The organism is Nitratireductor pacificus pht-3B (assembly GCF_000300335.1).
Taxonomy (GTDB): domain Bacteria; phylum Pseudomonadota; class Alphaproteobacteria; order Rhizobiales; family Rhizobiaceae; genus Nitratireductor; species Nitratireductor pacificus.
Window position 1 is genome coordinate 57,282 of the sequence record NZ_AMRM01000002.1, and the last position, 115,343, is coordinate 172,624.

Annotated in this window: 97 protein-coding genes, 1 tRNA gene and 2 pseudogenes (1 of these 100 only partly in view); 52 read left to right on the plus strand and 48 right to left on the minus strand. The window is 64.0% G+C overall.

Features of this window, described 5'->3' with window-relative positions:
• The first annotated feature begins 261 nt into the window (after positions 1 to 261).
• Complete coding sequence (locus NA2_RS01795; protein ID WP_081582586.1) at positions 262 to 1,932, plus strand: hybrid sensor histidine kinase/response regulator; 1,671 nt, start codon at positions 262 to 264, stop codon at positions 1,930 to 1,932.
• Here NA2_RS01795 and NA2_RS01800 read toward each other — a convergent pair.
• Positions 1,929 to 2,552, minus strand: coding sequence for a LuxR C-terminal-related transcriptional regulator (locus tag NA2_RS01800; protein ID WP_008593515.1), 624 nt, complete (start codon positions 2,550 to 2,552; stop codon positions 1,929 to 1,931). The genes NA2_RS01795 and NA2_RS01800 overlap by 4 nt on opposite strands.
• 221 nt (positions 2,553 to 2,773) lie before the next feature.
• Between NA2_RS01800 and NA2_RS01805 the strand changes: the two genes are divergently transcribed.
• The 6 genes from NA2_RS01805 (at position 2,774) to NA2_RS01830 (ending at position 8,446) form a co-directional block, all read left to right on the plus strand.
• On the plus strand, positions 2,774 to 3,097 hold the full coding sequence (locus tag NA2_RS01805; RefSeq protein WP_008593517.1) for a hypothetical protein: 324 nt from the start codon (positions 2,774 to 2,776) through the stop codon (positions 3,095 to 3,097).
• Positions 3,094 to 4,104, plus strand: a complete 1,011-nt coding sequence (locus tag NA2_RS01810) for an OmpA family protein (protein WP_244423572.1) — start codon at positions 3,094 to 3,096, stop codon at positions 4,102 to 4,104. Before NA2_RS01805 ends, NA2_RS01810 begins: the two co-directional genes overlap by 4 nt.
• Positions 4,105 to 4,281: 177 nt before the next feature.
• Positions 4,282 to 4,770: a hypothetical protein gene (locus NA2_RS01815; protein ID WP_008593522.1), complete on the plus strand. Its 489-nt coding sequence runs from the start codon at positions 4,282 to 4,284 to the stop codon at positions 4,768 to 4,770.
• Positions 4,771 to 4,827: 57 nt separating this feature from the next.
• Positions 4,828 to 6,036, plus strand: coding sequence for a hypothetical protein (locus tag NA2_RS01820; RefSeq protein ID WP_157188104.1), 1,209 nt, complete (start codon positions 4,828 to 4,830; stop codon positions 6,034 to 6,036).
• Positions 6,037 to 6,072: 36 nt separating this feature from the next.
• Positions 6,073 to 7,875: an SEL1-like repeat protein gene (locus NA2_RS01825; RefSeq protein ID WP_008593526.1), complete on the plus strand. Its 1,803-nt coding sequence runs from the start codon at positions 6,073 to 6,075 to the stop codon at positions 7,873 to 7,875.
• A 49-nt stretch (positions 7,876 to 7,924) separates the two neighbouring features.
• Positions 7,925 to 8,446 (plus strand): hypothetical protein, encoded by a 522-nt coding sequence (locus tag NA2_RS01830; RefSeq protein WP_040676453.1) that lies wholly within the window; start codon positions 7,925 to 7,927, stop codon positions 8,444 to 8,446.
• A gap of 6 nt (positions 8,447 to 8,452) precedes the next feature.
• Here the strand turns inward: NA2_RS01830 and NA2_RS01835 are convergent, their stop codons facing one another.
• Genes NA2_RS01835 through NA2_RS01855 form a run of 5 tightly spaced genes read right to left on the minus strand, consistent with a single transcriptional unit; the run spans position 8,453 to position 13,618 of the window.
• Entirely contained in the window at positions 8,453 to 9,529 is a 1,077-nt protein-coding gene (locus NA2_RS01835; protein WP_008593530.1) for a DUF3419 family protein, read from the minus strand.
• Between the two features lie 3 nt (positions 9,530 to 9,532).
• Complete coding sequence (locus tag NA2_RS01840; protein WP_008593533.1) at positions 9,533 to 10,798, minus strand: AMP-binding protein; 1,266 nt, start codon at positions 10,796 to 10,798, stop codon at positions 9,533 to 9,535.
• Positions 10,795 to 11,616 carry an MBL fold metallo-hydrolase gene (locus NA2_RS01845; protein WP_040676455.1) on the minus strand — a complete coding sequence of 274 codons (822 nt, stop codon included), beginning with the start codon at positions 11,614 to 11,616 and terminating at the stop codon, positions 10,795 to 10,797. The genes NA2_RS01840 and NA2_RS01845 overlap by 4 nt, the downstream gene beginning before the upstream one ends.
• Positions 11,613 to 12,599: an NAD-dependent epimerase/dehydratase family protein gene (locus NA2_RS01850; protein ID WP_008593537.1), complete on the minus strand. Its 987-nt coding sequence runs from the start codon at positions 12,597 to 12,599 to the stop codon at positions 11,613 to 11,615. Before NA2_RS01850 ends, NA2_RS01845 begins: the two co-directional genes overlap by 4 nt.
• Before the next feature lie 2 nt (positions 12,600 to 12,601).
• Positions 12,602 to 13,618, minus strand: a complete 1,017-nt coding sequence (locus NA2_RS01855; RefSeq protein WP_244423573.1) for a 3-oxoacyl-ACP synthase III family protein — start codon at positions 13,616 to 13,618, stop codon at positions 12,602 to 12,604.
• Between the two features lie 481 nt (positions 13,619 to 14,099).
• Here NA2_RS01855 and NA2_RS01860 point away from each other — a divergent pair, with 481 nt between their 5' ends.
• From NA2_RS01860 to NA2_RS01870, 3 genes are all read left to right on the plus strand, one after another.
• Positions 14,100 to 15,077 carry a hypothetical protein gene (locus tag NA2_RS01860; RefSeq protein ID WP_008593541.1) on the plus strand — a complete coding sequence of 326 codons (978 nt, stop codon included), beginning with the start codon at positions 14,100 to 14,102 and terminating at the stop codon, positions 15,075 to 15,077.
• 50 nt (positions 15,078 to 15,127) lie between these two features.
• Entirely contained in the window at positions 15,128 to 15,808 is a 681-nt protein-coding gene (locus tag NA2_RS01865; protein ID WP_008593543.1) for a hypothetical protein, read from the plus strand.
• 256 nt (positions 15,809 to 16,064) lie between these two features.
• Positions 16,065 to 17,192 (plus strand): COG3904 family protein, encoded by a 1,128-nt coding sequence (locus tag NA2_RS01870; RefSeq protein WP_192814154.1) that lies wholly within the window; start codon positions 16,065 to 16,067, stop codon positions 17,190 to 17,192.
• 664 nt (positions 17,193 to 17,856) lie between these two features.
• Here NA2_RS01870 and uxuA read toward each other — a convergent pair.
• The 11 genes from uxuA to NA2_RS01925 all read right to left on the minus strand — a co-directional run bounded on the left by uxuA (position 17,857) and on the right by NA2_RS01925 (position 29,958).
• A complete protein-coding gene (gene uxuA / locus NA2_RS01875; protein ID WP_008593547.1) occupies positions 17,857 to 19,017 on the minus strand; it encodes a mannonate dehydratase in 1,161 nt (386 codons plus the stop codon).
• 4 nt (positions 19,018 to 19,021) lie between these two features.
• Entirely contained in the window at positions 19,022 to 20,473 is a 1,452-nt protein-coding gene (locus NA2_RS01880; protein WP_081582587.1) for a mannitol dehydrogenase family protein, read from the minus strand.
• Positions 20,474 to 20,479: 6 nt separating this feature from the next.
• Positions 20,480 to 21,541 (minus strand): ABC transporter ATP-binding protein, encoded by a 1,062-nt coding sequence (locus tag NA2_RS01885; protein ID WP_008593551.1) that lies wholly within the window; start codon positions 21,539 to 21,541, stop codon positions 20,480 to 20,482.
• Between the two features lie 2 nt (positions 21,542 to 21,543).
• Entirely contained in the window at positions 21,544 to 22,782 is a 1,239-nt protein-coding gene (locus NA2_RS01890; protein ID WP_008593553.1) for an AGE family epimerase/isomerase, read from the minus strand.
• Entirely contained in the window at positions 22,779 to 23,609 is an 831-nt protein-coding gene (locus tag NA2_RS01895) for a carbohydrate ABC transporter permease (protein ID WP_008593556.1), read from the minus strand. The genes NA2_RS01890 and NA2_RS01895 overlap by 4 nt, the downstream gene beginning before the upstream one ends.
• A gap of 47 nt (positions 23,610 to 23,656) precedes the next feature.
• A complete protein-coding gene (locus NA2_RS01900) occupies positions 23,657 to 24,544 on the minus strand; it encodes a carbohydrate ABC transporter permease (RefSeq protein WP_008593557.1) in 888 nt (295 codons plus the stop codon).
• A gap of 78 nt (positions 24,545 to 24,622) precedes the next feature.
• Complete coding sequence (locus NA2_RS01905; RefSeq protein ID WP_008593559.1) at positions 24,623 to 25,945, minus strand: ABC transporter substrate-binding protein; 1,323 nt, start codon at positions 25,943 to 25,945, stop codon at positions 24,623 to 24,625.
• A gap of 144 nt (positions 25,946 to 26,089) precedes the next feature.
• Positions 26,090 to 27,352: a neutral/alkaline non-lysosomal ceramidase N-terminal domain-containing protein gene (locus NA2_RS01910; protein ID WP_008593561.1), complete on the minus strand. Its 1,263-nt coding sequence runs from the start codon at positions 27,350 to 27,352 to the stop codon at positions 26,090 to 26,092.
• Positions 27,349 to 28,500, minus strand: coding sequence for an N-acetylglucosamine-6-phosphate deacetylase (locus NA2_RS01915; protein ID WP_008593562.1), 1,152 nt, complete (start codon positions 28,498 to 28,500; stop codon positions 27,349 to 27,351). Before NA2_RS01915 ends, NA2_RS01910 begins: the two co-directional genes overlap by 4 nt.
• On the minus strand, positions 28,497 to 29,267 hold the full coding sequence (locus NA2_RS01920) for a sugar isomerase domain-containing protein (protein ID WP_008593564.1): 771 nt from the start codon (positions 29,265 to 29,267) through the stop codon (positions 28,497 to 28,499). The genes NA2_RS01915 and NA2_RS01920 overlap by 4 nt, the downstream gene beginning before the upstream one ends.
• Positions 29,260 to 29,958 carry a 6-phosphogluconolactonase gene (locus tag NA2_RS01925; RefSeq protein ID WP_008593566.1) on the minus strand — a complete coding sequence of 233 codons (699 nt, stop codon included), beginning with the start codon at positions 29,956 to 29,958 and terminating at the stop codon, positions 29,260 to 29,262. The genes NA2_RS01920 and NA2_RS01925 overlap by 8 nt, the downstream gene beginning before the upstream one ends.
• Before the next feature lie 257 nt (positions 29,959 to 30,215).
• On the opposite strand from NA2_RS01925, the gene NA2_RS01930 reads away from it, so the two are divergent.
• A complete protein-coding gene (locus NA2_RS01930) occupies positions 30,216 to 31,211 on the plus strand; it encodes a LacI family DNA-binding transcriptional regulator (RefSeq protein WP_008593568.1) in 996 nt (331 codons plus the stop codon).
• Positions 31,212 to 31,427: 216 nt separating this feature from the next.
• On the opposite strand, the gene NA2_RS01935 is transcribed toward NA2_RS01930, so the two are convergent.
• From NA2_RS01935 to NA2_RS01960, 6 genes are read right to left on the minus strand one after another with little or no spacing between them, the layout of a single operon-like run.
• On the minus strand, positions 31,428 to 32,279 hold the full coding sequence (locus NA2_RS01935) for an ROK family protein (RefSeq protein WP_008593570.1): 852 nt from the start codon (positions 32,277 to 32,279) through the stop codon (positions 31,428 to 31,430).
• The gene (locus tag NA2_RS01940) at positions 32,276 to 32,950 is read right to left on the minus strand and encodes an N-acetylmannosamine-6-phosphate 2-epimerase (protein WP_040676458.1); all 675 of its coding nucleotides are present in this window, start codon (positions 32,948 to 32,950) and stop codon (positions 32,276 to 32,278) included. The genes NA2_RS01935 and NA2_RS01940 overlap by 4 nt, the downstream gene beginning before the upstream one ends.
• The gene (locus NA2_RS01945) at positions 32,947 to 34,221 is read right to left on the minus strand and encodes a TRAP transporter large permease (protein ID WP_008593574.1); all 1,275 of its coding nucleotides are present in this window, start codon (positions 34,219 to 34,221) and stop codon (positions 32,947 to 32,949) included. The genes NA2_RS01940 and NA2_RS01945 overlap by 4 nt, the downstream gene beginning before the upstream one ends.
• Positions 34,218 to 34,703 carry a TRAP transporter small permease gene (locus NA2_RS01950; RefSeq protein ID WP_040676460.1) on the minus strand — a complete coding sequence of 162 codons (486 nt, stop codon included), beginning with the start codon at positions 34,701 to 34,703 and terminating at the stop codon, positions 34,218 to 34,220. The genes NA2_RS01945 and NA2_RS01950 overlap by 4 nt, the downstream gene beginning before the upstream one ends.
• A 55-nt stretch (positions 34,704 to 34,758) precedes the next feature.
• Positions 34,759 to 35,718 carry a sialic acid TRAP transporter substrate-binding protein SiaP gene (locus NA2_RS01955; RefSeq protein ID WP_008593578.1) on the minus strand — a complete coding sequence of 320 codons (960 nt, stop codon included), beginning with the start codon at positions 35,716 to 35,718 and terminating at the stop codon, positions 34,759 to 34,761.
• A gap of 33 nt (positions 35,719 to 35,751) precedes the next feature.
• Positions 35,752 to 36,474 carry an FCD domain-containing protein gene (locus tag NA2_RS01960; RefSeq protein WP_008593580.1) on the minus strand — a complete coding sequence of 241 codons (723 nt, stop codon included), beginning with the start codon at positions 36,472 to 36,474 and terminating at the stop codon, positions 35,752 to 35,754.
• A gap of 114 nt (positions 36,475 to 36,588) precedes the next feature.
• Here NA2_RS01960 and NA2_RS01965 point away from each other — a divergent pair, with 114 nt between their 5' ends.
• Entirely contained in the window at positions 36,589 to 37,509 is a 921-nt protein-coding gene (locus NA2_RS01965) for a dihydrodipicolinate synthase family protein (protein ID WP_008593582.1), read from the plus strand.
• Here NA2_RS01965 and NA2_RS01970 read toward each other — a convergent pair.
• Positions 37,495 to 38,430, minus strand: a complete 936-nt coding sequence (locus NA2_RS01970; protein WP_040676462.1) for a LysR family transcriptional regulator — start codon at positions 38,428 to 38,430, stop codon at positions 37,495 to 37,497. The two genes, NA2_RS01965 and NA2_RS01970, sit on opposite strands and share 15 nt — an antisense overlap.
• Positions 38,431 to 38,559: 129 nt before the next feature.
• Between NA2_RS01970 and NA2_RS01975 the strand changes: the two genes are divergently transcribed.
• The 26 genes from NA2_RS01975 (at position 38,560) to NA2_RS02105 (ending at position 71,673) form a co-directional block, all read left to right on the plus strand.
• The gene (locus NA2_RS01975; protein WP_040676464.1) at positions 38,560 to 39,531 is read left to right on the plus strand and encodes an ABC transporter permease; all 972 of its coding nucleotides are present in this window, start codon (positions 38,560 to 38,562) and stop codon (positions 39,529 to 39,531) included.
• A complete protein-coding gene (locus NA2_RS01980; RefSeq protein WP_008593590.1) occupies positions 39,528 to 40,427 on the plus strand; it encodes an ABC transporter permease in 900 nt (299 codons plus the stop codon). Before NA2_RS01975 ends, NA2_RS01980 begins: the two co-directional genes overlap by 4 nt.
• A complete protein-coding gene (locus tag NA2_RS01985) occupies positions 40,424 to 41,395 on the plus strand; it encodes an ABC transporter ATP-binding protein (RefSeq protein ID WP_008593592.1) in 972 nt (323 codons plus the stop codon). Before NA2_RS01980 ends, NA2_RS01985 begins: the two co-directional genes overlap by 4 nt.
• Complete coding sequence (locus tag NA2_RS01990) at positions 41,392 to 42,444, plus strand: ABC transporter ATP-binding protein (RefSeq protein ID WP_008593595.1); 1,053 nt, start codon at positions 41,392 to 41,394, stop codon at positions 42,442 to 42,444. The genes NA2_RS01985 and NA2_RS01990 overlap by 4 nt, the downstream gene beginning before the upstream one ends.
• The gene (locus NA2_RS01995; protein WP_008593597.1) at positions 42,431 to 44,017 is read left to right on the plus strand and encodes an ABC transporter substrate-binding protein; all 1,587 of its coding nucleotides are present in this window, start codon (positions 42,431 to 42,433) and stop codon (positions 44,015 to 44,017) included. The genes NA2_RS01990 and NA2_RS01995 overlap by 14 nt, the downstream gene beginning before the upstream one ends.
• A 1-nt stretch (position 44,018) precedes the next feature.
• Positions 44,019 to 45,902: a CocE/NonD family hydrolase gene (locus NA2_RS02000; protein WP_210161284.1), complete on the plus strand. Its 1,884-nt coding sequence runs from the start codon at positions 44,019 to 44,021 to the stop codon at positions 45,900 to 45,902.
• A 1,194-nt stretch (positions 45,903 to 47,096) separates the two neighbouring features.
• Positions 47,097 to 47,894, plus strand: coding sequence for an alpha/beta hydrolase (locus NA2_RS02005; protein WP_008593601.1), 798 nt, complete (start codon positions 47,097 to 47,099; stop codon positions 47,892 to 47,894).
• A 26-nt stretch (positions 47,895 to 47,920) separates the two neighbouring features.
• A complete protein-coding gene (locus tag NA2_RS02010) occupies positions 47,921 to 49,015 on the plus strand; it encodes an ABC transporter substrate-binding protein (protein ID WP_051011500.1) in 1,095 nt (364 codons plus the stop codon).
• Positions 49,016 to 49,080: 65 nt separating this feature from the next.
• Entirely contained in the window at positions 49,081 to 50,823 is a 1,743-nt protein-coding gene (locus NA2_RS02015) for an ABC transporter permease (protein ID WP_008593605.1), read from the plus strand.
• The gene (locus NA2_RS02020; RefSeq protein WP_008593607.1) at positions 50,816 to 51,895 is read left to right on the plus strand and encodes an ABC transporter ATP-binding protein; all 1,080 of its coding nucleotides are present in this window, start codon (positions 50,816 to 50,818) and stop codon (positions 51,893 to 51,895) included. The genes NA2_RS02015 and NA2_RS02020 overlap by 8 nt, the downstream gene beginning before the upstream one ends.
• A 33-nt stretch (positions 51,896 to 51,928) precedes the next feature.
• Positions 51,929 to 52,564, plus strand: a complete 636-nt coding sequence (locus NA2_RS02025; protein WP_008593609.1) for a GntR family transcriptional regulator — start codon at positions 51,929 to 51,931, stop codon at positions 52,562 to 52,564.
• 94 nt (positions 52,565 to 52,658) lie between these two features.
• Positions 52,659 to 53,558, plus strand: a complete 900-nt coding sequence (locus NA2_RS02030) for a proline iminopeptidase-family hydrolase (RefSeq protein ID WP_008593611.1) — start codon at positions 52,659 to 52,661, stop codon at positions 53,556 to 53,558.
• Between the two features lie 15 nt (positions 53,559 to 53,573).
• Positions 53,574 to 54,419 (plus strand): carbon-nitrogen hydrolase family protein, encoded by an 846-nt coding sequence (locus NA2_RS02035; RefSeq protein ID WP_008593612.1) that lies wholly within the window; start codon positions 53,574 to 53,576, stop codon positions 54,417 to 54,419.
• Positions 54,416 to 55,294: a helix-turn-helix transcriptional regulator gene (locus NA2_RS02040; RefSeq protein WP_244423574.1), complete on the plus strand. Its 879-nt coding sequence runs from the start codon at positions 54,416 to 54,418 to the stop codon at positions 55,292 to 55,294. The genes NA2_RS02035 and NA2_RS02040 overlap by 4 nt, the downstream gene beginning before the upstream one ends.
• Before the next feature lie 42 nt (positions 55,295 to 55,336).
• A complete protein-coding gene (locus NA2_RS02045) occupies positions 55,337 to 56,287 on the plus strand; it encodes an ABC transporter permease (protein WP_420798686.1) in 951 nt (316 codons plus the stop codon).
• Entirely contained in the window at positions 56,287 to 57,123 is an 837-nt protein-coding gene (locus tag NA2_RS02050; RefSeq protein WP_008593618.1) for an ABC transporter permease, read from the plus strand. The genes NA2_RS02045 and NA2_RS02050 overlap by 1 nt, the downstream gene beginning before the upstream one ends.
• A 24-nt stretch (positions 57,124 to 57,147) precedes the next feature.
• Entirely contained in the window at positions 57,148 to 58,716 is a 1,569-nt protein-coding gene (locus NA2_RS02055) for an ABC transporter substrate-binding protein (RefSeq protein ID WP_008593619.1), read from the plus strand.
• Between the two features lie 87 nt (positions 58,717 to 58,803).
• Positions 58,804 to 60,384: an ABC transporter ATP-binding protein gene (locus NA2_RS02060; RefSeq protein ID WP_008593621.1), complete on the plus strand. Its 1,581-nt coding sequence runs from the start codon at positions 58,804 to 58,806 to the stop codon at positions 60,382 to 60,384.
• A gap of 936 nt (positions 60,385 to 61,320) precedes the next feature.
• Entirely contained in the window at positions 61,321 to 61,830 is a 510-nt protein-coding gene (locus NA2_RS02070; RefSeq protein WP_008593623.1) for an RNA polymerase sigma factor, read from the plus strand.
• A 91-nt stretch (positions 61,831 to 61,921) separates the two neighbouring features.
• Positions 61,922 to 62,851: a FecR family protein gene (locus NA2_RS02075; protein ID WP_008593625.1), complete on the plus strand. Its 930-nt coding sequence runs from the start codon at positions 61,922 to 61,924 to the stop codon at positions 62,849 to 62,851.
• A 99-nt stretch (positions 62,852 to 62,950) separates the two neighbouring features.
• Positions 62,951 to 65,395, plus strand: coding sequence for a TonB-dependent siderophore receptor (locus NA2_RS02080; protein ID WP_008593626.1), 2,445 nt, complete (start codon positions 62,951 to 62,953; stop codon positions 65,393 to 65,395).
• A complete protein-coding gene (locus NA2_RS02085; protein ID WP_008593627.1) occupies positions 65,389 to 66,315 on the plus strand; it encodes an ABC transporter substrate-binding protein in 927 nt (308 codons plus the stop codon). The genes NA2_RS02080 and NA2_RS02085 overlap by 7 nt, the downstream gene beginning before the upstream one ends.
• Positions 66,305 to 68,308 (plus strand): Fe(3+)-hydroxamate ABC transporter permease FhuB, encoded by a 2,004-nt coding sequence (fhuB, locus tag NA2_RS02090; protein WP_008593629.1) that lies wholly within the window; start codon positions 66,305 to 66,307, stop codon positions 68,306 to 68,308. Before NA2_RS02085 ends, fhuB begins: the two co-directional genes overlap by 11 nt.
• On the plus strand, positions 68,305 to 69,117 hold the full coding sequence (locus NA2_RS02095; protein ID WP_051011502.1) for a siderophore-interacting protein: 813 nt from the start codon (positions 68,305 to 68,307) through the stop codon (positions 69,115 to 69,117). Before fhuB ends, NA2_RS02095 begins: the two co-directional genes overlap by 4 nt.
• A 6-nt stretch (positions 69,118 to 69,123) precedes the next feature.
• Entirely contained in the window at positions 69,124 to 69,918 is a 795-nt protein-coding gene (locus NA2_RS02100) for an ATP-binding cassette domain-containing protein (protein ID WP_008593633.1), read from the plus strand.
• A 30-nt stretch (positions 69,919 to 69,948) separates the two neighbouring features.
• On the plus strand, positions 69,949 to 71,673 hold the full coding sequence (locus tag NA2_RS02105; RefSeq protein ID WP_008593636.1) for an ABC transporter ATP-binding protein: 1,725 nt from the start codon (positions 69,949 to 69,951) through the stop codon (positions 71,671 to 71,673).
• Between the two features lie 301 nt (positions 71,674 to 71,974).
• On the opposite strand, the pseudogene NA2_RS21425 reads toward NA2_RS02105, so the two are convergent.
• From NA2_RS21425 to NA2_RS02120, 4 genes and pseudogenes are all read right to left on the minus strand, one after another.
• A pseudogene (locus tag NA2_RS21425) lies at positions 71,975 to 72,103 on the minus strand (IS3 family transposase); the annotation flags it as partial.
• A 16-nt stretch (positions 72,104 to 72,119) separates the two neighbouring features.
• A complete protein-coding gene (locus tag NA2_RS02110; protein ID WP_008593638.1) occupies positions 72,120 to 72,422 on the minus strand; it encodes a hypothetical protein in 303 nt (100 codons plus the stop codon).
• A gap of 152 nt (positions 72,423 to 72,574) precedes the next feature.
• Positions 72,575 to 73,375, minus strand: a complete 801-nt coding sequence (locus NA2_RS02115) for an aspartate dehydrogenase (protein WP_008593640.1) — start codon at positions 73,373 to 73,375, stop codon at positions 72,575 to 72,577.
• Entirely contained in the window at positions 73,372 to 74,196 is an 825-nt protein-coding gene (locus NA2_RS02120; protein WP_244423575.1) for an IclR family transcriptional regulator, read from the minus strand. Before NA2_RS02120 ends, NA2_RS02115 begins: the two co-directional genes overlap by 4 nt.
• Positions 74,197 to 74,370: 174 nt before the next feature.
• On the opposite strand from NA2_RS02120, the gene NA2_RS02125 reads away from it, so the two are divergent.
• From NA2_RS02125 to NA2_RS02145, 5 genes are all read left to right on the plus strand, one after another.
• Complete coding sequence (locus NA2_RS02125) at positions 74,371 to 75,408, plus strand: TRAP transporter substrate-binding protein (RefSeq protein WP_244423576.1); 1,038 nt, start codon at positions 74,371 to 74,373, stop codon at positions 75,406 to 75,408.
• Between the two features lie 27 nt (positions 75,409 to 75,435).
• Positions 75,436 to 75,924, plus strand: a complete 489-nt coding sequence (locus NA2_RS02130) for a TRAP transporter small permease (protein WP_040676469.1) — start codon at positions 75,436 to 75,438, stop codon at positions 75,922 to 75,924.
• A gap of 40 nt (positions 75,925 to 75,964) precedes the next feature.
• Positions 75,965 to 77,269, plus strand: a complete 1,305-nt coding sequence (locus NA2_RS02135; RefSeq protein WP_008593649.1) for a TRAP transporter large permease — start codon at positions 75,965 to 75,967, stop codon at positions 77,267 to 77,269.
• 92 nt (positions 77,270 to 77,361) lie between these two features.
• Positions 77,362 to 78,177 carry an alpha/beta fold hydrolase gene (locus tag NA2_RS02140; RefSeq protein ID WP_008593651.1) on the plus strand — a complete coding sequence of 272 codons (816 nt, stop codon included), beginning with the start codon at positions 77,362 to 77,364 and terminating at the stop codon, positions 78,175 to 78,177.
• 9 nt (positions 78,178 to 78,186) lie between these two features.
• Positions 78,187 to 79,767: an amidase gene (locus tag NA2_RS02145; RefSeq protein ID WP_008593653.1), complete on the plus strand. Its 1,581-nt coding sequence runs from the start codon at positions 78,187 to 78,189 to the stop codon at positions 79,765 to 79,767.
• Positions 79,768 to 79,842: 75 nt separating this feature from the next.
• Here NA2_RS02145 and NA2_RS02150 read toward each other — a convergent pair whose 3' ends face one another.
• The 11 genes from NA2_RS02150 to NA2_RS02200 all read right to left on the minus strand — a co-directional run bounded on the left by NA2_RS02150 (position 79,843) and on the right by NA2_RS02200 (position 94,669).
• Positions 79,843 to 81,519 (minus strand): Na/Pi cotransporter family protein, encoded by a 1,677-nt coding sequence (locus NA2_RS02150; protein WP_008593655.1) that lies wholly within the window; start codon positions 81,517 to 81,519, stop codon positions 79,843 to 79,845.
• Positions 81,520 to 81,522: 3 nt separating this feature from the next.
• Positions 81,523 to 82,257, minus strand: a complete 735-nt coding sequence (locus NA2_RS02155) for an HAD family hydrolase (protein WP_008593657.1) — start codon at positions 82,255 to 82,257, stop codon at positions 81,523 to 81,525.
• Between the two features lie 83 nt (positions 82,258 to 82,340).
• Positions 82,341 to 83,531 carry an ABC transporter substrate-binding protein gene (locus NA2_RS02160; protein ID WP_008593659.1) on the minus strand — a complete coding sequence of 397 codons (1,191 nt, stop codon included), beginning with the start codon at positions 83,529 to 83,531 and terminating at the stop codon, positions 82,341 to 82,343.
• Positions 83,512 to 84,669: an ABC transporter ATP-binding protein gene (locus NA2_RS02165; protein WP_008593662.1), complete on the minus strand. Its 1,158-nt coding sequence runs from the start codon at positions 84,667 to 84,669 to the stop codon at positions 83,512 to 83,514. The genes NA2_RS02160 and NA2_RS02165 overlap by 20 nt, the downstream gene beginning before the upstream one ends.
• A gap of 13 nt (positions 84,670 to 84,682) precedes the next feature.
• Positions 84,683 to 86,506, minus strand: coding sequence for an ABC transporter permease (locus NA2_RS02170; RefSeq protein ID WP_008593665.1), 1,824 nt, complete (start codon positions 86,504 to 86,506; stop codon positions 84,683 to 84,685).
• Between the two features lie 2 nt (positions 86,507 to 86,508).
• Positions 86,509 to 87,378: a MurR/RpiR family transcriptional regulator gene (locus NA2_RS02175; protein WP_008593667.1), complete on the minus strand. Its 870-nt coding sequence runs from the start codon at positions 87,376 to 87,378 to the stop codon at positions 86,509 to 86,511.
• A gap of 615 nt (positions 87,379 to 87,993) precedes the next feature.
• Positions 87,994 to 88,069: transfer RNA gene (locus NA2_RS02180), tRNA-Phe, on the minus strand.
• Positions 88,070 to 88,218: 149 nt separating this feature from the next.
• Entirely contained in the window at positions 88,219 to 89,064 is an 846-nt protein-coding gene (locus NA2_RS02185; protein WP_008593669.1) for an ABC transporter permease, read from the minus strand.
• The gene (locus NA2_RS02190) at positions 89,054 to 89,824 is read right to left on the minus strand and encodes an ABC transporter ATP-binding protein (protein WP_008593672.1); all 771 of its coding nucleotides are present in this window, start codon (positions 89,822 to 89,824) and stop codon (positions 89,054 to 89,056) included. Before NA2_RS02190 ends, NA2_RS02185 begins: the two co-directional genes overlap by 11 nt.
• A 42-nt stretch (positions 89,825 to 89,866) precedes the next feature.
• Complete coding sequence (locus tag NA2_RS02195) at positions 89,867 to 90,883, minus strand: ABC transporter substrate-binding protein (protein ID WP_008593674.1); 1,017 nt, start codon at positions 90,881 to 90,883, stop codon at positions 89,867 to 89,869.
• A 363-nt stretch (positions 90,884 to 91,246) separates the two neighbouring features.
• A complete protein-coding gene (locus tag NA2_RS02200; RefSeq protein WP_008593677.1) occupies positions 91,247 to 94,669 on the minus strand; it encodes an indolepyruvate ferredoxin oxidoreductase family protein in 3,423 nt (1,140 codons plus the stop codon).
• A gap of 153 nt (positions 94,670 to 94,822) precedes the next feature.
• On the opposite strand from NA2_RS02200, the gene NA2_RS02205 reads away from it, so the two are divergent.
• The 3 genes and pseudogenes from NA2_RS02205 to NA2_RS02210 all read left to right on the plus strand — a co-directional run bounded on the left by NA2_RS02205 (position 94,823) and on the right by NA2_RS02210 (position 96,705).
• On the plus strand, positions 94,823 to 95,302 hold the full coding sequence (locus tag NA2_RS02205; RefSeq protein WP_040676544.1) for an Lrp/AsnC family transcriptional regulator: 480 nt from the start codon (positions 94,823 to 94,825) through the stop codon (positions 95,300 to 95,302).
• Between the two features lie 83 nt (positions 95,303 to 95,385).
• Positions 95,386 to 95,539 (plus strand): annotated as a pseudogene (locus tag NA2_RS22450) (homoserine dehydrogenase); the annotation flags it as partial.
• The gene (locus NA2_RS02210) at positions 95,515 to 96,705 is read left to right on the plus strand and encodes an NAD(P)H-dependent oxidoreductase (protein ID WP_420798688.1); all 1,191 of its coding nucleotides are present in this window, start codon (positions 95,515 to 95,517) and stop codon (positions 96,703 to 96,705) included. The pseudogene NA2_RS22450 and the gene NA2_RS02210, both read left to right, overlap by 25 nt.
• A gap of 267 nt (positions 96,706 to 96,972) precedes the next feature.
• Here NA2_RS02210 and proC read toward each other — a convergent pair whose 3' ends face one another.
• Positions 96,973 to 97,779 carry a pyrroline-5-carboxylate reductase gene (gene proC, locus NA2_RS02215; protein WP_008593688.1) on the minus strand — a complete coding sequence of 269 codons (807 nt, stop codon included), beginning with the start codon at positions 97,777 to 97,779 and terminating at the stop codon, positions 96,973 to 96,975.
• Positions 97,780 to 97,878: 99 nt separating this feature from the next.
• Positions 97,879 to 98,817 (minus strand): glycosyltransferase family 2 protein, encoded by a 939-nt coding sequence (locus NA2_RS02220; protein ID WP_008593689.1) that lies wholly within the window; start codon positions 98,815 to 98,817, stop codon positions 97,879 to 97,881.
• A 240-nt stretch (positions 98,818 to 99,057) separates the two neighbouring features.
• Here NA2_RS02220 and NA2_RS02225 point away from each other — a divergent pair, with 240 nt between their 5' ends.
• Genes NA2_RS02225 through NA2_RS02235 form a run of 3 tightly spaced genes read left to right on the plus strand, consistent with a single transcriptional unit; the run spans position 99,058 to position 101,908 of the window.
• Positions 99,058 to 100,227 (plus strand): glycosyltransferase family 4 protein, encoded by a 1,170-nt coding sequence (locus tag NA2_RS02225; protein ID WP_008593690.1) that lies wholly within the window; start codon positions 99,058 to 99,060, stop codon positions 100,225 to 100,227.
• Positions 100,224 to 101,000 (plus strand): WecB/TagA/CpsF family glycosyltransferase, encoded by a 777-nt coding sequence (locus NA2_RS02230; protein ID WP_008593691.1) that lies wholly within the window; start codon positions 100,224 to 100,226, stop codon positions 100,998 to 101,000. The genes NA2_RS02225 and NA2_RS02230 overlap by 4 nt, the downstream gene beginning before the upstream one ends.
• A complete protein-coding gene (locus NA2_RS02235) occupies positions 100,997 to 101,908 on the plus strand; it encodes a DUF6492 family protein (protein WP_008593692.1) in 912 nt (303 codons plus the stop codon). Before NA2_RS02230 ends, NA2_RS02235 begins: the two co-directional genes overlap by 4 nt.
• Positions 101,909 to 101,920: 12 nt before the next feature.
• On the opposite strand, the gene NA2_RS02240 is transcribed toward NA2_RS02235, so the two are convergent.
• A complete protein-coding gene (locus tag NA2_RS02240; protein ID WP_008593693.1) occupies positions 101,921 to 103,159 on the minus strand; it encodes a lipopolysaccharide biosynthesis protein in 1,239 nt (412 codons plus the stop codon).
• A gap of 246 nt (positions 103,160 to 103,405) precedes the next feature.
• On the opposite strand from NA2_RS02240, the gene NA2_RS02245 reads away from it, so the two are divergent.
• The 3 genes from NA2_RS02245 to NA2_RS02255 all read left to right on the plus strand — a co-directional run bounded on the left by NA2_RS02245 (position 103,406) and on the right by NA2_RS02255 (position 108,179).
• Positions 103,406 to 106,060: a GumC family protein gene (locus tag NA2_RS02245; protein WP_008593694.1), complete on the plus strand. Its 2,655-nt coding sequence runs from the start codon at positions 103,406 to 103,408 to the stop codon at positions 106,058 to 106,060.
• 204 nt (positions 106,061 to 106,264) lie between these two features.
• Entirely contained in the window at positions 106,265 to 107,161 is an 897-nt protein-coding gene (gene folD / locus NA2_RS02250; protein WP_008593696.1) for a bifunctional methylenetetrahydrofolate dehydrogenase/methenyltetrahydrofolate cyclohydrolase FolD, read from the plus strand.
• 55 nt (positions 107,162 to 107,216) lie between these two features.
• Entirely contained in the window at positions 107,217 to 108,179 is a 963-nt protein-coding gene (locus NA2_RS02255; protein WP_051011519.1) for a GlxA family transcriptional regulator, read from the plus strand.
• 199 nt (positions 108,180 to 108,378) lie between these two features.
• Here NA2_RS02255 and NA2_RS02260 read toward each other — a convergent pair whose 3' ends face one another.
• The 6 genes from NA2_RS02260 to zwf all read right to left on the minus strand — a co-directional run.
• On the minus strand, positions 108,379 to 109,662 hold the full coding sequence (locus NA2_RS02260; RefSeq protein WP_008593698.1) for a DUF2254 domain-containing protein: 1,284 nt from the start codon (positions 109,660 to 109,662) through the stop codon (positions 108,379 to 108,381).
• Between the two features lie 70 nt (positions 109,663 to 109,732).
• Complete coding sequence (chrA, locus tag NA2_RS02265) at positions 109,733 to 111,136, minus strand: chromate efflux transporter (RefSeq protein ID WP_008593699.1); 1,404 nt, start codon at positions 111,134 to 111,136, stop codon at positions 109,733 to 109,735.
• Positions 111,133 to 111,957 carry a chromate resistance protein ChrB domain-containing protein gene (locus tag NA2_RS02270; RefSeq protein WP_008593700.1) on the minus strand — a complete coding sequence of 275 codons (825 nt, stop codon included), beginning with the start codon at positions 111,955 to 111,957 and terminating at the stop codon, positions 111,133 to 111,135. The genes chrA and NA2_RS02270 overlap by 4 nt, the downstream gene beginning before the upstream one ends.
• A gap of 458 nt (positions 111,958 to 112,415) precedes the next feature.
• Positions 112,416 to 114,230, minus strand: a complete 1,815-nt coding sequence (gene edd / locus NA2_RS02275; protein ID WP_008593701.1) for a phosphogluconate dehydratase — start codon at positions 114,228 to 114,230, stop codon at positions 112,416 to 112,418.
• Between the two features lie 67 nt (positions 114,231 to 114,297).
• Positions 114,298 to 115,005 carry a 6-phosphogluconolactonase gene (gene pgl, locus NA2_RS02280; protein ID WP_008593703.1) on the minus strand — a complete coding sequence of 236 codons (708 nt, stop codon included), beginning with the start codon at positions 115,003 to 115,005 and terminating at the stop codon, positions 114,298 to 114,300.
• Positions 115,006 to 115,007: 2 nt separating this feature from the next.
• Positions 115,008 to 115,343, minus strand: the 3' end of a protein-coding gene (zwf, locus tag NA2_RS02285; RefSeq protein ID WP_008593704.1) for a glucose-6-phosphate dehydrogenase. It continues 1,137 nt past the right edge of the window; only the last 336 of its 1,473 coding nucleotides appear in the window; its start codon lies beyond the right edge, outside the window — the gene reads right to left on this strand; its stop codon occupies positions 115,008 to 115,010.

Genomic DNA, 115,343 nt, shown 5'->3' on the forward strand with positions numbered 1-115,343 from the left:
GGTTCGGTCGCCAAACCATAGACATCAAGGATTGGATCTGGAGTACATCGAAGAAGCACTACTGTATCCACGATGAAATCGGTTGACTGTTCGCAAGGGTGGCGACAGAAAGCTGAGATTTGGCGCAAGGCTCCGTAAACGCCCCACAGGTTCCAGGCCAGCGCTGGTTGGTGTGTGCTCCGATCCAGCAGAAATGGATCGCTTTTGGCTGGCGTTTCCGGCCGGGCACATTGCGCCAAAGCAGGACGGTCGAGGGAGCGGATGGCGGATACTGGAACTGTGCCATGGAAGCGACCAAGGATCGCCCAACACCTGGCGGCCCTGAGCGGGCGTTCGGATGCAGAGCGCGGCCAGGCCGTCGTGCGGCTTATCCTGCTCCCGTTGTTCGACATCTACTTCGTAGCCGTCCTGGGTTCGGGTGGCCTCGAAACCTTCGGGGAATGGCTGACTGTCATCGCCGTGCTGGCCTATATCCCGGTCTCGGTCGTCCTCCTGTGGCACATCATCCGGAAACCGGGCCACTTCGTCTGGCGGCGCATGCTTGCGATGATGGGCGACTATGGTGCAATGACGATCGCCATGGCGGTCGGCGGCATGGTGATGCTGCCGGTATACGCCACGCTGCTGTGGGTCACCGTCGGGAACGGCATGCGCTACGGATCCCGCTATCTCCTTGTTGCAACGTGCATGGCGCTGGCTTCAATCGCCATTGCAACCGGGGTCAACGTGGAGTGGCGCAACGAACCCTATGTCGTGCTGACACTGGTCCTCACCACGTTGATCGTGCCGGCCTATATCGACGGTCTGCAACGGGCGCTGCGGGGCGCTCTGAACGAGGCGCAGGAAGCCAGCCTCGCGAAATCGAACTTCCTTGCCCAGGCGAGTCACGACCTGCGCCAGCCGATCCATGCGATCAGCCTCTTCACGGCCTGTCTGCGCGACGCCGGTCTCGGGCGCGAGGAGCGGCAGATGGTCGAGAACATCGACCGCTCATTGCAAAGCGTGGCAGGCCTGTTCCGGTCGCTGCTGGACATCGCGACGCTCGATAGCGGGAAAGTCGAACCGAAGCTTGCTCCCATCCGTGTCGGGGAGGTGATCGCCGACGTGGTGCGTCAGTATTCCGAAATGGCACAATGGGCCGATGTCGAACTACGTGCTGTTCCCTGCAGCCTTGTGGTGCGCACGGATGCAGCACTGCTTTCCACCATGCTGCAGAACATCGTGAGCAACGCGCTCAAATATGCCCCTGATGCCCCCGTACTCATTGGCTGTCGCCGAAGGGGGAACACGGTCGCCATCGAGGTCCACGATTGCGGCCCGGGCATTCCGAGTGAACATCTCGATCAGGTGTTCAACGAGTTCTACCAGGTGCGGGAGCGCGGCGATCGCGACGTGGAAGGCGTGGGGCTCGGTTTGTCCATCGTGCGGCGCGTTGGCGCTTTGATGGGGCTCGACGTCCGGCTTTTCTCCGTATCCGGGCGCGGCACTTCGGTGGTGATTTCAGGACTGGAGCGCTGCAACGAGACGGTGGCGGCCGTCGCTCCTGCGCCCACCCGGACGCCATCCGCCGTCTCCGGCCTTCATGTGCTGCTTGTCGAGGACGACGAAGATGTCCTGCTGGCAACGGCCACCCTGCTCCAGAAATGGGGCTGCATCGTTCAGGCGGAGACCGGGATTCCGGAGGTCGCTGCCGATTGGGATGTGATGATCACCGATTATGACCTGGGCGGGAAGAGGACCGGTGCGGACTGCATCGCGTCCGTCCGGAAACTCGCGGGCCGTATGATTCCGGCGATCATCGTGACCGGGCATGACGAGACCCGGGTGCTGAAGGATCTGGGGGACGATTCCGTCCCGATCCTCGCGAAGCCGGTGCGGCCGGCCGAGCTGCGCTCTGTTTTGACCACGGAGGTGGTCACCCAGCATCGCTAGTTCAAGCCGCAGGCAATCGCCTTGGCTGCGGCCGCTGAGCGCGTGGTGACACCGAGCGCCTTCAGAACAGCCGAGACGTGGACCCGGGCCGTGAACGGGGAGATCTCGAGCTCCAGCCCTATTTCCTTGTTGCTCAGTCCGCGGGACAGCAGGTGCAAGACCTCGACCTGGCGCTGTGTCAGGCCGCCGAGCGCCTCGTCGCTTTCGGTAACGGGTTTTCCCGAAGCCTCCAGTTGCAGCACCGCATCGCCGTTGCGCACGGCCGCGACGGCGGCCACGATCTCGTGCGGGGGAAGGCTCTTGCAGATGAAGCCGTCGGCGCCGCTGCCCATGACGCGTCGGGCGACCTCGATCTCATCGATCATCGATACGACGATGATCGAGGCGCGGCTGAAACGTCTGCGCAGTTCAGGCAGGTATGTTTCCAGATTCTCGGTCGAGAAGAGGAGGTCGAGAATAAACGTACTGGGCGGTGTCCCGGCGCCGCCGAGCGCGAGCGCTTCCTCGACGGTTGCGGCCTGGTCGATTTTGGCCTCGGGTTCGTGGCGTTGGATCAAGCGCGCGAGACCGTCACGGAAGACGGGATGGTCATCGGCGATGATGATGCGATCTTGGCGCAACGGGTGTGGACCCTTCGAACAAGCACGAGATTGAGGATCGATCCATAGCACTGCGGGCGACAACGGGCATATAGTGCGAATGCACTAGCTTCAAACGGTGCCGCGATGCCGGGCGGCGCTCGTCGTAGTGCATCTGTCCAACTGGACCGTGATGTCTCTCCGAATACTATGCCTCGCGTTTGGGGTCGTGGAATGCCCTGAGAAAGGGCATTGAGACCGCGATGGATGGCGAGGTTACGACGCTTCTTTTCATAGCCGGCGCCCTGTTTGTCGGCTTGCCGTTGATCGTTTCAGCAGTGGTCGGTCGTTTTGCCGGCTTGCGGGCGGTGCTTTGGAGCGGGACTTTGCTGGTGGTCGTGCTCCTGCTCGGCGCCGCATGGGTGTATCACAACAACGCAGACATCGAGCACGGTCCCACCTTCACCGTCATCATCTACCTGATGTTCTTCGCGTTTCCGCTTTTCACTACCGCGGTCGTCGGTGCCACGGCAGGGCTATGGCTGCGGCAGCGGGCGCGCGAACCCCGTACGGAAAAGCCGACATGATCCGGAAACCGACGCCATTCGGCAAGACAAGAGAAGGAAACGGTATGCTTTCAAAGCGGATACTGGGCTTCGTGCTCGCGTGCGGCATGTCCTTGACCGGCATTGCGCATGCGCAGGATGTCGAAGGCTCATCCGATCACCCGCTCCTGACCCGCTTCACGACGGCGACGATCAGATCCTACGAGGTCAGGGACTATGACGAAGCCCTGCTGCCCGCGGGCAGGATCGACGATAGCGAGACAACCGGGAACCTGCTCAAACTCGAAGGCAAGGTTACCCGGATCGGCTATCGCATCCCCGGAGATCACTCCGTTCTGGAAGTCATGCGCAATTACGAAGCCGCACTGGCCCAGGCGGGGTTCGAGACCCTCTTCGCCTGCAACAGCCACGAGGCATGCGGCATCGACATGATGGCGTTGATCGCCAACACCGGGCGTGTGCGGCCCACGGCTTTCGGGGATGCGTTCTTCGGCGAAACCGGTGAGCGCGCGCTTCTGGCGCGCCGTGATGATGGCGACGGTCCGGTCCACGTTTTCCTGCACGCGGTGGAGGACACTTCCACCGGGAGGACGGTGCTTTACCAACAGGTCGTGGAGGCGGTGGGTCTTTCGACGGGCCAGGTAAAGGTGCTTCAGGCGGATGAACTGAAGAAATCTCTGGAGCGCATGGGACATGTGACGGTCTCCGGCGTCTATTTCGACACCGGCAGGGCGGAGATCAAGCCGGAGTCCGACCCCGCGCTGGGAGAGATGGCGCGGCTTCTGGAAGCGGATCCGGCGCTGACGGTTTATATCGTGGGGCATACCGACAATGTGGGAAGCCTCGCGGCCAATGTGACGCTTTCGCAGGCGCGTGCCGCCGCGGTGGTTGAACGGCTGGCGGCAGACTTCGGCATCGATCGGGCGCGTCTTTCGCCGCAGGGCGTGGCATCTCTCGCGCCCTTGGCGAACAACTCCGCAGAGACTGGGCGGGCGCGTAACCGCAGGGTCGAGCTGGTGGTTCAATAGGCTCAGGCGCGGTGGGTCAGTTGTGCTAGGGCCCCAGCTTTCCCGAACAGCCGGGTTTCTAGTGCATCTGTAGTATTGGAGTGGGGCGCCTCCGCCAATATTATCCGCCTGCATTTATAGAAGCAGCAGTGCCAGCCGCCGACTGTTTCGCAGTGAGTTTCTCGACTGGTGAACACAATGTACATGAACTCCGCGTGGGTCAGGTGGCCAGTCGGCATTGTCTTCGGTATCCTGTCCGGATACTTCAGCTTCGGAATCATCGCCCCATTTGTGGTCCCAGTTTTCGGCTCGCATCCCGAGTTGGCATCCAAGATGCCGGGTGGCTATGAAGGCATGATGCTCACGGCCGTGGTCGTCGAGATTGTGATGGCCCTTGTGGTCTCCGTCCTTCTCGCGCGCATGGAGAAGACCAAGCGTCTGATCGGCTGGGGATGCATGATCTTCGGCACGATCCTGCTGCTGAACGTGATCTCTGTCGGAATCTCCGCCGGTTTCCAGGTGCAGGATCTTGCCCAGGCGGACGCACGCACCAGGAACGATCATGCAACGGCCGCGTGGTTCTGGGTGATCGCCCTCGCGATGCCCTTCATCTCCGGCTGCCTGCTCCTCTATGTCGTCGGGTTTCTCCTCCTGCGCCGCGGGCGAAAGACCGAGGCGTCGGCCTGAGCCCGTGGCGCGCACCTCAAGACCACTGAACCATCGGATTCGATAAGGGAAACACCGATGAAACCAGCTTTCGCTGCAGCAGCCATGTGGGTCGTTCTCATTGCGGGCAACGGCCATTCCAACGCGCAGGACGCGGTGAACCTGCACGCCTATGCGGACAAGTATCCCTGGGACGAAGTCGGGGATGTTTCCTTCCTTCAGAACCCCGCAGTGAAATCGGCGGTCGCCGGCGCGCTTATCGATGCAAATCTGAGACAGATGATTCTGGACGATACAGCAAGCGGAAGGGCCGTTACCGCTCCCATGGTTGCCGTCGGGGATTATCTCTACATGCGCGCCTTCGAGGCGGCGAGCGGCGGAGATGTGAGTTGGGGATTGCTCATCGCGCAGGACGGAAGCGATGCAGTTGCCTGTTTCTCGGGGTTCGGCGCGGGTGAGACCCAGAAGGATGATCGCCCGGAGGAGACCGTCCGCTCCAGCTGGTACGCCGATGGCGAGGTCTTCCTGACCCGGAAGTTCTCCTGCCCGGCAAACGATGAGATTCAAGACGAAGTCGGATACCGGGTGTTGCCGGCATTGGCCACGGCGCGTGGTAAGCTTCAATATGAATGGTGCTTCGGCGTCCTGAACACGGGTTCAGGTTTGGCGGGCTCGATGATTTCCGGAGACGGGGCCTGCTTCATTCAGGCTGACAGCGAGGCTCAGGCTCTGGTCAAGCATAGCTGCGGCGAAGGCGATCTTTGCCTCATCGAGGCAATGATTGAGATCGCCGAGGACGATGACAGAAAGCTGATCCGTGAAGTGCTTTCGGTCAATCGCGCCGTCGAACAGGTGGAACCTCACGGCTCATACCTTGAGCAAGTCGGCAGCTTCGCTGATGGCGTCTACGCTGAAAAGATCGACGGCTGCGGCGCGGCGAGCATGCCGGGACGCGAGCGTGTGTCCATGCACCTGTCAAGAACCGCAGGCCCGGCCATTCAATTCGGCCAGCGCTACTGCGCCGTCATCGATGCAACCGGAGATGCGCCGAATCCGGAGGGTTTTCAGACCGTGCTGCAGGTTCGTTGCGGAAACGGACCGGATGAGGATGCGGCGCTCCGGAGCGGCGCTGCCGGCAAGGCGGATGTCCTGCAGCTGCGGGCGTCGAGCGCACGGGAAGTTTCGCTGCAGGAAACATCGTTGCTGCGCTGTCCGATCCGGTCATCCTACGCGCCGGAGTGGTGGATGAGCGATCTGCCGACCAATGTCCGTTCGGTACAGTTCTGAACGAAACCCCACTCTGAAGATATTCTGGAGCCCCCAATGAGATCCGCCGATTACTGGCCTGCCCTGCGGGCGCCATTGCTTGCCCTTGCGTTGGGCGTGGCGCCATTCTGGATCTTCATCGGAACCGGCAGCAGCCTGACAGTCAACGGCGAGCTTGTTCGCGAGTCCAATTTCAACATCGCCGGTGTCGTACTGGGCATCGTCGGCGTTGTCGTCGCGTTTCGCGCCCTGCGCGAAGGTGGAACCTGGATCCGCCTGCTGCTCGGGTGCATCGCGCTGGCAGTGTCGGGATTCCAGATTGCGTGGTCGGCCGAGTTGCTCACGCGTGATCATGTCAACCGGTTGGTCGGGTATCCGTTGCCGGCAGAGCCTGAGTACAAAGGGGGCAACCTGGTCAGACAGCACGATATGCGGCTTTTCGCGCACCAGAATGATGAAGCGGAGGTTCGCGAAAGGCTGATCGAAGAGTACGGTTTGGCGCAGGCCCGGTTTGCCAGCCACAAGCGCTATGCGGAAGCGTGCCATGGCGGAACGATGCGGATCGCAGAAGGTTCAACCGAGCCTCCCGGGTTTGTCGTTCCGGAGATCAGAGCGAGGATCGACGAACGGGCACAGAAGCTCCTGGCCGAGATGCCCGCCAATGCCTGCAGCCGGGAAAACAGCCTTGTGGAAATGAAGGAACTGCCGGAGGCCATCCTGCAACAGAGCGATATCCTGGCGGTGCTCGCTTCCGCCTATCGCCGGCGTTTCATTGTGCCACCGGCATCGCAAGCTGCGTTGCCGTCACTCGACGGCGATCCGATCCTCGCGGAAGCCGAAAAGGGCAATCCGGAGGCGCAGGCCTATCTCGGCGACTATTTCTACAATGGCGGCATCGTTGATCAGGATTATGAGCAGGCGGCGCGCTGGTATCGTGCCTTGGTGGAAACCGCGGCGGAGAACGCGCAGGATCCCAGTTCGAGGATACGTCTCCAGGGGGCTGGGGTCGCCCTTGGCTTCATCTATCAGGAAGGGCGCGGCGTTGCCCGCGATGCTGAACAGGCCATCAAGTGGTACATGATGGCCGCGGAGGCGGGCAGCGGCCGCGGCGCCTACAGGCTGGGGACGCTTTACGAAGAGGGGTTGGGCGTGGCCCCGAATGACCAGCTGGCTGCCGAATGGTATGCGAAGGCGGCGGAGGGCCTAGAACCGCATGCCGCCTTCAAGCTTGCCACAATGTATCTGGAGGGCCGCGGTGTAGAGCAGAATGAAGAGCGCGCCGGCGCGTTGTTCATCACCTCCGCCGAGAATGGCGATTCAAGCATTGCCACATGGCTTCTCGAACCGGCTATGGCAGGCAATGCCGATGCGCAGTTCGCGCTTGCTTCCATCCTCTACAGCAACAGGGCGGGTGTTCAGGACCGGGCCAAGGCGGTCGGATGGTTCCGCAAGGCCGCGGAACAGGGCCATGCCGCCGCGCAATACAAGATCGGTGAACTTTATGCATACGGCCGCGCCGTGGGGAAGGATCCGGAGCGTGCGGCCGAGTGGATACGCAAGGCGGCAGAACAGGGCCATCCGGCTGCACAGGTTCATCTGGGAGTGATGCTCCAGAACGGCGAAGGGGTGCCGAAGGACGAGAAGCTGGCGTTCGAGTGGCAGAGCAAGGCAGCAGCCCAAGATGACAGGCAGGGCGCGTTCAATCTCGGCATTCTCTACGCAAATGGTATCGGCGTTGAGCTGGATTTCGGCAAGGCGGAGGAATGGCTGCGCAAGGCGCAAGCGCTCGGGCATACCTCGGCCGACAAGATGCTGCGCGAGCTCGAAGAGCTGAAACGCAAGAATGCCGACACCCTTTGAAACGCTGAAGCAAGGGGCGACGATTGTCTGGGTTTCCCTGGCTCCGGCGATGGTGCTGTGCATCGTTGCGCTGTGGCTGAACGGGAAGGCCAACGATCTCGCACCGGGGTTTTCCCTTGAGGATGTCCGGATTGTCGAGGGCAAGGTCAAGGAGTTTCGTCAGGCGAAGCGGCCGGCCCGCAAACCCCGGCGCAGGATCGTGTCCGGCATCAGCGTCCCGGTCACGGTGCGCTTCGTCTATCTGCAGCGGTTTCCGGAGACGGAGTTTCATCTGTCTGTCGAAAATTACCCGGCGCCGATACCCGTGGATTCGAATGTGCGCTTCGAAGTCCTGAACTGGCCGGTCAATGAAAAGCCCGTTTATCGAAGCTATGCGGTCGCGGGACTGGCGATCAATGGTCAAACCTATTTCACGGCGGAGCAAGCTTGGACGGCCTCCCGCAAGCGGGAGCGTCACCAGCGCGGATATGCGCTGGCTGTGGGCGGGCTTGCGCTCTTCTGGGTCGCTTTCGTTCTGCGCTGGCGACGTGAAATCATCCGCGAGACCATCGACGCCATACGCCATTTGTGACCCTCTCTATTCGCCAGCTGGCCTCGCAATATGCCCGGCGCGAATGTCATAGATCACGGCACGGTCCGACCGGGTCAGGCGATCGGACAGGGTTCGGTCGATGATGATCCGGGACGATGGCGCGACGAGGGGGTTCATGAAAACCCGTTCGCAGAAGACCGCATTCGCTGCCGCAACTGCCAGCACTCCGTTCCAGCAGGATCTGTAGGCTGCCTCGTTGCAATAGGAACCGAAATCGGAAAGCGAAAAGGCATCCGCCTCGCCGAGGCCGAGGCTCGGAAGATCGGTGAGACCGCCGTCGACCACCTGCAGCCTCGGTAGCGCCTTCCTGATGCGGGAAAAATTGTCCGGCAGCAGATGCAGGGGCAGGGCTGACGGCAGAGAGACGCATCCGCGCAGGATCAGTGAAACGAAGTCGCTTTCCCGGAAAAAGAAGCTCCCTGAAGCGCGATTGAAGGCAGACGCAAGCCGCCTCTCGACCTCCCTTGATTCAGGGAGGAACGCCCCACCCGGTTCGCCGATGATACGGGTCCAGATCCAGGGCCGGCCAAGCAGACGTATTGCGCCGCGCCATATCCGGTCGTCGAAGCAGTCGCGCCATGTGGCTGCCTGCTCGTCCAGACTTGTGGATGCGAAAAGCGCATCTATGGCCTTTCCGCGGATCGCGCGTGCCCCCAAAGCCCCGCAACGAAGCACCTTTTCCCAGCGGCCCGCATACCAGATGCCGTGCCTGATGAGGCGTTGCCGGCGGGTCCAGAAGGCGTCGGTTGCCGGGGGAAGAATGGAGCGCAGCCGTGCATGCAGTGCCAGCCGGTCATGACAGGGCAGGATGCCAAGATAAGCCAACAGTTCCGTATGATCGAGGGTCTGGATTGCCGCGATCTTCAGGCGCAGGAGCTCGTTCTGCACGGGGTTGATATCGATGGCGATTACCTGCTTGGCGTCCGACAGCAGCATGTCCAGCGGGCGGGTGCCGCTGCCAGTCAGGCAGACAAGCCGCCGGCGCGGACCTGCGAGCGCGGCAAGCTCGCTTCTTGCATCTTCGTTCGATGAGGTGAAGTTGAGGCTGCTGAAGAATTCCACCGTCTACTCTCCGTGGCGGAACCGGTTTTCGACACGACGCAGCTTTGGACCGGTACGATAGGTCATCGGATCGCGCAGCAATTCGAGCCGCGGAGAAACGCCGAGCCGCGCAAACTGGTCTTGCAAGGCTTTCAGGGCGGCGTTTGCCGAGGCGTCTTGCAAGGTAGGATGGAGGGTCAGGGACACCGTTCCGTCCACCTTGCGACAGATACGGAAATCCGTGATGTCACGCGCGGCATCGAGCACGGCGTTGCGCATCACGTCGGGCGTGACGAGCACTCTGGTTGCACCGGGCCGCGTGAAGAAAAAGCCGTCGTCCACCCGCCCGACGATCTCGTCCACCGCCTGCAGGGGCGATCCGCAAGGGCAGGGGCGTTCGGAGAGGCGAAGAAGATCGTTCATGCGATAGCGCGCCAGAATCTGGAAGGAACGACGGAACGAGGTCACCATTGGCGAAACAAGCCCATCGCCCACGGGCTCGAATTCGAAGTGATTGGCATCTTCCGCCAGATGCAGACGGCCATGGCGGCAGGTGACTGCGAAGAGTCCTTCGCTTGCCATGTAGATCTGGCCAAGGGGAATGCCGAAGCGCTGCTCGACAATGTGCCGGTCGACCGGGTCCAGCGTTTCACCGCCGGCATAGAGCCGGCGTGGAGCAAGGTTGCCCGCGGTTTCGGCCAGCAGGCGCAACACCTGTGGCGGCGCCACGATCGTTGTGGGGTTGAAGGCCTGTAACGCACCGAGCCATGCCCCTGGATCCTGCCGCAGGTCATGGAAAGAGAGCTGAAGGCCAGGCATGCGATTGGCGCCGTCATAGAGCGCGGAAGGCTGCGGCAGAAGGACGGCCACGCGCTCGGGCCGAACGAGGAAAGCCGGAATTGTCTTCGCAAGGATGCTGCCCAACCAGCGGAACCGCTCGGGTGGGGTGACTGCATAGAGTGTGCGATTGCCGCTCGTGCCGGTGCTGGCCCCGATACTGATGCCATCAATCTCTCCGCCTGAAGCAAAGGCTTCCCATCCGGCTTCGGCCGTGATGCGGGCGCGATTGAACTCCTCGAAACACGCCATCACGGTGGTCTTGTCGATCACCGGCAGGCTCCGGAGATGCGGTTCGGCGTCCTTGTAGAACCCGACCCCGGGCAGATCGTCTCGCAGCCAGCGCTGCAACGCACGCTCCTGCCAGTCCTTGAAATCTGCCGCTGAACGCCCCGGGCGGCAGACCCACAGCGTCTGAAAGAATGCATGGGCGGCGTGCAGGCGGGCGCTCATGCCGAAGGCTCCCGGAGATCGAAGGGGGCCGGATCGGGATCGTGGCATAGCATCACATGCCCGCCCGCGTCGCGAAATGCTGTCAGAAGCCGTGCGCTGTGCGCCAGCTGGCCGGGCTTCTCCGCCACCAGGCTTGCGGGAAAACCGGGCACCCGCTGCTCGAACGCGGCGCGCAGCAGCCATTGCGCATCCACGGCGTAGAGAAGCGGCGTGGGGAGCTTTGGAAAGCACAGCCCGAAATGGCCATCTGCGTGGCCGGGCAGGTCGATCGCCAGGAGACTTCCGTCGCCAAGAAGGTCACGCCCCTCGTCGAGGGGCGGGCCGGCGTGCACCACAGGGCGAGCCTGAACATCGATCAGTCTGCCGGCGAGGTCGGGCGGCAGCAATTCAGTGAAAATTCCGTGTCGGAGATTGCGCGCCGGGGAACACGCCCGGATCCTCTCGAAGACATCCCGTCTGGCCAGAACACGTGCCTTCGGGAAGCGGCACAGCGTGGCCACGTGGTCCGCGTGGAAGTGGCTAAGCACGATGAGGCGCACGTCTTCCGTTCGGAACCCGAGGCGATGAAGCACGCGCTCCGGCGCGCTGTCCGGAACCATCTCGGCCCGAAGAACGGCTGCGTAGCCGCGCAAGGCAAGACTGCGCTTTCCTGCGCTTATTTCCGGACCGTAGCCGGTGTCGATAAGCACAGGGCCTTCGACAGGGTGTACAAAAATGCCGTAGCGCACCGCCAGACGACAGGGCGCCCATCGTCCGCGGCGCAGCACCAGGCGCTCTGGAACTGTAATCCAGGCGCTGTTCGCAAAGACCGGGTTCATCGTTCGGCCAATTCCGCAAACGTGCGGGAAAGGCCTTCTTCGAAGGTCACTGCCGGCCGCCAGTCGAGCATTCGCCTGGCTTTGCCGATATCGAGGCTCTGACGATAGGCGAAGAGCCCGAGCGCATAGGGCGTAAGGCGCGGTTCCCTGGCATTCGGGCGGCGCGATTGCACCGCATCGGCAAGCCGCGCCACAACCATGAGGGGGCGGAGCGGCATCGTTCGCCAACGCACCGGCTCGCCGGCTGCGGCGCAGGCGCTCTCGACGATCCGCCTGACTGAGACGATCTCTCCGCCGGAGACATTGAAGGTCTGTCCCGTCACTTCGGGACCGGCCAGAAGTGCGGCCTCGATCGCGCGCACCACGTCCGACACATGGGTGAGATCGATGGCCGCCTGTCCGCCGCGCAGCAGGGGGAGAGGTCCACGCCGGGCGGCTTCCAGAAGGCGCGGCAGCAACGCCGTATCGCCGCGGCCGTAGATCCCGCGCGGACGCAGGTTGACCGGGCCGAATTCCGTACAGGCCAGCACACGTTTCTCGGCGATGGATTTGGTTTCGGCATAGTGATTGATCGGGGGCGGGAGCGGATGGTCCTCGCTGACGGCCAGTTGATCGCGCGGGGCGAAGTAGACGGCTGGGGAGGAGATATTGACGAAGCGCCGGACGTGGAGCGCGCGCGCGAGCTTCAATGCCGCCTCGGTGCCGGTCACATTGGCTCTCAGGAAGTGTTGTCGTGCGCCCCACGGGGCTGAAAGGGCCGCGCAATGCACCAGGGCATCGGCTCTCCCCATGGTGTCGACGAGGCTGCCCGCTTCCTCGCTCCCGAGATCGACGCGCCATGCGGGGATGCCGCGGCTTTCAAGCATGGCAAGCTTCTCAGGGGAGCGGCCGAGCGCCAGGATTTCATGCCCGGCGGCCGAGAGATACTGCGCTGCCTGTCCACCCAGGAAACCCGTGGCGCCAGTGATCACGATCCGCGCCATGATCAGATCTCCACCGCCAGACCGCCGAAGGAAACACCCGCTGACGTTCCGACAAACAGGACCCGGCTTCCCTGCGCGATCCTGCCGGCACGCCAGGCGATGTCGAGTGCGGTCGGTATCGATGCGGCGATCTGGTTGCCATGCGTTGCGACGATATCGACGACGCGGGAGGCGGTGAAGCCGACATGTTCCACCATGTGTCGCAGCGCGAGCGGGCTTGCCTGGTGCGGCACCACAAGGTCCACGTCCTCTACGCCCCAGCCTGCTGCAGCGAGAAGCTCCTGCACAAAGGCTGGGAAGTGTTTGCGCGTCACGCGGAAGAGCGCTTTCCCATCCATCTGGAAGTAGGCGTGTTTCGCGAACTCCGCCGGCGCCGCATGGAAATCGATGCGGGTCCCACCGGCGCCGATCCGGCATGCCTCGTAGGCGGCCGGATAGCTGCGCATCAGGTTCGCGCAGATCCCCGAGCGGGCAGCGTTTGCCCGCGTCAGCACCGCAGCTGCTGCTCCATCGCCGAACAGGGCTGCGACCTCCGGCTGGTCTTTCCAGGGCAGGGCGCGTGAGGCGATTTCGGAGGAAAAGATGAGCGCCGTGCGGATCTGCCCCGAGGCGATCTTTCCCGCGGCGAGATCAAAGGCTGTCAGGAAGCTGAGACATGTGGAGTTGACGTCGTGGCCCGAGGCCCGGCCTTCCGGAACTCCAAGCTTCTGCATCACGAGCGGCGCCGTCGAAGGGATCAGCTGATAGGGTACGGCGCATGCTCCCAGGACGAGGTCCAGGTCCTCGACGCAAACGCCGCTGGCAGAAATCGCCTCGCGGGATGCTGCGAGGGCCAGATCGATCTGGTCTTCGCCATCGCAGACGAAACGGCTGCGAACGCCGGTAGCCGCCTCGAGATGTCCGCGGGGGAAGCCAAGTTGCTGGTCCCAGGTTTCGGAAGACAGCGAGCGCCGTGGAAGCGCGTGTCCGGTTCCGGCAATTCGCACCGGAGTAAAAAAAATCATGGGTACGACCGTCAAATGGCGCCGTTGCTGCCTCGCAAGACAACCAGGAGAAACGAAGTTGCAGCAGGCCGGCCCGCAGGCCGAATCGTTGCCGACGATGAGGCGATCCTCACTTTATCATCAGAGGGAGGTATGACAGCCGCGTCAACTTGTACAGATGCCCTACTCTCGATGTATCGATTGTATTTGTCCCGATTTTTCCTAGTGTCCGCCACGATATGACAGATGCGGATACTGGGGTGATAGATGGCGTGGACGCCGAGCCATTTGAGGATTGCAGGCGAGCTCGTTTCTATTGCCTGTTCTCATGTGCGTGTCCAGGCGCGTGAGTTTTCATCCTGCAAGGCCTGCATCGCCCTTCTTGAACGGCATCCCCTGCGGGATGTCGTGCTGGCGATAGAAAGGGCAAGCGCACGGGTGAGGGCTGTCTGCGCTACGAGGCAACCCATTGCGTTCTTCCGGGCCGCACCGCCGGTGATCGCCGATAGGGGTTTGGATGGCCGGTTTCTTTGAGAGCCTTGCGAGGTTCCTTGGCGCCATGACAGGACCAGCCCGAAGAGGCGCTTCGCCGGACGGCGCGAAGGCGCGTGCGACGCCTCGGGCCCTGCAGGAGGTCTTCGAATATTCGGTCCGCTTCAACATCGTCGGCAAAGGGTTTTCCAGACTTGGTGGAGAGCCGGGTCCCGCGGAGAGAATAACTTTTTCGCCCCGTCCCCGCCGGATCGATTTCCGCCAGGCGCACGGCCCCTATCGGCGTGATGAGATCGTCGATGTGCCGGCCTATCTGCAATGGTCGGCTTATCCGGTCTTCGCTTTCCTCGCGCTTATCGACGAGGAGCTCGAATATCGCTTCGGCACCAATGGCGAAGCCACGCACTGGCTTTGTCCCATCACGGCCGATCCGGAACGGATCGCGCAGATCGATCGGATGTTCCTGCTCTGGTACGAGCATCTCGGTCTGCCGGAATCGCTGGACCCGCCACCCAGTCCGGCGCGCGACATAGACCGGTCCGACAAGATGGGACTGATCCGCCACTACCTGCGCGTCGGGGATCAAGCATTCCTGTTCAAGGTTCTGGGGGACGATCACGATGATGTCGTGATGTGGGTCGATTGGCGGGAAGCCGACGACGACATCGTACATATGTGCGAAAAGCTGATCCGGACAGGCGACCTCACGGCGGAGTTCGTGCCGAACGACGTCTCCGCCGATCTGTTCATCGCCCATCGCGGCGTGCGCACGCGCGTTCCCTATAACGGCCCGGACGCGGATCGCGATACCACGCTTGTCACCTTGAATGCCATTCTGGCGCCGGATCATGAAATCCGGATGTGCCGTGAGAGCGGTCACGGCGACACCGTGGCTTTTCTGCCGCTGAGTGCGGGGCAATGGCAAAGCCTGGAAGAGGCCATGCCGCTGGAAGTGAAGGAGAAATTCATGAAGCTCTCAAAGGACAGCGCGATCTTCTCGTAACCAGGCAGCTGGCTGCCCGGGATCTTCCAGCTCAGATCGTGAGGACCGACATGCAAAAGCAGGATGCACAGTCATCCACGACGGTATGGAACGTGCTGAAGGGCGCGGTTTCCCTGGGAGTGCTGTTCCTGACCGTTCAGCCCGGCGTCACCTCGGAAGTGCAGGACGGAGAGACGGCTGTGCTGTCGCAGGTTCTTTCTGCGACATCGATCGATTTGATCGATGAGCACAGCGGCGCTGAGCGTGTGGTTCTGATGACGGGAACAAATCCCGACGCCTCGACTGCCGACCTAGCCATCACGACGGGCGTGCCGCACCGCGGGACGGAAAAAATTGTCCTGATCGTGCGCGACATCGCATTCGCAGGGCCGATGTCGGGACAGATCCCGTATCTCGAGCGGGCGCCCAATGGGAGCCTGCTCATACAGTCCATGCAGACGGCGGTCGGTCGTTCCCCCTGGGAAGAGACGCTGACACTTGCGAAGCGCGACGGCGCGATCGTTGTGGCGGGCTTTACGAGAAACAGCTGGGACCGGATTTCGGCGACTGGCAGTTCATGCGACTGGAACCTGCTTTCGGGCAACTGGGAACTGAGCTACCAGGTGCCGGTCGAAGGGAGCGACGAGGTGCGCAGCGTGCGAAAATCCGGCCGCAAGGAAGAGCGCATCCAGATTGCGGATTGGCCGGAGCGTTCGGCAAGCCTCACCGCATTTTGTTCACCTGAGGAGTGAGAAGCCAAGCGTGCTCGTCGTGTCCCTCGCTTCAGCATCAGGCATTCTCGGATTCTAGTCCTTCCGTACTAGTCGAACCGTCATAGTTGATCGCCACCGGCCCACATGCTTGCTTCGAGCGGGAAGCCTGCGCTGCATTCGCAGCGCTTTGGCATAGAGACCTGCCTGGGGTTCGGCTGCCGATGCCATCGGTCGTGCGTGCGAGAGGCAGTTCTCCCCGCAGCAAGGTCATTTGAGGTTTCCCGGGGTGGTGACGGTGTCTGTTTTTCTTGAGCGCGCGAAGAAGCAGCTGGTTTCGGCCGGTCTTTTGCTTCTCGCCTTGCTCGCGGGGTCGATCGGAGCGTGGGCAAACACCGAGCGCGTCGATCAGTATGGCCCGTTCTTCTTCATCCATGACCAGCCCGACATGCTGATCTATAGCGGGCAGGTCGGCGCCAATGATCTTCTCAATCTCAAGAAGGCGCTACGGGAACACCCGACAATCAGAACGCTCATCCTCAAGGACAATCCGGGCGGGCTGGTCCACATCGGTCTGGTCATCGCGGAAGAGGTGTATGAGCGTGGGCTGGACACCTACATACCGAAGGATAGTTTCTGCGCTTCCGCTTGCTCATTCGTGTTCTTCGCGGGGAAGAACCGCCTTGCTCAGGGACGGCTCGGCGTTCATCAGATATCCGCGCCTGAAATGAGTGGCGCGCAGGCCCAGTTCGGCGTCTCGGACATCGTGGCGACGCTTCCGAAATACGGTGTTGCGGCCGATGTGCTGGGCATCATGTTCCGCACACCGCCCGACGACATGTACTTCTTCTCACCGCATGAGATTACCAAATACGGTATCAACAGGACGGGACAGACATATGCCGCCCGTGCCGAACCGGGGCCAGCACCGACACCCGCACCGCCTCCGCTAGAGGCTCCTTCCGGCGGCAATCGTCCTGAGCGTCAGGCGAGAGCCGCTCCGTCTGCTCCCGAGCAACCAGCCTCGCAACCGCAAAGAGTGTCGGACGAGCAGCGTGCCGTGAACGCCGCCGTGCTGATCATTCAGGCGGGGAGCGCATCCGCGGACAAGGCTATGGAGTTCACCCGCGAATTCTATGCGGACCAAGTAGAGTATTTTAAGCGAAATGTCTCCAAAGCGGAAATCCTGGACGACAAGAGGGCGTATTTCTCGCGCTGGACCAAGCGCGAGTTCCGGGTCCACGAGGATTCTCTGCACGCCAAATGCCAGAACACGATCTGCGCCGTTATCGGGACCTATGACTATGTCGTTGCCAGTCCCGAGCGCGGGAAGGAAACAAGCGGAACGGCGGAGTTCTCATATATTCTCGACTTCAGCGAGCGCCTGAAGATCGTGCATGAGGATGGCCAGGTGGTCCGGCGCTAGGCGCGGTGCTTTGCATCGGTGCCGCTTGCCCATCGTCCCCCGAGGCAGGCTCAGCCCGCTGATTGCAAGAACCGTTTCGCTCGATGAGTGAAGCGCAATGTCGTCGTCTCCGATGCACCTCCCCTGAATGAAAATCGAAGTAGTACGGTCATGACTGTACATCTGTACGACTGGATGCAGCGACGATGCCGTGATTAATCCCTTCTTCAAGACGGTAGAAAACCGGCCATTTTTCAGAAGTCAGGGAAAGTCATGAGAATTATACTTATTGCGATGCTGGGCGCTTTGGTTGCCGGGTGCAGTACGACCTCGAGTGGTTCCGACACAGCGACGTCCGCCGCGGGCGGAGGCGGCCTGGCCAAGGAGAGCCGGCAGAAGACCGCGAGCCGGACAATCGATCCATGCGCGCAGGCCGTCCAGTCGCAGGATGGCGCAGCCGTCATGGGAGCCCTGCTCGGTGCTGTCGGAGATTATGCACCTTACAGCAGTCGAAGCGGCTGGGCGGTACGGCGTGCGGCCTATGCCGGACGCCGCGTCGCGGGCGCTGCGGAATCCGCCAATGCACGGGAAGCCGATCGCCGCTGCAGGTAAGGGTCAAAGACCACTCGTCAGAAGCCTGGTTTTCAGCGCTCTTGCACCGATCACGGGAGCTTTGAAGCAGAGCTTAGCTTCGACCGTATTCGAGCGTCCGCATCACACCGCGCAGTTCGGCCAGCCCTTTCAGTCTGCCGATCCCCGAATAGCCCGGATTCACACGCTTGCCGAGGTCATCCAGAATGGCATGCCCGTGATCGGGGCGCATGGGGATCTGTCCGCCGCGCCGCCTCTCTTCATCAAGCAGGGCGGCGACCACGGCTATCATGTCGGTGTCGCCTTCCAGATGCTCTGCCTCATGGAACGACCCGCAAGGTTCTCTCTTCACGTTGCGCAGATGCGCGAAGTGAATATGAGGCCCGAGCGCTTTCGCCATGACAGGGAGATCGTTTGCCGGGTTCGCGCCGAGCGAACCCGTGCAGAAGGTCAGGCCGTTTGCCTCGGACGGTACGGCGTCGAGCAGTGCTTTCAGGTCGTCATGCGTTGATACGATGCGCGGCAGGCCGAACAGGGGGAAAGGGGGATCGTCGGGGTGGATTGCCATGACCACGCCTTCCTCCTCCGCGACCGGCATGATCTCCTGGTGGAATGCTGCCAGATTTTCACGCAGGCCATCGGCCGAGATGTCGCGATAGGTATCCAGCATGCGCCGGAAGCTTTCGCGGTCGTAGACGAATTCACGCGCCGGGACCCATTCTATGAGATTGCGCTCGAGACGCGCCAGATCGCTCTCGCTCATCGTTTTCAGGCGTTCGCGGGCGACCTCCACCCGATCGGCCGGGTGGTCCGCTTCTGCGCCCGGACGCGCAAGGATGAAGACATCGTGGACGCAGAACTCAATTGCATCGAAACGCAGCGCCGTGCCGCCATGGGGCATCGGATAGTCAAGATCCGTGCGCGTCCAGTCGGTGATGGCCATGAAGTTGTAGCAGATGGTACGCACCCCGGCGCGGGCGACATTGCGGATCGAGGTCTTGTAATTGTCGATCAGGGTGCGGAAATCGCCGCTGCGCGTTTTGACATGCTCATGCACGATGACGCTTTCGACGACCGACCATTCAAGGCCGGCCTGTTCGATTTCGTGCCTGCGCTTGTCGATCTCGTCCTGCGGCCAGGCGCGGCCGTCATTGAGATGATGCAGGGCGGTGACGATGCCTGTCGCACCCGCCTGCCGCACATGGGCGAGCGTCACCGGATCGTCCGGACCGAACCAACGCCAGGTCTGCTTCATCGTGTCATTCTCCTCGGGCGTAGTGGGCCAGTGCCCCGGCGACACCATCGGTCTCCATGCGCTGGCAGTCTTCGATGACGGCGGGCAGATATCGGTCGATCCCGTCGAAGCGGCAGGCTTCGAGGACGGCGGCGACAGTGTCGGCGGGGCTCGTTGTTCTCGCGATGGCTGCTTTCAGCGTCTCATCCAGCGGGTCGGTGAAGGCGGGCGGATCGCCTCTGCTGGCGAGCGCGGCAATCCAGAGCGCGACACCGGCCGCGAGATGCGGTGCGCTTCCACCTGAATCCAGCCGTTCCAGCAGCGGGTTGATGAAGCGCTGCGGCAGTTTCTGGGAACCGTCATTGGCAATCTGCGCCGTGCGATGGCGCAGCGCCGGATTGGCGAAACGGTCTGCAAGCCGCGCGGTGTATTCGTCGGGCATCAGGCCCGCCTCGCCGGAGAGCGTCCGGGCGGATTCCCGCCACAGACCCTTCACGAAACCATGGATAAGGGGATCGGCAAAAGCATCCGCCACGGTCTCGCGCCCGAGCAGCTGCCCTGCATAGGCGAGGGCTGAATGCGCGCCGTTCAAAAGCCGGAGCTTCATCTCTTCGAACGGGGCGACGTCGGCAACCATCTCGACGCCATGGCGCTCCCAGGCGGGCCTGCCCATCGGGAAATCGTCTTCCACGACCCATTGCATGAAGGGCTCGGTCACGACCGGCCAGGCGTCCTGGGCGCCAAGCGCCGCGGCGACACGTTCGCGGTCGGCATCCGTGGTCGCCGGAACGATGCGGTCCACCATGCTCGACGGGAAGGCGACATTCTGCTCGATGTGCTGAGCCAGTTCAGGATCGCGCAGGGCCGCAAATTCGATCACGAGGCGGCGCAGGGTTTCTCCATTCGACGGAAGGTTGTCGCAGGAAAGGACGGTGAAGGGCGGCGTGCCCTCAGCCTGTCGCTGGGCGAGCGCTTCCGTCAGAAAGCCCAGAGTGCCCGTTGGTCGTTCAGGATTTGCGAGATCCGCCGCAACTCTCCGGTCCTGCGTGTCGAGGCCGCCATCCGGCCCTCGCGGATAGGCCTTCTCGGTCACGGTCAGCGTCACGATGCGCGTCTGCGGATCGCTCAACGCTGCCAGAACAGCCTGCGGATCCTCCGGTGCGACCAGCACCTTCATCACGGAACCGATCACTTTCAGCGTTTCGCCGGTGCCGTCTCTCTCGGCGAGTGCGTAGAGCCAGTCCTGCGGGGCCAGCGCATCGCGCATGGCCGGACTGCGGAGGGAGACACCGATGATGCCCCAAGCCATGTCCCCCTCCGCAAGACAGGCATCTACATAGGCCGCCTGATGGGCGCGATGAAACGCGCCGACGCCGATATGCACGATGCCCGCGCGCAAACCCGCTGGATCGTATCCCGGACGACCGACGGTTTCGGGCAGTTGTGAAAGGCAGGTGCGATTGAGACGCTGCGCCATCACGGTCTAGCCGAGCCTCTGGCTCGTCTCTGCATCGAAGAGATGCGCCTTGTCTGCCTTGACGCCAAGGCGCACGGCGTCGCCGGCGCGTATGTTGACGCGGTCGCGAAGCAGCGCTGAAACGATCTGCTCCCCCATGCGAACCTGCACGAGGGTTTCGGAGCCTGTCGGCTCGACATTGGTCGCGACGGCCTCGAAGCCTTTGCCATCATCGGCCAGGTGCAGATGTTCCGGCCGGATGCCATAGACGACCTTGCCGACTGCCGGCGGCGCGCCTTCGAACGGAAGTTCGGCTCCGTTTTCGGCGCGAACGCTCCTTCCGCCATCTGCAATGAAGCCCGGCAGAAGATTCATCGAGGGGGAGCCGATGAAGCTTGCCACGAAGGTGTTGTTCGGGCGGTCGTAGAGGTCCAGCGGCGCGCCGACCTGCTCCACGAGGCCGTCGCGCATGACGACGATGCGGTCGGCCATGGTCATGGCTTCGATCTGGTCGTGCGTGACATAGACGGTGGTGGTCTTCAGCCGGGCATGAATGTCCTTGAGTTCGGCGCGCATCTGCACGCGCAGTTTGGCGTCCAGATTGGAAAGCGGTTCGTCGAACAGGAAGACCTGCGGATTGCGCACGATGGCACGCCCCATGGCGACGCGCTGGCGCTGGCCGCCGGAGAGCTGGCGCGGATAGCGTTCGAGATAGTCCGACAAACCGAGAATGCCGGCGGCTTCGCGCACGCGCTGGTCGATCTCGTCTTTCGGGCGTTTGGCGAGCCTGAGCGAAAAGCCCATGTTCTCGGCAATCGTCATGTGCGGATAAAGCGCATAGTTCTGGAACACCATCGCGATGTCGCGGTGCTTGGGCTCCACATCATTGATGACGCGTCCGCCGATGCTGATGGTGCCGCCGGAAATGTCCTCAAGCCCGGCAATCATGCGCAGCAGGGTGGACTTCCCGCAGCCGGACGGTCCGACCAGAACCACGAAGGCACCGTCCGGCACGTCGACCGTTACGCCCTTGATGGTTTCGAGCTGTCCGTAGAATTTGCGGACATCCTGGATATCGACTGAAGCCATGGTTACCTCGAGGCGTAAGCGGGATGTGACGTTGAAAGAGCCTCCGCAACGCGGATTGCGGCAAGAAGGCTCAAACCGGTGTGATATCCGGGGTCGAGATCGGGCGTGGCGGGCACATAGTCGGTGGGGCCCTCCGCCGTGCGGGTCTGGTAGGCAATGGCCGGCGCACCGCGCCAGTAATGGTCGAAGAATGCGCTGTCCGCCTGTTGCCAGATGGCGAGGCTGTCGGCGCTGCCGGTCAGCTGGTGGCAGAGCGCGGCAGTGCGGATCGTTTCCGGCAGCGACCACCAGGGCCGGTAAGGGCTGAGTTTTTCGCCGGAAGAAACCGAGACGGTCAGATGCAGCCCGCATTCGGCAAAGCTCGCCCGGAAGGAGGCGATCAAAATTCGCTCAAGCGTGGCAACCAGCGCCGGGTTTTTTCGAACGGGCGCGTGGTCCAGCGCAAAGCCTGCAAACTCGATGCCGTGCCCGACATTGCAGTCATCGCCGCCCGGCACATTGCGCAGCAATCCGGTTTTCTCGTCCAGATGGTTCTCGATGACATGATCGATGAAACGCTGCGCATAGGCGGTGTGGTCTGAAAGGCCACAGTGTTCCAGCATGCCGGCGGCGCCGAGCAGGATCATGCGCGGCCCGAAATCGGCTGGCTCACCGGCAAGCGCCTCGCCACCCAGCGGCTTTTCCTCACCCATCTGGAAGCGGCCATCCTCGATTGCCGCAATCACATCGGCGAGGTAGCGCAGATGTTGAGGCAGTTCTTCGGGGGCATAGCGCGAAGCCGCAGCCACCAGCCCCTTGGCGGTGAATGCGTCGGAATAGGTGAACACGTCTCCCGCTGGTTCCTGAGCGGTCACCGCGCCATCGCCCACAGCGCGAACAGGCCGAAGCTCGCCATCATAGCGGAAATAGACATGTCCATCGCGCGAATGCAGCTCTTTGATGCGCGCGAAGAGGGAACGCCCGGCCTCATCGAGCCGCTGAGACAGTGCCGCGTCACGGGTCTCGAAAAACACCTCATGGCTCACAAGCGCTTCGAGCCCACGCCCCTGGATCCAGCCATAGATGTAGTCGGGGCCGCGCAGCCCGTCGGCCTCGCCATAATCGGCAAGCGTCAGGCTGTTCACCTTGGTGTTGAGGAAGCCCGCCCCGAGCAGAGGGCGATCCAGCATCCACCGGAGCGTGCCGGCATTTGCCGATGCATAGCGGTCGGCTGCTTCCCGGAAGAAGGCATTTGCGCTCATTCCTTCATCCCGGTGCTGGCGACGCCCTGCACGAAGTTACGGCGCAGGATCACGAACAGCGTGATGGAGGGCACAAGCACCGCCGCAGACGCGGCGCTCAGCCGGCCGAGATCGACCGTGAAGCCGGTCTGGAACAGCGCGAGACCAACCTCGATCGTGTAGCTGTCGCGGGTTGTCGTCACGATCATCGGCCAGGCGAAGGAGGTCCATGCCTGGAAGAAGGCGAGAACGGCGAGCGCTCCGAGCGCGCCGCGCAGCAGCGGCAGGACGATCTTCCAGAAGATCCAGAACTCGCCGGCCCCGTCGATGCGCGCGGCCTCGAGCAGTTCATCGGGAATGGAGTGCATCACGTTCTGGCGAACCAGGAAGATGCCGAAGCTCATGACCAGATAGCCAAGAAGCAGGCCCCAGAGGGAGTTGAGCACGCCCAGCGCCTGCGCCTGGAAATAGAGCGGGATCATGTAGACCTCGAAAGGCACGATGGCCGTGGCGAGGATCAGGATGAAGATGATGTTGAGCGAGCGGAACGGAAACTTGGCCAGCACATAGCCGGCGATGGCCGAGGTCATGACGATCGCCACCATGGACAGGGTGGAGAATGCGACACTGTTGAAGATCCAGAGCGGCAGCGGCGTGTCCGTCAGCACCGAGCGGAAGTTCTCCAGCGTCGGATCGGACGGGATGAGGCGCGGCGGCCATGCCAGCATTTCCTGCGGCGTCTTGAAGGCATTCGAAACGAGGAACACCAGCGGCAGGATCATCAGGATGGAGAAGCAGAACAGGAACACATCGATGGCGAAGTCGATGAGCTTGCCCCGGGTTTTCATGCGCCCGCCGGCTTTTGGACGTGGTGTGGAGGCGGCTATCGTCTGGGTCATTTCCGCCCCTTTTCCCTGAGCAGGCCGAACTGGATGAGCGTCAGAACGAGGACGATGGAGAGAAGCACCACGGCTTCAGAAGCCGCATAGCCGACACGGTAGTTGCGGAAGCTGTTTTCGAGCATGTCGAGCACCAGAACCCGAACCTGCCTGCCGGGCGCGCCCTGCGAATCCGAGGCAAGCACGAAGGCCTGCGCATAGACATTGAAGCCGGAGATCAGCGTGACGACTGAAACATAAAGCGTGATGGGCTTCAGCATCGGCACCGAGACATGCCAGAAGCGCTGCACGCCGGACGCGCCATCGAGCTTGGCTGCCTCGAAGAGGGAAACAGGAAGGTTCTTGAAGCCGACGAGATAGATCAGAACGGCATAGCCGAGCGCCTGCCACGAACACAGGACGATGATGCAGATCACCGAAAGTACGGGATCGAAAAGCCAGGCCTGCGCCGGAATTCCGAAGAACTCGAGCAGGGCATTGAGCGGGCCGAGTTTGGCGTCGAATATCCATTTCCAGGCCATCGCCGCCGGCACGAGTGAAACGACATGGGGAATGAAGACGGACGTTTCGTAGAAGCCGGAGAAACGCGAATGCGTGCGATGGTGGATGAGGCCGGCGATCACCATGGCGGTGGGGACCGTGAGAATGACCACGCCGAAAGCGATGATCGACGTGTTGGTCAGGGCGTTCAGGAAGAGCTGGTCGTGAAAGAGTTCGCGGAAATTCGCCAGGCCGATGAATGGCTTGTTCTTCGACAGGATGTTCCACTCATGCAGGCTCAGCCGCAATGTCTCGACAATCGGGTACATCCGCACCCAGGCAAAGATCGCCAGCGTCGGTAGGATCGCCAGAATGGCAAAGCGCCATCGCTTCTGTTGCAGCATCTTGTCCCCGTCCGCCTGAAGTCACTGGCCGGAAACGGCGCGGACGCCGTTTCCGGGATGAGGGTATCGATGAAGCGCCTATTCGGCGAGAAGGCCTTCGCGCTTCAGGATGTTGTTGGTCTCTTCGGCTGCCTTGGCGAGCATCGCGTCGATCGCGGCGTCGTCTTCGGCCAGCGAGGCGTCGCCATAGGCGTTGGTGAGCTGTGCGGCGAGCCGCGTCAGCACCTCCTCGATCGGACCGATGGCCGGCAGGGTAAAGAACTTGTAGTCGGCCGGGTAATCGACGAATGCACCGTAGGCGGGAACCTTTTCCGTGACGACGCCGTAGTCGACGCCCGACCGGTTGGGCAGCCAGCCGACATTATCGAGAAGCCAGACCAGGTTATCCGGATCGTTGGCCGCCTGCACATAGGCCCATGCGGCCTCCGCGTCTTCACCCTCGACGGCGTTCACGTAGAGATTGGCCGGCAGGGCGATGGAGCCCACTGGCAGCGGCGCGGTCGCATAGTTCAGGTCGGGCGACTTGGCCGCGATGTCGGCGATGACCCAGGATTCGCGGATGAACATGGCCGTCTGACCGCGCTCGAAAGCCTCGGCGTCCGCCGGCATTTCGGGCGACACGGTCTTCAGGACATGCACGTTTTCCAGATACTGCTTGACCGCCTTGCGGCCGGCCTCGTTGGCATAGTTGGCCTGCCATTTGCCGTCGCTCACCTCTTCGATGACCGAGCCGCCATACTGGAACAGGTTGATCCAGAATTTTTCGGCGATGCCCTGACCGCCGCCGGAAAGGCGCAGACTCCACCCCGAAACGGTCGCCTTGCCGTTGGCATCGCGCTGGGTCAGCTTCTCGGCGTAGTCCGTATAGGCTTCCATGGTCTGGGGCGGCTCCTTGAGCCCGGCAGCCTCGAACATGTCGACATTGTAGAAGAGGGCGCCCTGGCCGCGGAAAAGCGGAACGCCGTACACGGTTCCGTTCTTGCTGGCGGCATCGACGAAGAATTCGCCGAAATTATCCTTGTTGGTGACGAAGCTCGCCACGGCGTCCGGTGCGGCCGGCAGAAGATCGTTTTCGATGTAGCGGCTGGCCGTGGAGCCGGCAAGCTCGATCACGGTCACGCCGGCGGAGCCGGAGGTGAGGCCGAGCGCAATACGCTTCTCGTGCTCGCGCAGCGCAATGGCTTCGACGTTGACCTCGAGGTCGGGATATTTTTCCTTCAGCCCTTCCGCCACATGCTCATAGAACGGCGCCATCTCTGGATAGCCGCTCCAGACATTGATGGTCTGGGCGAATGCGGAGCCGGAAACAGCGGTGATCGCCGCCGTCAGCGACAGTGCCGCGATGCGCGCTGCGACGCTGGAGCTGCCGGATTTATGGGTGCTGGACCTGTACGCTCTCATCTTCTGTTCTCCCTTTTGACGTTAGCAGACTGCAGAAACGTTCCCGATGAAAAATTGCCATGCAACCGGTTGCGCGTCAAGTCGAGCTGCTTCTGCATTGGTATGGCCGGATCGCATCTCGCGGGATTCCGGCCGCGCCTCCCTCTATCCCCTGCCGGGCCCGGTTCTCCCAAGAAGTTCTGTAGCCGCAGTCGCGATTGCCTCTGCGCAACCGGGTGCGAAGCCGGCCGGCTGGCCGTAATAGCGGTGGGCCTCGTCCACTTCATATCCGCCGAAAGCGTACTCTTCTTCCGGCGGGATATAACCGGGATTGTCTTCCGCGAACCCGGCGATGAAGGCCGGGCGCTCGCCACAGGCTGCACGCAGGCCGAGCGCGGTCGCCGCAAAGATTTCTCCAGGCAGGCCGATGATGGGCAGTCCGCCCCAGTCGAGCACGGAGACCCGCCCGGAGAGGGCGTCGGCAGGCTCGAGCGCAATCGTCTCGGCCCAGTGAATCCAGGCATCGAGAAGCGCCGCCTGTGCCGGCTCCGCCTCTGCGCGCTCGGTGCGCCATCGCGTTGCCAGTTGCGCCGGCGTCTCTGTTTCACGACGCTCGAAGGGCAGGGTAACCTGCGCTTCCAGCGCCTTCACGTCTCGGCCAAGTGACTGTTGTGGTGCTTCCAGCGCTGCCCTTGCAATTACCTCGCCAGTTCGCTCGGCCGCCGCAAAGCTGCGATCCGGGTTTGTCGCAAGGCTGATCGATGCGTGGGCGCTGTGACCGGTGTTTGCGTCGCCCACGCATCCCGTAACGAAGAGGGCGGTGGCCGAGGGATGCGCGGCTTCGAGCGCCCGGCGCACATAATGCGGATAATCGGCGGTCCACAGCCTGTTGTCTGCGCCGAGCACCACGGGGTGGCAGGCATAGCCCGTCATCAGGGCAATCATGTCGCCATTCTCGTCGCGTACACGCAGAAGTGGCAGGGCGCGATCCACCGGTCCGTCCGGGTGGCGGCGATTGCGGGCAATGTCGGGGTCGGATCCGAGCCCGACCGAAAGCGTTGCAGGTCTCTGCGCGGCGACAGCCTGATTGATCGCCTCGACACAGGCATCTTCCAGCCTTTGCAAATAGGTCTCGTCCGTCTCAATCGTCAGGCGGCCGGCCATTGAGACGGGACCGCCATGATTGTGCAAGGCGCTGATGATGACGTTCGTGTCAGGGAGGGTGCAGCGGCGGCGGATGCGCGCGCTCATGTCTCGGTGCAGCCCGATCACGTCGGCAACCACCATCGCCGTATCGTTGACAGCCAGCGCACGAACCGTCAGCGGGTCATGCGCACCGGTGGCCGGCAGGGTGCGGGCGGCGAAGCCCGAAAGCGGGAGGCCTGCCGGTGGTGTGATGTCTACGGTGGCGACGCCTGCGCGGATCATGCGGAGAAGACCTCCTCACCGTGAACGAGCGTGTTCCCCAGCACAAAGGAGCCGGTTTTCCCGTCAATGGAAAAGCGGATCAGGTCGGCCGGGGCATTCAGTTTCACGACGCCTCGCCCGTCGAGAAACGCACCGGGATTGACCGTGGCGAGCCTCAGCGCCTGCGTCAGCGAAAGCCCGGCCATGCGCATGGCGATCGGTACGTTCTCGATCAAGGGCAGGCCGGCTCCGGCCAGATAGGGTGTCCCGGCAATCCCAATGCGCCCGTCGGCGCGCACCTCGACATCGCCGCCAATCGCCTGCCGGTAGATGCCAGGCTCCATGCCGGCCAGCGCCACGCTGTCGGAAACCAGTAGGGCGCGTTCCAGTCCCTTGGCGCGCAGCATGGTCTTGAACGTGTCGTCCGGCAGGTGATGGCCGTCGGTGATGAGCGTGGCGGTCAGCCGGTCATCGGCGAGCTGCGCCCAGATCAGGTTCGGATGGCGGGGCATGAGCGCGGCTGCACCATTGCCCAGATGCGTCGAGAGCCGTGCGCCGGCCTCTGCGGCCGCATGGATCTGTTCCGGCGTGGCAGAAGAATGCCCAATGGCGACATGAACGTCCTGCGCCGTCACTGCGCGAATATAGGCCGGGGCCTCTTCATATTCGGGCGCCAGGGTCACGAGGCGCACAAGACCGCCGCTCGCCTTCTGCCATGCATTGAATTCATCGAGGGAAGGCGGCCTCACATGCTCCGCCGGATGCGCGCCGCGCGGCCCGTCTTCCGGCGCGATGCTCGGGCCTTCCATGTGGACGCCGGGGATCATGCGCGCGCAAAGAACATCTTCACGCCGCGCCGTGGCGATGGCGTCGAGTGCATCGAGCAGCCGCTCGCGCGAACCGGTCACAAGGGTTGGCAGATAGCTTGTCACGCCGAGCGCGGCCATGATGCGGGTGAGTTCTGAAACACGCTTCGGCGTCAGCGCGCCGTCATTCAGGTCGAGGCCTGCATAACCATTGACCTGAAGGTCGACCAGGCCGGGCGTGAGATAGGTGTCATCCTGCGAATCCGTCTCGGCAATGGCCGCGATCCGCCCGTCGCGGATCGTGATGGCGATGCCGCCTCCGGTAACGGGATCGCGCCCGGCTATGGTCTTCTCCGTGCTCACAGCGCGCGAACCCGGTCGCGGAAGCGGGCCAGGAAACGGGCATTGGCTTCGTCGCCACCCGGTGCGTTGCCGCTGCGCCAGACCGGCGGTTCGACGCCACGGTCGAGCAGTTTGGCAACGGTGCGGATCACTAGGCAGTTCAGTGCGAACGCATTGGCAAATGTGGAGATGGCGGAGATGTTCTCGGTCATGCCGGGCAGGCTGACCACCGCATCGCCGATCGGGACTTTCGTGTCGATGGCGATGTCGACCACATCATGCAAATTCTTCTTTTCCGGGTGGCGCGCCGGATGGTTCGGGCTCGTGCTCTCGGCATGTTCGCGCGAGCTGACGCCAATGAGGAAAGCCCCGCGAGACTTCGCTTCCAGCGCAGCGTCGATCAGGGCTGCGTTGATGCCGTAGGCGTTTGCAAGGATCAGCACGTCGTCTTCGCCAAGCCGGGCATCGGCAATGACAACACGGCCGTAACCCGGCGTGCGCTCGATCGCCATGGAGCGCAATGCCCCGTTGGAAAGCAGGGTGCCTTCATCGAGAATGGCGCTCATGTGCATCAGGCCACCGGCCCGGAAGAACACTTCCTGGCTGGCGAGATTGGAGTGTCCGCCGGGACCGAAGATGTGCACAAGCCGGTCGGCCTCGATCTGGGAGGCAAGACGCTCGGCGGCCTTGTCCAGAGCGTCGCGCTCCTCGACAAGGATGCGCTGCATGAGCGCGTGGCTCGTTGCGAGATAGTCTGCGCAGATCGCGTCGGCGTTGATCTCAGGCATCGGGGTCGGCCTCTTTGTCCAGATAGAGTGTGCAGTTCCCATGTTCGCGCAGAACGCTTGCCGGACATGCGGTTGTGCGCTCGCCGTGCAGCGCTCCGCGCACGGCGTTGCGCTTGTGCGCGCCAGGCACGATGCAGAACAGGCGGTCGGCGCGCAACAGCCTTGGAATGGTGAGCGTCAGCGCGGTGCGCGGCACCGCATCGAGGCTTTCAAAGCCGCCATCGTCATATTGTTGCTGGCGACAGACGGCGTCGAGCTCCACCAGCTTGACGTCCAGCGGGTCGTCGAAATCGGCGATGGGCGGATCGTTGAATGCGATGTGGCCATTGACGCCGATGCCGAGGCAGACGAGGTCGATAGGCGCTTCGTCCAGCAGTGCGGCGTAGCGGCGCGCCTCGGCCTCCGGATCAGCGCCAGGGTTGATGCGATGAGCGGCGGCCAGCGGAAGGGCATCGAAAATATGGCGGTTCAGCCAGTGCGCGAAGCGCTGGGGCGCATCCGGCGCAAGCCCGATGAACTCGTCCATGTGAAAGGCTATCACGCGCGACCAGTCGATGTCCGGCATGGCGCGCAGCTGCCTGATCATCGAGGCCTGGCTCGGTGCGGACGCGAAGATGACCCGCACATTCTTCCGGCTGGCAAGCCGGGTACGAAGCGCTTCGGCGATGTCCGTGGCAGCGGCAGCCCCCATCGCATCGCGGTCTGCGAAGGTTCTTACGGTGAGCCTATCGACCTTTCGGTCAACGAGCGGGATTGGCTGGAGCGCGGCTTGGCTATGCTGCAAATCATGTCTCCGAAGATTGCGCCTGCCGATCGCAGGGCCTTGCGGCAGAGTAGAACAGGAGTTCGGGCACTATGCGGTGCAACCGGTTGCATGTCAACGGCTTGCCTGCCACCTCGCGGCGGGGCATCTTGCGAGAATGGTGGCACAAGGTTCGAGGGCAGACAGTGGCAGCGGAACGCAAGGGTGGCGTGACGATCAGTCAGGTGGCGAAGGAAGCCGGAGTGGCGCGCTCGAGCGTCTCGCGCGCCTATACGCGACCCGATATGTTGAGCCCGGAGACGGTCGAGCGGATCAAGGCGGCCGCTAGCAGGCTCGGTTATGTGCCCAACCATACCGCGCGTGCACTGAGCACCGGGCGCTATGGCAATGTCGCGCTGATCGTGCCGGATGTCGCCAACCCGTTCTTCCCGCCCATGATCCGCGCCGCCCAAGTTGAAGCGGATCGCTCCGATTTCTGCGTGTTTCTCGGCAATTCCGATGAGGATCCGCAGAAGGAGGATCAGCTTCTCGGTCGTTTCTCGGGACAGGTCGAAGGCATCATTCTGGCCTCGCCCCGGCTTTCGGACGAGCGCATCGCCGCCCATGCGCTTCTGCGCCCCCTGGTGCTGATCAATCGCGATGTGAAAGGCATTCCGAAAGTGCTGATCGACAGCGGCACGGGCATCGCCGAGGCGACGCAGCATCTGGCGGATTTCGGGCACCGCAACATTGTCTATGTCAGCGGCCCTTCCACATCCTGGTCGAACAAGCAGCGCCGCGCCGCCGTGCGCCGGGCTTCCAGGAAGCTCGGCCTCGAGCTGAGTTTCGTATCGGCCAGCGTTCCAAGTTTCGAAGCTGGTTTGCAGGCGGTCGATGCCATCCTTGCCAAGGGCGCGACAGCGGCCATAGCGTTCGATGACCTAACGGCACAGGGCATTCTGGCCGGCCTTGGCAAACGCGGCGTCAGTGTGCCGGGAGAATTCTCCGTCGTGGGCTGTGACGACGCGCTGGGGCCTTTGACGGTGCCAAGCCTTACGACTGTTTCGAGCCGTTCCATAGAAGCGGGGAAGCTGGCGGTTTCGCTGTTGCTGGAAGTGCTGGAATCGCGCGCGGTGCGTGATGCTTCCTATGTGCTGGAGACGCATCTGATCGTCCGCTCGACGACCGGCAAGGCGCCGTAGCGCGGCTGCTTTTCGACCGCGCTTTGGGAATGAGCGCTGGGCGATTCGCACAGCGCGCCGCTGGTGCATCGTGGGAAAAAATGAACGTGCTTACCTAGCCTGCCTTCTGCAAAGCTGTCTGTCCTGAAGCAGACTATCTGAGCAGCAGAGCGGACGCCGGCCGGCCCCGGAAGCAGCTCCTGCCCGCCGGGTGAGAGCCGCCGACTCCATGCTTTTTTAGTCGGCTGTCATCAATGCGCCCAGCAGAACGCTGTCGTGGCCGAGCATCGCAGGCGTCAGGTTTACCTGGAAAAGCTGCGGTTCTTTTCGCAGGTGATGCTCAACTTGCGGCAGATATCCTTCGGCAAGTCCAATGCTGCCGCCAATGGCAATCCGGTCGAGACCGAACAGCGAGGTCAAGTCCGCACAGAGACGAGCGATGGCGGCAGCGGACCGGTTGATCGCCGCTTTGGCCTGAGGTGTATCGGCTTCAAATGCCTCACGTGCAGTACGCACCTCCCCCGCCAATGCAATTGCATGGCCTGAGGCAACGGATTCTACCGTGCCGATTCTGCCCGAGCCGCATCGCCGCACTGCATAGGGACTGGACACAAAGCCCACATGTCCAGCGAGGCCGTTTCTGCTTTCCAAAAGACGACCGTTCAGACTGATCCCGCCCCCAATCCCGGTTGAGACGGTGAGATAGGCGAAATGATCAGCGCCAATACCGGCGCCCAGCCGTGCTTCTGCCAGTGTTGCGGCAGCTGCATCGTTCCGAACGGTAATGATTCCCCCGTAGCGCTCCTGCATCCATCCACGCAGCGGCTTTCCGTCGATTCCCGTCAGCGTGTTGGGATTCACTGCCTGCCAGCAGCCATCGCTATCAACACGCCCGGCGACGGCTACGCCCAGCCTGCCGTTTCCATGGTAGCCCAGTTGCCGCAGAAGCATCGCAATCGACTCCATTTGCCCATCGAAGCTGGCGTTTCGATCGGTTGGTGTCTGGACCCGGTCTTCAACCCGGCCGTCAACGATTCTTGCGGCGGCGGTTTTGGTGCCGCCAAGATCGACGGCAAAACCCTCGATCATGCCCTGCTCCGAACCGCTTCGGCAAACCATTGTGTTGCGATCTCAAGGCGTGTGAGGGCGCTTCCGACGGTGACCGCGTCAGCCCCAGCGGTCATTGCAAGCGCTGCAAGAGAGGGAGTGTCGAAGCGGCCTTCCGCCATCACGAACCGGCCAAGTTCCCGCAGCTTTCCAAGGAGCGGCAGATCGGGCCCGGCATCCTCCGCCGCGGTATCCGGCGTATAACCAGAGAGGGTGGTGCCCAAGATCACAGCGCCTTCCTTCCTGGCTGCGATTGCATCCTCAAGGGTGGAGCAGTCCGCCATGGCAAGAGCGCCCCCGCTCAGAATTGCCGCAACGATCTCCCTGCGCTCATCCACGCGCGGGCGTGGAGTGGCGTCGTACCCGACAATGTCAGCGCCGGCATCGATAAGTGCTTGGGCGCTGGCCACAGACACGGTGATCCTTGCAGAGCTTTCCGGCAGATCGCATTTTACGATACCGATTATCGGCGCTTCGATCATGGGGCGGACGATCTTCAGCTTCTCAATCCCCTCGATCCGGACCCCGGCCGCGCCGCCGGCAATTGCAGCCTGCGCCATCGCTGCGACGATGTCCGGTCGATCCATAGGGCCATTATCGACAGGCTGGCAGGAGACAACCAATCCGCCGCGCAAACGGTCGAGAAGGCTCATCGCATCAGACTCGGTAGTCCGGTGGCAAGGACAGGGAAAAGGCAGACCAGCAGGAGAACCACCAGTGGAGGTATGAGCCAGGGCAGGATTGCTCGCGCGAGCTTCTGATAGGGAATGTTGCCGACCTGTGCCACAACGAACAGGGCCATTCCCATGGGCGGTGTAAGGATGGAGATCATTAAATTCAGCACCACGATAATGCCGAAATGAACGGGATCGATGCCGAAGCCGAGTGCGATCGGGACAAGGATCGGCACGACGATCAGAAGAATGACCAGCGACTCGATGAACATGCCCAGGACAAAGATCATCAGATTGACCGCGATCAGAAAGCTGACTGGACCATCCGCTATGGCCAGAAACATGGCAGCGATCTGCTGGGGAGCCTGCTCACGCGCCAGAACATAGCCCAGCAGCGATACGCCGGCGATGATCATCGCGATGCTGGCCGATGTGGTGGTCGTCTGATAGACCGCGTCCCACAGCCTGCGCCAGGTCAATTCGCGATAAAAGGTCAGGTCGATCAGAACCGCATAGGCAACGGTGACGGCTGCGGCCTCGGTGGGCGAGAACCAGCCGCTGAAGATGCCTCCCACGATGACGGCGGGGGTCAGCAGCGCTGGAAACGAGCGGATGAACAGCATCGACAAGGACTTGAAGCCCGGCCACTGATCGCGCGGATATTCCCGGCGAAGCGCAATGAAATAAACCATGACCATCAAGGTCAGGGCGCAGAGTACACCTGGTATGACGCCTCCGAGGAAGAGCTGGCCGATCGATGTGTTGGAAATGACCCCGTAGAGCACCATGGTGATGGAGGGAGGGACAAGGGGCCCAATCATCGATGAGGCGGCTGTGACGGATCCTGCGAATTCCTCGTCATAGCCTGCCTGCCTCATGGCTTCGATCTCCATCTTGCCCAGCCCGCCCGCATCTGCGAGGGCCGAGCCCGACATGCCCGAGAAGAACAGGCTCGCAAGCACATTTACATGACCGAGGCCTCCACGGATGTGGCCGACCGCAGCGCGGGCAAAGCCGAAGAGCAGATTGGTGATGCCAGCCCCGTTGAGGATGGCGGCAGCGAGGATGAAGAGGGGCACGGCAAGCATCGGGAAGCTGTTCAGCCCATCGACCATTCGTGACAGGGCGAAGGCCAGCCCCATGCCGGACCAGTAGAAATATCCCATCGAAACAAGGATCATTGAAATGCCGATGGGAACGCCGACCAGAACGAGGATCAGCCAGCCGAGAGCGATGATGGCGAGGATCATAGAGCTGTTTCCACTCCCCCGCTGTCCTGACGATAGCCAAGGCCCACGATCCGGCGGACAACGCGGTTGGCGATGAGGATCATTGCAAGGAAGCCGGATGCATAGAGAAGCGCATCGCTGACCGGAAGCGTCACCGCCTCATTCGACCAGGTGCGCTGGATGGTCTTCCAGCCGATCCAGATCAGATGCAGCACTATCGCGAGATAGACGAGGTCGATCGCTGTCAGGACGGTCATGCGTGCTTTCCGGCGCAGGCTTTCGACCAGAAACCCCATGCGGAGTTGGCCGTCGATGCGCTCAACTTCCGCAAGGCCGATCATCGCCATCCAGACCCATAGCCAGCGTGCTGCTTCTTCCGTCCAAACAGGACCGGAAAGCAGAGGGGTGCGACCCAGGATCTGAAGCACGACCACACCGATAAGTCCGATGAACAGGATTGATGCAACAATCCCCTCCACGCTGTATGGACTGGGTAATTTCATCGCAGCCTCCTACAAGGATACGACCGGGAGCACTGTTGCTCCCGGCCATTACCGCCTACTCGGCGGTGACTTCGGCAATCGCGCCTTTACCGAACTCTTCCTCGAGCGTGTCGTAGTAGGATTGCATTGCCGCCCTGAACGGTGCCAGATCGGGTTCGGTCACCGTCAGGCCCTTTGCTTTGAAGGCGTCGAGCAGTTCCGCCTCGCCCTTCTGGATCAACTCGTTGTTGAGCTTGCCGCCGGCAGCGATGGCGGCATTCACCCAATCCTTCTCCTGATCGGACAGGGAATCCCAAAGCTCCTTGCCGATCATCACGGAGGACGAAGCCACGAAGTGATTGGTGAGAGCCACCGAACTTTGAACCTCATAGAATTTCATGGCGTCGATGGTGGTCAGCGGATTTTCCTGAGCATCCACCTGGTTGGTCTGAAGAGCGAGATAGACCTCCGGGAAGGCGACCGGCGCGGGCGTTGCCCCGACAGCCTCGGCATAGGCGATAAGGAAGGGGACATTCGGTGTGCGCAGGCGCAAACCTTTCATGTCATCGATGGAGTTGACCGGCTTGTTGGCCGTCGTCTGCCTTGTCCCGTAGTACCAGACGTCGAGAACCTGCATTCCTTTCTCGTTGAACTTGCCGGCCATTTTCTGCCCCCACGGGCCGGAAATGATCTCTTTCAGCTGCTGATAGTCGCTCACGACGTATGGTGCGCCGATCAGTTTCAACTCTGGTATCGTATAGGACATGTCCGGGTAGCCGGTGATGACCATGTCGAGTTCACCGGCCTGGACCTGCTGCACCATCGCCTTGAAGTCACCCAGCGTGGCTGAGGGAAACAGCTTTACGGTGAACTCTCCCCCGGAAACCTCCTTCAGCTTCTGGGCAAACTCGGCCGCACCCTTGTAGACGGGGGTTGCTTCATTGTCCTGCGTTCCAAGCGTTAGTTCCCGGGCCTGTGCACTCGTGGCAAGGCCCAGAATCATCGCTGAGCCGATCAGCAGATGTTTTATCTTCATAGTCTTCTCCTCCGGTTTCAGGTGCTTTCGATTTCAGGCGCTCATGGGTGGATGTGGTTTTTGCTGCCCCATCAGCCGCGCCCGATATGACCGCTCCAGATGGCGATCCATCACTTCCGTCGCAGTCATCACGTCGCCCTTGAGTACGGCCTCGTAGATGGCCTGATGTTCTCCGAATGCTATGGCGTCGTGTTTCGCCGGATCATCCACCGGCGCGCGTTGGGCGAGCAGGTCTGAGACGAACATGTCGTGAAGAGTCAAAATCACCGGGTTTCCGACAATGGAAACGAGGGCGCGGTGAAATGCGATGTCCGTGGCGGCAAACTGCGGGGTTCCTCTAGCCGCGGCGTTCCGCTCGAGCGCGTCTTGCAGACGTGCGATCTGAACACGATCTCCGCGGATCGCTGCTTCCCGTGTGGCCCCGGTTTCGATGAATTGCCGCATTTGCTCCAGGTGCGCCCCGCTCTCGGGGCCGCCTAGAAGATCGCGTATGTGATTGGCTGCTGAGTGCAGGATCGTTTGCAGGGAAGGGCGCGCAGCCCGGGGGCGACGACCTCCACCTGCATCGACAAAACCGTGCATCTGCATCAAGGCCAGCGCCTCGCGGATGGTCGGTCTCGAGGTGTCGAACTCGTCACAGAGCTGCCGCTCCGTCGGCAGGGAGGCTCCAACCGGGATGGCGCCGTCTCTGATCTTCTCGATCAGAGCCTCGGCGATGAGGCGCGGCATGCGTTCCTGATGGGTTATGTCGACCAACGTCCTCTTCCTATGGCTTGTCCGAATTTCTTTTTTGGTAAGTCCAAAAGTTCTTGTTGTCAAACCATAACGTTCGTTTAGAAAGATGAGATCATCGATTATCTGGAGACCACCATGACGAAACCCCTGGCTGGCATGTATGCGGCATTGATGACCGGGTTGGCCGACGATGGCAGCTTCTGCCCTAATCGACAGAAAGCACTCAACTTCCATGTCCTGGGGCAGGGACTGACCGGTCTTTATGTGGGCGGCAGCAGCGGTGAGTCCGGTCTGCTCGGCGTAGATGAACTGCTACACCAGCAGGAGATCGTCGCCCGCGACGCCGCCAGCACGAGATTGATCGCTCATGTGGGTGCGCCGTCGCTGCGTCATTCCGTCAGTTTGGCGAAGAATGCGAAGAAACTGGGTTATCATGGGCTGTCGGCTCTGCCGCCTCATGCGTATCCGTTCACCGACGCCGAGATCTTGGCCTACTATTCCGAGCTTCAGGCGGCCACGGATCTGCCTCTGATCGTTTATGAAGTCCCGGTGCGGACAGGCCGCCCCATTGCGCTGGAAACGCTGACCGAAATCCTCTCTCTGCCCCATGTAGCTGGACTGAAATTCACTTCGACCGACATGTTCAAGCTATCGGTGCTGCGTCGACGCTGCCCCGATGCGACATTGTTCTTCGGTTTCGATGAAGTCTATCTCTCCGGTGCGGTGCTAGGCGCCGATGGCGGGATTGGCACCACATACAACCTTCTCGGTCGGCTCTATATGGCTCTGGACGCCGCGGTGAAAGCAGGCAATCTGACGGAGGCGCAGCGTCTTCAGGACATCTCCGCTATCTTCGTCGAGACATTGGTGGAGACTGGTATATTGCCCGGCATGAAGGCGGCCTTTCGCGCAATTGGCATTGAAGTCGGGCCTACCCGTGCGCCAATGCTGATGCGGCTCGACGATGGCGAGGCGCGCATCGCCGACCTTGTGTCGCGGCCCGAAATCGCCGAATGGCTGGTTGGCTCACCCGTTCGGGAGTCAGCCGTGGGGTGATGGAATCTGCACCCCGGTCTGCAAACTGCTGAAGTGGCTTCCCAGACACCGGATCGTTGTCTCGAGGAAGATCTGCGCCGCTTCTGTCATGGGAATATCGGCGGGGCGCGCCATGGCGAAAGAGTGCGTGATGTTCTGCCGCAACGTCCGGATGGCCACCGGCATGTGGGTGTAGTCGCGCGCCATCATTTCGTTGACGAGGGTGACGCCCAGTCCTGCTGCCGCCATCCCGCAGGCAGACAGGACAGAATGCGCTTCAAGCCGCACGTTGGGCCGAATCCGGTGCTGCGAAAACAGCGTGTCGATCTCATGGCGCGGCGCTCTCAGGCGGCCCAGCAGGATCAGAGGCTCATGTGCAAGATCGCGAATGTCGATCTCGCTCTTCGCTGCCAGCGGATGGTCCTGAGGCAAGACACAGACGGTGTTGACCCGCACGAGCGGCGTTTCGATCAGCCCACCCTTTTGCACCGGCATGCGCAGAAACCCCAATTCGGCTCGCTCATCCAACAGCATTCTTTCGATCGTGTCGTAGGACCCGCTATGCAGCTCCACCTGAACCATTGGGGAGTGTTCGAGAAATTCTCGGATGATTGCCGGCACGATGGATAGGGAAAGACTGGCGGGGAAAGCAATGCGCAGGCGGATAGCTGGCGAATTACCCTGCCGAAGCTCTTCCGCCAGGGTCAGGAGCTTTTCGCTGCGCTGAAGCAGGATTTGCATCTGGCCCTGCAGGATCTTGCTGTCGCGGGTGGGTATCAGCCGCGTCTTGTCCCGCAGGAACAGTTTGATTCTCAGGGTTTGTTCCAACTGCGTCAGGCGCCGGCTTACCGCGGACTGCGAGAGCCCGAGCTTGTCGGCAGCGCCTTGCGTGGTGCCGGTTTCGATGATCGCCTGGAATGTCTGCAGAAGGGCCAGCCGCATACAAAGCCTATGCAATATAATCATAGATCGAGCTATTTTTATCATATTATTGCATCGGTTTTCCTGTCTGTGCAAACCTCATCTCAAGAGAATGGGCCAAAGGGCTATGTTCCGGAGCAGGGGGAGTGAGTGACAGCCTTTCTGATACGCAGACTGTTCCAGGCAATTATAGTTCTGGTGGCCACTTCGGTGATCGTTTTCACCGGGGTATTCGCGATTGGCGATCCGCTCGAAATCCTGCTTCCGGCTGATGCCTCGATGGCGGAGCGCGAACAGGTGGCAGAGTCCCTGGGGCTTAACGACCCGCTGCCGGCCCAGTATGTCCGCTTCGTAACGGACGCGGTGCAGGGCGATTTCGGACGCTCCTTCGTTTATAATCGCCCGGCCACCGAGGTCATCCTGGAGCGCCTGCCCGCCACGCTGGAACTCACCTTCACGGCATTGGTCATCTCGCTCGTCATAGGCATACCGCTCGGGCTCTGGGCCGGGGTGGCGGCGGGATCGGCGACCGACGAGACCATCATGACCGGGTCAATCCTCGGCTTCTCACTGCCCAATTTCTGGCAGGGCATGATGTTGATCATGATCTTTTCGGTGACGCTCGGCTGGCTGCCGTCCACGGGGCGTGGCGAGACGGGGTCACTGTTCGGCATAGAAACCAGCTTTGCCACCTGGGACGGGCTGAAACATCTTCTGCTGCCGGCGATCAATCTGGCGCTTGCGCAGACGGCGCTCGTCATCCGCCTCACGCGCACCGGCGTGCAGGAAACCATGCCGCTCGATTTCGTGAAATTCGCCAGAGCGCGCGGCATTTCCTCGCCGCGAATCCTGTTCGTCCATGTGATGAAGAACATCCTCATCCCGATCATCACAGTAATCGGCATCGAGTTCGGCTCGCTTGTCGCTTTCGCCGTGGTGACCGAGACGATCTTCGCCTGGCCGGGGATCGGCAAGCTGATCATCGATTCCATCAACGCGTTGGATCGTCCGATCATCGTCTCCTACATCCTGATCGTGGTGACCATGTTCATCGTCATCAATTTCTGCGTCGACGCGCTCTATTCGCTGCTTGACCCCCGCATAAGGGTCAGCGCGCAATGATGGCCTTCCCGACCTATCTGCACGGACAGAGCCTTTCGGCCCGTGCCCTGCGCGGCCTCCTGGGAAGCCGCAAGGCGACAGTCGCGCTGGCGGTTTGCATTCTTCTGATCGGGGCGGCGATGCTGGCGCCTGTGCTGGCGCCGCAAAACCCGTATGACCTCGCGCAGATCGACTTCTTCGACAGCAAGCTGCCGCCTCTGAGCGGAGGATCGACCGGCATTACCTATTGGCTCGGCACCGACACGCAGGGCAGGGACATGCTGTCGGCGATGATGTACGGGCTGCGCACCAGTCTCGGCGTCGGGCTCGTGTCCGGCTTCTTCGCGCTTGCCGTCGGTACCTCGCTGGGGTTGATCGCTGCCTATACGGGTGGGCGGCTCGATAGTCTCATCATGCGCTTTGTCGATCTGATGCTCGGTTTTCCGACCATTCTCGTGGCGCTGATGATCCTCGTGGTCTTCGGACAGGGGACATGGAAGGTCATCCTTGCTCTCGTCTTCGTGCAATGGGCTTATTTCGCGCGGGCGGTCAGGGCGGCAGCACTGGTGGAATCCAGCCGCGACTATGTGGAAGCCGCGCGCTGCCTCGGTCTTTCTGCCCCGCGCATCCTGTTCTTCCAGATTCTTCCGAACTGTCTTCCGCCCCTGATCGTGATCGCCACCATTCAGGTGGCCAGCGCCATTGCCGCCGAAGCGACGCTGAGCTTTCTGGGCATCGGCCTGCCGATTACCGAGCCCTCCCTGGGGCTTCTGATCGCCAATGGCTACCAGGTGCTTCTGGCCGGCGTTTACTGGATGAGCGTCTTTCCGGGGCTTCTTCTTCTCATCCTTGTCTTCAGCATCAACCTCGTCGGCGACCGGCTGCGCGAAACGCTCAATCCGAGGCTGGTTCAATGACCGCTCCCCTGCTTGAAGTGGACAATCTGCAAACGCATTTCGAAACGCTTGCCGGTGTGGTGAAGGCGGTAGACGGCGTGTCCTTTACCGTGGCGCGCGGCGAGGTTCTGGGTCTTGTCGGCGAAAGCGGGTCCGGCAAATCCATCACGGGCTTCTCGCTGCTGGGGCTGCTGGATGCGCCCGGCCGGGTGGTCGGCGGGGCGGTGCGGTTCAACGGCGAAGACCTGTTGGCGCTCGATGCCAAAAGGCAGCGGCAGATCCGCGGCAATCGCATCGCTATGATCTTCCAGGACCCGATGATGACGCTAAATCCGGTCCTGAGCATCGGGACGCAGATGGTCGAGACCGTCCGCGCCCATGACACGGTAAGCCGCGCCGAAGCGCGCCGGCGCTCGCGCGACGCGCTGGGCAAGGTGGGCATTCCGTCGCCTGAAGAAAGGCTTGATGCCTATCCGCATGAGTTCTCCGGAGGTATGCGCCAACGCGTCGCCATCGCGATCGCGCTCTTGCACGGGCCGGACCTGATCATCGCCGACGAGCCTACGACTGCGCTCGATGTCACGATCCAAAGCCAGATTCTCGCGCAGGTGCAGCAATTGTGCAGTGAGCTGGGCATGGGTTTGATCTGGATCAGCCATGACCTGGGTGTGGTGGCGGGTCTCGCTCACAAGGTGGCGGTCATGTATGCGGGCCGGATCGTCGAGCAAGGGACGGTGGTCGATGTCTTGGACAGATCGCGCCACCCTTATACGCGAGGGTTGATTGCTTCGACACCCATGGCCAACCAGCGCGGCGTACCCCTCCATCAGATTCCCGGTTCTGCGCCTTCTCCGCTCGATCGGCCGGAAGGGTGTTCGTTCCATCCCCGATGCTCACGCGCGAGCGACGCCTGCGTGAAGGTGCCCGAGATTTCCCGCACGCGGAACCATGAATGGCGTTGCTTCCATCCGCTTGGAGCAGACATATGACGACGTCACGGACGCCGCTGGCGCAGGCGGTCAATATAAGCAAGCGCTTTCAGAAGAAGACGGATTTCGCCGAACGTGCGGCCATTGCGCTAGGGGCCATGAGGAAACCTCCGGTCGTTCATGCGCTTGACGATGTCAGCCTCGATATCCGCCAGGGCGAAGTGGTCGGGCTCGTGGGCGAGAGCGGCTGCGGGAAGTCTACGCTCGGCCGCATTATGGCAGGCATGCTTGCGCCCACCGAAGGCATCGTGCTGCGCGATGGTGCCGATGTTGCGGGACTCAAAGGGCGCAAGGCGCGTGCCATGCGCCTCCGCACGCAGATCATCTTCCAGGACCCCATGTCTTCGCTCAATCCGCGCCGGCGCGTCGGCGATATTATCGGCGAGGCCCCACGTTTTCACGGTTTGGTCGACAAGGCGGGGCAGGAGAAGCTCGTCGCCGAACTGCTGGAGACCGTGGGGCTCCAGCCTGAAATGGCGCAGCGTTTCCCGCACCAGTTTTCAGGAGGTCAGCGCCAGCGCATCGGCATTGCCCGGGCTCTTGCGGTGAAACCTGACTTCCTGGTCTGCGACGAAAGCATCGCCGCGCTGGACGTGTCCATTCAGGCACAGATCATCAATCTTTTCATGGAGTTGCGTGAGCGCCTCGGCTTGACATTGCTGTTCATCAGCCATGATCTTTCCGTGGTCCAGCATATCAGCGACCGCGTGGTGATCATGTATCTGGGGCGCGTTGTGGAAACGGCTCCCGTGGACCGCATCTTTGAAGCGCCCAACCATCCCTATACGCAGGCGTTGCTCGATGAAATTCCCCGGATAGACCGCCGCAACCGCAGCTTCGCGACCATTCGCGGCGAGATACCGTCTCCGGTCAATCCGCCGAAGGGCTGCCACTTCCATCCGAGGTGTCTGCATGCATTCGACCGCTGCCGTACTGAACGCCCGCAACTCAAGCGGCTTCAGGCGGGGCATGAAAGCGCATGCCATCTCAATGATTTGCCACCATCGCAGCAACCACTCAAATGGGAGGAAAACAATGAAATGCTTTAAGCACGGCGCCATCAAACGGGGAGCCATAGCTGCCCTTCTGGCGACAGTCGCCCTGCCGGCGCTGGCCGCCGATCTCATGATCGGACGGGCTGCTGAGCCATCGTCCATCGATCCGCAATTTTCGCGCACCGGCAACAATCAGGGCACGGCCCAGCTCATGTTCGGGCGCCTGATCGAGCAGGATGCAAACCTGCAGATCAGTCCCGGTCTCGCCACCGAATGGAACGCGGTCGATGACACGACCTGGGAAATCAAGCTTCGTGAAGGCGTGAAATTCCACGACGGTTCGGCTCTGACCGCTGACGATGTGATTTACTCGTTGGAGCGGACCGATGAGGTGCCAAACAGCCCCGCACCATTCTCCGACATGGTGTCGTCTATCGACACGATGGAAAAGGTCGATGACCTGACCATTCGCATCAAGACCAAGGAACCGGCCCCTGCGTTCATAGAAGACATCGGCCGCGTCTTCATCATCTCCAAGGCCGCCTCTGAAGGGAAATCTTCTGAGGATTTCAATACCGGCACGGCCACGGTTGGCACCGGCCCCTACAAGTTTGTTTCCTTCAAGCCGGGCGAAAGCCTGACCATCGAGGCCTTTGATGGTTATTGGGGCGCGCAGCCGGAATTCAAGGATGTGGAGGTTCGCTTCATCTCCAATGATGCAGCGCGTGTTGCCGCGCTTCTATCCGGGTCTGTCGATCTCATTGATGCTGTGCCGCCCGCCGATGTGGCCCGCCTCGAGGAACAGGAAGGCATCAATGTCGTTTCCGCGGCGTCGGGCAGGGTGATCTATCTCGGTCTGTCCCAGCGTTTCGATCAGGCTCCCGGCGTTTTCGATCTCGACGGCAAGCCGCTGGCGGAAAATCCCTTCCGCGATCCGCGCGTGCGCAAAGCGATTTCGCTCATGATCGACCGCCAGCTGGTCGTCGACCGTATTCTCGGCGGCGCAGGCGTGCCTGCGGGCCAGCTCGTTCCGGCGGTCCTGGGTGGCTATGCCGAAGATCTGAAGCCCGACGAAGTAGATGTCGCAAAGGCGAAGGAATTGCTTACGGAGGCGGGCTATCCGGACGGATTTGCGCTAAAACTCTATTCGTCCAACAACCGTTTTCCCGGTGATGGCGATCTCGTTCAGGCGCTTGGTCAGATGCTGACCCGTGGCGGCCTGAAGGTGCAGGGTGTTGAGGCGCTGCCCTACAATGTCTACTCCAAGGCCGCCAGCGCAGGGGATTACGGCGCTTTCGTCTTCTCGCTCGGCTCCTCCACGCCGACTTCCGCACCCAATCTGTCGAGCTTGATCCAGACTTATGACAAGGAAGCGGGTACGGGTGCATTCAATCGCGTGCGATTTTCCAGCAAGGCGTTTGACGATGCTCTCGCGGTCGCGCTTCAGGAGTTCGACGCGCAGAAGCGTGATGAGCTTTTGGCGGAAGCCACGCGGATTGCCTTCGCCGAAACACCGATCGTACCGCTGTACTGGCAGAAGGTGTTCTGGGGCGCGCGTAAGGGTATCACCATCGATGGTGGCCTTTCCGAATACACCCTTGCTCAGGACGTGAAGCGGGTGGACTGACGTGACGGCCAACCTGACGCCCCCTATCGCACTCACTGCCGACGTTATGGTTCATCGGGATGTTATGATCCCCATGCGCGATGGCGTCAGGTTGGCCACTGACATCTATCGTCCGGGGAGGGATGGCAAAGCTGCGCATGATCCCCTGCCGGTTATCTTCGAACGCACCCCCTACGACAAGGCCGGAACGCCGCGCACGGAACTGTCACTGCGCGATCCGGTTCCGGCATCCCGTGAGGAGCTTGCCATCCGCCTGGTGCGTGAGGGTTATGTCGTCATCTGGCAGGATTGCCGGGGGCGTTATCGCTCTGAAGGCACGTTCACGAAATATCTGAACGAGGGCGAGGACGGGTTCGACGCGATGGTCTGGATCAAAGCCCAGCCCTGGAACAACGGCCGCATCGGCACGATGGGGCTTTCCTATGATGCACATACTCAGATGGCAATGGCCTGCCTCAACCCGCCAGGACTTTCATGCATGGCGGTGGATTCGGGCGGGTTCTCCAATGCCTTCACCTGTGGCATCCGCCAGGGCGGAGCATTCGAGCTCAAACAGGCAACCTGGGCCTACAACCGAGCCATGGAAGCGCCGCTGGCAGAAAAAAATCCGCTCATCCGCGCTGCCATACAGGCAGAGGATCTGCATGGCTGGTTCGGCAAGATGCCATGGACGAAGGGGCGCAGCCCCGTCAAATGGGACCCCGACTATGAAGCCTATCTGCTGGACCAGTGGCAGAATGGCACCTTTGACGAGTTCTGGAAGAAGGTGGGAATCTGGGCGGCCGGTTATTACGACCGGATGGACACTGTCCCGGCGATCCTCATGTCCAGCTGGTACGATGCCTATGTCCATACGACGCTTGAAAACTATCAAGGCCTCAAAACACATGGGCGCCCGCTGATCCTCATCATGGGGTGCTGGACCCACGGTAATCGCTCACAGCGCGTTTTCGGCGATGTGGATTTTGGACCGGCTGCGCCCTTTGACGGTCAGGTAGATACGGACTGGCTGACCTTCCGGTTGCGCTGGTTCGAGCGCTGGCTGAAGCAGAGCCTGGAGCCCGAGCCCGTACTCGAAACGCCTGTTCACTACTTCCTGATGGGCGGGGGCGGGGGCGCAAAGACTGCCGACGGCCATATGATGCACGGGGGCGCGTGGCGGCGAAGCTCGGACTGGCCACCGCGTGAGGCGGCGCCGGTCCGATATTTCTTGCATGCCGATATGGAGCTGTCCCGGATACCGCCGGCTATGGAGAACCAGCACCTTGCCTATGATTTCGACCCGCGCAATCCCGTGCCGACCATTGGCGGATCTCTCACCTCTGGCGAACCCATATTCTCGGGGGGCGGTTTCGATCAGGTGGAGCGTCCGGAATTTTACGGCTGCCTGAATCCCGGAATGCCGCTCACTGCCCGCAGGGATGTCGTGTCATTCCAGACTCCGCCACTGGAAGAGGATGTGATCGTCGCAGGTCCAGTCACGGTCCGCCTCAATGTTTCGACCGATGCGCCGGACACCGATTTTACGGCCAAGCTCGTGGATGTCTATCCGCCTTCGGAAGACTATCCCCGTGGATATGCGTTGAATGTCACCGACGGCATCTTCCGCCTTCGCTATCGCCATTCCTTCGAGAAGCCTGAACTGGTGCGGCCGGAGGAGGGCGTGATGGAAATCGAGATTACGCCCTTTGCTACGGCCAACCGTTTCTGCAAGGGGCATTGCATCCGGGTCGATATCTCTTCGTCGAATTTTCCCAAGTATGACGTGAATCCCAATACGGGCGGGCCGGAAGGTACCTCCCGGATCGCGAACATCGCCCGCAACCGCATTCATCTCGATGCGACGCATCGCTCGTATGTGGAGCTGTACTGTCTGCCAGATTGACTGAACGCAGCGAGATGCTGCCAAGACCGTCAAACCTGAACCATCCCGGGTCTGCCGGAGGCCGGTTGATGGAAGCTATACGCGATGTCTGCGGTCTCCAAAGTTGCGTAGAAATTTGCTTCGGCTTTGGCCGGCCGGATGTTGCGCATAGGCTTCAGCAGGCAGCGGTTGCCAAAGCGGTCGACCCAGTCAAGCGTAGCATCTCGGATGCGACTTCTCGCTTGGCGCAAGAAGTATGGCGGCATGGCGGTGTCGGGGCCAAAAACGGCTGAAGGCACTGGAGGACGAGAATGCGCGCCTGAAGAAGCTTCAGGCGGAGGCGATGATGTATGTATAGACATTCTGCAAGATGCTGACCGGAAACTCTGACGCCAGGCTTGAGGAGGAATGCCGTGAGTTGGGTAATCGAAAAGAAAACCACTCGCAGCGGCGGGTCTGCGCCTTGGTTGGCACTGCACCGCGCGTCTACCGATACACGTCTAGCCGGCCGAACCATGCTCCCCTGCGAGGAAGATAGCATGAGAGCCATCCGGCGCCGGTAGCTTCCGCTTTTCGTCGAACCCATAGGCGAGACGTCACAGCCACCATCGCGCCAGTCTCCACACCCACCCGATGTACACTACAGGCTCCAATCGCTTTCCCGGCTTCTGGCGGCGGAGGCATAGCGCCCATCAGACAGGTTTCGGGCAATTCCTTGATCGTCCGCTACAGAGCTCAAGATGTGCGGAGGCGGATCTGATGCGCATCTCGTCGGAGAGACGATGGGCGGTCGCCGGGTCTTGGCGGCACGGGCGACCGCTGCATGCGGGCGTTTCAGGGAGAAAAACGATGGCGTTTCAAAAGCCGTGTTGACGAGGCGGCGCATATATCGCATATGTTTGATCAGAAATTTGCGCAAATATGTGAGAACATTGTGGCACCCCTATCGAGCGCGACATATGCCGGCCTGACTCCACGGCGAAGCATGAACCGTATTGCGCGTGGGCTCGCGCATGTGGCGGAGGTCTGTGCTGCCTTTGCCGCTCCCCTCAAGATGAGCGGCAGGCAAAAGGCAGGCGGGGGCTGTTCCACCGAGCCTTTGGCGAACCGCCTTTGCGCCGTCCTTGGTGTCGTCTCCAGATCGAGCGACAGAAGTTCCGGTGCCGAACGTCTCCACGGCGGCGGGTTCATTCATAGCCGGGTGGAGAAGTGCCCATGAGTCTGGGCGTGGATGCGGTCGTGCTGGACAAGGGGGGGGCTGGCCATGAAGCCGATTCGCGCTTTGCCTGCGCGTGGACACTGGCTCCCTCGGGCAAGCCCGATCGGCCGCTCTTGATCGCCATGCATGGCAGCGCGCGCGATCATCTGCCCACGCGCGATGCCTTTGACGATCTGGCCATGCGCCGGGACATCCATGTGCTCGCACCGCTCTTTCCGGCCGATGTGACGCGTCCGGGCTATTCCGATGGCTACAAGTTTCTTCGCGAGCCCGGCGTCGATTATGCGGCGCTGCTGGAGAGCATGATCGCAGCATTTCGGGCGCAGTTCGATCTCCACCCCCAACCGATCTATCTGTTCGGATTTTCCGGCGGGGCGCAGTTTGCTTTGCGGTATGCTTTGGTGGCGGCGGGAAGGCTGTCCGGCGCGGTTATCGCCGCGCCCGGCGCGGTGACGCTGCTGGACGCCGGTCTCCCATGGTGGCCCGGCGTGGGCGGAATCGAGCAGGCGATCGGGCGACCGGTCGATGCGAGGGGGCTCGCAGGCCTCCCGATCCACCTCATCATCGGTGCAAACGACAGCGATCAGGGGCTCGTGGCGCGGGGGCCGGATCATCCCGATTACTCGCCCTTCGCCGAAGTTGCCGGCGCGAACCGTCATGAACGTATCGAAGCCCTGAAGGAAAGCCTGGAGAAATCAGGGCTGAGACCGGGCCTCGAATATCTGGATGGTGTTGGACACGAACTCGGCCCGGTGGCCGGGGCCGCATCCCGCGCCATTGAAAAGTGGCTTTGAACACATACACAAAAAGGGGAATCCACATGCTTCGAACATTGCTTCTGTCCGCCGTGTTCTTCACGCTGCCTGCAGGCCTGGCGGCTGCGCAAACGCTGCCCGATCATTATCCGGCGGACTATGCGGATCTGATCGAAAAGGCGAATGAGGAAGGCTCGCTGCTCATCTATTCCAACATGGGGCCGGAAAACTGGGAGCCGCTCATCGCAGCCTTCAACCAGCACTATCCGGACATCAAGGTGGAGACGCTCGATCTTGGGCCGGGAGAGGTGTTCACGCGCTACCGCGCCGAGGCCGGAACGGGGGTGGCGACTGCCGACATGCTGGCCGCCGGCACAATCGGCGACTGGATCCAGGCCGCCAATGACGGTCTCGTCGTGGATTATGAGACGCCCGAAGCCCGGTTCCTGCCCGAGTGGAGCCTGCCGATGCCGGGTGTTTACACGTTTTCCGCCGACCCCATGATCCTGATGTACAACAAGGTCCTGGTGCCGGAAGAGCTGCGCACGGCCTCGATGGAGGAGTTCTTCGCCAACATCACCGCGCATCCGGACGTCTTCAAGGGCAAGATCGGCACGTATGACGGCCAGTTCGCGTTCGGCGAATCCATCAATTTTGCATTCGTGCGGCACCATGGCGACAAGGCTTGGGAGTGGTTCGACGCGATCGGCCCCTCGGCCCGGCCCGGCGGCGGCACCGGCGGCATGATCGAGAAGACCGTGAGCGGTGAAAACACCGCGTCCTATTTCGCCTCCGGCCCGGTTCTCTTCCCGCGGTTGGAACAGGGGATCGGACAGATCATCGACTGGAAGTTTCCCTCCGACGGTACGCCGGTCTTCCTGCGGGGCGTCGGCATAACCGAAAAGGCTCCGCACCCGGCCGCGGCGCGGCTGATGCTCGATTTCATCCTTTCGGAAGAGGGGCAGTATGCGGTGGCGGAAGGCAAGCTGACGGCCTATCGCCCCGGCGTGAAGCCGGAAGGCGAAACATCCTACTCGCTTGACGAGGTCATCGAGGAGATCGGCGGCGAGGACAAGATGATCCTCATCGACTACGACCCCGATATGCTGAAAGAGCATGACGCCTTCATCGCACGCTGGGCAAAGGCCTTCGGCATGTAATCAGTCAATACGGCGGCCGGCCCGAAAGTGGCTGGCCGCCGTGTGGCGAAAGCGAAAGCCAGATCATGAACACGCAATCCGCCGAAACCACGCTCGCGCCTCCGCGCATCGGCCCGGCACTGATGCCTCTCAGCCGCTCGCGCATGGCGCAATGGCTGATCTTCGTCATCACCGCGGTGCTGGTGCTTGCGCCCGCGCTGCCGATCCTGCTGCAGGTTTTTGTTGCCGGCCCTCTCTATGAGAGGGACTGGGATTTCACATTCGCCAATATCGGGCGGCTCCTCGGAAACGAGGCGATCGGCGAGATCGCGCTGACGACGCTGGCCTTCGCCGGGCTGACGACGCTGATTGCGCAGGTGCTCGGGGTGACCGCTGCCCTTCTGTTCGGGCGCACGGACATGCCCGGACGTCGTGTCATGGGCGACATGATGATGTGGCCGCTCTATCTGTCGCATCTGATCATGGTGGTGGGCTGGCTCATCGTTTATGGCCCTTCCGGCTTTCTGACCCAGGCATTTGCCCGGATGTTCGGTAACGCGCCCTGGAACCTCTATTCCATTCCCGGCATGGCCGTCGTCGCGGGTGTTTCGCAGGCTCCACTGGCCTATCTCTACTGCCTGTACGGTGTGGCGCGCTCCATCGATCCGACGCTGGAAAGTGCTGCCCGGACCTGCGGCGCGGGGCCGCTGACGGTGATGCGGCGCGTGACGCTGCCGCTGATGCTGCCGGCCATCGTCACCTCGAGCGCGCTCAACATCGTGATTGCCGTGGAAATGCTCTCGATCCCCCTGTTCCTCGGCAGGCCGGCGCGGATCGATACCCTGTCGTCCTATCTCTATCTGGAGGGAATTGGCGCTTCCAACCCGCAACACGGCATGGTCGCCGCCTCGGCTCTGGTGCTGGTCGTTCTGGTCGGCGCGACACTGGCGCTGCAACGGCTGCTCCTGTCCAGGGGACATCGTTATGAAACGGTCAAGGGGAAGGGCACCCGCCCGGCGCCATTGCAGCTCGGCGCGCTCAAATGGCCGCTCTTCACGCTCGCCGTTCTGTACATCGCGTTCGTGGTCCTCGTGCCGGTTCTGGGATTGGTCCTGCGCGCCTTCACCAGCTATCTGACACCGCTCATTCCGATATGGGATGTGCTGACGCTGCAGAACTTCAGGGACGTCTTCCAGACGGACGCCTATATGCGCGCGCTCTGGAACACGCTGATCATCGCCGTTGTCGCGGCGGGCCTCGGCACGCTCCTGACCGCGCTGATCGCCCTTGTCATCCAGCGGTCCGGCTTCCCGTTCCGCCGCACGCTGGAGGCGCTGGCCTATTCGCCACGCATGGTTCCGGGCCTGATCACGGGTCTGGGCGTCTTTTATGCCGCGATTGTCTTCGCGCCCTTCGGATGGCTGCGCGACAGCATCTGGATCCTTGTCGTGGCTTACATCATGGCGACGATCCCGCTCGGTCTCGGCGCCATTCAGCCTTCCGTGGTGCAGATCGGCGCCGATCTCGACAAGGCGGCGCGCACGGTCGGCGCGGACTGGATCACCAGCATGCGGCGCATCCTGCTGCCGCTCATGAAACCCGCGCTGCTCGGCTGTTTCGTCCTGCTCTTCGTCGTGCATCTGAAATCCTATGTCGTCGCCATCTTCCTGATGGCGCCGGGGCTGGAAATCATGGGCGTGACCATGCTCGGCCTCTGGGAGAACGGGGCAGCCGGCGTCACCGCTGCCTTCGCAACCCTGCAGATCGCCATGATCGCGATATTGCTCATCGCCGCCCGTCTCGTGTTTGGAGTGAAGCTCTATGAATAAGCTCGTTCTCGAAAACCTCACGAAGTCCTACGGTGAGGTGCATGCCGTGAACAATATCTCGCTGACCGTGGAGCAGGGGGAGTTTCTGACACTTCTCGGTCCGAGCGGCTGCGGAAAGTCGACCACGCTTGCGGCGATCGCGGGCCTCGACCGGCCAACATCGGGCGTCGTCCGTTTCGGCGACCACGTGCTTTTCGATGATATGAGCGGCCGGTTCGCACCGCCCGAGAAGCGCGGGTTTGGCGTTGTGTTCCAGTCCTACGCGCTGTGGCCGCACCTGACGGTGGAGCGCAATGTTTCGATGCCTCTGGAACTGCGCAGGGTGAGCCGGGCGGAACGCACACGGCGCGTTGGCGAAACGCTGGAACTGGTGGGGCTTTCAGGCTTTGAAAAGCGCTATCCGGGCGAATTGTCGGGCGGTCAGCAGCAGCGTGTCGCGCTGGCGCGGGCCGTGGTGTTCCGGCCTCCACTCCTGTTGCTCGATGAACCGCTTTCCAACCTCGATGCGCAGTTGCGCCAGAGCGCGCGGGTGTGGCTCAAGGAAATCCAGCGCGAGCTTGGCCTGACCGCGATCTATGTGACCCACGATCAGGAAGAGGCGCTGGCGATGAGCGACCGCATCGCGGTCATGCGGGCCGGAAAGATCGTTCAGCTTGGAACACCGCAGGAGATCTACGAGCGCCCGCAGCATCCCTTCGCGGCCACGTTCATCGGCAGTGCCAACCTTATCGAAGGGATAGTTGAACAGAGCGCGCGCCGGGGCGATGCAATCGTGACCCGCCTGCGTCTGGCCGACGGCCAGCATCTCGATGGTCACAGTGCCGTTCCGATGGCCGCTGGAACCAAGGCCAAGCTCGCGGTGCGCGGCGAGCGTATGCGCGTCGCCGAAGAAAGCGGCGCGAACACGCTGGATGCCGGCTTCACCACAGCCAGTTATCTGGGCAACCACTACGAGCAGAAGCTCATGCTGGCGGGGCAGGAGATCCGCATGCTGGTGGACGTCCCACAACCTGAAAGGGCGGGGAAAATACACATTGCCGAGAGCGACGCCCTTGTCTTTTCAGCAGAGTAGTGGGAACCCTCGAGAGGTTTGGGGAATGCAGCGATGAGCAAAAGGGAGATCAGAAACGGGCTGAGCGAACGCCTGCGCGCCGATATCGCGGCCGGTTTCTATCGGCCGGGCGAATGGCTGCGGCTCGTCGATCTGGAAGAACGCTACAGTGTCGGGCGCTTCGATGTACGCCAGGCGCTTGCGAAGCTCGCGTCAGGCCACATGCTCAGCCATGTGCCCAATCGCGGTTATCGCGTGGTGGAAACCGATCGCAAGCAGCGCGACGAACTGACGGATACACGCCTTATGCTCGAAGTGCCGGCGGCGGAGCTTGTCATCGAACAGGCGACGGCAGACGACGTGGCGCGGATTGAAGCCGCCGCGCGCGCCTTTGACGAGGCGCTCGGCACCGTTCCCTATCCCGAAGCGCAGAAGCTGAACCACGCTTTCCACCATGCGTTCTACGACTGTTGCGGCAACCGGACCTTGATCGACCTCATCCACGAACTGCGCGAGCGCAATCTGCCGGGTGAATGGAACCAGTGGGCAATGCCGACGAATGCCAGATCCAGCAGCCACGATCATCTGGAGATGGTGGAAGCGCTGAAGGCGCATGATCGCGAACGCATGGCTGCGATCATCACCCGCCATCTGACGCGCTGGCGCGAAGGCGCTTCCAGCGGAAACTGACAGTCTTCCGGACTTTCTTCCCTGCTATTTATTACAGATTGCGTCGCTGCATGCCGCGGTGAAGGCTCTGTTCAAATCCCAGAGGAGTTTTCACATGCCTGCAGTCGATGTGGTTGAAGATCTTGCGCCCTTTCGTGAGTACAGGACGTGGTATCGGGTCATCGGAGACCTGAAGTCCGGAAAGGTGCCGCTTGTGGTTGTCCATGGCGGCCCAGGATGCACGCATGACTATCTTGAGAACCTTTCGGATATTGCAGCCACAGGCCGTGCGGTTGTTCTCTATGACCAGATCGGAAACGGGCGCTCGACGCATCGGCCGGAAGCCGCCGCCGATTTCTGGACCGTCGATCTGTTCCTTGAAGAACTCGACAATCTTCTCGACCATCTGGGCATTCGCGGGCGCTACAATCTTCTGGGCCAGTCCTGGGGCGGCATGCTCGGGTCGGAACATGCCGTGCGCCAGCCGAAGGGGTTGAACGGCATTGTCATCGCCAATTCCCCCAGTTCCATGAAGGCATGGGTGGAGGGTTGCCTGGAACTGCGCACGAAACTGCCGCAGGAAACGCAGGACGCGCTTGCCCGCCACGAGGCGGATGGCAGCTACGATCACCCCGACTATCAGGCGGCATCGAAGGTTTTCTACGAACGCCATGTCTGCCGTCTCCAGCCTGTACCGGATTTCGTGCAGCGCACCTTCGACTGGATCGATCGCGACCCGACCGTCTACCACACCATGAACGGCCCGACGGAGTTTCATGTGGTCGGCACGCTGAAGGACTGGACGGTCGTGGAACGGCTCCATCAGGTCCGGGCGCCAACGCTGGTGATATCGGGAGTACATGACGAGGCATCCCCGCAAACGGTGCGCGAGTTTGCCGAGCGCATCAATGGGGCCGTCTGGGAGGTGTTCGATGAATCAAGCCACATGCCGCATGTCGAGGAGCGTGGCGCTTACATGGCGGTCATCGCCGATTTTCTGGCGCGGCTGGATTAGAGAGGGAGGGTTCCAATGACCAAGCTTCGCGTTGCTGCGATCCAGCTGAACACGACTGCTGATGTGAAGGCCAACAACGCGCAGATCGAGGATATGGTCCGGCAGGCGGCAGGTGAGGGGGCGACCTTCGTCAGCCTGCCGGAAGCGGCCAACATTCTCCTGCGCGACAATCTGCGATACCCGTCGGTGTGCCTGCCGGAAGATGAGGATACGACGCTGGCGCTCTGCCGCAACCTCGCCGCCGAGCTTGGAATCTGGATCCATGCGGGCTCGCTTCTGGTCCGTCACGAAAACGGGCAGCGTGTCTGGAACCGGGCCTATCTCATCGCACCATCGGGGGATGTCGCGGCGACCTATGACAAGCTGCACACGTTCGATGTGAAGCTGGGTGGGGAGGCCGATTTTCAGGAATCCGCAGCCGTCGCGCCCGGCGAGAGCGGCGCGGTGGTTGTCGATCTGGGCGATTTCCGGCTCGGCCTGTCGATCTGCTACGACATCCGCTTTTCCTATCTGTTCGATGCGCTGGCCGTCGCCGGTGCCAATGTGATGATGATCCCCGCGTCCTTCTCGACGGCGACGGGACCGCTGCACTGGGAACCGCTCCTGAAAGCGCGCGCCATTGAAACCGGCTCCTATGTGATCGCCGCAGCACAATGCGGCGAACGGGACGGCGTATGGGTTCACGGCCAATCCCGCATCATTTCGCCGTTCGGCGAGGTGATCGCTGCTGCGGGCGAAGACCCGTGTGTCATCACGGCTGAAATCGACAGTGCGCTGATTGAAACCACCCGCCATCGCTTGCCGGTTCTGCTTCAGCGGCGTGACCTCGGGAGCCCCCGGATCGTCCCCGCGAAGCTATGAAACGAGCGGGTGCTCCGCATAATCGGACTTGCTTCCGCAAAGTTCCGCCCTTAGCCTTCAAGGGAATAGGTTTGGGGAAGCCCGACCGTCCCGAACAGATGCAGGTGATGAACGCAAAGCCGAAAACGCTATCCAATTCTGAATTGGACCGGAAGGTCGATCGGGCGGCCCGGTCGGTGGCGAAGTTCGGAATGCAGGCGCTGATCTACGATTTTTCTCCAGTGCCGTTCACCCCTGAGGGTGAGCTGATTACGCCGACCCTTCTTGCCTCCCGGAACATTCCCGGAGAAATGGCGCAACTCTGGTGCAACGATGGTTTCTACCAGCTCGATCCGGTCCAGAAGATCGCGCTGGCGCGGGCGCGGCCTGTCTACTGGTCCTATCACGCCGACGAGTCTTCGGAACTGAGCAACCGCCGGAACATTCCGGCAGAGGTGGCGGATTTCCTTCGCGAACGCAAACTGGCGCGCGGCATCACCGTGGCCGTGCGCGGGGGTACGCGCGGCCTCGCGACGGTGACGGGCATCTGGAACGAACGCCCGCCGGAGAGGCGTCTCGACAACGAGCTGGCCGCCGCGTTTACGCTCATGGCACATGAGTTGCAGGACGAGATCATGGCTTCGATCAGCGATGAAGCGATGATGACGACAGCCGTTCGCCTGACGCCGCGCGAGATGGAGTGCCTGCGCCTTTGTGCGGACGGCCAGCCCGACAAGCAGGTCGCCCATGCGCTCGACCGATCGCTTTCCACCGTTATCATGCACATGCAGTCGGCGATGAAGAAACTCGGCGCCCGCAATCGTGCCCAGACCCTTGCCCGTGCGGCCCATTACGGCCTGCTCGACCCGGTCCCCTCCTGCCGGCCCAACCTGTAAGTTCTTCCAGCTAGGCTATCTCCCCATCCCTTCCTAGGCTCCATGAAGAGAAGGATGAGGAGGGAGGCCTTGGGACGACGCTTCTGGCTAAAGCGGCTTTTGCGAACCCTGATCACGCTTTGGGCTGTGGTCACGTTCACATTCGTCGTTCTGCGCACGTCCGGCGATCCGGTCGTGGCGCTGCTCAGTCCGGATGCCCTACCGGCCGAGATCGAGCAGTTTCGTCAGAAATGGAATCTCGACCGTTCGCTTTTCGAGCAATACATCGCCTATATGCTCAATCTTCTCTCCGGAGATTTCGGGCATTCCTATCAGGACGGGCGAGCCGTCACGGCGATCATCGCCGAGCGCCTGCCGAACACACTTCAACTGGGCGCGGTCGCCTATCTCTGGGCGCTGGCCATCGGCATTCCCGCAGGCATTCTTGCCGCGCTGAAGCGCGACAGCCTGCTCGACCGGGGCGTCATGACCTTTGCCGTCGTGGGCTTCGCGCTGCCGAATTACTTCCTCGGCATTCTAATGATCCTGTTTTTCTCGTTTCATCTGCGCTGGCTGCCAAGCGCGGGAACGGGCAGCGCGCTTCATCTCATCATGCCGGGCCTGACGCTGGGGTTCTACGTTGCCGGAACGCTCGCGCGCTTCACCCGATCGGCCATGCTGGAGGTTCTCGAGCGCCCGTATATGCGCACGATCCAGGCCAAGGGCACGCCCTTTCTCTACGGCGTGCTGCGCCATGCCCTGCCCAACGCCGCGATCCCGATCGTCACCATTCTCGGCCTCAATCTTGGGGCGCTGGTGGGCGGCACGGTGGTGGTCGAGGCGGTGTTCGGCTGGCCGGGCATCGGACGCCTTCTGGTCCAGACGGTCGCCTCGCGTGATCTGGCGGTGGTGCAGGGGCTCGTCCTGATGATGGCCGCATTCATGGTTCTCGCAAACCTTCTGGCCGACCTCACCTATTCCCTGATCGATCCGCGAATTCGGGTGAGCAAATGATGCGCCATATTCCAACGGTCGCGTGGCTGTCGATTGCGGCACTGGTCTGCGCCCTGCTTTTCGCGCTGTTCGGTGGCTGGCTCTCGGACCATGCCGCCACCCAGCAGAACCTGCTTGCCCGCATGCGGCCGCCGCTGCTCTTCGGAGGCGATCTCGCGTTTCCGCTGGGCACCGACAGGCTGGGCCGCGACCTGCTCGCGCGCATGGCCGAAGGGCTGCGCATATCTCTTCTGATCGCGCTTCTGGGTTCCGTTCTGGGTGCGCTCTTCGGCTGTACGCTCGGCTTTGTCGCCGCGCATTTCAGAGGCTGGGTCGAAGAGACGATCATGATGGTCGTGGACATTCAGGCGTCCCTGCCGTTCATCCTGATTGCCCTGACGCTGCTCGCCTTCTTCGGCAATTCGTTCGGGCTCCTGATTTTTCTCATGGCGATGTTCGGCTGGGATTCTTACGCCCGCCTTTCGCGTGGCGTGGTCCTGTCTGCCAAGAGCCAGCCCTGGGCGGAGGCCGTCCGCACGCTTGGTGTGCGGCCAGTGGCGCTTTACCTGCGGCATGTGCTGCCCAATGTGGCGGGCATTCTCATCGTCCAGCTCACGTTGAACTTTCCGCAGATCATCCTGCTTGAGAGCGCCCTCAGCTTTCTCGGTCTCGGCATTCAGCCCCCCATGACCAGCCTTGGTCAGATCATGGGAGACGGGCGCGATTACCTGTCCACGTCCTGGTGGATATCCGTGCTGCCGGGCCTGACGATCTTTCTCGTCTCTCTGGCGATGTGCGTGCTTGGGGACTGGCTGCGCGATCGTCTCGATCCGGCACTGCAACGTGTGCGGCAATAACACAAAATCAATGGGAGAACCGACATGAACAGACGTGAATTCGGAAAACTGATCGCCGGCACAAGCCTTATGGCGGGCATGATGCCGGGCCTTGCCCTGGCATCGGACACCACGGAGCTGAACGTTGCCGTCGAAGCGCTCTGGCACAACATCGCGCCGATCAACGGAATATCGAACGCCTCGATCCGCATCTTCCCGAACATCTATGACCGGCTTGTCGAGATCGACTATCTCAACGACCCGTCGGGCCAGACGCTGATACCGCGCCTTGCAACCGGCTGGGAGCGTGACGGGAAGGTCTGGACGATCACCTTGCGCGAGGGCGTGAAATTCCACAATGGCGAGACGATGACCGCCGAAGACGTTGCCTTCACCCTTTCTGCCGAACGCCTTTGGGGCGACGAGCCCTATGAGCCGCGTGGCCGCACCTATACCGCGGGCTTCGTGCGGGTCGAGGCGACGGGGCCGCTGACCGTTGAGATCGAAACGGCGGATGAGGACATCAACATTCCCGGGAAGCTCTCGGGCTTCATCGGCTATGTGGTTCCCAAGGCTTACTATCTTGAAACCGGCGTGGAAGGTTTCGGTCAGGCACCCGTCGGGACCGGCCCTTACAGGATGGTGAACTATCGCGGCAATGAGGCGGCCAGACTGGAAGCGTTTGCCGATCACTGGAACGGCGCGCCGCCGGTGGAGCGGCTGAACTTCCTGCTGGTTCCGGAATATGCGGGGCGTCTGGCGGGCCTTGCGACCGGCGAGTTCGACATCATCGCATCCATACCGATCGATCAGGAAAACCAGATCGAGACGATGGAAGGCGCGACGCTGATCCGCAAGCAGGTCAACAACTACACCGCCGTGCTTTTCAACACGCGCAACGACCCCGAAGGCAATCCGCTGCAAGATCAGAACCTGCGTTATGCGATGATCCAGGCGATCGACATGGACGCCATCGTGCAGGCGCTCTTCAGCGGCAATACCTTCTTTCCGGCGGTGCCTTTCAACTTCCCGGAATACGGCAACTTCCACGATGCGGCGGCAAAGCCCCGCCTGCCATACGATCTGGAGGCGGCGCGCGCGCTGGTCGCAAAGTCGGGATACAAGGGCGAAACGCTTATCTGGCACATTACGCGCGGCTTCTGGACGAACTACGATGCCGCAGCCGAGATCATGGTGGAGATGTGGCGGGAAGCCGGGATCAACGTCGAGGCGCAGTTTCTCGACAACTTCCAGCTTGCCTATGAGCGGCCGTTTCACATGCTCGCCGTTTCCGGCGGAACCAGCTTCATTCCCGGCGATCCCTATCAGCCGCTCTGGCTCGACTGGAGCCCGACCGGCGTTATCTCGTCGGCTTCATGGAAGACGTGGGATCCAACGGAACGGTTCGTCGAGATCGGCACGGCCTATGCCAAGTCCACCGACCCGGATGAGCGAAAGGCGCTGTTCCTTGAACTTTCCGAAGAGTGGCAGCGCGTGACGCCGGGGCAGTATATGTGGAAGTCGCTCGCCAACTGGGCGGTTCGTGACGGCATTTCCTTCGTGCCGGTGCCGGAGTTCGAAATGCGGATGCACGCCGGTTACCTGACGCTCTGACGCTCAAACGCACCCGGGCTCGCCCGATGAGCGGAGAGCCCGGGCCATCGCGCGTTCACGCATTCGACTGGCATTTGAGGAAACATCATGGCCCGATCCGCCCCACTGCTTTCCGTCGAGAACCTATCGATTGAATTGCCAGGCGTTGCCGACCGCACGCATGCGGTTGCCGGTGTTTCGTTCTCCGTCGCTCCGGGTGAAATCCTGTGCATTGTCGGAGAGTCCGGCTCCGGCAAGTCGGTCATGTCGTTGGCCATCATGGGCCTGCTGTCACGCGGCCTTTCGGTGGAAGGTGGGAAGATCCTGTTTGAAGGGCAGGATTTGCTGACCATGCCGCCAAAAGCCCGTCGCGATCTGGCCGGGCGGCGCATCGCCATGGTGTTTCAGGAGCCGATCGCCTCGCTCAACCCGTTTTATCGGGTCGGCGAGCAGGTGGCTGAAGTGTTTCGGCTGCATACCGATATGTCGAAGGCGGAAATCCGCGAGCGTGTGCTCGAACTCTTCTCAGAGGTTCTGCTGCCGGAACCTGAGCTGATTTATCAGCGGTATCCGCATCAGCTTTCCGGCGGGCAGTGCCAGCGTGTGATGATCGCCATGGCGCTGGCACTGGAGCCCGCCGTTCTGATCGCCGATGAGCCTACCACCGCGCTCGATGTAACGACGCAGGCGCAGATACTGGACCTGATCCGGGATCTGCGGGACCGACACGGCACGGCGGTCGTGTTCATCACCCATGATTTCGGTGTCGTCGAGGAAATTGCCGACCGGGTCGCCGTCATGCAGTCGGGGCATCTTGTGGAGGAGGGCACGAAAGAGCGGATCATGAATGCGCCGGCACATCCCTATACCCGCGCCCTGCTTGCGGCGGTTCCAAGGCTGGCGCCGCGCGAGGTTCAGGCGAACGACAAGCCGCCTTTTCTCGTTGCGGAAAATCTGCAGAAGAGATGGCCGGAGCGCCGGATTCCCGCACTTGAGGATGTGTCGCTCTCCATACGCCCCGGTGAAACCATCGGTCTCGTAGGCGAGTCCGGTTCCGGTAAATCGACGCTTGCGCGCGCGATCATCCGCCTTGGAACCGTCGATGGCGGCAGCATCAGGCTGAACGGCGAAGACCTGGTTGGCAAGGAAGGTGCGTCCCTGCGCGCGCTTCGCCGGCATATCCAGATGGTGTTTCAGGACCCTTATTCCGCGCTCGACCCCCGCCAGAAGATCGGCTCCGCGCTGACTGAAGGCCCGATGGCCTGCGGTGTTCCCCGAAGGGAAGCCGAGGAGCGGGTGCGTGATCTGATTTCGGCGGTCGGTTTGCAGCCTTCGGCACTGGACCGCTTTCCGCACGAGTTTTCAGGCGGACAGCGCCAACGCATATGTATCGCGCGCGCCCTCGCGTTGCGCCCGGATCTGCTCATCGCCGACGAAGCGCTTTCAGCACTCGACGTGACGATGCAGGCGCAGGTGCTGGAGCTTCTGGGGGAGATGCAGGCACGGTTTGGTTTTGCGATGCTTTTCATCACCCATGATCTGCGCATTGCCAGTTCGCTATGCGACCGGATCTGCGTCATGCAACGCGGTCGCATCATCGAGGAAGCAGAACCGCGCCTGTTGTTCGCGCACTCCGGACACCCCTATACGCAGGCACTATTGCAGGCGATTCCCGGTGCGGATCGCTAGTTGTTCGGTTCCGGGACTTGATGGATTGAATTGGTGATGAATCGATCCAGGCTCAGGACCTGCGATGCCTTCATCTGGCCCGCGCCGTCGCGCGGGCCGGCATGATCATCTGCCCTGCAATGGCTGCAGAACCGTTATGCGTCCAGACAGAACCCGGACCACACTACGGGGTCAGGCCGCTTTGGCATTCAAACGTCCTCCCTTGGGCAGATAGCCGTGCTTCGCGGAGCACCACTTTTCAGGGGCAGACCTAATTCGAACGAACACCGGCGGACCCGTAAACTCACTGCACCAGGAAATGTCGTCAGAACACGAACATGTAGAGTAAGACGATAACGATTAGGGGAACCCCCATGAACCAGAGTACGATGCCCTTCATCTGAATTCTCCTCGTTGACCTTCGGGATAATTCGCGACGGCCAACGAGGTTCCAAATGCCCGGCAAGTGAGCCGCCTCGAGTTTGCCGGAGGCCTCGCATGTGCTGTCCGGCTCATGCGCAAGCATATGGTGCGACGGGCACAGGTGACGATGATTATTGATTGCCTTTGAGAACTGATCCGGCGTGGCCTGACACTTCCGTTGAGAACTGACGCATTTCTAGAAGAACGTCTGATAGATGGCTCCGGTCATGCCAACGATGCCTGGCGCTGACGAGTTTGCGGAGGTTCACATCAAAATCGGGTGGGTTCCTCGCGGTACCATAGTTCCGTTTTCCGTCGGGAAACTTCGGGGGGCAGGGACGCTTCACTGAAACTCCGCTCCGGCAATTGCCGGTACGAAACCCCGAGCCCGCGGACTGGGCAGGAGCTGATTTCGGATTCGGACCATCCGCTTACAGTTTGCTACCGATTTTCGTTGCTCATAAAATCTGATAATTGTAGTCAGGATTAAAGAGTTGAAGCTGTAGCGGTCGCGAATCTTGAGCAAGGGCAGGAATGAGCACACACGACGATGAGCTTCTGGCTTCCTTCCTCCGCAACCGTTCACGCATCCAGCGGTACCTGACCAGCAGGACGGGGTCGCGGCAGGATGCGGAGGATCTGGCGCAGGAAGCCTGGATCAAGCTCGCGCGCAACGGCGCCGCCGCCGCCAACGCGCCGCTCGCCTATCTCAATCGTATCGTCCGGACGCTGGCGATCGACCACAGCCGCAGCGGGGCGCGGCAGATGTCGTCGAAGGCAGTGATGGACCTTCTGTCCGTTCCCGATGATACCCCCGGTCCGGCGCAGATCGCCGAGGACAGGGACCAGGTGCGGCTTCTCTCCCGGATTGTCGAGGACCTTCCCGAAAGGCAGCGGCGCATCCTGATCATGGCCCGCCTCGAACAGCGGCCGCAGTCCGACATCGCCGCCGAACTCGGCGTCTCGGTTCGCACGGTCGAGTACGATCTTCGAAGGGCGCTCGAATATTGCTCCGAGCGGATCGCGCGGATAAACCGGCGCTGAAATTTCGGTTTTCCGAACATCAATCGTTATAATCAGAGACGGCGCGGCGGCCTGAGCCCTGGCGAAACCAGCTTTGCGGAGGAAGCAGGCATTGGATGGCGATTTCGACGCTCTCAAACGCGAAGCGACCGCCTGGGTGGTGCGCCTGACATCCGGCAAGGCGACCACCGAGGACGGGGAGGCGTTGCGGCTCTGGCGCGCCCGCAGCGAGGAACACGAACGCGCGTTTCGGGAGGCCGCGAGGCTGTGGCGCGATCTCGGCCCGGCATTGGCGGAAAAGCGCGTCCGGGCGCCACTGATGGGGCGCCGGTCGTTCCTGACCGGCAGCGCGATGGCGGCCGGCGCGGCGGGCGCCGCCTTCATCATGTCGGACCTGGGTTTCCTGCCCTCCATCAACGGCTTGCTCGCCGATCACAAGACGGCCGTCGGCGAGCAGAAGAGCATCGCCCTGTCCGACGGCTCGACCGTGGTTCTCGACGGCGGCTCGGCGCTGGTGACGGACTACACCGCTGATGCGCGCCATCTCTCGCTCACCGCCGGCGCCGCCGTCTTCGAAGTCGAGGGCGCCGATCCGCGCCCCTTCGTCGTGTCGGCGGCAGAGGGGCGCGCCACGCTGCCGTCCGGCACCATCTCCGTCGGCCACGCGGTGAACGATGTGTCCGTCGCGTGCATTCAGGGGACCGTCCAGGTCGATTGCCTGACGTCCGTCACGCTGGTGCAGGGCGAGGGCGTGGTCTACTCGGCGGCGGGCCTGGGGGAAAAGATCGTTTCCGAAGCCGAAACGGTGGCCGCCTGGCGCAAGGGCCTGCTCGTCTTCAACGATCGTCGGCTCGGCGACGTGGTCGCCGATCTCAACCGTCACCGGCGCGGCAAGGTGATGCTGGCGAGCAACGCGCTCGCCTCCCAGCGCGTATCCGGCGTCTTCCATCTCGATCGCCCGGAGGAGATCCTGGCGCATTTCCAGGACGCCCTGCAGATCCGTTCCATGAACCTCGTCGGCGGCATCGTGCTGTTGATGTAAAAGGCGCGAAAGTCCGCAGAAAGATTTCGGGTTCGCCGTTCGCCATCGTTCTTATCAGGAGAGGCCACCTTCGGTGGCGCTTGGCGATGGGGAACTGGAATGGATTTTGTTTCGCGGAAGCATGGCACGCGTTCAAACGGGCGGACCTACGAATGGAGGGCGGGGCTGCTCGCGGCATCGATCGCCTTCTCCACCTTGCCGCTGGCGCCAGCCGCAGCCCCCGCGCAAACCGTCGTCAGATACGCGGTACCGGCGGGTCCGCTCGATACCGCCCTCTCCCGGTTCGGCGCGGCGAGCGGCGTGCAACTGCTCTACAACAGTTCGATCACGAGAGGCCTGCGCTCCCCGGGAGTATCGGGAAGCCTCGACACGCGGGAAGCCCTCGGCCGGATTCTGGCAGGCACTGGCCTCAGCCATCGCTTCACCGGACCCAACAGCGCGACGATCACGGGGACATCGACGGCCACAGGCATCGACGCCGGAGGCTCCACGCTGCTCGATACCATAAGGATCGAGGGAGCCGGGGGCGGACAGACCGAAGGCTACATCGCCTCGCAGGACATCGCCGCGACGAAGACGGATACGCCGCTGATCGAGGTGCCGAAGGCGGTCAACGTGGTGACGCGGGACCAGATCGAGGCGCAGGGATCCCAGACCGTGATGGAGGCGACGCGTTATACGCCCGGGGTGGTGGGCGCCTTCGGCGACAGCGACAGCCGCAACGACGTGCAGCAGGCGCGCGGATTCTTCGTCCGCTATAACCTCAACGGCTCGCGGCTGCCCTACGGCGCCTACAGTTCGGCTTTCCTGCGTATCGATCCGTACGGTCTCGAACGCATCGACGTGCTGAAGGGCCCATCCTCGGTCATGTACGGCCAGAGCCTGCCGGGCGGCCTCATCAACCTGGCGAGCAAGATGCCGACGGAAACCCCGCTGCGGGAAGTCGCCGTCCAGGGCGGCAACCATGACCACATGCAGGGCATGTTCGATTTCTCCGGGCCGATCGACCCGGAGGGACGCTTCCTCTACCGCCTGACCGGTCTCGCGCGCGATGCGGGCGGTCGCGTGGACTTCGGCTACGACCAGCGCGCCTTCATCGCGCCGGCCCTCACCTGGAAGCCAACCGATGCCACGTCCTTCACGATCTTCGGTCACTACCAGCAGGATCACACGATCAGCGACTACATGCCGCTGCCGGCGGCCGGAACGCTGCGGCCGAACCCCAATGGCGAGCTGCCGGCCAATCGCTATGCGGGCGAGCCGGGTCACGACGGCTTCGATCGCGAGCAGTACTCAATCGGCTACAAGTTCCAGCATGCGTTCGACAGTGGCTGGAGCGTGCGTCAGAATCTCCAGTTCAACAGCGTCGACATCGACCAGCGCGCCAGCCCGTTCTTCATGCTCGACGGTACGCAGCGCTATCTGAGCCGGGTGGCCACGCAGGGTCTCGCGGGGGCCGACACCTTCACCGTCGATACCAGCCTCACGGGCAGCTTCAGCACGGGGCCGGTCGAGCACAGCGTGCTGGTCGGGCTCGACTATCTCTATCTCGACGACAGCTACCGCTTCGCCTCCAACCTCTATGGCGGGTCCTTCGATCTCTACGACCCGGTCTATGGCGCCGTACCGCCCGCCCTGATCCCGCGTTTCGACTACAACATGAAGCGCCGGCAGACGGGGCTCTATGTTCAGGACCAGATGCGCTGGGACAACTGGATCATGACTGCCGGCCTTCGCCATGACTCGGTGGACGCCAGCTCGGTTCACAGCGCGACCGGAACGTTCGACGTCGATCAGACGGCGCTGACCGGCCAGGTGGGGCTGGTCTACCGCTTCGACAACGGCTTCGCGCCCTACGTCTCCTACTCCACCTCGTTCGACCCCATCGACAATTTCTCGACCACCGGCGAAGCGCTGAAGCCGCTGGAGGGCGAACAGTTCGAGGCGGGCATCAAGTACGAGAGCCCCGACGGTCGCATGTTCATCACCGCGTCGGCCTTTCATCTGGAGCAGAAGAACATCACGGCCCCGAACCCGGATCCGACGGGAAGCGGGCTGTTGCAGGCCGGCGAGGCGCGCGTGCGCGGTCTCGAACTCGAGGCGAAGACGGAGCTCACTCCCGCACTCTCGCTCATCGCATCCTATGCCTACTCCGATTCCGTCATCACGAAGGTCAATCCGGGAACGGAACATCTCCTCGGCAAGGAACTCGTGATGGTTCCCGAGCACCAGGCATCGGTCTGGCTCGACTACCGGATCGAGAATGGGCCGCTCGCCGGCCTCGGCCTTGGAGGTGGCCTGCGCTACCAGGGCAAGTCCTTCGGCGACGCCGCCAACGAATTCGAGGTTGGCGGACAGGTGCTTGTCGATGCGGCGCTGAGCTACGACTTCGGCAAGCTCGATCCGGATTTCGACGGGCTGGACCTGCGCGTCAACGCCACCAATCTGCTGAACAAGAAATATGTCGGTTGGTGCCAGAACGCCCTGCAGTGCTACTACGGCCAGGGCCGGAAGGTCACCGCCACGCTGAAGTATCGATGGTAGGCCATCGTCCGGAAGCACGAGGACACGCATGCGTCGGCAGGCGGACATTCCTGTCGGCGCTCGCCGCGCTCGCCTGCGGAACCTCGGCGGCGCGTGCCGGCCCGCCCGCGCCACGGCGCATCGTGGCGCTCGACGCGCCGTCGACGGAGATGCTCGTCACCCTGGGGATGGAACCGCTCGGCGTCGCCGGCCTCGAGGGCTATCGGCAGGCCGAGGGCGACATCGCGGCGCTGAGGAATTCCGTCGATGTCGGCTTCTTCTACGAGCCGAACCTGGAGCTGTTGCAGTTTCTGAAGCCCGACCTGTTCGTCAGTTCCTTCGGCATCGGCGCGCCGGCGGTGCTTTTGCAACGGATCGCGCCCGTGCTCTCCGCGCCGATCTACGGCGGGTCGGGATCGAGCCACGAAGCCGCCGCCGGCGCCCTGCGACGGATTGCCGGCGAAATGGGCCGGCGGGATGAGGCGGAGACGTTTCTGGCCGGGCACGAGAAGCGGCTTTCGACCGTTGAGGAAAAGATGCGGCCGCGGCACCTGCGCCCCGTCTATCTCGCAAGCCCGCTGCTGGATGGCCGCCACGCCATCCTTTATGGCCGCAACAGCCTGTTCGACGACGTGCTGCGCCGTGTCGGCATGCGGAACGCATTCGACGGCCAAAGCAGCCCGTGGGGCGTCGCAAACTTGGGGATCGGCAGGCTGGCGGATGAGCGTGAAGCGGTCTTCCTCTACATCGAAAGCCCGGTGACGGAAACCGCGCTGAAGGCGCTGGACGAAAGCGCGATCTGGAAGACGCTGCCCTTCGTGAAGGAGAAGCGCGTCGTTTCGATCCCCTATCTCGAAATGTACGGCGCCCTGCCGACCGCCGATCGCTTCGCGGGCATCCTGGAAAGCCTGCTGGACCGGGGCGCGCTCGATGCGGGCTGATGCAGCCGCCCCTGCGGGCGGCCAGCCGGCGCGTGCCGCCGTGACGATCGCCCTGGTGCTGCTGCTGGCGGCCGCCGGGCTTTCCGGCGTGACGCTTTCCCGGCTCGCGGCCCCCGCCGAGTGGCTCGGTCTGCTGGCCGGGCAGGCGACGACCGATACGTCGATCCTGCTTGCGGCGCACAGCCTGTTGCCGCGCATCGCGGTCGGCCTCCTCGCCGGAGCGGGCCTCGCCCTTGCGGGCGTGGTCTTCCAGAACGTGCTGCGCAACCCCTTGGCCGAGCCGGCCACGCTCGGCGTCTCGGCGGGCGCGCAGCTCGCGCTGGTCGTCGCCACCCTCTGGTTCCCATCCATCGCCGACACGCTGCGCGCGGAAGGCATCGCCTTCCTCGGCGCGCTTGCGGCGATCCTGCTGGTGATCGCCATTGGCTGGAGCCGCGTGCTCTCGCCGACACGGATGATCGTCGCCGGGGTGTTCGTGAGCCTCTACGCCGGCGCGGTATCCGGCGTCCTCGTCCTCTTCAATCAGCACTACCTGACCGGCGTCTTCCTCTGGGGCTCGGGCTCGCTGGTGCAGAACGGCTGGGACGCCGCCTGGTCGTTGTCGGGGCGTCTCGCTTTCGCCGTGGCCTGCATCGCGATGCTGACTCGGCCGATGGCGCTTCTCTCCATCGGCGACGAGAGTGCGCGCGCGCTGGGCGTCAGGGTGCCGGCGGTGCGGCTTGCGGCGCTGGCCCTTGCAACGGCGCTTTCGGCGAGCATCGTCAGCGCCGTCGGCATGATCGCCTTCATCGGGCTCGCCGCGCCGGCGATCGCCCGCGCTGCCGGAGCCCGCACCCTGTCCGCCCAACTCGTAACCGCACCGCTGATCGGAGCGGGCCTGCTCTGCCTCACGGACCAGTTCGTACAGCTCGCGCCCTTCGCGCGCGAAATCCCGACCGGCGCCGCCACCGCACTGATCGGCGGGCCGCTGCTCCTGTGGCTTCTGCCGCGCATGCGCGCGACGAGCGTCCCGGCGACGCAACCCGTCGAGGGACAGGCCAGGCTCGCGCGGCCTGCGCCGATGCTCCTCGCCGGATGCCTGGTCACGGCGCTCGTCGTCGCGTGCGCGCTGATGCTGGGCCGCACGCCGCAGGGCTGGTCGTGGCTCGCCGGGCAGGACCTCGCCGGCATGCTGCCCTGGCGCTGGCCGCGCGTGCTCGCATCCTTCATGGCCGGCGGCATGCTCGCTGCCGCCGGCGTCCTGATCCAGAGGACGACGTCGAACCCGCTCGGAAGCCCGGAGATCCTCGGGATATCGTCGGGCGCCGCGCTTGGCCTGATCGCGCTCCTGTTCCTGATGCCCGCGCCCTCGCAGTTCTGGCAGCTGGCGGCCACCACGGCCGGCGCGGCGCTCGCCTTTGCCGTCATACTCGGCGTCGGCGCGAGGAGCGGCTATGCGCAGGACAAGCTTCTTCTCGTCGGCATCGCCTTCGGCACGATGCTCAGCGCCCTGGCCGCGGTGCTGATGGCGAGCGGCGATCCGCGCATGGCGACGCTGCTGAGCTGGATGGCGGGATCGACCTACGGCATGACGGAGGGGGGCGCGCTCGTCACGGCGGCGGTCGGCTGCCTGCTTCTGGCGCTGTTGCCGCTCACGGCACGGCCGCTGGGAATCCTGCCGCTGGGTGAACAGGTGGCCCGCGCGCTTGGCATCGGGGTCTCCCGGACGCGGACGGGACTTCTGCTGCTGACCGCCGGCCTCACCGCCACCGCGACACTGACGGTCGGTCCGCTCACCTTCGTCGGCCTTCTCGCCCCGCACATGACGCGGCTGGCGGGCTTCCAGAAACCCGCCGCGCATCTGGCGGCCAGCATCCTCGCCGGTGCCTCGATCATGGTCGCGGCGGACTGGCTGGGGCGCAGCGTGATCTTTCCCTATCAGATTCCCGCCGGCCTGTTCGCCTCGTTCCTTGCCGGCCCCCTTTTCCTCATTCTGCTGAGACGACAGTCATGACCCCAGGCAATCGAGACGTGGCCAGGCCGGAGAATTTTCGCGTCGCAAGGGTGCTGCGTGCGCGACGCGTGACGCCGCACATGCAGCGCGTGACCCTTCAGGTGGACGATCTTTCGCGGTTCGACTGCTCACCGCGCGCGCTCGGACCGCATGTGCACGCGCTGATCCCCCGACCTGATTGCGCGGAACCCGGCTGGCCGACGGTCGACGAAAAGGGCCATGCCGTCTATCCGCCGCCCGAGAAGCGGCCTGCGGTGCGCACCTACAGCGTGCGCCGTTTCGATCATGCGGAGAACAGCATGGATGTCGACTTCGTGCTGCATGGCGACGGCGTCGCGTCGGCCTGGGCGGAGCGAGCGTTGCCCGGCGAGGAGATCGGCCTCTGGAGGCCGCATGCGCGCGTCCTCGACGAAGAGCCGGAGCGCTACGTGCTGGCGGGCGACCACACCGCGCTGCCGGCCATCGGCTTCATTCTCGATCATCTTCCCGAAGAGGCGCAAGGCGAGGTGATCGTCATGGTGCCCTGCGCAGCGGAAGAGCAGCCGCTGCGCCTTCCGAACGGGATGCGGCTGCGCTGGCTGCATGCCACGCCCGAAGCGCAAGGCGGGAACGCGCTGACCGCGGCGGTTCGCGGGCTCGATCCGCGGGCGGTCAGGGCGAGTTTCGTCTGGGTGGGTGCGGAAGCCGCCGCCGCCCGCGACATCCGCGCCTTCGCGCGAAAGGAATGCGGGCTGCCCGCGAGCAGCACTTATATCCTGAACTACTGGAAGCGCGGCATGGTCGAGGGCACCTACGACCATGGAGAGTGACCGCGCATGACCGTTCCAGCGGAAAACCCTTCCCTGTTCGAGCTGGAGAACGTCTCGTTCTCGGTCCCGGGACGCGCGCTGCTTTCCCCGCTGACGAGCAACCTGCCGGGGGGAAAGGTAATCGGCCTGATCGGGCAGAACGGATCGGGCAAGTCGACCCTCCTGAAGATCCTGGCGCGCCAGCAGCCGCCTTCCGACGGATCCCTGCGCTTCCGAGGAACGCCGCTCCGCGCCTGGAGCGACCGGGAACTGGCCCGCGCGCTGGCCTATCTGCCGCAGCAGACGCCGGCGGCCGGCGGCATGCTGGTGAAGGAGCTGGTGGCGCTGGGGCGCTACCCGTGGCACGGCGCGCTTGGGCGCTTCGGACCGAAAGACCGCGCGCAGGTCGACAAGGCCATCGCGCTGACCGGTCTGGAAAGCCTCGCGGACCGGCTCGTCGACACCCTGTCGGGCGGCGAGCGTCAGCGGGCCTGGATCGCGATGCTGATCGCGCAGGACGCGGGCTGCATGCTGCTGGACGAACCCATCTCCGCGCTGGACGTCGCCCATCAGGTGGAGATACTGGACCTCGTGCACGGCCTTTCGAGGAAGATCGGCCTGAGCGTCGTGATCGTGCTGCACGACATCAACATGGCAGCGCGCTTCTGCGACGAGATCATTGCGCTTCATTCCGGCAGGCTTGTCGCCTGCGGACCTCCCGATAAGGTCATGACGACGGACACGCTGCGGTGTATCTACGGCATCGAAATGGCGTTGAGCCGTCATCCAAGGACCGGATGCGTCACCGCCCTGCCTTGCTGAAGGCGGAAGCATGAAGACAGAAATGACAAGATGCTGAACATCCTGAATCGCTTCGCCCGCTACTACCGACCACACCGTGGTCTTTTCCTGCTCGATTTCTCGAGTGCCGTCGCGGCCGGTCTTCTCGAACTGGCCTTCCCTGTCGCGGTCACGCTGTTCATCGACAGATTGCTTCCGACGGGGCAACTCGGCGTCATCGCGCTCGCGGCCCTCGGTCTGTTCCTGATCTACCTCGTCAATGCGGGCCTGCAGGTGATCGTGACCTATTGGGGCCACATGCTCGGCATCAGGATCGAGACGGAGATGCGCCGCAAGGCCTTCGATCATCTCCAGAAGCTCTCCTTCGGCTTCTTCGACAGCCAGAAAACCGGCCATCTCGTCGCCCGGCTGACGAAGGACCTCGAGGAGATCGGCGAGGTCGCCCACCACGGGCCGGAGGACGTGTTCATCGCCGTCATGACGCTCATCGGCGCGTTTGCGCTGATGCTCTGGATGCATGTGCCGCTCGCGCTGATCACCGTGATCGTCGTGCCGGTCACCGCCCTGCTGACGACCCATTTCGGCCGGCGGATGACCGCCACCTGGCACGCGCTTTACGGACGGGTGGCCGACTTCAACGCCCGCATCGAGGAGAATGTCGGCGGCATCCGCGTCGTCCAGGCCTTCGCCAACGAGGACCACGAACGGCGGCTCTTCGCCCAGAACAACGAGAACTATCTGACGACCAAGCTGGAAGCTTACAAGGTGATGGCGGCGTCGATGTCGCTCTCCTACCTGTCGATGCGTTTCGTGCAGGTGGTGGTGATGCTGGCTGGCGCGTGGTTCGTCGTCAGGGACGAGCTGACCGCCGGGGCCTTCGTCGGCTTCCTCCTGCTGGTCAATGTCTTCTTCCGCCCCATCGAGAAGATCAACGCGGTCATCGAATCCTATCCGAAGGGCATCGCCGGTTTCCTGCGATACACGCAATTCCTCGAGAACTGCCCCGATATCGCGGACCGGCCCGGCGCCAAGGAGATGACGCTGCTCGATGGAGCGATCGAATACCGCAATGTCAGCTTCGGCTATCGCCCGGGCCTCCCCATCCTGAACGACGTGTCCCTGTCGATCCTTCCCGGGGAAACGGTCGCCTTCGTCGGTCCTTCGGGCGCCGGCAAGACGACGATCTGCTCGCTCCTGCCGCGCTTCTACGAGGTGACGGGCGGGTCGATCACCATCGCCGGGACCGACATCCGGGACCTGTCGCTCAGGTCGCTGCGCTCGAACATCGGCATCGTGCAGCAGGACGTGTTCCTGTTCGCCGGCACGCTTCGCGAGAACATCGCCTATGGGCGTCTCGGGGCAAGCGAGGCCGAGATCATGGAAGCCGCCCGCAAGGCCCAGCTCGACGAGGTGATAGCATCGCTGCCCGCCGGGCTGGACACGGTCGTCGGCGAGCGGGGCGTCAAGCTGTCCGGCGGGCAGAAGCAGCGGCTTTCCATCGCCCGCATCTTCCTCAAGAACCCGCCGATCCTCATCCTCGACGAGGCGACCTCGGCGCTCGATACCGGGACGGAGCGCGCGATCCAGGAATCGCTGGCAGCACTTTCGCGAGGGCGCACCACCCTGGTCATCGCCCACCGGCTGACGACGATCGCCAACGCCGACCGCATTCTCGTCATCGAGAGCGGCCGGGTCGTCGAGGAAGGAAGCCACGCCGAACTGAGCGCCCTGGAGAACGGCCGCTACAGGGAACTGCAGACCGCTGGATCACGATGAAACTCGTAGCGTCCCGCCGGTGCACAGTTTCTGTTCAATGAATGGCGCGATCCGAGGCTCGCAGGTCTGGAACTCTTCCAGCGCGGGCTCGATTGGGACTTCATACCATGATCTACCGATTTCAATGGCCGTCCGAAGCTTCGCGCTTCGGGCGTATCCCAACACTCGAACCGCGAATTTTCATGCACTGATGATCCGTCGCGTCGCTGATCGTACCCAAGCGGAGCTTGTGCTTCGCAAGTCCGATTGGCTTGTTGTTCTGATGCAGGCGCTACTGGCGCCAACAACTGCATCCATTCACGCGCCGTCCCGTCCGCTCGACCAGCTTGCGGCTCACAACCCAGCCGGCGCGATGCAGCATCGTCGTGATGCGACGATAGCCGTAGCGGCCATACTGGGCGGCGAGCGCGGTGATGTCGGCGGTCAGGGCCGTCAGCGCGAAAGGATCAGAGACCTGCCCGGAAGGCCAGTATTCCGTAGATGACCGCTGTTCCGCCGATGCTCGCGGCGATCAGGGCCACGAGCAGCCAGTTTGCGACCCGGCGCAGCAGATGGCGCTTTCCAAACGGAGCGAGCACGAGGAACGCGACGAGAAGCGCGATCAGCGGCCCGCCAATCGCATTGCCCAGGAAGGAGATGATGAGATCACTGGCTTCCTTGCCCGAGAGCCACTGCGGTATGGTGGTGACAATCCCATAGGTGAGAGCCAGAACGATCAGAGTCCGGCTCGAGGCCATGTCGATGCGCACCGCTTTCCTCCAGTAGATTTTGCGTCGGTCTTGCCCTGCGCGGATTGCAGGGAGCTGTCGGATCCAGGATAGCCTATGCCGGGACCGCAGCGGCTGGTCAACCGCTGCGCCCGACTGGGTGACGAGAGCCTGGAAGATCAACACCCTTGCCGTTACGCAAGCCGGATGGCGTTGGTGCGGTCTCTGAGAAACGACACGATGCTGAAAACCGTGCTGCCGGAGGTGCGTGGATTACTGCTCAGCGGGGCGGCTGTCGTTTCGAAGCGAAATGCACCGAGAACGCCTTCAGATTCAACGATATGGCAGTTGTGGATGACAGCGGGATCAGCCACCAGCGAAACCCTGGTTTCATCAAAGCCGCTGCCGGCCAGCGCGATGGTCGCCGCGACATTCGCGTTTTTCGGGTAGCGTTGCGCCACATCGCGCGCGGATCCCGTGAAGAAGGTCACCGCCTCCGTGATCTTGTCCAGGTCGACGCAGTCTTCCGCCGGTGTGCCCCGCCAGGCCGCTGTCGGCTTGATGCCGGTGTAGCGGACGGTCTGTACGCCGGCCGCGCGCGCGGTCGACAGCGCATCGAGCGCGCCTATGGCACCGCTGATGACATGGACCTCGCTTCCGTTCCGGGTGGCCGCGCTCGAAACCTTCGTGCGGAAGCTGTCGTCGGCCAATGCGCCCGAGGAGACCAGGGCGAGACGGCGGCCGCTGGTAACGACCTTCTCCGCGTGCTGGACGAGCGCGGGTTGCCCGGCCGCCTCAACGACCAGCTCCACATCGGGCGCCAGCTCATCGATCGAGGCGACGAAACAGGCGTCCCGCCAGCGATAGCCGGTCGTTCCGATGCGCTCCGGCCTGACGACGATGTTACTGACGCGAATGTCGTCGCTCTCCCCGAGCGCGGAGAGAAGGGTCTGCGTTATGCTGCCGAAGCCGATGATCGCTATGCTTGCCGTCACGTTCCGTCGGTCCTCAAATTCTCGGTGAAAATGTCTGAAAGCTCGGTCGCCGCCCGGACGAGTGAGGCTTCGAGATGCTTCTCGTCGTGTTCGAGAATGCGGTTGCTTGGGCCGACGATGGAAACGGCATAGATCACGCCGATCTGCGGCAGATGCACGGGCGCCGCGATGCCCATCAGGCCGCGGTCGATCTCCTCGCGGCAATAGGCGATGCCCGTTTCGCGAACGGTGCCATATTCCTGTTTCACCGATGCCGGCGACGTCAGGGTCAGGTCCGTGAGTGCGGGCAGGTGGCCCTTGAGGATCCTATCCCATTCGCCTTCGTCCCGGAAGGCGAAGATCGCCTTGGCGGAAGCCGCCGCGTGCGCCGGCATGACGCGGCCCGGGTTGACGAAGCCGTGGGCATCCTTCGCGGGGGTGACGAGAACAACGCTCTCCACTCGGTCGCCCCTAAGAACGGAAAGGAACGCCGATTCCTTGAACTCCTCGGCCAGGCGATGCAGCACCGTCTGTGAAAGCGTGACGATCTGCTGGGGATCGACAGCGCTGCCAAGCAGGCGGCGAATGCGGTTGCCGAGGACATAGACCTTTCGGCCGCGCCCGATGGGCTCGCCGAACTCTGCGTCGGCATCAGCGCCGCCCAACGCGATGCAGTCGGCCTTGGCCAGCCCGGCGATCAACCGATGCATGGACGCTTTCGGCAATCCCAGGACCGTCTGCAAACCGCTGAATGTCAGCCCTTCGGGGTTTCTCGCGACGATTTCGAGGAGCTGCAACTGGCGCTCCAGAAGATCGCGTCCCTCGGATGTTTTTTCGTTCACCTGCTCCTCCTCCATCGTCCTGCCGGCATGCAAGGCGCCAAAAAATCGCTTGACGATGCAAAACGATCATCACTAGTTTGTTCCTAAATTCAATACCAAAGTTCCGTTTTATGAAACTAAATGCGGAATGATGGGTTTCCGAATGATCAAGCAGGATGGAGGGAAATTGGGTCCATGCGAACTTTGAGACAGTTCACGAGTGCTTTTGGTGCGGCCCTGATCGGGGCCTGCGCGCTGACCACGGCGGGCATGGCGGAGGATGCGCCGGTCAAGCTGCGTCTTTCGCACAATCTCCCGACGAACAATGCCCTGCACTACGGCGTGCTGGAGCCCTGGGCGAAATCGATCGGCGAGGCCTCCAACGGCTCGATCGGTGTCGATATCTTCCCCGCGCAGCAGCTCGGCCCCGCCAAGGATCACTACAACATGGCGCGCGACGGCATCGTCGACATCGCCTTCTACCTGGTCGGCATCGAGCCGGGCCGCTTCCCGATTGTCTCGGCTGCCGAAGTGCCGTTCCTGGTGTCGGCCAACGACAGGGGATCGCGGGCCCTCTACGAGTGGTACCAGCCCTATGCGGCGACCGAGATGCCCGACGTCAAGGTCTGCGCCATGTTCTATGATGGCGGCGGCACCATCCATGCCAAGAAGAAGATCGAGCGCCCGGCTGATCTCGCCGGCCTGAAGATTCGCTCGCCCAACGTGATGGCGGCGGAGCTCTACCGCCTGGGCGGCGCTTCGCCGATCCAGATGTCGGCGAACGACGCGGCCGAGGCCGTCGAGCGCGGCGTCGTCGACGCGATCTCCTTCCCCTGGAAGCTCGTCCAGGCCCTCGGTGCGGACCGCGTCCTGAACTATCACATGGATACGACCCTCTACTCCCTGGCGACGGCGATCCTCATCAACAAGAGCTCCTACGAGCGTCTTTCCGATGCGCAGAAGGCGGTGATCGACAGCCATTGCAACGCCGACTGGTCGCAAAAGCTGCCGGTAGCGTGGACCGAGTACGAGTATGAGGGACGCGGCGTCCTGCTCGAGAAAGCCGGTCACGACGTCTATGCGATCTCGGACGAGCAGTTGCAGGAGTGGAAGGAGCTCGCCAAGGGCGTTCAGGCCAAGTGGGCAGCGGACGTTGCGGCCAAGGGCGTCGATGGCGAGAAGACGTTCGGCGAGTTGAAGGCGCTGCTCGAGAAATACGACGCGGCCTACTGACGCCACGGACCGACGGGGAGGAGCGCCATGCGACATTTGAGAATCTTTCTTGAGGCGGTGCCTGCGGCGCTGCTGCTCGCCATGGCGCTTCTCACGTCCGTATCCGCCGCGACGCGCTATCTCATCAACACGCCGGTGCCGGACGAGTTCGAGATATCGCGCATGCTGCTCAGCATCGTCGTGTGCTGGGGCATGGCCGCCGCCTTCTACTACAACGACCATATCCGCCTCGATGTGTTCTGGGGGCGTGCGAGCCTCGGCGCGAAGAAGATCCTGTCAAGGCTAGGCACATTCCTCAGCCTGCTGATCATCGTCGCGTATTCGGTGGCGCTGTGGCTGAAGGTCCTCGACACGATGAAAGCCGGTCTCCTGACGATCGACCTCGGCCTTTCTGTCTGGGGGTTCCAGTTCGCCGCCTGGCTCGGGACGCTGGCCTCGGCGGCAATCCTGCTCACGCAGACCATCTGGCCGCCCCGTCACCTCATCGACGAGCCGCACATCGACCAGGCCCTTTGAACGGCTCTTCCTGACACTTCCGACCTGAGACGAGAACGACATGCTGGACACCAACCTCGTGATGTTTCTGGGGTTCGGGCTGACACTGCTCCTTTGCGCCCTGCGCGTGCCGATCGGGCTCGCCATGGGCAGCGCGGGCATTCTCGGCTTCGGGCTGCTGACGGGCTTCGAGCCGGCTTTCCGGCTGGTTTCGCATTCCGTCATCTCGACCTTCTCAGACTACACGATGGGATTGATCCCGCTGTTCATCCTGATGGGCGCCGTGGCGGTTGCCTCGGGCATCAGCGCTGATCTGTTTCGCGCGGCACAGCTCTGGTTTGGCGGCTTTCGCGGCGGGCTCGCCGCCGCCACCATCGCTTCCTGCGGTGGTTTTGCGGCGATCTGCGGCTCGTCGGCGGCGACCGCCGCCACCATGACAAGGCTCGCCCTGCCGGAGATGAAGCGCTACGGCTATTCGGAACGCCTGGCGACCGGCGTCATCGCCGCCGGCGGGACTTTGGGTGTCCTCATCCCGCCGTCGATCGCGCTGGCCATCTACGGGCTGCTGACCCAGCAGAGCATCGGCCTTCTGTTCATGGCAGGCGTGGTGCCAGGCATCATCGCCATCGCCTTCTATATGGCGACAGCCCGCCTGTGGCTGCTCAAGCGACCCGAAGATGCTCCTGCCGGCAGCGTGCCGCCATTGCGCGAGCGCATGGGCAGCCTGGCGAAGCTCAGCCCCATCCTGCTTCTGTGCCTGCTGGTGATCGGCGGCATATACGGCGGCATCTTCACGCCGACAGAGGCAGGAGCCGTCGGAGCCACCGGCGCCATCGTCATAGCCTTCTCCATGGGCCGCTTCTCGTTCGAGCGCCTGTTCGCCTCGCTTGCCGAAAGCGTGCGCACCGCCGCGGCGATCCTGACGATCCTGGCCGGAGCCCTGCTGTTCGGCTACTTCCTGACCATCACCCAGACGCCGCAGAAGGTGGCGGAGCTGCTTCTGGGCGCCAATCTAGGCGCCTACGGGACGCTGCTCGTTATCCTCGCCGTGATGCTGGTTCTGGGATGCGTCATGGACTCGGCGGCGGTGGTTATCCTTACCGTGCCGATCGTCTACCCGATCATCACGCAACTGGGGTTCGACCCGATCTGGTTCGGCGTGATCGTCACCATGACCGTCGAGATCGGAATGATCAGTCCGCCTTTCGGCCTGAATGTCTTCGTCATCAAGGGCATCGCGAAGAACACCAATATCTGGGAGATCTACAAGGGGGTCACGCCATTCATCATCACCGACCTCCTGCGCATCGGCGTGATGATCCTGTTCCCGTCGCTCGTCCTGTTCCTTCCGAACCTGCTTCGATAACCGACCGGGCCTCCCTCGGAGACCCGCCCATACCTTTCACGAGCGGTTCGGCAGGACGACGCTCACGGCATCTCAACATCAGGAAGACCGTATTGGCATTTGCAGACATCGAGAATGGACGCCTTTACTACGAGGTGATCGGCGAGGGGAAACCCCTGTTTCTCATCTCCGGCCTTGGTGGCGTCGGCGAATTCTGGCGTAGCCAGGCCGAGCGCCTGGCGAGCCGCTTCCGCGTGGTCCTGCACGACCATCGCGGGACGGGCAGCAGCACCACGCTGACGACCGAATACTCGGTTGAGCTGATGGCGGCGGACGTGATGGCGCTGATGGATCATCTCGGTGTCGAGCAGGCGACGATGATCGGTCACTCGACTGGCGGGATCATCGCCCAGACGCTTGCCGCATTTCATCCGCAGCGGGTCGACGATCTGGTGCTGAGCGCATCATGGGCTCACGGCGACGCATACTTCCGAAGCCTCTTCGAGCTCAGGCTGGCGGTTCTGAAGGCGGCTGGAATGGACGCCTATGAGCGGCTGGGGCGGCTCTTCCGCTACCCGCCGTGGTTCTTCGAAGACCGGCCGGACGCGCTGGCGCCGGCCAGGCTCGGAGAAAGCGGCACCGAAGACGTCATTGCCAGCCGCATCGGCGTATTGCTGTCCTTCGATTCGCGTGCCTTTCTTTCCCGCATCGGCGCGCGCACCCTGGTGATCGGAGCGGAGGACGACGCGGTGACGCCACGCTATCTCTGGAACGAACTGGCGGAGAAGATCGAGAACGCGGTCCTGGCGACATTACCCACCGGCGGGCATTTCTGTCCGCAGACGCAGCCGGATCTGTATCACCGTCACCTTCTCGATTTTCTGCTCGCCGAGACGGCGGACAACCGGCCGGCTGTAGCAAAAGCATAGGACCCAGCCATGTGGAAGAGCAAGGAACTGCCCGAAATGCTCCGCGCGATCGCGGAGTTCCGTGAATATGGGTTTCTCGACCGGATTCCGCGGTGGGAGGAGCGCTTGCGGGTCAACGAGCTCGAGCTCAAGCGGTTCGCGGAAATCCCCCATGTGGACGAACAGCCCATGTCCACTGCTGCGCTGCCGCAGCGCCCCGAAGGAAAACCGCTTGCCGGAGGCGGCTCTGCTGGCTGGGCCACGCCCGAGACGGCTCTGGCGATTGCAGCCCGGGTGCAGCGGCGCGAGATTTCGGTCTCCGATGTCGCCGAGGCCTATATCGAGCGCGCCGAGGCGGTCACCGAGATGAACCTGTTCACGGCCTTCGATGCCGATCTGATGCGCAGGGAGGCGCGGGCGCTCGATGAGCGGGCCGCGAAGGGAGAGGCGCTGGGGCCGCTTGCCGGCGTGCCGGTTCCCGTCAAGGACTACATGTTCGTGCGTGGCTATCCGCGGACCGGGGGAACCCGGGCCATGGCACCGAGCACCGGTCACGACGATGCTGCCGCAGTCGCCAATCTGCGCGCGGCCGGCGCCCTGTTTGCCGGCATGACGAACCTGCACGAACTCGCCTATGGAGCGACCGGCATCAACCCGCATTTTGGCGCTGTAGCGAACCCGGGACATCCCGGCCGCATCATCGGTGGGTCCAGCTCGGGATCTGCCGGCGCGGTAGCCGCCGGCCTGGCGCCCGTCGCCGTGGGCAGCGACACGTCCGGATCCATCCGCATCCCGTCCGCCTTCTGCGGCGTGACCGGCTTCAAGCCGACCTATGACAGCATCAGCCGCGACGGCGTCATGCCGCTCGCCTGGTCGCTCGATCATCTGGGGCCGATCGCCGGCAATGTCCGGGACGCAGCGCTTCTGTTCGCCGTCATGGCGGGGCGGGCGCCCGAGAGTTGCGTGCCTGATGCGAACCTGAAACCCGGCCGCTTGCGCTTCGGAAAGCCCACAAACCATTTCTACGACGAGGTGGATACGGCGATCCTGGACCGTATCGAGCGTCTCATTGCAGCGCTTGCCGGTGCGGGTCACGCCATCGTTCCCACCAAGTTGAGCGCAGTCGAGAACTGTCTGCCGATCCATGTCCAGACGGTGACTGCGGAAGCATCCCAGGCCTATTGGCAGCCGCTGGTGGAGAACCCGCACCTGCTGGGCGAGGATGTGCGGGTACGCCTCGAGGTCGGGCAATTCCTTGCCAGCGTCGACTATGTCAAGGCACAGAGGCTGCGCACGGTGCAGCGCCAGGCGCTGCAGGCCGCCTTCGACGATATCGACGTGCTGATCACTCCGACAGTGGCGACCGCCGCGCCGGAGATCGGCGCGGCCAGCGTCATCATCGATGGCGTCGAGCGCCCGCTGCATCCCGCGCTGACCCGCTTCACCACGCCGTTCAACCAGTCCGGGCTGCCGGCGATCACGCTTCCCTGCGGGGTCAATGCAGCCGGCTTGCCGATCGGCGTCCAGCTCGCCGGTCCCTACGGGAGCGACGAACGGCTTCTGGAAATCGCCGCCGAGGTCGAGCGCGTGATCGCGGAGATGCCAGCCTGAGGAAGGTGCCTTCGTTGCGCTGCCGGGCCGGCTTCGATACCGATCGGCCGGCCCGTGCTGCTGATCCCGGTAAAGTCAGGCATAGGCATCGGCTGACGTTGCCAGCCGGCTTTCCAGCAGGTCGCCGCGCTCGCGCAATATGGGATACGCGACGGTGGTCAGCAGCGCGTTGATTTGCTTGAGGTCGCGTATCGTTTCCAGATGGATGCTGCTGGTTTCGATGCTGGCTGGAATGCTGCTCTGAAGGCGCTTCATGTGGCGCTCGCGGCTGAGGCGTTCCAGGTCGCGCAGCTTGTCCTTCTCGCAAACGAGCTGTCGCGCCGCATCCGGATCGTCCGATACGATGATGTTCAGGGCGAGTTGAAGATTGGCCAGCACCCGGTCATGCATGCGGGTGATGTCATCCATCCCGTCTTTCGAGAAAACAAGCTTCTGGTCGCGCTTCTGCTCCGCCAGCCGCAACAGATTGTTGGCGACAAGACTGCTGACATGCTCGAGGTTCACGCCGATGCCGGCGACCTCCATGGAGCGCTCCGCATCGGCGGCCTGCATCTCGCGCCGTGTTAGCTCGGCGAGGAACATCTTGAGATCGGACTGGATCTGACGGATCTGCGTATCCGTCCTGCGGCTGTGCATGATGGCTGTTTGATCGCCTGTCTGAAAGATATGCATCAGCGGAGTGAGCATTTTCTCGAGGAGCGCTCCCATGCGCAGCAACTCACGCGTTGCGCTGGCGAGGGCCAGGCTGGGGTTGTCGAGCGTCGTGCGGTCAAGCGCGGAACGGTTTTCCCCCCCGGTATCGTCCTGTGTCCGGGATTGCGGGGCGGGCAGAAGGCGCAGCAGGATCCTTTCCACAAGCGTGACGGCCGGCAGGGCCACCATGAGCAACAGGCCGTTGAAGGCCAGGTGCAGATTGACCAGTTGCAGCTCCGTGCTCCGGCCGAGGACATCGAGCAGATGCGGCCATTGGGCCAGGACCGCTAGGAGAATGACGGCGCCGGCGCTGCGAAACAGAAAATTCCCGACGGGCACGCGGCGGGCCTCGGCGTCGAGCCCCTGTGCAAGCCCCATCGCGATCAGCCCGCTGCCCACATTCGCGCCGACCACCAGCGGAATACCCAGTTCAAGGGGGATCAGCGATTGTGAGGCGAGGGATGCGATGAGCAGGATTGTCGCCACGCTCGAATGAACCAGCCAGGTGAAAACCGCTCCGATGATGAACGACATGATGATGTCGCCGGCGAGCGAGTTGGTGATCGTCGGCAGAACCGCGCTGCCGCGAAGCGGCGCCGTCGCATCGCCGATCAGCCGGAGCGAAAGCAGGACCAGCGCAATCCCCATGAGGATGCGGCCGATCTGCTTGAGCCGCCGCCCCTGCGCCTTGAGAAACAGGCCTCCTCCCGATGCAAGCAGGAGCGGGGTGAGCCAGCTCAGGTCGAATGACAGGAGCTTGACGACAAGGGCGGAGCCGAGATCTGCGCCGAGCATCAGACTGAGGCCTGTCGAGACGCTGAGAAAGCCGCTCGCGACGAACCCCGCCGAGAGCATCGCGACGGCGGTTGAACTCTGTAGCAATACGGCAAGGCATGTTCCGGCAAGCGCGGAGACGACGCGCCTGTTCCCGGCCCTGCGCAGCACATCCTTGAGCTCGGAACCGCAAGCGCGCTCCACACCTGTTCGCACCATGCGGACCGCCCAGACGAGAAGTGTCGCGGCTCCGATCAGCTCGATCAGGATGAGGGACGTCGTCATCGTTCAGCGCTCGGACACCCGGGCAACCCCGTACTGGCCGGTCTGGCGCCCGCCGCGGGAAGGGGACGCTGCCTGCGCGGGTTGGCGCAGGACTGGAAGCGCCAGGAGATCGGCGAAGCGCTCTACGGAGAAATCCGCTCGCGTCGCGTCGACATCGGGATTGAACAGAATTGTCGTCATGCCGAGTGCCTTGGCACCGTCCAGTTCATACTGCGCATGACCGACGAAAGCCGCATTGTCCGGGCTGACGCCGAGGGGCGTCAGGGCAGCCAGGTAGATTTCCGGTTCGGGCTTCACGATCTGAAGCTCCCGGGAATCGGCATAGCTGTCCCAGATGTCGTGAATGCCGACGCTGCGAAACCAGCGGGTCTTTTCATCGCGGGAGTTGAAGGTGTTGGTCACGATGCCAAGCTGGAAACCGCGCTGCTTCAAAGCATGCAGCGTATCGGCGACCCCGTCGAAAAACTGGACGTCGCCCTGCTGCTCGCGCAGCAGGCGCAGCCCCTCGGTCATCTGGTCGGGATCGGTGACGCCGTAATGGGCAAGGAGCCAGCCGAAGAACTCCGGCACCCCGATCTTGCCGGCATGCGCGGCAAGCCGCATCCCACGCTCGACCGGGTCCTTCCTGGCGGGCGCGGGCAGCCCCCGTTCGACCAGGAACCGCGCCACCTCGGCGTCACGCCGCGGCTTGCTGTAAAGGACGTCGCCTGCGTCAAACAGAATCGTGTTGATGGTCAAGGTGGGTCCTTTCCTGCGGGTGCCGATAGTTCTGGTTTGGAGGATGGCGCCCCGGCAGAAATCCTGCCGGGGCGAAGCCGAAATCACCCAAGGGCGAGATAGAGCGCCAGGAAATTGTGTTTTGAGGAGTAGATTTCGTCGGGGTCGATGGGCCAGAGTTTGAGGCTGTCGAATGGCGGCAGATCGAACTCGCGAACCTGTTCGGCTTCAAATCCGGCGCGGGCCGCGTAATCGCCGGGCTCGTTCCAGGGCTTCAGCCCTTCCTCTTCCATCATGTAGCGGATAAGAAGCTTGGCCGCGTTGGGGTGAGGAGCCTTGTCCGCGATCATGAGCGCCGTGGGATAGGTGACCCCGAAGACCGGATCGAGGTCTATCATCGGGGCGGCGGCATAAATGCCTTCCTCGTTCGACCGCATCTTCGAGAAGCTGGTGATCCCGACCGGCGGATTGTCCTGCTTCACATCCGCGACATTGTTGAAGATCTTGGTGGTCGACCCCTGAAAGATGGGCTGATTGTTGAGGAAGCGGTGCAGCCACTCCATCGCGGCATCCGGCTTGTCGACCAGCGGGTTGCTGTCGACAGCCTCGGTGACTGCTGCTGAATATTCGATCGGCGCTCCGAATTCCCGCTCATAGGCGGCGGCCATCTCGTCGGGATGCGCCAGGATCGTCTGGATGAAGTTCGCCGACAATCCATCCTCGAGCGGGCTTGGAAGCAGGGTTCGGCCGGCCCATTCGGGACGGGTGAGATCCCAGAGGGAATCGATCGGCGGTCCGTCGGGGTTGAGGGCCGTGTTGTAGAAGAGCACCCGGCTGCTATGCCGCTGGACGAGCAGGGGTGACTTCTCGTTCTCCGCGAGATCGCCGATCACCGTGTCGGGCAGGAAGTTCCAGACCAGCTCGTTTGGCAGGGCCTCGTTCAGGAGCATGGGAAATTCGGAATTGAACAGCACGTCGACGCCATAGACGCCCGACTTGTGTTCACGACGCAACTTCTCGATCTGGAGGTCGGAGGGGATGTCGTGGCCGATGATCTCCACCCCATAGCGTTCGCGGAAGTCATCGACCAGCTTGGCGATGCGTGAGGAGACCGAGTACACGACCACCTGACCCTCTTCACGCGCCGCGGCCTCGATCTCCTCCCAGTTCTGCGCCGCCGGAGCGAACTCGCCGATGCCCGCGCGCTTGCGCCAGGCTTCGTCGGCCATCGCCGCCGTCGCCGTGACGGCGATGGCGGTGGCGAGCAGCAGCGATCTAAATGCTGACAGCTTCATTTCTCTTCCTCCCTTGTGTGGGTGCATAGGCAAGCGTGCGGGGAGTTGCGTCCCTCTCGCCCGGGCGCTGCACCATCGCGCCCGTGCTCGCGTCGTAGATGTTCAGGGCCTCGGCATCGAAGCTCACATAAACGGTTTGACCCTGCTTCAGCTCGGTATCGTGGCCGACGCGCGCGATGACAGCCGTCGCGCCCCGCGTGAGCTGCACGATCGTCTCGGGACCGTTCGGCAGAACCGCCGTGATCTCATAGGGCTGCCCTGGACCCTCGCCGGCGGAGAGCGTCAGGTCCTCCGGCCGTGCGCCGACCACGATGTTCGATGGTTCCGGGGTCCAGTCCAGATCGAGCTGGATGTCGCCATTGCCATAGCGGCTGGCGCTCTTGCGCTGCATCTCGACGAGATTGATGCGCGGCATGCCGATGAATTCGGCGACAAAGACATTCTCCGGCTGGCGGTAGACCTGCCGCGGCGGCGAGACCTGCTGGATGTTGCCGTCCTTCATCACGACCACCCGCGTCGACATCGTCATCGCCTCGGTCTGGTCATGGGTGACGTAGACGGTCGTCGCGCCGGTCGCACCCTGGATGCGCTTCAGTTCGACGCGCATGTCCATGCGCAGTCGCGCATCGAGGTTGGACAGCGGCTCGTCCATCAGGAAGACGGGCGGCCGGGTCGCCAGAAGCCGGGCCAGCGCGACGCGCTGCTGCTGTCCGCCGGAAAGCTCCGACGGATAGCGCTGGTCGAGATGGGCCATGCCGAGATCGGCCAGGACCTGGTCGATGCGCCGATGGCTCTCCGCGTTCGACGTTTTCAGGACATCGAGGCCGAACTTGACGTTGTCGCGCACGGTCATGTGGGGCCAGAGCGCGTAGCTCTGGAACACCATGCCGAGATTGCGCTTGCCGGGTGGTACGAGAATGTTCTTCTCGGAGGAGAAGACGATCTCGTCGCCGATGATGATCTCTCCCTCATCGGGCGTCTCCAGGCCGGCGAGACAGCGCAAGAGAGTGGTCTTGCCGCAACCCGAAGGCCCCAGAAGGACTAGGAATTCGCCGCTTTCGATGGTGAGCGAGACATTGTTCAGGGCCGTGGCGTCGCCGTAGCGCTTGACCAGGTTTCGGATCTCAATCTTCGACATTTCCCGCTCCTCCTCAGGATTGTTTTTCGCGCAGTCGGGCCAGGCGGCCCTTGCCGATGCCCCAGAGGATCAGCTCGCCGATCATGGTCAGGACGGCGACGATCAGCACCAGCGCGTTGGAAAGCTGTGTCAGCCCTTCTTCGGCGTAGCCGAACCCCACCGTCATCAGCACGCGCGTGGATGGCGTGATCAGCAGGATGATCAGGGACAGCTCGCGCATCACCCCGACGAAGCTGACCATCATGCCGGACACCAGGCCGGAACTGGCCAGAGGCATCACAATGCGCCGAAACCGCAGCGACCAGCTTGCCCCGGCCAGCTCGGCGGCCTCTTCCAGTTCCTTGCCGATCTGCGTGATGGCCGACACGCCGGTCTTGACCGAATAGGGCAGGCGGCTGACCACGGAGATCAGAATGAGCAGCGTGAAGGTGCCGTAGAGCGCCGGGATGGGACCGACAGGCTGCGCAAAAAGCGTCAGGTACATCGCGCCGAAGGCGATCGTGGGGAACATGAAGGGAATGAAGGCGATCTGATCGAGCAGCCGTGCCAGGGGATTGTCGCCGCGCCGGACCACGATATAGGCGATTATCAGCCCGAGGACCGACGCGATGATGGCGGTGATGAAGGCCAGCTTCAGCGTGTTCCAGGTGGCGCCGAGGATATTGGTGTTGTGCAGCACCCCGGGCTCGCCGAAGGCGATGTCGGGGTTGGAGGTGCCGAGCCAGAAATGCGCGGTCAGGTTCTCCCAGCCGTAGAAGCCGTCGATCAGCATGACCGACTGCACGCCGAGCAGGATCAGCGGCAGGATGCCGACGACGAATGCAAACAGCGCGACCGCCGTGAAGACCGGCCAGCGCCAGCCGCCGAGCGCGATGACCCGGCTGCGAAAGCCCTTGCCGCTGATGGTCTCAAACCGCCGGGACTTCTTGCCGACAAAGCGGTTGGACATCCAGATCGCCGCCAGCGACATGGCGATCAGCACGATCGCGAGGACAAAGGCGAGGGAGTCGAGCCCGAGCGCCAAGTTGGCGTAAACCATCGTCGCCACCGTGTGGTACTGGGTCGGCGCGCCGAGCAGGAAGGGCAGGGCGAACTGGCCGATGGTCTTTCCGAAAGTCAGGATGAACGCCGCGGCGAAGGCCGGTGCGACCACCGGAAACGTGATGCGGCGCAGAATGGTCAGCCGGCCGGCGCCGGAGATCAGTGCGCCTTCCTCCATCTGCGAGTCGATGGTGGCCAGGGCTCCAGCAACCAGCAGATACGCGAAGGGAAAGTAGTGGATGGCGAGGGTGATCGAGATCGGCACGGCGCCATAGGAGAGCCATTCCGGCGGGGCGACGCCGATCAGCGATTGGTAAAGCCCGGGCTGGCCGCCGACCTTCGGGCTGCGGAAGACCGTCTCCCAGGCAAGCGCGATGGCGAAGGACGGGACGATGTAGGGTAGGGTCAGGAGCGGTTGCAGCCAGCGCTTTCCCGGCATGTCGGACCGGACGACGCACCAGGCCAGCATGCCGCCTGCCAGAAGCGCCAGGATCGTGGAGGCGATGCCCGTGACCAGCGTATTGACCAGCGGTCCGTAGAGCATCTTGCCCGACAATGGTCCCGCGGTTGCCTGGAGCCAGTGAAACCAGGTGAACGCGCCGGGGATCGCATCGGGGGACAATCTCCTGTCGGTATCGCCCCAGGTCAGCGTATGAACGACCAGCTGGATGAAGGGCCAGATCACCAGATAGGCCAGCACCGCAAGGAACCCGATCATCAGGATGTTCACGGGGTCAAGCAGCTTGCGCAGGGCGTTTGCGCGGAAGTGATGATCCGACAGGGAAAGACTGGTCATTCTCAATCCTTGTGGTTGTTGAGCTTGGTCCGCAGCGTCTCGAGGGCTTCGAGCCCTTCGACGGCCCGTTCGGGGTCCCGATGCGCCAGTGTCATGGCCAGCGCCTCGCAGACGAGCAGGGGCCCGGTGCGAAGCTGCATCTCGCCCTCGTCGGGGCGGGTGACGCTCAAGGTGAGATCAGGCCGCGGCCGAAGGGTCGGTCCGGTTGCGTCGCTGATGACAATCGATCGCGCGCCGATTTCTGCGACATACTCGATCACGGCGCCGTAGCCTGCCGGCAGCGAGCCCGGCGCCTGGAAGGCGAAGATCACGACAGCGTCGTTCTTGCGGACGGCCATGAGATGTTCGGCCAGATCGCGCCGCTGCATGTTGAGCGCAACCTCGGTGCGGCAGCCAATCCGGCGCAGCCGCCGGTCGAGATGGGCTACCGGCGGGGCGGCGCTGCCGCGGCCGAAAATGAATATGGTCCGCGCCTCGCGAAGATACTCGGCCGCTTCGTCGATCCCCTCCTGGCTTAGGGTATTCGAGATGGCGGCGAGCGCCGCGATCTCGCTCTCGATCAGCTTGGCGAGATTCGAGCCGCGTTCGATGCGGTCGCGCCTGAGCTGGGCCCGGCTGCTCGGCTGGTCGCCGAAGCGCGCATCCTGTCGCAGCCTGCTCTGCAGGTCGGGATAGCCATCGAAGCCGAGCTTGTTGGCCAGACGGACGACTGTCGAGGCGTGGACCTTCGCAATGCCCGCGAGTTCAGAGGCGGACCGGTAGAGCGCCGCCTCGGGGTCGTTCAGGATGATCGAGATGAGCGTCCTGTCCGCTGTGGTCAATTTGCCGTCGAACGCCTCAAGAGCGGTGCCGAAAGAGGTTGCCTGTGCCATCTGCGCCTTGCCTGTTTATGCAATGACATTATCAAAAAGTAGAATTTATGCAATGCCTTTTGCATAAATACGATCTGAGGCGGCTTGGCGGCCGGAAACCGCGTACTCCGGCAGCTGGAAGCTGAGGCGGCTCGCGCTCTTTCGGGGGGGCAGGAGCAGAGCAAAGAATTCGATTGAGAAACCGATGGACCCGTGGCGCGGATGGCCCTCACTTGACGTCATGCCCGCAGGCTCTTGCAGTGTCGGTTTATCCGGGCGCGCCTGTTTGCAAACAGGCGCCGGCGATGGCGGGGCTGGCCGACTGGCAGGACAAGGGTGGTTCCCGCGGTGCGAGGAGTGGAGGTCAGCCCGCACCCCGACGAAAGAAACGGGCGATGAACCGATCCAGGTTTTCCGAAGAGCAGATCATCGGCATTCTGAAGGGGCACCAGCCGGCCAATAACCGCCGATGGCATGCGTGATGCCCGGTGCTGCAAGCCGTACAATCCGGCCATGCGCGCGGTCGCGCTCAGATGTGACCCGAATGGCTGGACCGGACGGTGATACGCCGGCGACGGCGAATATGCGCCATGCCAGTTGGAAGCTTCGGCGAAAGGGACTGTCGGGAAGGGGTGATGGTGCCCAGAGGCGGATTCGAACCACCGACACGCGGATTTTCAATCCGCTGCTCTACCAACTGAGCTATCTGGGCTTGCCAATCGCGTGGTGCGGAGTGCCGCCACGGTCATTGTCGGCAGGGTTGGTGCTCCACCGAAAGCGCGTGGGTTATAGCACGAGATTTGCCGGTGGCAAGTGCCGTTGCGATGATTTGACGACAGATTTTTCGCCGGCCCCGCTGCGTCAGCTGCGCCAGGAGAGCAAACGCTTCTCGGCCCTGCCGATCAGCCAGGAAATGCAGAGCCCCAGCACCGACAGGAGAGCGACGCCGGCGATCAGCTGGTCGAGGGCGAACAGCGCGCCCGCCATCAGGATATAGGCGCCGATGCCGAACTCCGCGCCGATCATCTCCGCCGCCACGAGAAGCACGATGGCGATCGAGGCAGAGATGCGGAAGCCCGACAGGATCGCCGGCATCGCGCCCGGGACGATGATCTTGCGCACGATCGACAGCCAGGACAGCCCGAAGGACTGCCCCATGCGGATCAGGTTGCGATCGACATTGTCGACGCCGGCATAGGTGGCGATCACGGTCGGGAAGAAAGTGCCGAACAGGATCGTCGCCACCTTCGAACCCTCGCCGATGCCGAACCAGATGATGAACAGCGGAAGGAGCGCGATCTTCGGCACCGGGAAGAGGGCGGAGACGAGCGGCAGCAGGCCGGAGCGCGCCAGCGAGAACAGGCCGATGGCGAGGCCGAAGGCGATGCCCAGCAGGCTCCCAAGCGTCCAGCCCACCACCAGCCGGTAGAGGCTGGCGCCCAGATGCTTCCACAGCATGCCGGTCGTCGCGAGGTCGACCAGCGCGCCGAAGGCCTCGGAGGGGGCGGGCAGGGCGATCGGGCTGATGAAGCCGCTCCGCGCGCCGATCTCCCAGAGCGCGAGGATGGCGAGGAAGACGACCGGCGCGACCGAGCCGAGCGGCCGGTGGACGAACCCGCCGCCGCGGAACGGCACCGGGCGCTGCACCGCCGGGTCGGCGCTGGCCGGGGCAGCGGACGCCTCGGATGCGGCGGTCTCATGCGACATCGGTAATCTCCCGGTCGGCCTCGCGCGCCTCCTCGCGCATGATCTCCCAGACGCGGCGCTGGAGCTTCTCCAGTTCGGCCAGCCTTTCGGCGCGCTCGGCGAGCGGCATCTCGATCTCGACCACCTCGCGGATGCGGCCCGGGCGGCGTGACAAGACGACGATGCGGCGGCCGAGGCGCACGGCTTCATTGAGATTGTGCGTCACGTAGCAGGCGGAGAAACGCTCCCGGCTCCACAGGGCGATCAGGTCGTCCATCAGCAGTTCGCGCGTCTGGCTGTCGAGCGCGGAGAGCGGCTCGTCCATCAGCATGATCGCCGGCTTGACGGCGAGCGCCCGGGCGATCGCCACGCGCTGCTTCATGCCGCCGGAAAGCTGGCGCGGCAGCGCCCTTGCGAAATCGGTGAGATTGGTGCGCGCCAGCACATCGGCGATGACGGCGCGCCGCTCCCGGCCGTTGATCCCGTGGTCCTCGAGCACGAGGCTGACATTGCCTTCCACGGTGCGCCAGGGCAGCAGGGCGAAATCCTGGAAGATGTAGGTCAGCGGATTGAGCGAACCCTCCGGCGGTGCGCCGGAAACCAGCGCCTGTCCGCCGGCCGGCCGCTCCAGCCCGCCGGCGATGCGCAGCAGCGTGGACTTCCCGCAGCCGGAAGGGCCGACGATGCAGACGATCTCGCCGTCGTCCACGGTGAACGAGATGTCGTCGAGCACGGTGGTCCCGCCGTAGCGGTGGCTGATGTTCTGGAGGGCGAGCTGCATCGGCTGAGGTGCGCCGCCCCGACGGACGGGGCGGCGAGCGCTTTAGCGGGTTTCCACGAAGCTGGTATCGACCAGCTTCTCCATGGTGACACCCTCGGGCACCAGGCCTTCCGACTTGAACCATTCGAGCTGGTCCTCGACGCTGGCGAGGCTGAGCGCCGCGCTCTCGTTGATGCGCATGGCGCCGGCGCGGATGCGCGGATCGGCCTTGTCGAGCGGCTGGTCGGCATAGATGTATTTGTGGATCATGGCGACGATGGCCGCCGTGTCCTCTTCGCTCATCGACTTGTCGACCAGCGCCGCATTGTAGTCGGCGATGCCCTTGGACAGGCCGGCCAGGAAGCGCTTAACGAGGTCGGGCTTGTCCGCCACATTGGCGGTCGAGGTGAACACCGTGGTGACCTGGTAATTGTCGATATAGTCGGAGACCTTGCCGATCTCGACCACTTCCGGCCCCTTGGTGAGCCCGCTGGCGATGTTCGGCACGATCGACCAGGCGTCGATCTGCCCGCTCTTCAGCGCGGCGATGACGGCCGGCACCTTCTGCAGCGGCTTCACCTGGATCTCGGAGCGGGCGAACCCCTCCTTGTCGGCGATCTTGTGCGCCATGTAGTGGAAGGACGAGCCGGTTGTGGTGATGCCGAAGCTGCGGCCCTTCAGGGCCGCCGGCGTGGTGACGCCCGCGTCGTGCGCCGCCTTCGAGACGAGGATCTTCTGGCCCTCGATCTCCGGCGTCTCCTGCAGTGCGCCGCCGATCACCTTGATGACGCCCTTGTCGGCGAGGCTGATCAGGCCGCCGGAAATGGCCGTCATGCCGAAATCCACGTCGCCGGAAGCGATGGCCACCGCCATCGGCTGCGCCGCCTGGAAGGATACGAAGGCGACCTCCAGGTCCTGCTCGGCGAAATAGCCCTTCGCCTCGGCGATGATGCTCGGCGAATGGGAGGCCAGCGAGAGGATGCCGACATTGATCTTGTCGGCCGCCTGCGCGCCGGTGCCTGCCGCGACCGCGCCGGCCAGAACCAGCGCGCCGAAGGTCCTGCGTGAAAATCGATACATCTGAAACTCCTGAATTCTCCTACCCTGCAAGGCTCATGGCACAGAGCCGGCATGGGGGGCAAGTGAAACCGGCCGATCGGGGCGGGCTGGCGCGATCCGACCATCGTGGAGCGCGCGGCCACCCCCTCTGCCCTGCCGGGCATCTCCCCCTCAAGGGGGGAGATTTGGCGGTGGCATCGTTTCGCCAATCATCCACGTCGAGGGAGAAGCGGTTCATTGCCGCCAGCCAATCTCCCCCCTTGAGGGGGAGATGCCCGGCAGGGCAGAGGGGGGGTGAGGCGCAGACATCTCAAGACAAACACCTCCATCCCCGCGCGGGCTTCACCGCCGAGGCATGAGCATGGGTCCGGCCGCCGCCCTCCTTCAGTGAAGCCGCGCTTCCATCTCCGCCTTGACGCGCGCCGCCGCTTCCTCCTTCACCGGTCCATAGCCGCGGATCTGCATCGGCAGGGCCAGTGTCTCGGCGAGAGCCGCCGCGTTCTCCGCGTCGAGCTTGCTCAGGGCGGTTTCAACCTGTGCGCCGTACCAGTCGATCAGCCCGCGCTCCATGCGCCGCTCGGCGGTGCCGCCGAACGGGTCGAAGGCGGTGCCGCGCAGGCGCTTCATGCGGGCGAGCACGCGGAAGGGCAGGCGCACCCAAGGGCCGAAGGCGCGCTTGAGCGGACGGCCGCGCGCATCCTCGCCGGATGCCAGGAAGGGCGGGGCCAGGTGGTGGACGATGCGGTAGTCGCCCTCGAACTCCTGCGCCAGCCGCTCGGTGAAGCCCGTTTCCATGTGCAGGCGGGCGACCTCGTATTCGTCCTTGTAGGCCATCAGCTTGAACAGCGAGCGGGCGACGGCGCTGCTGACGGCCTCGCCACCGAGCGGCGCCTCGGCGGCGCGCACCTTGTCGACCAGCCGGCGGTAGCGGGCGGCATAGGCGGCGTCCTGATAATCGGTCAGGAAGGCCTCGCGCCGGCTGACGATCTGGTCGAGCGTCCGGTCGGGTTCCGGCGGGGGCGAAAGCAGCGCCTTCAGCGCATCGGGCCTGGCGGCGGCGAGGCGGCCGACCAGGAAGGCGCGGTGGTTCTTCTCGACGGCGACGCCATTGAGCACGATGGCCTGCGCCAGCGCGTTGAGCGAGACCGGCACTAGGCCGAGCTGCCAGGCGAAGCCGAGCATCATGACATTGGCGAACACCGTGTCGCCCATCAGCTTTTCCGAAAGGCGGTTGGCGTCCATGGCGGTCAGCCCGTCTTTGCCGGTCACGCCCTCGATGGCCGCCAGCCGGGCATCGATGCGCAGGCTCGCGTCGCGCTTGCGCACGATGTCGCCGGTCGGCATCTCGGCCAGGTTGACGGCGGCGCGCATGCCCGGCCGGTAGCTGGCCGACGCCTTGGGCGAGGAGGCAACGACGATGTCGCAGCCGATCAGAGCATCCGCCGCGCCGCGGTCGATGCGCACCTGATGGATTGCCGCCGGGCTTTCGGCCAGCCGCACATAGGAGAGCACCGGGCCGAATTTCTGCGCGAAGCCGGTGAAGTCGAGCACGCTCGATCCCTTGCCCTCCAGATGCGCGGCCATCGTGACGAGCGCCCCGACCGTGACCACGCCGGTGCCGCCGACGCCGGTGATCAGGAGGTCGAAAGGCCTGTCGAGAGACGGCAGCTCCGGTTCGGCGAGATCGGCGGCGAGCGCCGTCAGATCGACCTCCATGCCCGTGCGCTTCTTCCGCTCGGCGCCCTCGACGGTGACGAAGCTCGGGCAGAAGCCGTTAAGGCAGGAGAAATCCTTGTTGCAGGACGACTGGTTGATCTGCCGCTTGGTGCCGAACTCCGTTTCCTTCGGCTCGACGGACAGGCAGTTGGACTCCACCGAACAGTCGCCGCAGCCCTCGCAGACCAGGTCGTTGATGACGACGAAGGTCTTCGGATCCTCCATCTGGCCGCGCTTGCGGCGGCGGCGCTTCTCGGTCGCGCAGGTCTGCTCGTAGATCAGGACGGAGACGCCCTCGACCTCGCGCAGCGCGCGCTGGACCGCGTCCATCTCGCGCCGGTGGTGGATGGTGGTGCCGGCGGGCAGGTCGCCGGGCTGGAATTTCTCCGGGTGGTCGGAGACGAGCGCGATGCGCTCGACGCCCTCGGCGCGCGAGGCGTTGGCGATGCCCTGCACGCTGACGGGGCCGTCGACCGGCTGCCCGCCGGTCATGGCGACGGCGTCGTTGTAGAGGATCTTGAAGGTCATGTTGGCCTTCGCGGCGATCGCCTGGCGGACGGCCATCGAGCCGGAGTGATACCAGGTGCCCTCGCCGAGATTCTGGAACACGTGGTTCCTGCCGGTGAACAGCGAGGAGGCCGCCCAGTTGACGCCCTCGCCGCCCATCTGGATCAGCGACGAGGTCTCGCGGTCCATCCAGCTCGCCATGAAATGGCAGCCGATGCCGGCCAGGGCCTGCGAGCCCTCGGGCACCTTGGTCGAGGTGTTGTGCGGGCAGCCGGAGCAGAAATAGGGGGTGCGGGTGGCGCCCTCCACCTGCAATGCGACGGACGGGGTGGCGAGGATCTTTTCGGCGCGGGCGGCAAAGCCGCTGCCCGGGAAGATGCCGTCGAGGCGGCGGGCGACGATGGGCAGGAGGAGGCGCGGCGACAATTCGCCGGTCCACGGCACCAGCCGCTCGCCATTCTCGTCGCGCTTGCCCACTATGGCGTGCGGCTTGTGGCCCGGCCAGTCGTAGAAATACTCCTTGAACTGGCTTTCGACGATGCCGCGCTTCTCCTCGATGACGAGGACTTCCTGCTTGTCCTTGACGAAGTCGAGCGCCGAACGCCGGGCGAGCGGCCAGACCATGCCGATCTTGTAGATGTCGATGCCGAGCTTGCGGCACTCCGCCTCGCCGATGCCGAGCAGGCGCAGCGCCTCCATCAGGTCGAGATGCGCCTTGCCGGTGGTGACGATGCCGAAACGGGCGTCCCTGACATCGTAGATGTGGCGGTCGATCGGGTTGGCCTCGGCGAAGGCGAGCACGGCGTGCTTCTTCGCCTCCATGCGCTCCTCGATCTGCGGTCCGGGCAGGTCCGGCCAGCGATAGTGCAGCCCGCCGGGCGGGGGCGTGAAATCGGGCGCCTCGAAGACGCGGTCTTCCGGCAGGTCGAAGGACGAGGCGGATTCAACGGTCTCGGAGATGGCCTTGAAGCCGACCCACATGCCGGAGAAGCGCGACAGCGCGTAGCCATATTCGGCGAATTGCAGATACTCGTCGATGCCGGCCGGGCTGAGCGTCGGCATGAACCAGGCCATGAAGGCGACGTCGGACTGGTGTGGCATGGAGGAGGAGACGCAGCCATGGTCGTCGCCGGCGACCACCAGAACGCCGCCATGCGGCGAGGAACCATAGGCGTTGCCGTGCTTCAGCGCGTCGCCGGAGCGGTCGACGCCCGGCCCCTTGCCGTACCAGAGGCCGAAGACGCCATCGACCTCGCGCTTCGGATTGGTCTCCACCTGCTGGCTGCCGAGCACGGCGGTGGCGGCGAGGTCCTCGTTGACGGCGGGGAGGAATTCGATGCGGGCTTCCGCGACCCGCTTCTTGGCGCGCCATAGCTCCAGGTCCAGCGCGCCGAGCGGCGAGCCGCGATAGCCGGAGATGAAGCCTGCGGTGTTGAGGCCGGCGGCGCGGTCGCGACGCGCCTGGTCGAGCGCGGCGCGCACCAGCGCCTGCGTGCCCGTCATGAAGACGCGGCCCTTCTGCTGCTCGTAGCGGTCCTCGAGCCGATAGCGCGACAACAAGCCGGTCTTCTGATGAACGGTCATGGGCTCCTCCTGCGGCTCCTCCTGCCTTGCTTGGAACAATTCTAAACCGCGTGCGCTGGAATTTCCTGCCAGATATGGCGATTTCAGGCTGGATAATGGTAGGATTGACCGGATATTGTGCATTAACAGAAATGAATGGAAGGTTTTCAGCCGATGCCGGAAAAAATCACGGAGCAGGATCGCCGGCTGCTCGACGCCCTGCAGGACAATTGCCGCCTGTCCAACCAGGACCTTGCCGAACGCGTCGGCATGTCCACATCCGCCTGCTGGCGGCGCGTGCGTGCGCTGGAGGAGGCCGGGCTGATCCGCCGCTACGCGGCGCTGCTCGATGTCGAGAAATCGGGCCTCGGCTTCCAGGCCATCGTCCATGTCATGCTGACGCGGCACGACCACCGGCATGTCGACACGTTCATCGCCGAGATCCGCCGCCGCTCGGAAGTGCTCGACTGCTATTCGACGACGGGCGAGGCGGATTACCATCTGCGCGTCGTCTGCCGGGATCTCGCCGCCTACAACCGTTTCCTGGAGGATTTCCTGTTCCGCCTGCCGGGCATCGCCAATGTGCGCACCAATCTGGTGTTGAAGGACATCAAGCAGCACAGCGCCGTTCCCGTTCAGGCGGGACAGGGTTGACCGGGCACGGTTGACGGCCCCCGGTTGACAAGTCCGGCCGCCGCCCGTCTATCTCGCGGCAACCGTGATGCGAGGACGAGACGATGAGCAATGTGGCCCTGACAGGTTTGGCGCGCGATCTGGCGCAGCGAGCGGAGGAGGGACGGCCGGTGCGCATCGGCCTGATCGGCTGCGGCGAGATGGGCACCGACATCGTCACGCAGGTGGCGCGGATGAAGGGCATCGAGGTGGCGGCCATCGCCGACACGCGGCCCGAGCGCGCCGGAAAGGCCATCGCGATTGCCGGCCGCGCGCCCGACAGCGCCGCGGAAGCGGCGACGGCGGGCGCCATCGCCGACACGATCCGCACCGGCAGGACTGCGCTGGTCGCCGATTCCCTTCTGGTGGCGGAGAACGATCTGGTCGACGTGGTGATCGACGCGACCGGCAAGCCGGCGGTGGGCGCCGAGATCGGCCTCAACGCCATGCAGGCCGGCAAGCATCTCGTGATGATGAATGTCGAGGCGGACGTGACCATCGGCGCCTATCTGAAGCGCGAGGCCGCGCGGCTCGGCGTCACCTACTCGCTGGGCGCCGGCGACGAGCCGTCCTCCTGCATGGAGCTGATCGAGTTCGTCTCGGCCATGGGCCACGACATCGTCGCCGCCGGAAAGGGCAAGAACAACCCGCTCAACATCGACGCGGTGCCGGACGACTATGCCGAGGAGGCGGCGCGCCGCAACATGAACGTGCGTATGCTGGTCGAGTTCGTCGACGGCTCCAAGACCATGGTCGAGATGGCGGCCATCGCCAACGCCACGGGCCTGGTGCCCGACAAGCCGGGCATGCACGGCCCGGCAGCGAGCCGCGAGGAACTGTCGAGCGTGCTCTGCCCGGTCGCCGACGGCGGCGTCCTGTCGAGGAAGGGCTGCGTCGACTTCACCGTCGGCAAGGGCGTCGCCCCCAGCGTCTTCGTGGTGGCGGAGATGGATCACCCGCGCCTGCGCGAGCGCATGAACGATCTGAAGCTCGGCGCGGGGCCGTACTATACCTTCTTCCGGCCCTATCACCTGACCTCGCTCGAGGTGCCGCTGACCTGCGCCCGCGCCGTGCTCTACGGCAAGCCGGACATGGTGCCGCTCGACCGGCCGGTGGCCGAGGTCTGCGCGGTCGCCAAGAAGGACCTGCAGCCGGGCGACCGGCTCGACGCCATCGGCGAATATTCCTACCGCTCGTGGATCATGACGGCGGACGAGGCGCGCGCGGCCAAGGCCGTGCCCTGCGGTCTGCTCGAGGGCGGGACGGTCACCGCGCCGGTGAAGAAGGGCGAATTGCTGACCCATGCCAACGCCGCGCCCGACCCGGCGTCGCAGCTCGTGGCGCTGAGGGCGAAGCAGGATGCGATGGTGTTCGGCGCGGGATAGGTTTCGCGCGCCGGCGCTGGCCCTTCCTCCTCTCAGCCTCAAGAGCAGAGCAACAGCAGGACGTGGCGCGGTACCCCCACCCTCGATCCCTCCCCTCAAGGGGGAGGGGGATCATCAAGCGCGGCGTCTTCCTTCCCTCCCCCTTGAGGGGAGGGATCGAGGGTGGGGGTCGCAGGCAGAGCCTGCAAGAAAAACCATAGGCAGTTGCCCCCGCGAGCGGGGAGAAGGGTGCGAAGCACGCAGGCAGATGAGGGGCGGGCGCCGTCCTTACTTCCCCAGTTCGATCGAACGCTTCTTCGCCGCGTCGACCGCTTCGCTGACGAGGTCGAGCAGGCGGTTGCCACCCATCAGGACCGACAGCGCGGCGGCGGTGGTGCCATTCGGACTGGTCACCTGCTCGCGCAGCCGGCCGGGTTCTTCGTCGCTCTCGCTGGCGAGATTGGCAGCGCCATAGACCGTCTGCATCGCCAGAAGCTTCGCCGTCTCCTTCGGCAGGCCGGCATTCTCGCCGGCGGCGGTCAGGCACTCGATGAAATGGAACACATAGGCGGGTCCCGAGCCGGAGACGGCGGTCACCGCGTCCATCAGTTCCTCGTTGTCGATGCTCGTCACTGCGCCGCTGGTGGCGAGCAGCGCCGTGGCGAAAGCCTTCGCGTCCTTGGTCACGTTGCGGTTGGAGAACAGCACCATCATGCCCTTGCCGATGGCGGCCGGCGTGTTGGGCATGCAGCGCATGACGGCGGCATGGCGGCCGAGGATTTCCTCGAAGGTCGCGGTGCCGGTGCCGGCCAGAACGCTGACGAATGTGGCCCCGGAGGCGAAGCGCGCATAGGCCGGCGCCACGTCGCGGATCACCTGCGGCTTGACGGCGAAGATCACCAGGTCGGCGTCGCCGGCAAGTGCCTCGCCGCTTTCGGCGACGGTGACGCCGAGCTTTGCGGCCCGCCCACGCAATTCGTCATTGGGTTCGACGACGGTCGCGTCGCCGGCGGCCAGTTTCCCGGCGGCCATCCAGCCCTTCAGCATGGCGTAGCCCATATTGCCGCAACCGACGAGAACGACCGACTTGCCCATGGATATTCCTCTCCCTTGTTCGCTGCGACAGAAATGCCGCGTACGGGCGGCCATTGCAACAGGCGGCCACGGGGAAGCTGGATCAGGAGCGCACGGCGGTCAGTTTTTCTCGGGCTCGCGATACTGCTCGTTGGCATAGCCGAACTCGGCGAGAACCCGACCGAGCCCGACATAGACCGGGTACATGGCCGTCGAGAGCGACCCCGTTGCGGCAAGGCGGCGCAGGCCGCGCAGCGGCGACAGGCCGAGCAGGGCAAGGCTCTTTGCGAAGACGCGCAGCGTGCCGAAACGCTGCCCGGCGCGCTTCTTCTTCTCGACGAGCGTCGAGATGACGCCGTTGCGCAGCGCCCTTGCGCGGATCCAGTCCGCCTTGACGCGCCGTGCCGGCACGATCTCGTTGGTGACCGCCTCGGCACACCAGGCGAGGCGATAGCCCTTCTGCGCGGCGCGGCTCAGGAAATCGGAATCGCCGCCGCCCATGAAGTTGAACTTCAGATCGAGAAACGGGCGCGGCATCGCTTCCAGGACGTCGCGTGAAACCATCAGGTTTCCCGAGGAGTAGAGCGCCGCCACCGGCCCCGTCGTGTCATAGTGGGGGGCGAAAACCGGGTGCCGTGCCAGATGCGCGTGTTCGGGCGCGGCGAAGACAGGCGCCTGCGGCCCGCCGACAATGTCGGCGTCCAGCGCCTCGGCGGTGCGGCACAGATTCTCCAGCCAGTCGGGCGATGCGATTTCGTCGTCGTCGATGACCGCCAGGTAGCGGAAGCCGGGAAACTCCGCGAGCGCCGTCTCCCAGCCCGCATTGTAGGCGTGGCAGTTGCCGCGCTGGTGCGCGATGATGACCAGCCCCGAAAACGTCCCGTCCTCGAAACGCGGTGCCGCCGCCGCGGCGCCCTCGCGTTTCTCGGCCTCGTTCTCCATCACGATCACCGCGAACCGCCGCGCCGTCCTCTGGGCGGCGATCGAGTGGAGCGTCTCCAGAAGCTGCTGCGGCCGCCTGAATGTCGGCACCGTCACGACACATTCGACGGCGCGCATGTCCAGCGCCGGCGTGCGCGCAACAATCGAGACGGTTTGATGCGGGACTTGGTCTGACAAGGTGCGCCCATAGAGATTGAAACGACACCATAAGGCCCCGGGCCGATTAAGGTCGCGTTAAATACCTTCGGCTTGAACGGGCTGGATTTGCTGCTATTGGCCGCGGCAAGGTTTTCTTCGACCACAGCTTAATCAAGCGTTCATGGCTGTTTGAGAAAACGTTGCGAACAGGAAAGTATTATGCATCTGGTCTTTGCCACATCCATTGTTCCCGATGGAGCGCCAGCGAGCGGCTATGAAATCGCCAACGCCGCCATTCTCGACGCGTTCGCGCGGGCCGGTTGCAGGCTGACCGTCATGGGATTCGCCTGGCAGGGGCGGGAGGATGCCGTGCCTGCGGGTTCGGTCGTGCTCGGCGCGCTCGACCCGCGCACCGAGACGGCGGGACTCCGGAGCCGGCTCGGCTGGCTCGCAACCGCTTTCCTGCACGGACTTACCTTCTCGTCGGCCAAGATGCGGCAGGCCTCGCCGCGGCAGGTGGCTGCCGCGCTGCGGGCGCTGGAGCCGGTCGATGGCGTCATCTTCAATTCCGCGCAGTTCGCCGGCGCGTTCCGGCATGTCTTCGCCGGCAAGCCGAACCTCTATGTGGCGCACAATGTCGAGCATGTCTCCGCGGCGCAGAGCGCGGGAGCGGCCAAGGGGCTGGTGGCGCGGCTGCTGTTCCGGCGGGAGGCACGTCTTCTGAAGAGGCTCGAGCGCGCGCTCTGCGACGAGGCGCGCTTCGTCTACACCCTGTCCGACGAGGACAGGCAGGGCCTCGGCGTGACCTGCGAGCAGCGCTCGGCCGTGCTGCCGCTGGTGGCACGCGGTGCCGTCACGACGCGGGGCGCCCGCGAGACCGTGTATGACGCGGCTCTCATCGGCACATGGAGCTGGGCGCCGAACCGCATCGGCCTCGACTGGTTCCTCGAACAGGTCGTCCCCTGCCTGCCGGTGGGCTTCCGCGTGGCCGTCGCCGGCGACGCGCCGGCCGGTCTGGCCGAAGCTCATCCGAATGTCGTCTTCTCCGGCCGGGTCGCCGACGCCGTGGGCTTCGTGCGCAGCGGCAAGGTGGTGCCCCTGATCAGCCGCGCCGGCACCGGGGTTCAGCTCAAGACCATCGAAACCTTCGAACTCGGCCTTCCCAGCGTGGCGACGAGCAGCGCCGTGCGCGGCATCGCCGAGACGCCCGAGAACTGCACCGTCGTCGATGATCCGCGCGCTTTCGCCGAAGCGCTGGTCAGGGCGGCCGCTGCGCCGCAGGATATCGACGGGCGGGCCTTCCATCGCGCCCAGCTTGGTGCGCTCGACAAGGCCATTCTCCAGGGCCTTCGCCAGGCCGGCTTCGCACCGCGCAGGGAGGCGGCATGAACGTGGAACCCCTGCACGCCGCGCCGGCATCCTATGAACGGCGCGACATTCTCGGGACAAGCGTCACCGTCATCGGGCGCGATGACGCCATGGCCCTGATCAGCCGCCATGTCGCAGAGCGGCGCTTCACCAAGGTCGGCTTTCTCAACGCGCATAATGCGAATGTAGCGACCGGCGACCCGGAGTATCGGGCCGCACTGCAGGATTTCCTGATCCTGGCGGACGGGATCGGCGTCGATATCGCGGCGAAGCTTCTTTATGGAGCGCCGTTCCCGGACAATCTGAACGGAACCGATTTCGTGCCTGAGTTCCTGCGCCGCGAGAAGGCCTCGCTGCGGGTCGGCCTCCTCGGTGCGCGCCGGTCGAACGCCGAGGCCGCGCAGGCCAAGCTCGTGGCGCTCGCGCCGCAGCACGAATTCGTCTTCCTTCATGACGGCTTCTTCACCGGCGAGGAGGAGCCCGCGGTGCTGGCGGCAATCGCCGATGCGCGTCTCGATGTCCTGCTCGTCGCGATGGGCGTTCCGCGCCAGGAACTCTGGATCGCGCGCAACATCACGGCGCGGCACTGCACCGTGCCGATGGCCGTCGGCGCGCTGCTCGACTTCCTGAGCGGCTCCGTGCCGCGCGCGCCGCTGTGGATGCGCCGCCTGCGTCTCGAATGGCTGTTCCGGCTCTGCCTCGAGCCGCGCCGGCTGTGGCGGCGCTACGTCGTCGGCAATCCCGTGTTTCTCCTGCGCGTACTCGGCCAGAAGCTGGCCGGGAGACGCGCGTGAGCGGTCCGGCCACAAGCCCGGCGAACGCGCTGGCGGACGCGACGACCATGTCTGCCGTCATCGTCACCCCGAGCTACAGCGGCGATTTCGAGCGCTGCCGCCTGCTGTGCGAATCCGTCGATCGCTTCGTCACCGGCCACACCCGGCATGTCCTGCTGGTCGCGGGGCATGACGTGGCCCGCTTCCGCGCCCTGGAATCGGAGCGTCGCATCGTCATCGACGAGCGCGACCTCCTGCCGTCCTGGCTGCATGCGGTCCGCGATCCGGTCAGCCTGTTCCGGCGCCACGTCTGGCTGAGCACGCGCCTTGCGCCGCTGCGCGGCTGGCACGTGCAGCAGCTGCGCCGCGTCGCGATCGCCGAGAAGCTGGAGGAGGAGATCCTCGTCTACTGCGATTCCGACGTGGTGTTCCTGAAGCCGTTCGACTGCTGCACGCTGGCGCGGGGAGACGCCGTGCGCCTCTACCGTCGCGATGGCGCCCTGTCGGCGATGCATGGCACCGACCATATGAACTGGTCGATCAATGCGGGCTTTGCGCTGGGCCTGCCGGCGGGGCAGGCGTCCGACCACGACTACATCACCACGCTGATCGCGTGGCGGCGCGATGCCGTGCTCGGCATGCTCGCCCGCATCGAGGAAAAGCATCGACGCCACTGGGTGGAGGCGATCGCCATCAATCGGCAGTTCTCCGAATGCATCCTGTATGGCCGCTATGTCGACGAGGTGCTGGACGGCGCCGGTCATTTTCACGATGACCGGGACCTGTGCCGCGTCTACTGGTCCGGCCCCGGCCTCGACGAGGCCGGCATGCGGGCGTTCATCGACGGTATGAAGCCCTATCAGGTGGCGGTCGGCATCCAGTCCTTCACCGGCAGCAATCTCGACCCGCTGCGCGCGCTTCTCGGGTGAACCCTCTGTGGCTCAGACGCGCTTTGCGGGACGGCGCAGGGCGCTGTAGGTGAGCATCGCCGAGACGAGGTAGATCGCGGCGAACACCCCGTTCAGCGACAGCACCAGCGGCTCGGCCGCATCGAAGCGCATCAGCACCAGCGACAGGAACGCGGCCTTGACGCAGGCCAGAAGCGCCAGGTTGATCGCGCGCAGCAGGGTTTGTCCGCGCGCGAAGAGCAGTTCGGCCTGATATTCCGTGAGATTGCGCAGGCCGGGCACGGCAAGCGCCAGAATCACCAGCGGGGCCGCCTCTGCGACGTTCCTGCCGAGCAGCGTCGGGTAGAGCAGGAGCAGGACTGCCAGCGCAAGGAGGGCAAGCGTCGATACGGCGAAGATCGCCCATTCGATGCCGATCCTGAGCTTCAGCCGGCTGAGCAGTTCCGGCGCGCGCATCATGCGCTGCACCAGCAGCATGGAGAAGGAGCGGATCGGGATGGCGGTCAGATCGACCAGCCGCATGATCATGGCGTAGATGCCCGCAAGCTGCGGGCCGCCGAGTGCCAGGACGAGAAGCTTGTCCAGCTCCATCTGGAGGTAGAACAGGATCTCCCCGCCGGCGACATAGAGCGAGTCCGACAGGCGCCGCCAGTAGAGCGCCGGCCGCAGGCGCAGGCGCTGCCGCGGCCAGAAGAAGGCCAGTGCGATCACGAGCGCGAGCGCATTGGCGGCCAGATAGAACAGGGACCAGCTCATCAGGTCGCTGAGGCCTTGGAGCACGAAGAGGCCGGCCGCCAGCGCCCTGAGCGCGACGCCGATGATGACCAGCGAGGCGCCCCGCGCGAAGCGGTTCAGCCCGTTGTTGACGATGATCACCGTTTCCGTCAGGCGCCAGAGCAGGGCTTCCGCCGCCACGATCAGCGCGAAGGGCAGGGCGGCCATGTCGCCGGCGAAGAAGACCAGATACATGATTGCGCTCGCCAGCCCCAGAAGCGGCAGAGAGGCCGTCGCCAGGAGGAGAAACCCGGCGGCATAGGTGCCGAGCAGGCGCGGCTTCACGGTGGCGATGCGGTAGAGCGTGGCGGTGAAGCCGAGCGCCAGGATGCGTGACAGCATGACGCCGGCGGCGGATGCCGTCGCGAACAGGCCGAATTCCGCGATCGAAAGCGTGTTGGCGAGCAGCACGAAATAGGCAAGCGAAAACACCAGGCGCCCGGCCGAGCCGCTGATCGCCGCCAGATAGTCCTGCAGCACCTTTCGCTGGCTGGTCATGAGGTCGCGTATCGAGATAGCCGGCTCCCGGGGTCGCATGGTCCGGGCATCGTCGCCCGGACGCTCGAACAAGTAACGGACAAAGCTTAATGTGCCGTTCCGGAAGATCTTTGAACAATCGTGTCGGCAACGCCGTCCGTCCGGGCTCCGTTAACCATTTGTTACCCGTGCCTCTTTAGCTTGGGTTAACATAATCGCGGGCTTATGCCGCCCGCTTCACCTCTATGAGCGGAAGCCGCGCGCACCATGTTCGATGCCGATAACCCTCGAAAGAACGGGCCTCGCAAGGACCTGCGCAACGCGTCGCTGCTCACGCAGCGCCCGGAAGAGGCGGAACGGTCTCCGGCCGCCCCGCGCCGGCCGTCATCTGCGGGTTCGTCCCTGCTGACGCAGGCCGGCGCCGGGCACAGGCAGCCGGCGCGCGCCCTCGACGATCCGCAGGACGAGACCGCGCGCAGGCAGACCGCCGCCGTCGCCGAGGCCTATCTGCGCCGTGCCGAGGCGGGCCGGCGGCCCGCGGAGCACACGCCGTCGCACGCATATGCGCGCCGGGAGGAGAGCGCGCCGCCGTCAAGCACCGCCGAGCAGGAAGGCCAGTCCGTCAAGGATCGCATCCTCAACCGGCTGTTCCCGCTGCCCGCCGGGCCGGCCGCGCAACGCATGCCCGAACCGGAAGTTCGGCCGGCCGTGGAAGAACCGGAACCGGCGCGCGAGCCGCGTCCCGCCGCTGCGGCCGCCTCTGCTCCGCATCCCCAGGAAACCGCGCCTTCGGGCGACGGGTACTGGCAGCCGCTGATCGACCCGATGCGTGTCATCTCGGGCATCGTCCGCGCCCGATGGCTGATCGTCGCGACGACGATCATCGGGGCGATCCTCGGCGTGATGATCGCCCTCGCCACGCCGAAAATGTACTACGCCGCGACGGAGCTCCTGTTCGACCCGCGCGATCTGCAGATCGTCGAGCGCGACCTTACGCGTGGCGGCCTGCCGTCCGACGCGACGCTGGCGCTGATCGAGAACCAGGTGAGCATCATCCGTTCCGGCACGGTGCTGAACAAGGTCGTCGATCGGCTCGACCTGGCCAGCGATCCCGAGTTCAACGGCTCCGGCGGCAGCACGCTGGGTCTGCTCATGAGCCCGCGCTCGCTCATTTCCGCGCTGATCAACGGTGGTGGCGGCAAGTCCGATTCCGGCGCACGCCATTCCATCGCCATCGAGAACCTTGCCAGGGCGCTCGACGTCAGCCGCAATTCGAAGACCTTCATCATCATCGTCGGCGCGACGACGCTCGATCCGGACAAGTCGGCGCTCATCGCCTCGACGGTCACCGATGTGTTCCTCGAGACCTATGGCGATCTCCAGTCCGAGACAGCCGGCCGCGCCAACAGGGAGATCAACGAACGCGTCGATTCCCTGCGCGGCGAGGTTGAGGCGGCCGAGCGGGCGATCGCCGATTTCAAGGCGAAGAACGATCTCGTCGATGCCCAGGGCCGCCTGATCGCCGACGACGAGATCGTCCGCCTCAACGAGCAGCTCTCATCGGCCCGCGCCCGCGTTTCGGAACTGAACGCGCGGGCCGCCGCCGCTCGCACGCTCGATGTGGAAACCGTGCTCGGGGGCGCGCTGCCCGAACAGGTCGCCTCGTCGGTCATGACGGAGCTTCTCGCCCAGTATGCGAGCGTGCGGCAGCAGGCCGGCCGGCTGGCTGTCCGCCTCGGCCCGAGGCATCCGGACCGCCTGTCGGTGGAAGCGGAACTGGCCGGCGCGCGCGACGAGATCGCCCGCGAGCTGCGCCGTATCGTCGCTTCCAATCAGGTCGAGTTGCAGCGCGCGGTTCAGCTCGAACAGGATCTGGCCGGCCAGTTGGCCCGCCTGAAGGTGCAGAAGGGTCAGACCGAGGGCGACCGCGTCACGCTGCGCGAGCTGGAGCGCGAGGCCAACGCCAAGCGTTCGGTCTATGAGGCGCTGCTGCTGCGTGCCCGCGAGACGGGTCAGCAGGAAGGCCTCAACACGGCGAACGTCAACATCATTTCCCAGGCTTCCGCGCCTCTGGATCCGGTCGGACCGTCGCGGTCGTCCATCGCCATCGCGGGCACGCTCCTTGGCTTTCTCGCCGGGGTGGGCCTCGGCGGAACCATCGGCGCGATCCAGAGCCTGCGCGAGAATATGAATGGCAGGCGCCGGTCGCCGCCGAACGGCGGCGGCAATGGTGGCCGGGCCGCGCGGCGCGACGAGCCGGATCCCGGCCCGGGGCCTTCCGGCGGCGGCGCGGACTACCGGCGGTCCTTCGCCGCTCAGCGCGATCCCGAGCCGCCGGTGGGCACACGGTTCGCGGGAGACGCCGGCGCGCGCGCGCTGGACGAAGCGGAGCCTGTCCTTGCCGCGCATCATGCGGTGCGCGAAGACACGGCCGAAGTGGACCGGCACCCGGTCCGGCCGGAACCGCCCCAGCCTCCACGGCAGCCGGAACCGGTCGCGCAGCCGGTGGCGCAACCGGTCCCGCAGCCGCCGCTGCCCTCGCAGGCCCAGGCGGTCTACATGAATCCGCAAATGCCGATCGCGCCGATGGGATGGCAGGCGGGGTGGCCGATGCCGCCCATGGCCATGCACCCGATGGCCATGCATCCGGGCATGATGCCGATGCCGGCGATGATGCCGCAGCAGTTCATGCCCTATCCCTCCGTCGTGGCCATGCCGGCGATGCAGGTCCTGCATCAGCCTGCGATGTCCGCGCCGGCCGCGCCGCAGCCCAACCTGGCATCTCCCGTGGAGCCTCCGCACACCGGAGCGGCGGATGACGACGAGGTGGTGCCTTTCGACGCCATCCGGGGCCGGCTGCATGCGGTCCGTCGCGAGATCGATCGCCTCGCCGAGCGCCGCCACCAGACGCGATACCGCTGAGGAAGAAATCCGCGCGGTTTTCCGTTAGCGTCGGGCGATGGCGCTCTGACGGGATTGCGGTTGACCGTTTTCCCCATTATGCGGCTAGATCGCCGGTGCATCCATTCGGACGCACAAAGGACGATCCGGACCATCGATGGAGCTGCGGAAAACCGGGGTTCCGTTTTTCGGTCCACTGCTCTGGTGAAGCCACGAGGGAGAGACATGGCCGACATCATCGACGGAAAGACCATCGCCGAGGACGTGATCGCCCGCGTCAAGCAAGAAGCGGCAACGCTGGCGGGGTCCGGCGTGAAGCCCGGGCTGGCGGTGGTCATCGTCGGCGAGGACCCGGCGAGCCAGGTCTATGTCGCCTCGAAGTCGCGTCGCGCTAAGGAATGCGGTTTCCACTCCGTGCAGCATTCCCTGCCGGCCGACACGCCGGAGGACGCGCTGGTCGCCCTGATCGGGGAACTGAACGCCGACCCGGCGATCCATGGCATCCTGGTCCAGCTTCCCCTGCCGGGCCACATCGATGCGGGCCGCATCATCCAGACCATCGCGCCGGGCAAGGACGTCGATGGCTTTCATTTCATCAATGTCGGCAAGCTCGGCACCGGCGAGACGGCGAGCGCCTTCGTGCCCTGCACGCCGGCCGGCGCGATGCTGATGCTCGAGCGCGTGCGCGGCAGGGACCTGTCCGGCCTGAACGCCGTCGTCGTCGGCCGCTCCAACATCGTCGGCAAGCCGATGGCCAACCTTCTGCTCGCCGCCAACGCCACCGTCACCATCGCCCACAGCCGCACGAAGGACCTGCCGGCGCTCGCCCGCACCGCCGACATCCTCGTCGCCGCCGTCGGCCGGCCGGAGATGATCCGCGGCGACTGGGTCAAGCCCGGCGCGACGGTGATCGATGTCGGCATCAACCGCGTCGCCGCGCCCGAGAAGGGCGAGGGCAAGACCCGGCTCGTCGGCGACGTCGCCTATGCAGAGGCGAGCGCGAACGCCGGCGCCATCACGCCGGTGCCGGGCGGCGTCGGCCCGATGACCATCGCCATGCTGATGGCCAACACGCTGACCTCCGCCTTCCGCGCCGCCGGGCGCGAGCCGCCGGCCTTCTGAGCCGGCATCGGCCATGCCCGTTTCGCAGCCGCCGCATTCCGCTGACCTGCATCGCATGGGCGAGGCGAAACAGGTGAGACGGCAGTTCGCGTTCCTGCTGGTCGACAAGTTCTCGATGTTCTCCCTGGCGGCGGCCATCGACACGTTCCGCTCGGCGAACCGGCTTCTCGGCCGCGACGTCTACAGCTGGATCACCGTGTCGGCCGATGGCGAGGCGGTGATGGCGTCCAACGGCCTGCCGATCAAGATTGACTATGCCGTCGCCGACCTGCCTGCGGTCGACATCACCTTCGTCTGCGTCGGCATCTCCCTCGAGTTCCCCGGCAAGAGCACGGTGCTGGCGGCGCTGCGCTCCTGGGGGCGCCGCGGGGCGGCGCTGGGCGCGCTCGCCGCCGGCTCCCATCTGCTCGCGGAGGCGGGGCAGCTCGACGGGCACCGCTGCACGATTCACTGGGAGAACCGCGCTTCCTTCATGGAGCGCTTTCCGGAGATCGAATGCACCGGCAACGTCTTCGAGATCGACCGCAAGCGCTACACCTGCGCCGGCGTCACCACCTCCATCGACCTGATGCTGGAGATCGTGCGCGGCGACCTCGGCGCGGAACTCGCCAACGAGGTGGCCAACCAGTTCCAGCACGAGCGCATCCGCTCCGCCGGCGACCGCCAGCGCACGGGTCCCGAGCGCGACCTGACAGGCAAGTCGGAGAAATTGAAGAAGATCGTCGAGCTGATGGCCGACAATCTGGACGAGCCCTATTCCGCCGTCCAGCTCGCCAATGCGGCGGGGCTCTCGGTGCGCCAGGTGGAGCGGCTGTTTCTGCGCCATCTCGGCGTGACGCCGGGCCGCTACTACATGCGGCTGCGGTTGGAGCGGGCGCGCGAGCTTCTGCGCCAGACCAACATGCCGATCCTCGACGTGGCGATCGCGACGGGCTTCACCTCGCATTCCTATTTCGCCCAGAGCTACCGCCAGCAATTCGACCGCCCGCCCTCCGACGAGCGGCGCACGACCTATTGAGACGCTGCGTCTGGCGCCCTCGTGGTTCGACAAGCTCACCATGAGGGCTACTGTGGCTTCGGCGTGAAGCTCATGGCAAGCGTTGCCGCATGACCTTGGCCGCCGAGACGATCCATGCTGCAAACGCGCCAGCAGGACGCCACCGCATCATTTCAGTAGCCCTCATGGTGAGCTTGTCGAACCACGAGGGCGCTTGGCGCTACCCCTCGCGCTTCGCCGCGCCGCCGATGCCGGCGGCGGCCTCGCGCAGCGCCGCGATGTCGGGCGCATGGCCTGCCTCCGATGCCGCTCGGGCGATGAAGTCCTCGGCCAATCCGGCGGCGGCGTCGCCAAAGGCTTCCGGTGCGACGCGGGCGAGCGATGACAGGGCGCGCAGCAGCGCCCGGCCGACGTCGGGCGCGGCCGACGCCGCCTCGTAGGAGATCGGCCGGAACGCCTCGTCGAGCAGCCGCGCCGGCGTCACCGCCGCCAGCGCGACGCGGGGATAGGGCGGCTCGGCGTCCTCGCCGTCGGCGGCCTCGACCATCCAGTCGCCCAACAGGCGCGTCTGCACCGTGAGCACATGGATCGCGGTGCTCGGGTCGTTGATGCCGGGCGACAGGGCGCGCCGGGCCACGTCCGCGAGAACCAGGAAGCCGAAGCCGGGATCGGAATCGAAGGTCCGCTCCTCCCCGACGATGAAGGCGCTGCGGATCGCCTCGAGATCGTCCGGCCCGGCGTCGCCGGAAGCCGTCGCCAGCACGGTGCGATGATCCACATAGTCGCCGGGCCGCACGAGAACGCGCAGGACGAGGTCGTGCTCCTCGGCGCGCTCCTGCAGCGCCTGCGGGTCGAAATGCTGCACGAAGCCGACGGCGCCCGCCGTCACCGCTCGGCCGTCGCCGGTGTCGCCCGCAGCCGCACTGCAGCCGTACAGCCCGTCCGCGCCGAGCCGGCGCAGGGCTTGACGTGTCGCGTCCTCCAGCCGGCTCGTCATCTCAACGACGCGCCCGACCACGGAGATCTCGCGCACCCAGCGGATCAGCGCCCAGACGACGGCCAGAACCACCACGAGCGTGGCGAGGAACAGGATCAGCCGCCCGCCGATGGAGTAGATGCCGCTCGACAAGCCGATGATGCCGATGATGGAGAACAGGAAGGCGCCGATGAACACCGAGATCGTGGTGCGCGCCGCCCGGTTGCCCGAGAACAGCGGCACCGCCCGCGGCGAACCCGTCTGCGCGGCGCTGGTCAGCAGGTTGACCAGCGTCGACAGGGCGAAGACGGCGACCGTCAGCATGCTCGCGGCGACGATGCTCAGGATGTTGCGCAGCGCCTCCGCCGAGACCGTCACCGGCAGCGTCGCCTCGTCGAAATCCTTGGGGAACAGGCCGGCGGAGAAGAAGGCGAGCAGCAGGACGATGACGGCCGACGCGCAGAACAGCGCCGGCAGGAACCAGAGCGCCCGCGAAAACCGCCTGAAAAGAAACCACCGCCCGTTCACAAACCCCTCCGATCCGCCGGATCAACCACCGGACGCCGTATTGGTTCCGCCGTTTGCCGCAGGAACTGGCTCAGGCGGCGAGCCGCCAGGCCAGTCCGGCGAGCATCGACAGGACCAGGACCGTGATCAGTCCCGCCCTCAGCCAGAATAGGGCGAAAACGGCGGCCAGCGTCAACAGCAGCGCCACCGGATCGAGGCTCTGCCAGACGGGCAGGTCGAGCGTCATGCCGGAACCGCGCCACGGGCGGGTCTCGGAGAACAGCGTGTGGAGGGCGAACCAGACGGCGAGGTTCATGATGACCCCGACGACCGCCGCGGTGACGGCCGACATGGCGCCGGTGAGCGACCGGTTGCCGCGCAGCGCCTCGACGAAGGGCGCGCCGAGGAAGATCCACAGGAAGCAGGGCACGAAGGTGACCCATGTGGTGAGGATGGCGGCAAGTGTCGCCGCCAGCATGGGCGGCAGCGCGCCGGGGTCCCGGTAGGCGCCGAGGAAACCGACGAACTGCACCACTTGGATCAGCGGTCCGGGTGTCGTCTCCGCCATGCCGAGGCCGTCGAGCATCTCGCCGGGCTGCAGCCAGCCGTAATGGTCGACGGCCTGCTGCGCCACATAGGCGAGCACCGCATAGGCGCCGCCGAAGGTCACCACGGCCATCTTGCTGAAGAACACGGCGATCCGGCTGAACACGTCGTCCGGGCCGAGCAGGGCGATGATCAGGGCCACCGGCGCGAGCCAAAGGACGAGACAGACGGCGCCCACCCGGAGCGACCAGCCGACATTGGGGCGGGCATGCGCCGGCGTCTCCGCGCCGATCAGCGAATCCGCGTCGCTCAGCACCGGGCCGGAGGCGGGACCATGGCCGCCGCCGAGCCGGAACAGCGCCGAGCCGGCCCGCCCGCCGGCAAAGCCCACCAGGGCCGCGACGAGAATGATAAGCGGGAAGGCGATGTCGAAGGCGAAGATGGCGACGAAGGCGGCCACGGCGATGGCGATCATCGCCCAGTTCTTCATCGCCCGGCCGCCGATCCGCGCCACGGCGTGGAGCACCACGGCGAGCACCGCCGCCTTCAGCCCGAAGAACAGGCCCTCGACCAGCGGCGCGTTGCCGAAAGCCGCGTAGACGATGCTCAGGGCCAGGATGGAAAGGAAGCCCGGCAGCACGAACAGGGTTCCGGCAACGATCCCGCCGGCCGTCCGGTGCAGGAGCCAGCCGATATAGACGGCGAGTTGCTGCGCCTCCGGCCCCGGCAGGAGCATGCAGTAGTTGAGCGCGTGCAGGAACCGGTTCTCGCCGATCCAGCGCTTCTCCTCGACCAGGATGCGGTGCATGACGGCGATCTGTCCCGCCGGCCCGCCGAAGCTGAGGGCGGCCACCCGCAACCAGACCTTGACGCCCTCGGAAAAGGGAATGCCATGGGCCGCCGGCCCCTCGGAGCGGACGGGCGTTTCGGAGGCGAACCGGTCGGTCATCGGACGCTTCCTCCCCTGGCCGCCGGCCAGTTGTGGGTCTCGCCGGTGGCGTCCCGGCACCAGCGGTAGAAGGCGTCGTAAAGCAGGATGCCCGCCTCGAGCTGCTGCAGATCGTCGGCGAACATGCGCGACAGGCCGAGTGAGGCGGCGAGCAGGCCGGCCGCCTGCGGCGCGAGATCGAGCCGCGCCGTGTCCGCCCCGCGGACGATGGTGGCGAGCGTCAGGAGCGGCGGGATCGCCAGGCCGAATTCCTCGACCATCACGTCGAATGTGCAGGCCGTGCCGCGATGGCTCCAGAACACGCCCTCGATGTCGAACGGCGTAGCGTCGAAGCGCTCGCCGACCATGGCCACCTCCTGCGGCGCGACGAACAGGAAGCTGGCGTCCGGGTCGATGAAGCGGCGGATGAGCCACGGGCAGGCGATGCGGTCGATCTTCGGCCGCGCCCTTGTGACCCATACCGTCCCGCCGGAGGCCGTGGTGTCGGGCAGCCGCTCGACCGGCACGGCGGGGAGGCCGGCGGCGATCCAGGCTTCGAAACCGCCCTCCAGCGTTTCGGCGGCGAGGCCGTCATGGCGCAGCCATGCGGCGGTTCCCTCGCTGAGCTTCCTGCCCTGCTGGCAGATGACGATGGCCGACGGCGCCTTGATGCTTGCGGCCCATTCGCGCACGGCATGGTGCGGCCGGCGCACGGAGCCTGGCACGAGCCGGGGATCGGCGGAAAAATCCTCGTCGGTGCGCACGTCGATCAGCGCGGGGCAATGCGGCGTGCCGACCAGCCGGGCGAGCTTGTCGATGGAGATCGTGGTGGGAGAGGGCATGGCGCGTCCTTCCGTTTGACGGGTTTGATGGACGCGATTCTTGGGCTGGCGCCTCGTGGGGAGATCGCGATCCCCATGGAAAACTCATGCCTCCGGCCGGGTGGGCTTGTCAAGCGTGCCTCAGGAGGGTGGGGCGGCGACGATGAGGTCAACGGATGTCGCGTCGACCCCCACTCCGACCGCTTCGCGGCCACCTCTCCCCCGGGAGGGCAGGGCAATTGTATATGGCGGCGCAGTACCCCCACCCCTTACCCCTCCCCTCAAGGGGGAGGGGAATGGTGGAGCGCAGCACCTTTCTTCCCTCCCCCTTGAGGGGAGGGATCGAGGGTGGGGGTCGCAGGCGAAGCCTGCAAGAAAAATCATATGCGATTGCCCTGCCCGGGAGGGGGAGAGGTGGCTTGCGAAGCAAGACGGAGTGGGGGTGATCGGCGCGGTGTCGCCCCGAGTTGGGGGTGCTGTCAGAACACCGCCGCGCCCTGGTCGGCGCGGCCGGCGAGCTGGCGGAAGCCGGCGAACAATTCGCGCCCCATGCCGAACTGGTTGCCCGAGAGATCTGCGTCGGCGTTCTCGCGGGCAGCGAGTTCGCCGGCATCGATCAGCACTTCGAGCGTACCCATTTCCGCGTCGAGGCGCATCGGATCGCCGTCGCGCACCCGGCCGATCATGCCGCCGTCCAGCGCCTCGGGCGTGACGTGGATCGCCGCCGGCACCTTGCCCGAAGCGCCCGACATGCGCCCGTCGGTGACGAGCGCGATGCGATGGCCGCGATCCTGCAGCACGCCGAGCGCGGGGGTGAGCTTGTGCAGTTCCGGCATGCCGTTCGCCTTCGGTCCCTGGAAGCGGATGACGGCGATGAAGTCGCGGTCGAGCTGGCCGGCCTTGAACGCCGCCTGCATCTCCTCCTGCGAATGGAACACCAGCGCCGGCGCCTCGATCACCCGGTGCTCCGGCTTGACCGCCGAGACCTTGATGATCGACTTGCCGAGATTGCCGGACAGCACCTTGAGGCCGCCCGTCGCCTGGAAGGGCTTCGCGGCGGTGGACAGCACCTTGGCGTTGCCGCTCGTGGCGGGTGCGGGCAGGCGGACCACCGTTCCGTCGTCGGCGAGCTTCGCCTCGACCGTGTAGGGGCGCAGGCCCTCACCCCAGATGGTGCCGACATCCTCGTGCAGATAGCCGTCGTCGATCAGCTCGCGGATCAGGAAGCCCATGCCGCCGGCGGCGTGGAAATGGTTCACGTCGGCAAGCCCGTTCGGGTAGACGCGGGCGATCAGCGGCACGTGGTCGGATATCTCCGCGATGTCGTCCCAGGTGAGCCTGATGCCGGCCGCCGCCGCCATGGCGACGAGATGCATGGTGTGGTTGGTCGAGCCGCCCGTGGCGTTCAGCCCGACCACGCCGTTGACGATCGAGCGCTCGTCGATCATGCGCCCGACCGGCGTGTAGTCATTGCCGAGCGCGGTGATGGCGAGCGCCCGCTTCGCCGCTTCCTTCGTCAGCGCGTCGCGCAGCGGCGTGTTGGGGTTGACGAAGGAGGAACCCGGCGTGTGCAGGCCCATGATCTCCATCAGCATCTGGTTGGAATTGGCCGTGCCGTAGAAGGTGCAGGTGCCGGGGCCGTGATAGGATTTCGATTCCGCCTCGAGCAGCGCCGTCCGGTCCACCTTGCCCTCGGCGTAGAGCTGGCGGATGCGCGCCTTCTCGTCATTGGGGAGCCCGGAAGTCATCGGCCCGGCGGGGATGAAGACGGCCGGCAGATGGCCGAAGGTCAGCGCCGCGATGACGAGGCCCGGCACGATCTTGTCGCAGACGCCGAGATAGACGGCCGCGTCGAACATGTTGTGCGACAGACCGACCGCCGCCGCCATGGCGATCACGTCGCGCGAAAAGAGAGAAAGCTCCATGCCGGGCTGGCCCTGGGTGACGCCGTCGCACATGGCCGGCACGCCGCCCGCCACCTGCGCCACGCCGCCCGCCGCGCGCGCCGCTTCCCTGATGAGCTCGGGAAAAGGCTCGAAGGGCTGATGCGCCGAAAGCATGTCGTTATAGGCGGTGATGATGCCGATATTGGCCACCCGGTCGCCGGCCAGCGCCGCCTTGTCGGCGGGGCCGCAGGCGGCGAAGCCGTGGGCGAGGTTGCCGCAGGAGAGCACGGAGCGGTGCACGGCCTGTCCGGCGGCCTCGTCGAGACGGGCGAGATAGGCCTCGCGGCCTTTGCGCGAGCGCTCGCGAATGCGGGCTGTGACGGCTTCGATCTCGGGTCGTGCGGTCATGGCATGCGTCCTGTGTTGCGCAGGTCCTGCTCGGGGAGGGCGGCGGGACCAGACGGTCGGTGCGCGGCTAGCGCTTCGGGGCCCAGTAGATCTGGGCGGTATTCTTCGCCGCCTTCAGAACGGCGCCGATGGGCGAGGCGGGTCCGGGCGTGGCGGCCAGCGCTGCTTCCAGCGTGTCCTTCTTGTCGTCGCCCTCGATATGCAGCGCCAGGAAGCGTGCGCCGGCAATGCGCTGCATGGAGAGGGTGAGGCGCGGCTCGCCGGCGCTCAGCGCATGGACGGGCAGGACGCTTGGACCTTCGCCCGGAAGCAAAAGGGCTTCGATATCGGCGGCATCGGGGAAGAAGGACGCGGTATGCCGGTCCGCCCCCATGCCGAGCACGACGACGTCGAGCGGCCAGGCAAGGCGGGCAAGGGCGGCGCTCGCCTCCTCCGCGGCGTCCTCGACGTTCTCGGCGCTGTTGTAGAGGCCGATGAAATCGGCGCGCGCCGCCTCGTTCTGCAACAGGTGCTGGGCGACGAGACGCGCGTTGGAGCGCGGCGAATCGTTGGGCACGAAGCGCTCGTCCACCAGCGTCACGGTGATCTTGTCCCAGGCGATGCCGTGGCTGGAAAGCCGGTCGAAGAACAGCGCCGGCGTGCGTCCGCCCGAAACCGCGATCGTGGCGCTGCCGCGCTCTTCGACCGCCGCCTGCAATTGCCGCGCGACGGCATCCGAAAGCGCGCCGGCGAGGTCGGAAGGCGATGGGAATTCGTGCCAGGCATGGTCGGCCATCGTCAGGTGCTCTCGTGCCAGGTGCGCCCGTCGCGCTCGATCAGGGCGATCGACGCGGAGGGTCCCCATGTGCCCGCCGTATAGCCCTGCACGGGCTGTCTGCCGTCTTCCCAGGCGGCCAGGATCGGGTCGATCCAGCGCCAGGCGGCCTCCACCTCGTCGCGCCGCATGAAAAGGGTCTGGTTGCCGCGGATGACATCCATGATCAGCCGTTCATAGGCGTCCGGATTGCGCACGTCGAAGGATTCGGCGAAGCTCATGTCGAGCGGCACATGGCGCAGGCGCATGCCGCCCGGACCGGGATCCTTGATCATGATCCACTGCTTCACGCCCTCGTC

Excerpts from the sequence above, each read along its gene's own strand:
- NA2_RS01795 (WP_081582586.1), top strand. The coding sequence starts at position 262 with ATGGCGGATACTGGAACTGTGCCATGGAAGCGACCAAGGATCGCCCAA.
- NA2_RS01805 (WP_008593517.1), top strand. The coding sequence starts at position 2,774 with ATGGATGGCGAGGTTACGACGCTTCTTTTCATAGCCGGCGCCCTGTTT.
- NA2_RS01810 (WP_244423572.1), top strand. The coding sequence starts at position 3,094 with ATGATCCGGAAACCGACGCCATTCGGCAAGACAAGAGAAGGAAACGGT.
- NA2_RS01815 (WP_008593522.1), top strand. The coding sequence starts at position 4,282 with ATGTACATGAACTCCGCGTGGGTCAGGTGGCCAGTCGGCATTGTCTTC.
- NA2_RS01820 (WP_157188104.1), top strand. The coding sequence starts at position 4,828 with ATGAAACCAGCTTTCGCTGCAGCAGCCATGTGGGTCGTTCTCATTGCG.
- NA2_RS01825 (WP_008593526.1), top strand. The coding sequence starts at position 6,073 with ATGAGATCCGCCGATTACTGGCCTGCCCTGCGGGCGCCATTGCTTGCC.
- NA2_RS01830 (WP_040676453.1), top strand. The coding sequence starts at position 7,925 with ATGGTGCTGTGCATCGTTGCGCTGTGGCTGAACGGGAAGGCCAACGAT.
- NA2_RS01840 (WP_008593533.1), bottom strand. The coding sequence starts at position 10,798 with ATGAGCGCCCGCCTGCACGCCGCCCATGCATTCTTTCAGACGCTGTGG.
- NA2_RS01845 (WP_040676455.1), bottom strand. The coding sequence starts at position 11,616 with ATGAACCCGGTCTTTGCGAACAGCGCCTGGATTACAGTTCCAGAGCGC.
- NA2_RS01850 (WP_008593537.1), bottom strand. The coding sequence starts at position 12,599 with ATGGCGCGGATCGTGATCACTGGCGCCACGGGTTTCCTGGGTGGACAG.
- NA2_RS01860 (WP_008593541.1), top strand. The coding sequence starts at position 14,100 with ATGGCCGGTTTCTTTGAGAGCCTTGCGAGGTTCCTTGGCGCCATGACA.
- NA2_RS01865 (WP_008593543.1), top strand. The coding sequence starts at position 15,128 with ATGCAAAAGCAGGATGCACAGTCATCCACGACGGTATGGAACGTGCTG.
- uxuA (WP_008593547.1), bottom strand. The coding sequence starts at position 19,017 with ATGAAGCAGACCTGGCGTTGGTTCGGTCCGGACGATCCGGTGACGCTC.
- NA2_RS01880 (WP_081582587.1), bottom strand. The coding sequence starts at position 20,473 with ATGGCGCAGCGTCTCAATCGCACCTGCCTTTCACAACTGCCCGAAACC.
- NA2_RS01885 (WP_008593551.1), bottom strand. The coding sequence starts at position 21,541 with ATGGCTTCAGTCGATATCCAGGATGTCCGCAAATTCTACGGACAGCTC.
- NA2_RS01890 (WP_008593553.1), bottom strand. The coding sequence starts at position 22,782 with ATGAGCGCAAATGCCTTCTTCCGGGAAGCAGCCGACCGCTATGCATCG.
- NA2_RS01895 (WP_008593556.1), bottom strand. The coding sequence starts at position 23,609 with ATGAAAACCCGGGGCAAGCTCATCGACTTCGCCATCGATGTGTTCCTG.
- NA2_RS01900 (WP_008593557.1), bottom strand. The coding sequence starts at position 24,544 with ATGCTGCAACAGAAGCGATGGCGCTTTGCCATTCTGGCGATCCTACCG.
- NA2_RS01905 (WP_008593559.1), bottom strand. The coding sequence starts at position 25,945 with ATGAGAGCGTACAGGTCCAGCACCCATAAATCCGGCAGCTCCAGCGTC.
- NA2_RS01910 (WP_008593561.1), bottom strand. The coding sequence starts at position 27,352 with ATGATCCGCGCAGGCGTCGCCACCGTAGACATCACACCACCGGCAGGC.
- NA2_RS01920 (WP_008593564.1), bottom strand. The coding sequence starts at position 29,267 with ATGCCTGAGATCAACGCCGACGCGATCTGCGCAGACTATCTCGCAACG.
- NA2_RS01925 (WP_008593566.1), bottom strand. The coding sequence starts at position 29,958 with ATGGGGGCTGCCGCTGCCACGGACATCGCCGAAGCGCTTCGTACCCGG.
- NA2_RS01935 (WP_008593570.1), bottom strand. The coding sequence starts at position 32,279 with ATGATCGAGGGTTTTGCCGTCGATCTTGGCGGCACCAAAACCGCCGCC.
- NA2_RS01940 (WP_040676458.1), bottom strand. The coding sequence starts at position 32,950 with ATGAGCCTTCTCGACCGTTTGCGCGGCGGATTGGTTGTCTCCTGCCAG.
- NA2_RS01945 (WP_008593574.1), bottom strand. The coding sequence starts at position 34,221 with ATGATCCTCGCCATCATCGCTCTCGGCTGGCTGATCCTCGTTCTGGTC.
- NA2_RS01950 (WP_040676460.1), bottom strand. The coding sequence starts at position 34,703 with ATGAAATTACCCAGTCCATACAGCGTGGAGGGGATTGTTGCATCAATC.
- NA2_RS01955 (WP_008593578.1), bottom strand. The coding sequence starts at position 35,718 with ATGAAGATAAAACATCTGCTGATCGGCTCAGCGATGATTCTGGGCCTT.
- NA2_RS01965 (WP_008593582.1), top strand. The coding sequence starts at position 36,589 with ATGACGAAACCCCTGGCTGGCATGTATGCGGCATTGATGACCGGGTTG.
- NA2_RS01970 (WP_040676462.1), bottom strand. The coding sequence starts at position 38,430 with ATGCGGCTGGCCCTTCTGCAGACATTCCAGGCGATCATCGAAACCGGC.
- NA2_RS01980 (WP_008593590.1), top strand. The coding sequence starts at position 39,528 with ATGATGGCCTTCCCGACCTATCTGCACGGACAGAGCCTTTCGGCCCGT.
- NA2_RS01985 (WP_008593592.1), top strand. The coding sequence starts at position 40,424 with ATGACCGCTCCCCTGCTTGAAGTGGACAATCTGCAAACGCATTTCGAA.
- NA2_RS01990 (WP_008593595.1), top strand. The coding sequence starts at position 41,392 with ATGACGACGTCACGGACGCCGCTGGCGCAGGCGGTCAATATAAGCAAG.
- NA2_RS01995 (WP_008593597.1), top strand. The coding sequence starts at position 42,431 with ATGAAATGCTTTAAGCACGGCGCCATCAAACGGGGAGCCATAGCTGCC.
- NA2_RS02005 (WP_008593601.1), top strand. The coding sequence starts at position 47,097 with ATGAGTCTGGGCGTGGATGCGGTCGTGCTGGACAAGGGGGGGGCTGGC.
- NA2_RS02010 (WP_051011500.1), top strand. The coding sequence starts at position 47,921 with ATGCTTCGAACATTGCTTCTGTCCGCCGTGTTCTTCACGCTGCCTGCA.
- NA2_RS02015 (WP_008593605.1), top strand. The coding sequence starts at position 49,081 with ATGAACACGCAATCCGCCGAAACCACGCTCGCGCCTCCGCGCATCGGC.
- NA2_RS02020 (WP_008593607.1), top strand. The coding sequence starts at position 50,816 with ATGAATAAGCTCGTTCTCGAAAACCTCACGAAGTCCTACGGTGAGGTG.
- NA2_RS02025 (WP_008593609.1), top strand. The coding sequence starts at position 51,929 with ATGAGCAAAAGGGAGATCAGAAACGGGCTGAGCGAACGCCTGCGCGCC.
- NA2_RS02030 (WP_008593611.1), top strand. The coding sequence starts at position 52,659 with ATGCCTGCAGTCGATGTGGTTGAAGATCTTGCGCCCTTTCGTGAGTAC.
- NA2_RS02035 (WP_008593612.1), top strand. The coding sequence starts at position 53,574 with ATGACCAAGCTTCGCGTTGCTGCGATCCAGCTGAACACGACTGCTGAT.
- NA2_RS02040 (WP_244423574.1), top strand. The coding sequence starts at position 54,416 with ATGAAACGAGCGGGTGCTCCGCATAATCGGACTTGCTTCCGCAAAGTT.
- NA2_RS02045 (WP_420798686.1), top strand. The coding sequence starts at position 55,337 with ATGAAGAGAAGGATGAGGAGGGAGGCCTTGGGACGACGCTTCTGGCTA.
- NA2_RS02050 (WP_008593618.1), top strand. The coding sequence starts at position 56,287 with ATGCGCCATATTCCAACGGTCGCGTGGCTGTCGATTGCGGCACTGGTC.
- NA2_RS02055 (WP_008593619.1), top strand. The coding sequence starts at position 57,148 with ATGAACAGACGTGAATTCGGAAAACTGATCGCCGGCACAAGCCTTATG.
- NA2_RS02060 (WP_008593621.1), top strand. The coding sequence starts at position 58,804 with ATGGCCCGATCCGCCCCACTGCTTTCCGTCGAGAACCTATCGATTGAA.
- NA2_RS02070 (WP_008593623.1), top strand. The coding sequence starts at position 61,321 with ATGAGCACACACGACGATGAGCTTCTGGCTTCCTTCCTCCGCAACCGT.
- NA2_RS02080 (WP_008593626.1), top strand. The coding sequence starts at position 62,951 with ATGGATTTTGTTTCGCGGAAGCATGGCACGCGTTCAAACGGGCGGACC.
- NA2_RS02085 (WP_008593627.1), top strand. The coding sequence starts at position 65,389 with ATGGTAGGCCATCGTCCGGAAGCACGAGGACACGCATGCGTCGGCAGG.
- fhuB (WP_008593629.1), top strand. The coding sequence starts at position 66,305 with ATGCGGGCTGATGCAGCCGCCCCTGCGGGCGGCCAGCCGGCGCGTGCC.
- NA2_RS02095 (WP_051011502.1), top strand. The coding sequence starts at position 68,305 with ATGACCCCAGGCAATCGAGACGTGGCCAGGCCGGAGAATTTTCGCGTC.
- NA2_RS02100 (WP_008593633.1), top strand. The coding sequence starts at position 69,124 with ATGACCGTTCCAGCGGAAAACCCTTCCCTGTTCGAGCTGGAGAACGTC.
- NA2_RS02105 (WP_008593636.1), top strand. The coding sequence starts at position 69,949 with ATGCTGAACATCCTGAATCGCTTCGCCCGCTACTACCGACCACACCGT.
- NA2_RS02125 (WP_244423576.1), top strand. The coding sequence starts at position 74,371 with ATGCGAACTTTGAGACAGTTCACGAGTGCTTTTGGTGCGGCCCTGATC.
- NA2_RS02130 (WP_040676469.1), top strand. The coding sequence starts at position 75,436 with ATGCGACATTTGAGAATCTTTCTTGAGGCGGTGCCTGCGGCGCTGCTG.
- NA2_RS02135 (WP_008593649.1), top strand. The coding sequence starts at position 75,965 with ATGCTGGACACCAACCTCGTGATGTTTCTGGGGTTCGGGCTGACACTG.
- NA2_RS02145 (WP_008593653.1), top strand. The coding sequence starts at position 78,187 with ATGTGGAAGAGCAAGGAACTGCCCGAAATGCTCCGCGCGATCGCGGAG.
- NA2_RS02150 (WP_008593655.1), bottom strand. The coding sequence starts at position 81,519 with ATGACGACGTCCCTCATCCTGATCGAGCTGATCGGAGCCGCGACACTT.
- NA2_RS02160 (WP_008593659.1), bottom strand. The coding sequence starts at position 83,531 with ATGAAGCTGTCAGCATTTAGATCGCTGCTGCTCGCCACCGCCATCGCC.
- NA2_RS02165 (WP_008593662.1), bottom strand. The coding sequence starts at position 84,669 with ATGTCGAAGATTGAGATCCGAAACCTGGTCAAGCGCTACGGCGACGCC.
- NA2_RS02170 (WP_008593665.1), bottom strand. The coding sequence starts at position 86,506 with ATGACCAGTCTTTCCCTGTCGGATCATCACTTCCGCGCAAACGCCCTG.
- NA2_RS02175 (WP_008593667.1), bottom strand. The coding sequence starts at position 87,378 with ATGGCACAGGCAACCTCTTTCGGCACCGCTCTTGAGGCGTTCGACGGC.
- NA2_RS02185 (WP_008593669.1), bottom strand. The coding sequence starts at position 89,064 with ATGTCGCATGAGACCGCCGCATCCGAGGCGTCCGCTGCCCCGGCCAGC.
- NA2_RS02190 (WP_008593672.1), bottom strand. The coding sequence starts at position 89,824 with ATGCAGCTCGCCCTCCAGAACATCAGCCACCGCTACGGCGGGACCACC.
- NA2_RS02195 (WP_008593674.1), bottom strand. The coding sequence starts at position 90,883 with ATGTATCGATTTTCACGCAGGACCTTCGGCGCGCTGGTTCTGGCCGGC.
- NA2_RS02200 (WP_008593677.1), bottom strand. The coding sequence starts at position 94,669 with ATGACCGTTCATCAGAAGACCGGCTTGTTGTCGCGCTATCGGCTCGAG.
- NA2_RS02205 (WP_040676544.1), top strand. The coding sequence starts at position 94,823 with ATGCCGGAAAAAATCACGGAGCAGGATCGCCGGCTGCTCGACGCCCTG.
- NA2_RS02210 (WP_420798688.1), top strand. The coding sequence starts at position 95,515 with ATGAAGGGCATCGAGGTGGCGGCCATCGCCGACACGCGGCCCGAGCGC.
- proC (WP_008593688.1), bottom strand. The coding sequence starts at position 97,779 with ATGGGCAAGTCGGTCGTTCTCGTCGGTTGCGGCAATATGGGCTACGCC.
- NA2_RS02220 (WP_008593689.1), bottom strand. The coding sequence starts at position 98,817 with ATGCGCGCCGTCGAATGTGTCGTGACGGTGCCGACATTCAGGCGGCCG.
- NA2_RS02225 (WP_008593690.1), top strand. The coding sequence starts at position 99,058 with ATGCATCTGGTCTTTGCCACATCCATTGTTCCCGATGGAGCGCCAGCG.
- NA2_RS02230 (WP_008593691.1), top strand. The coding sequence starts at position 100,224 with ATGAACGTGGAACCCCTGCACGCCGCGCCGGCATCCTATGAACGGCGC.
- NA2_RS02240 (WP_008593693.1), bottom strand. The coding sequence starts at position 103,159 with ATGACCAGCCAGCGAAAGGTGCTGCAGGACTATCTGGCGGCGATCAGC.
- NA2_RS02245 (WP_008593694.1), top strand. The coding sequence starts at position 103,406 with ATGTTCGATGCCGATAACCCTCGAAAGAACGGGCCTCGCAAGGACCTG.
- folD (WP_008593696.1), top strand. The coding sequence starts at position 106,265 with ATGGCCGACATCATCGACGGAAAGACCATCGCCGAGGACGTGATCGCC.
- NA2_RS02255 (WP_051011519.1), top strand. The coding sequence starts at position 107,217 with ATGGGCGAGGCGAAACAGGTGAGACGGCAGTTCGCGTTCCTGCTGGTC.
- chrA (WP_008593699.1), bottom strand. The coding sequence starts at position 111,136 with ATGACCGACCGGTTCGCCTCCGAAACGCCCGTCCGCTCCGAGGGGCCG.
- NA2_RS02270 (WP_008593700.1), bottom strand. The coding sequence starts at position 111,957 with ATGCCCTCTCCCACCACGATCTCCATCGACAAGCTCGCCCGGCTGGTC.
- edd (WP_008593701.1), bottom strand. The coding sequence starts at position 114,230 with ATGACCGCACGACCCGAGATCGAAGCCGTCACAGCCCGCATTCGCGAG.
- pgl (WP_008593703.1), bottom strand. The coding sequence starts at position 115,005 with ATGGCCGACCATGCCTGGCACGAATTCCCATCGCCTTCCGACCTCGCC.